Source organism: Burkholderia cepacia, assembly GCF_001039005.1.
Lineage (GTDB): Bacteria > Pseudomonadota > Gammaproteobacteria > Burkholderiales > Burkholderiaceae > Burkholderia > Burkholderia theae.
Genome location: NZ_LDWR01000041.1, coordinates 112826 through 226425 on the forward strand (window position 1 = coordinate 112826; position 113600 = coordinate 226425).

At 65.8% G+C, this 113600-nt stretch carries 105 protein-coding genes and 7 tRNA genes (2 of these 112 running past the window's edge); 44 read left to right on the forward strand and 68 right to left on the reverse strand.

What is annotated here, in order from left to right:
- The 5 genes from VL15_RS22280 to VL15_RS22300 form a co-directional block, all read right to left on the reverse strand.
- Positions 1-264, reverse strand: partial view of a GntR family transcriptional regulator gene (locus VL15_RS22280; RefSeq protein ID WP_048248554.1) — the start only. It extends 441 nt beyond the left edge of the window; only the first 264 of its 705 coding nucleotides appear in the window; it begins with the start codon at positions 262-264; its stop codon lies off the left edge, out of view.
- A 308-nt stretch (positions 265-572) separates the two neighbouring features.
- Positions 573-1511, reverse strand: a complete 939-nt coding sequence (gene ldcA / locus VL15_RS22285; protein WP_048248555.1) for a muramoyltetrapeptide carboxypeptidase — start codon at positions 1509-1511, stop codon at positions 573-575.
- A gap of 100 nt (positions 1512-1611) precedes the next feature.
- The gene (gene tadA, locus VL15_RS22290) at positions 1612-2199 is read right to left on the reverse strand and encodes a tRNA adenosine(34) deaminase TadA (protein ID WP_048248556.1); all 588 of its coding nucleotides are present in this window, start codon (positions 2197-2199) and stop codon (positions 1612-1614) included.
- Entirely contained in the window at positions 2196-2597 is a 402-nt protein-coding gene (locus tag VL15_RS22295) for a DnaJ family domain-containing protein (RefSeq protein ID WP_048248558.1), read from the reverse strand. The genes tadA and VL15_RS22295 overlap by 4 nt, the downstream gene beginning before the upstream one ends.
- A 279-nt stretch (positions 2598-2876) precedes the next feature.
- Complete coding sequence (locus VL15_RS22300; RefSeq protein ID WP_048248559.1) at positions 2877-4088, reverse strand: MFS transporter; 1212 nt, start codon at positions 4086-4088, stop codon at positions 2877-2879.
- A gap of 334 nt (positions 4089-4422) precedes the next feature.
- Between VL15_RS22300 and VL15_RS22305 the strand changes: the two genes are divergently transcribed.
- The 8 genes from VL15_RS22305 (at position 4423) to VL15_RS22340 (ending at position 10646) form a co-directional block, all read left to right on the forward strand.
- Positions 4423-5193, forward strand: a complete 771-nt coding sequence (locus VL15_RS22305) for a GntR family transcriptional regulator (protein WP_048248560.1) — start codon at positions 4423-4425, stop codon at positions 5191-5193.
- Positions 5190-6929 (forward strand): fumarate reductase/succinate dehydrogenase flavoprotein subunit, encoded by a 1740-nt coding sequence (locus tag VL15_RS22310; protein WP_048248561.1) that lies wholly within the window; start codon positions 5190-5192, stop codon positions 6927-6929. Before VL15_RS22305 ends, VL15_RS22310 begins: the two co-directional genes overlap by 4 nt.
- A gap of 11 nt (positions 6930-6940) precedes the next feature.
- Positions 6941-7186, forward strand: coding sequence for a 4Fe-4S dicluster domain-containing protein (locus VL15_RS22315; RefSeq protein ID WP_048248563.1), 246 nt, complete (start codon positions 6941-6943; stop codon positions 7184-7186).
- A gap of 115 nt (positions 7187-7301) precedes the next feature.
- Positions 7302-8297, forward strand: coding sequence for a HEAT repeat domain-containing protein (locus VL15_RS22320; protein ID WP_048248564.1), 996 nt, complete (start codon positions 7302-7304; stop codon positions 8295-8297).
- Positions 8294-8572 (forward strand): gamma-butyrobetaine hydroxylase-like domain-containing protein, encoded by a 279-nt coding sequence (locus tag VL15_RS22325; RefSeq protein WP_048248565.1) that lies wholly within the window; start codon positions 8294-8296, stop codon positions 8570-8572. Before VL15_RS22320 ends, VL15_RS22325 begins: the two co-directional genes overlap by 4 nt.
- Positions 8573-8710: 138 nt before the next feature.
- Positions 8711-9595 (forward strand): NAD(P)-dependent oxidoreductase, encoded by an 885-nt coding sequence (locus VL15_RS22330; protein WP_048248566.1) that lies wholly within the window; start codon positions 8711-8713, stop codon positions 9593-9595.
- A gap of 51 nt (positions 9596-9646) precedes the next feature.
- Complete coding sequence (locus tag VL15_RS22335) at positions 9647-10138, forward strand: NUDIX hydrolase (RefSeq protein WP_048248568.1); 492 nt, start codon at positions 9647-9649, stop codon at positions 10136-10138.
- Between the two features lie 58 nt (positions 10139-10196).
- Positions 10197-10646, forward strand: a complete 450-nt coding sequence (locus tag VL15_RS22340) for an acetyltransferase (RefSeq protein ID WP_048248570.1) — start codon at positions 10197-10199, stop codon at positions 10644-10646.
- Between the two features lie 143 nt (positions 10647-10789).
- On the opposite strand, the gene VL15_RS22345 is transcribed toward VL15_RS22340, so the two are convergent.
- Complete coding sequence (locus VL15_RS22345; protein WP_048248906.1) at positions 10790-11344, reverse strand: TetR/AcrR family transcriptional regulator; 555 nt, start codon at positions 11342-11344, stop codon at positions 10790-10792.
- A gap of 97 nt (positions 11345-11441) precedes the next feature.
- Here VL15_RS22345 and VL15_RS22350 point away from each other — a divergent pair, with 97 nt between their 5' ends.
- Positions 11442-12107 carry a DJ-1/PfpI family protein gene (locus tag VL15_RS22350; protein WP_196319613.1) on the forward strand — a complete coding sequence of 222 codons (666 nt, stop codon included), beginning with the start codon at positions 11442-11444 and terminating at the stop codon, positions 12105-12107.
- A 3-nt stretch (positions 12108-12110) separates the two neighbouring features.
- Here the strand turns inward: VL15_RS22350 and VL15_RS22355 are convergent, their stop codons facing one another.
- Positions 12111-12707 (reverse strand): 2'-5' RNA ligase family protein, encoded by a 597-nt coding sequence (locus tag VL15_RS22355; RefSeq protein ID WP_048248908.1) that lies wholly within the window; start codon positions 12705-12707, stop codon positions 12111-12113.
- A 319-nt stretch (positions 12708-13026) separates the two neighbouring features.
- On the opposite strand from VL15_RS22355, the gene VL15_RS22360 reads away from it, so the two are divergent.
- The gene (locus tag VL15_RS22360; protein WP_048248571.1) at positions 13027-13644 is read left to right on the forward strand and encodes a PolC-type DNA polymerase III; all 618 of its coding nucleotides are present in this window, start codon (positions 13027-13029) and stop codon (positions 13642-13644) included.
- 88 nt (positions 13645-13732) lie between these two features.
- On the opposite strand, the gene VL15_RS22365 is transcribed toward VL15_RS22360, so the two are convergent.
- The 3 genes from VL15_RS22365 to VL15_RS42095 form a co-directional block, all read right to left on the reverse strand.
- Complete coding sequence (locus VL15_RS22365) at positions 13733-14383, reverse strand: hypothetical protein (RefSeq protein ID WP_048248572.1); 651 nt, start codon at positions 14381-14383, stop codon at positions 13733-13735.
- Between the two features lie 12 nt (positions 14384-14395).
- Positions 14396-15523 carry a methyltransferase gene (locus VL15_RS39105; protein WP_080970912.1) on the reverse strand — a complete coding sequence of 376 codons (1128 nt, stop codon included), beginning with the start codon at positions 15521-15523 and terminating at the stop codon, positions 14396-14398.
- Between the two features lie 67 nt (positions 15524-15590).
- Positions 15591-15950 (reverse strand): hypothetical protein, encoded by a 360-nt coding sequence (locus tag VL15_RS42095; protein ID WP_155420275.1) that lies wholly within the window; start codon positions 15948-15950, stop codon positions 15591-15593.
- A gap of 77 nt (positions 15951-16027) precedes the next feature.
- Between VL15_RS42095 and VL15_RS22375 the strand changes: the two genes are divergently transcribed.
- From VL15_RS22375 to VL15_RS42100, 9 genes are all read left to right on the forward strand, one after another.
- Positions 16028-16237 (forward strand): hypothetical protein, encoded by a 210-nt coding sequence (locus VL15_RS22375; RefSeq protein ID WP_048248574.1) that lies wholly within the window; start codon positions 16028-16030, stop codon positions 16235-16237.
- A gap of 12 nt (positions 16238-16249) precedes the next feature.
- A complete protein-coding gene (locus VL15_RS22380) occupies positions 16250-17071 on the forward strand; it encodes a hypothetical protein (protein ID WP_155420276.1) in 822 nt (273 codons plus the stop codon).
- Positions 17072-17141: 70 nt separating this feature from the next.
- Positions 17142-18281 (forward strand): hypothetical protein, encoded by a 1140-nt coding sequence (locus tag VL15_RS22385; protein ID WP_155420277.1) that lies wholly within the window; start codon positions 17142-17144, stop codon positions 18279-18281.
- 63 nt (positions 18282-18344) lie between these two features.
- On the forward strand, positions 18345-20177 hold the full coding sequence (locus tag VL15_RS22390; RefSeq protein ID WP_048248580.1) for a PEP-utilizing enzyme: 1833 nt from the start codon (positions 18345-18347) through the stop codon (positions 20175-20177).
- Positions 20174-21280: a PEP/pyruvate-binding domain-containing protein gene (locus VL15_RS22395; protein ID WP_048248581.1), complete on the forward strand. Its 1107-nt coding sequence runs from the start codon at positions 20174-20176 to the stop codon at positions 21278-21280. The genes VL15_RS22390 and VL15_RS22395 overlap by 4 nt, the downstream gene beginning before the upstream one ends.
- Before the next feature lie 26 nt (positions 21281-21306).
- On the forward strand, positions 21307-21939 hold the full coding sequence (locus VL15_RS22400) for a dTMP kinase (protein ID WP_080970913.1): 633 nt from the start codon (positions 21307-21309) through the stop codon (positions 21937-21939).
- 57 nt (positions 21940-21996) lie between these two features.
- On the forward strand, positions 21997-23187 hold the full coding sequence (locus VL15_RS22405; protein WP_048248585.1) for an FAD-dependent monooxygenase: 1191 nt from the start codon (positions 21997-21999) through the stop codon (positions 23185-23187).
- 247 nt (positions 23188-23434) lie between these two features.
- Positions 23435-25108, forward strand: a complete 1674-nt coding sequence (locus VL15_RS22410; RefSeq protein ID WP_048248586.1) for an FAD-dependent oxidoreductase — start codon at positions 23435-23437, stop codon at positions 25106-25108.
- A gap of 60 nt (positions 25109-25168) precedes the next feature.
- Positions 25169-25306 (forward strand): hypothetical protein, encoded by a 138-nt coding sequence (locus VL15_RS42100; protein WP_155420278.1) that lies wholly within the window; start codon positions 25169-25171, stop codon positions 25304-25306.
- 41 nt (positions 25307-25347) lie between these two features.
- Here the strand turns inward: VL15_RS42100 and VL15_RS22415 are convergent, their stop codons facing one another.
- Complete coding sequence (locus VL15_RS22415) at positions 25348-26139, reverse strand: carboxymuconolactone decarboxylase family protein (RefSeq protein WP_053077693.1); 792 nt, start codon at positions 26137-26139, stop codon at positions 25348-25350.
- A 130-nt stretch (positions 26140-26269) separates the two neighbouring features.
- Here VL15_RS22415 and VL15_RS22420 point away from each other — a divergent pair, with 130 nt between their 5' ends.
- On the forward strand, positions 26270-27193 hold the full coding sequence (locus tag VL15_RS22420; protein ID WP_048248588.1) for a LysR family transcriptional regulator: 924 nt from the start codon (positions 26270-26272) through the stop codon (positions 27191-27193).
- 96 nt (positions 27194-27289) lie between these two features.
- On the opposite strand, the gene VL15_RS22425 is transcribed toward VL15_RS22420, so the two are convergent.
- The 6 genes from VL15_RS22425 to VL15_RS22450 all read right to left on the reverse strand — a co-directional run bounded on the left by VL15_RS22425 (position 27290) and on the right by VL15_RS22450 (position 35947).
- On the reverse strand, positions 27290-29998 hold the full coding sequence (locus VL15_RS22425; protein ID WP_048248589.1) for an AAA domain-containing protein: 2709 nt from the start codon (positions 29996-29998) through the stop codon (positions 27290-27292).
- 257 nt (positions 29999-30255) lie between these two features.
- Positions 30256-31875 carry a glutamine-hydrolyzing GMP synthase gene (gene guaA / locus VL15_RS22430; protein ID WP_048248590.1) on the reverse strand — a complete coding sequence of 540 codons (1620 nt, stop codon included), beginning with the start codon at positions 31873-31875 and terminating at the stop codon, positions 30256-30258.
- Positions 31876-31982: 107 nt separating this feature from the next.
- Positions 31983-32588 (reverse strand): hypothetical protein, encoded by a 606-nt coding sequence (locus tag VL15_RS22435; RefSeq protein WP_048248591.1) that lies wholly within the window; start codon positions 32586-32588, stop codon positions 31983-31985.
- A gap of 6 nt (positions 32589-32594) precedes the next feature.
- Positions 32595-34055, reverse strand: a complete 1461-nt coding sequence (guaB, locus tag VL15_RS22440; protein ID WP_048248592.1) for an IMP dehydrogenase — start codon at positions 34053-34055, stop codon at positions 32595-32597.
- A gap of 290 nt (positions 34056-34345) precedes the next feature.
- On the reverse strand, positions 34346-35152 hold the full coding sequence (locus tag VL15_RS22445; protein ID WP_048248594.1) for a DUF2182 domain-containing protein: 807 nt from the start codon (positions 35150-35152) through the stop codon (positions 34346-34348).
- A 30-nt stretch (positions 35153-35182) separates the two neighbouring features.
- Positions 35183-35947 (reverse strand): DUF899 domain-containing protein, encoded by a 765-nt coding sequence (locus VL15_RS22450; protein WP_048248596.1) that lies wholly within the window; start codon positions 35945-35947, stop codon positions 35183-35185.
- A 114-nt stretch (positions 35948-36061) separates the two neighbouring features.
- On the opposite strand from VL15_RS22450, the gene VL15_RS22455 reads away from it, so the two are divergent.
- The 3 genes from VL15_RS22455 to VL15_RS22465 all read left to right on the forward strand — a co-directional run bounded on the left by VL15_RS22455 (position 36062) and on the right by VL15_RS22465 (position 39088).
- Positions 36062-37282: a hypothetical protein gene (locus tag VL15_RS22455; protein ID WP_048248598.1), complete on the forward strand. Its 1221-nt coding sequence runs from the start codon at positions 36062-36064 to the stop codon at positions 37280-37282.
- A gap of 31 nt (positions 37283-37313) precedes the next feature.
- Positions 37314-37994, forward strand: a complete 681-nt coding sequence (locus VL15_RS22460; protein WP_048248910.1) for a DUF5074 domain-containing protein — start codon at positions 37314-37316, stop codon at positions 37992-37994.
- Between the two features lie 110 nt (positions 37995-38104).
- Positions 38105-39088, forward strand: a complete 984-nt coding sequence (locus tag VL15_RS22465) for a DMT family transporter (RefSeq protein WP_048248599.1) — start codon at positions 38105-38107, stop codon at positions 39086-39088.
- A gap of 54 nt (positions 39089-39142) precedes the next feature.
- Here the strand turns inward: VL15_RS22465 and VL15_RS22470 are convergent, their stop codons facing one another.
- Together VL15_RS22470 and VL15_RS22475 are read right to left on the reverse strand one after the other, a co-directional pair.
- On the reverse strand, positions 39143-39466 hold the full coding sequence (locus VL15_RS22470) for an RnfH family protein (protein WP_048248601.1): 324 nt from the start codon (positions 39464-39466) through the stop codon (positions 39143-39145).
- A 4-nt stretch (positions 39467-39470) separates the two neighbouring features.
- Entirely contained in the window at positions 39471-39908 is a 438-nt protein-coding gene (locus VL15_RS22475; RefSeq protein WP_048248602.1) for a type II toxin-antitoxin system RatA family toxin, read from the reverse strand.
- Positions 39909-40006: 98 nt separating this feature from the next.
- Between VL15_RS22475 and smpB the strand changes: the two genes are divergently transcribed.
- On the forward strand, positions 40007-40453 hold the full coding sequence (gene smpB / locus VL15_RS22480) for an SsrA-binding protein SmpB (protein ID WP_048248603.1): 447 nt from the start codon (positions 40007-40009) through the stop codon (positions 40451-40453).
- 247 nt (positions 40454-40700) lie between these two features.
- Here smpB and VL15_RS22485 read toward each other — a convergent pair whose 3' ends face one another.
- The 3 genes from VL15_RS22485 to ppsA form a co-directional block, all read right to left on the reverse strand.
- Complete coding sequence (locus VL15_RS22485) at positions 40701-41636, reverse strand: SPFH domain-containing protein (RefSeq protein WP_048248604.1); 936 nt, start codon at positions 41634-41636, stop codon at positions 40701-40703.
- A gap of 33 nt (positions 41637-41669) precedes the next feature.
- Positions 41670-42104 carry an NfeD family protein gene (locus VL15_RS22490; RefSeq protein WP_048248606.1) on the reverse strand — a complete coding sequence of 145 codons (435 nt, stop codon included), beginning with the start codon at positions 42102-42104 and terminating at the stop codon, positions 41670-41672.
- Between the two features lie 253 nt (positions 42105-42357).
- Positions 42358-44757, reverse strand: coding sequence for a phosphoenolpyruvate synthase (gene ppsA, locus VL15_RS22495; RefSeq protein ID WP_048248607.1), 2400 nt, complete (start codon positions 44755-44757; stop codon positions 42358-42360).
- 374 nt (positions 44758-45131) lie between these two features.
- Between ppsA and VL15_RS22500 the strand changes: the two genes are divergently transcribed.
- Positions 45132-45947: a pyruvate, water dikinase regulatory protein gene (locus VL15_RS22500; RefSeq protein WP_048248608.1), complete on the forward strand. Its 816-nt coding sequence runs from the start codon at positions 45132-45134 to the stop codon at positions 45945-45947.
- Positions 45948-46053: 106 nt separating this feature from the next.
- On the opposite strand, the gene VL15_RS22505 is transcribed toward VL15_RS22500, so the two are convergent.
- The 16 genes from VL15_RS22505 to rpsB all read right to left on the reverse strand — a co-directional run bounded on the left by VL15_RS22505 (position 46054) and on the right by rpsB (position 61697).
- Positions 46054-46836 (reverse strand): TrmH family RNA methyltransferase, encoded by a 783-nt coding sequence (locus VL15_RS22505; protein ID WP_048248610.1) that lies wholly within the window; start codon positions 46834-46836, stop codon positions 46054-46056.
- Positions 46833-47477: a ribonuclease HII gene (gene rnhB, locus VL15_RS22510; protein WP_048248612.1), complete on the reverse strand. Its 645-nt coding sequence runs from the start codon at positions 47475-47477 to the stop codon at positions 46833-46835. Before rnhB ends, VL15_RS22505 begins: the two co-directional genes overlap by 4 nt.
- On the reverse strand, positions 47474-48643 hold the full coding sequence (gene lpxB, locus VL15_RS22515; protein WP_043888491.1) for a lipid-A-disaccharide synthase: 1170 nt from the start codon (positions 48641-48643) through the stop codon (positions 47474-47476). Before lpxB ends, rnhB begins: the two co-directional genes overlap by 4 nt.
- Positions 48644-48646: 3 nt before the next feature.
- Positions 48647-49435, reverse strand: coding sequence for an acyl-ACP--UDP-N-acetylglucosamine O-acyltransferase (gene lpxA / locus VL15_RS22520; RefSeq protein ID WP_048248613.1), 789 nt, complete (start codon positions 49433-49435; stop codon positions 48647-48649).
- Between the two features lie 58 nt (positions 49436-49493).
- Positions 49494-49961 carry a 3-hydroxyacyl-ACP dehydratase FabZ gene (gene fabZ, locus VL15_RS22525; protein WP_017331951.1) on the reverse strand — a complete coding sequence of 156 codons (468 nt, stop codon included), beginning with the start codon at positions 49959-49961 and terminating at the stop codon, positions 49494-49496.
- 129 nt (positions 49962-50090) lie between these two features.
- Positions 50091-51200, reverse strand: a complete 1110-nt coding sequence (gene lpxD / locus VL15_RS22530) for a UDP-3-O-(3-hydroxymyristoyl)glucosamine N-acyltransferase (RefSeq protein WP_048248616.1) — start codon at positions 51198-51200, stop codon at positions 50091-50093.
- 16 nt (positions 51201-51216) lie between these two features.
- The gene (locus VL15_RS22535; protein ID WP_048248617.1) at positions 51217-51714 is read right to left on the reverse strand and encodes an OmpH family outer membrane protein; all 498 of its coding nucleotides are present in this window, start codon (positions 51712-51714) and stop codon (positions 51217-51219) included.
- 64 nt (positions 51715-51778) lie between these two features.
- The gene (gene bamA / locus VL15_RS22540) at positions 51779-54088 is read right to left on the reverse strand and encodes an outer membrane protein assembly factor BamA (RefSeq protein WP_048248619.1); all 2310 of its coding nucleotides are present in this window, start codon (positions 54086-54088) and stop codon (positions 51779-51781) included.
- 61 nt (positions 54089-54149) lie between these two features.
- On the reverse strand, positions 54150-55520 hold the full coding sequence (gene rseP / locus VL15_RS22545) for an RIP metalloprotease RseP (protein WP_048248621.1): 1371 nt from the start codon (positions 55518-55520) through the stop codon (positions 54150-54152).
- An 11-nt stretch (positions 55521-55531) separates the two neighbouring features.
- Complete coding sequence (locus VL15_RS22550; protein ID WP_048248623.1) at positions 55532-56728, reverse strand: 1-deoxy-D-xylulose-5-phosphate reductoisomerase; 1197 nt, start codon at positions 56726-56728, stop codon at positions 55532-55534.
- Positions 56729-56743: 15 nt separating this feature from the next.
- On the reverse strand, positions 56744-57565 hold the full coding sequence (locus VL15_RS22555; protein ID WP_048248624.1) for a phosphatidate cytidylyltransferase: 822 nt from the start codon (positions 57563-57565) through the stop codon (positions 56744-56746).
- Complete coding sequence (gene uppS / locus VL15_RS22560) at positions 57559-58341, reverse strand: polyprenyl diphosphate synthase (RefSeq protein ID WP_048248626.1); 783 nt, start codon at positions 58339-58341, stop codon at positions 57559-57561. Before uppS ends, VL15_RS22555 begins: the two co-directional genes overlap by 7 nt.
- Positions 58342-58390: 49 nt before the next feature.
- Positions 58391-58951 carry a ribosome recycling factor gene (frr, locus tag VL15_RS22565; RefSeq protein ID WP_048248629.1) on the reverse strand — a complete coding sequence of 187 codons (561 nt, stop codon included), beginning with the start codon at positions 58949-58951 and terminating at the stop codon, positions 58391-58393.
- 91 nt (positions 58952-59042) lie between these two features.
- Positions 59043-59756 carry a UMP kinase gene (pyrH, locus tag VL15_RS22570; RefSeq protein WP_048248631.1) on the reverse strand — a complete coding sequence of 238 codons (714 nt, stop codon included), beginning with the start codon at positions 59754-59756 and terminating at the stop codon, positions 59043-59045.
- A 156-nt stretch (positions 59757-59912) separates the two neighbouring features.
- Entirely contained in the window at positions 59913-60794 is an 882-nt protein-coding gene (gene tsf / locus VL15_RS22575) for a translation elongation factor Ts (RefSeq protein ID WP_048248633.1), read from the reverse strand.
- A 162-nt stretch (positions 60795-60956) separates the two neighbouring features.
- The gene (gene rpsB, locus VL15_RS22580) at positions 60957-61697 is read right to left on the reverse strand and encodes a 30S ribosomal protein S2 (protein WP_011352461.1); all 741 of its coding nucleotides are present in this window, start codon (positions 61695-61697) and stop codon (positions 60957-60959) included.
- A 379-nt stretch (positions 61698-62076) separates the two neighbouring features.
- Between rpsB and map the strand changes: the two genes are divergently transcribed.
- Genes map through VL15_RS40435 form a run of 3 tightly spaced genes read left to right on the forward strand, consistent with a single transcriptional unit; the run spans position 62077 to position 67605 of the window.
- Positions 62077-62892, forward strand: coding sequence for a type I methionyl aminopeptidase (gene map, locus VL15_RS22585; RefSeq protein WP_048248635.1), 816 nt, complete (start codon positions 62077-62079; stop codon positions 62890-62892).
- A 41-nt stretch (positions 62893-62933) separates the two neighbouring features.
- The gene (locus tag VL15_RS22590; RefSeq protein ID WP_048248637.1) at positions 62934-65510 is read left to right on the forward strand and encodes a [protein-PII] uridylyltransferase; all 2577 of its coding nucleotides are present in this window, start codon (positions 62934-62936) and stop codon (positions 65508-65510) included.
- A gap of 16 nt (positions 65511-65526) precedes the next feature.
- The gene (locus tag VL15_RS40435) at positions 65527-67605 is read left to right on the forward strand and encodes a pseudouridine synthase (protein WP_080970915.1); all 2079 of its coding nucleotides are present in this window, start codon (positions 65527-65529) and stop codon (positions 67603-67605) included.
- A 123-nt stretch (positions 67606-67728) separates the two neighbouring features.
- On the opposite strand, the gene def is transcribed toward VL15_RS40435, so the two are convergent.
- The 5 genes from def to VL15_RS22620 form a co-directional block, all read right to left on the reverse strand.
- On the reverse strand, positions 67729-68262 hold the full coding sequence (def, locus tag VL15_RS22600) for a peptide deformylase (protein ID WP_048248639.1): 534 nt from the start codon (positions 68260-68262) through the stop codon (positions 67729-67731).
- Positions 68259-70334 carry an NAD-dependent DNA ligase LigA gene (ligA, locus tag VL15_RS22605; RefSeq protein ID WP_048248641.1) on the reverse strand — a complete coding sequence of 692 codons (2076 nt, stop codon included), beginning with the start codon at positions 70332-70334 and terminating at the stop codon, positions 68259-68261. The genes def and ligA overlap by 4 nt, the downstream gene beginning before the upstream one ends.
- A gap of 166 nt (positions 70335-70500) precedes the next feature.
- Positions 70501-71775: a cell division protein ZipA C-terminal FtsZ-binding domain-containing protein gene (locus VL15_RS22610; RefSeq protein WP_048248642.1), complete on the reverse strand. Its 1275-nt coding sequence runs from the start codon at positions 71773-71775 to the stop codon at positions 70501-70503.
- Positions 71776-71860: 85 nt separating this feature from the next.
- On the reverse strand, positions 71861-75373 hold the full coding sequence (gene smc, locus VL15_RS22615) for a chromosome segregation protein SMC (protein ID WP_048248912.1): 3513 nt from the start codon (positions 75371-75373) through the stop codon (positions 71861-71863).
- 139 nt (positions 75374-75512) lie between these two features.
- Entirely contained in the window at positions 75513-76454 is a 942-nt protein-coding gene (locus VL15_RS22620; protein ID WP_048248645.1) for a DMT family transporter, read from the reverse strand.
- Positions 76455-76613: 159 nt separating this feature from the next.
- Here VL15_RS22620 and dapC point away from each other — a divergent pair, with 159 nt between their 5' ends.
- From dapC to cls, 6 genes are all read left to right on the forward strand, one after another.
- Positions 76614-77846: a succinyldiaminopimelate transaminase gene (dapC, locus tag VL15_RS22625; RefSeq protein WP_048248913.1), complete on the forward strand. Its 1233-nt coding sequence runs from the start codon at positions 76614-76616 to the stop codon at positions 77844-77846.
- 44 nt (positions 77847-77890) lie between these two features.
- A complete protein-coding gene (gene dapD / locus VL15_RS22630; RefSeq protein ID WP_034184734.1) occupies positions 77891-78718 on the forward strand; it encodes a 2,3,4,5-tetrahydropyridine-2,6-dicarboxylate N-succinyltransferase in 828 nt (275 codons plus the stop codon).
- On the forward strand, positions 78718-79086 hold the full coding sequence (locus tag VL15_RS22635) for an ArsC family reductase (protein ID WP_048248647.1): 369 nt from the start codon (positions 78718-78720) through the stop codon (positions 79084-79086). Before dapD ends, VL15_RS22635 begins: the two co-directional genes overlap by 1 nt.
- Before the next feature lie 90 nt (positions 79087-79176).
- On the forward strand, positions 79177-80316 hold the full coding sequence (dapE, locus tag VL15_RS22640; RefSeq protein WP_048248648.1) for a succinyl-diaminopimelate desuccinylase: 1140 nt from the start codon (positions 79177-79179) through the stop codon (positions 80314-80316).
- An 11-nt stretch (positions 80317-80327) separates the two neighbouring features.
- Positions 80328-81236 (forward strand): 50S ribosomal protein L3 N(5)-glutamine methyltransferase, encoded by a 909-nt coding sequence (prmB, locus tag VL15_RS22645; protein ID WP_048248650.1) that lies wholly within the window; start codon positions 80328-80330, stop codon positions 81234-81236.
- Between the two features lie 113 nt (positions 81237-81349).
- Positions 81350-82789 carry a cardiolipin synthase gene (gene cls / locus VL15_RS22650; protein ID WP_048248652.1) on the forward strand — a complete coding sequence of 480 codons (1440 nt, stop codon included), beginning with the start codon at positions 81350-81352 and terminating at the stop codon, positions 82787-82789.
- Between the two features lie 30 nt (positions 82790-82819).
- Here cls and VL15_RS22655 read toward each other — a convergent pair whose 3' ends face one another.
- Positions 82820-83299 carry a glutathione peroxidase gene (locus VL15_RS22655; protein WP_047898424.1) on the reverse strand — a complete coding sequence of 160 codons (480 nt, stop codon included), beginning with the start codon at positions 83297-83299 and terminating at the stop codon, positions 82820-82822.
- Positions 83300-83435: 136 nt separating this feature from the next.
- Here VL15_RS22655 and VL15_RS22660 point away from each other — a divergent pair, with 136 nt between their 5' ends.
- On the forward strand, positions 83436-85367 hold the full coding sequence (locus VL15_RS22660; RefSeq protein WP_048248654.1) for an ATP-binding cassette domain-containing protein: 1932 nt from the start codon (positions 83436-83438) through the stop codon (positions 85365-85367).
- 181 nt (positions 85368-85548) lie between these two features.
- On the opposite strand, the gene VL15_RS22665 is transcribed toward VL15_RS22660, so the two are convergent.
- From VL15_RS22665 to alr, 3 genes are all read right to left on the reverse strand, one after another.
- Complete coding sequence (locus VL15_RS22665) at positions 85549-85815, reverse strand: DUF2866 domain-containing protein (protein ID WP_048248655.1); 267 nt, start codon at positions 85813-85815, stop codon at positions 85549-85551.
- A 145-nt stretch (positions 85816-85960) separates the two neighbouring features.
- A complete protein-coding gene (gene radA / locus VL15_RS22670) occupies positions 85961-87337 on the reverse strand; it encodes a DNA repair protein RadA (protein WP_048248657.1) in 1377 nt (458 codons plus the stop codon).
- Positions 87338-87348: 11 nt separating this feature from the next.
- Positions 87349-88419 carry an alanine racemase gene (gene alr / locus VL15_RS22675; protein WP_048248659.1) on the reverse strand — a complete coding sequence of 357 codons (1071 nt, stop codon included), beginning with the start codon at positions 88417-88419 and terminating at the stop codon, positions 87349-87351.
- Positions 88420-88637: 218 nt separating this feature from the next.
- On the opposite strand from alr, the gene lplT reads away from it, so the two are divergent.
- Together lplT and thiD are read left to right on the forward strand one after the other, a co-directional pair.
- Entirely contained in the window at positions 88638-89945 is a 1308-nt protein-coding gene (gene lplT / locus VL15_RS22680; RefSeq protein ID WP_048248660.1) for a lysophospholipid transporter LplT, read from the forward strand.
- A gap of 58 nt (positions 89946-90003) precedes the next feature.
- Positions 90004-90813 carry a bifunctional hydroxymethylpyrimidine kinase/phosphomethylpyrimidine kinase gene (gene thiD / locus VL15_RS22685; RefSeq protein ID WP_048248662.1) on the forward strand — a complete coding sequence of 270 codons (810 nt, stop codon included), beginning with the start codon at positions 90004-90006 and terminating at the stop codon, positions 90811-90813.
- Between the two features lie 18 nt (positions 90814-90831).
- Here thiD and VL15_RS22690 read toward each other — a convergent pair whose 3' ends face one another.
- Genes VL15_RS22690 through tsaB form a run of 4 tightly spaced genes read right to left on the reverse strand, consistent with a single transcriptional unit; the run spans position 90832 to position 94058 of the window.
- On the reverse strand, positions 90832-91797 hold the full coding sequence (locus tag VL15_RS22690) for a DUF1853 family protein (protein ID WP_048248664.1): 966 nt from the start codon (positions 91795-91797) through the stop codon (positions 90832-90834).
- Positions 91794-92807: a uracil-DNA glycosylase gene (locus VL15_RS22695; protein ID WP_048248666.1), complete on the reverse strand. Its 1014-nt coding sequence runs from the start codon at positions 92805-92807 to the stop codon at positions 91794-91796. Before VL15_RS22695 ends, VL15_RS22690 begins: the two co-directional genes overlap by 4 nt.
- Entirely contained in the window at positions 92794-93294 is a 501-nt protein-coding gene (gene rimI / locus VL15_RS22700) for a ribosomal protein S18-alanine N-acetyltransferase (protein WP_048248668.1), read from the reverse strand. The genes VL15_RS22695 and rimI overlap by 14 nt, the downstream gene beginning before the upstream one ends.
- Positions 93291-94058, reverse strand: coding sequence for a tRNA (adenosine(37)-N6)-threonylcarbamoyltransferase complex dimerization subunit type 1 TsaB (tsaB, locus tag VL15_RS22705; RefSeq protein ID WP_048248670.1), 768 nt, complete (start codon positions 94056-94058; stop codon positions 93291-93293). Before tsaB ends, rimI begins: the two co-directional genes overlap by 4 nt.
- Positions 94059-94205: 147 nt before the next feature.
- Between tsaB and VL15_RS22710 the strand changes: the two genes are divergently transcribed.
- From VL15_RS22710 to aceA, 3 genes are all read left to right on the forward strand, one after another.
- Positions 94206-94475 carry an acyl-CoA-binding protein gene (locus tag VL15_RS22710; protein ID WP_048248672.1) on the forward strand — a complete coding sequence of 90 codons (270 nt, stop codon included), beginning with the start codon at positions 94206-94208 and terminating at the stop codon, positions 94473-94475.
- Positions 94476-94835: 360 nt separating this feature from the next.
- Positions 94836-96380, forward strand: a complete 1545-nt coding sequence (locus VL15_RS22715) for a DEAD/DEAH box helicase (RefSeq protein WP_048248673.1) — start codon at positions 94836-94838, stop codon at positions 96378-96380.
- Positions 96381-96790: 410 nt separating this feature from the next.
- Entirely contained in the window at positions 96791-98098 is a 1308-nt protein-coding gene (gene aceA / locus VL15_RS22720; RefSeq protein ID WP_048248675.1) for an isocitrate lyase, read from the forward strand.
- A 211-nt stretch (positions 98099-98309) separates the two neighbouring features.
- Here the strand turns inward: aceA and VL15_RS22725 are convergent, their stop codons facing one another.
- Together VL15_RS22725 and VL15_RS22730 are read right to left on the reverse strand one after the other, a co-directional pair.
- Positions 98310-98744 carry a universal stress protein gene (locus VL15_RS22725; protein WP_048248914.1) on the reverse strand — a complete coding sequence of 145 codons (435 nt, stop codon included), beginning with the start codon at positions 98742-98744 and terminating at the stop codon, positions 98310-98312.
- 159 nt (positions 98745-98903) lie between these two features.
- Complete coding sequence (locus tag VL15_RS22730; protein ID WP_048248677.1) at positions 98904-99809, reverse strand: LysR family transcriptional regulator; 906 nt, start codon at positions 99807-99809, stop codon at positions 98904-98906.
- Between the two features lie 153 nt (positions 99810-99962).
- Here VL15_RS22730 and VL15_RS22735 point away from each other — a divergent pair, with 153 nt between their 5' ends.
- Positions 99963-100724, forward strand: a complete 762-nt coding sequence (locus VL15_RS22735) for a haloacid dehalogenase type II (protein ID WP_048248679.1) — start codon at positions 99963-99965, stop codon at positions 100722-100724.
- Positions 100725-100791: 67 nt separating this feature from the next.
- Entirely contained in the window at positions 100792-102384 is a 1593-nt protein-coding gene (gene aceB, locus VL15_RS22740; protein ID WP_048248681.1) for a malate synthase A, read from the forward strand.
- Between the two features lie 125 nt (positions 102385-102509).
- On the opposite strand, the gene VL15_RS22745 is transcribed toward aceB, so the two are convergent.
- Entirely contained in the window at positions 102510-102896 is a 387-nt protein-coding gene (locus VL15_RS22745) for a gamma-glutamylcyclotransferase family protein (RefSeq protein WP_230684504.1), read from the reverse strand.
- A gap of 284 nt (positions 102897-103180) precedes the next feature.
- Here VL15_RS22745 and VL15_RS22750 point away from each other — a divergent pair, with 284 nt between their 5' ends.
- Positions 103181-104059 (forward strand): AraC family transcriptional regulator, encoded by an 879-nt coding sequence (locus VL15_RS22750; RefSeq protein WP_048248683.1) that lies wholly within the window; start codon positions 103181-103183, stop codon positions 104057-104059.
- 27 nt (positions 104060-104086) lie between these two features.
- On the opposite strand, the gene VL15_RS22755 is transcribed toward VL15_RS22750, so the two are convergent.
- The 9 genes from VL15_RS22755 to gltX all read right to left on the reverse strand — a co-directional run bounded on the left by VL15_RS22755 (position 104087) and on the right by gltX (position 107478).
- Entirely contained in the window at positions 104087-104551 is a 465-nt protein-coding gene (locus VL15_RS22755; protein ID WP_048248684.1) for a GNAT family N-acetyltransferase, read from the reverse strand.
- 356 nt (positions 104552-104907) lie between these two features.
- Positions 104908-104984: transfer RNA gene (locus VL15_RS22760), tRNA-Asp, on the reverse strand.
- A 73-nt stretch (positions 104985-105057) separates the two neighbouring features.
- Positions 105058-105133, reverse strand: a tRNA-Glu gene (locus VL15_RS22765).
- A gap of 66 nt (positions 105134-105199) precedes the next feature.
- Positions 105200-105276: transfer RNA gene (locus VL15_RS22770), tRNA-Asp, on the reverse strand.
- 79 nt (positions 105277-105355) lie between these two features.
- Positions 105356-105431, reverse strand: a tRNA-Glu gene (locus VL15_RS22775).
- 63 nt (positions 105432-105494) lie between these two features.
- Positions 105495-105571, reverse strand: a tRNA-Asp gene (locus tag VL15_RS22780).
- 78 nt (positions 105572-105649) lie between these two features.
- Positions 105650-105725: transfer RNA gene (locus VL15_RS22785), tRNA-Glu, on the reverse strand.
- Positions 105726-105865: 140 nt separating this feature from the next.
- A tRNA-Ala gene (locus tag VL15_RS22790) sits at positions 105866-105941 on the reverse strand.
- 127 nt (positions 105942-106068) lie between these two features.
- Positions 106069-107478, reverse strand: coding sequence for a glutamate--tRNA ligase (gene gltX / locus VL15_RS22795; RefSeq protein WP_048248686.1), 1410 nt, complete (start codon positions 107476-107478; stop codon positions 106069-106071).
- 280 nt (positions 107479-107758) lie between these two features.
- Here gltX and VL15_RS22800 point away from each other — a divergent pair, with 280 nt between their 5' ends.
- Positions 107759-108685, forward strand: a complete 927-nt coding sequence (locus VL15_RS22800; RefSeq protein WP_048248687.1) for a patatin-like phospholipase family protein — start codon at positions 107759-107761, stop codon at positions 108683-108685.
- A gap of 147 nt (positions 108686-108832) precedes the next feature.
- Here the strand turns inward: VL15_RS22800 and VL15_RS22805 are convergent, their stop codons facing one another.
- The 5 genes from VL15_RS22805 to VL15_RS22825 form a co-directional block, all read right to left on the reverse strand.
- Complete coding sequence (locus VL15_RS22805; RefSeq protein WP_048248689.1) at positions 108833-109507, reverse strand: C40 family peptidase; 675 nt, start codon at positions 109505-109507, stop codon at positions 108833-108835.
- Between the two features lie 128 nt (positions 109508-109635).
- Positions 109636-111258, reverse strand: a complete 1623-nt coding sequence (locus tag VL15_RS22810) for an ABC transporter ATP-binding protein (RefSeq protein ID WP_048248690.1) — start codon at positions 111256-111258, stop codon at positions 109636-109638.
- Positions 111255-112352, reverse strand: coding sequence for an ABC transporter permease (locus tag VL15_RS22815; protein ID WP_048248691.1), 1098 nt, complete (start codon positions 112350-112352; stop codon positions 111255-111257). Before VL15_RS22815 ends, VL15_RS22810 begins: the two co-directional genes overlap by 4 nt.
- Positions 112353-112400: 48 nt before the next feature.
- A complete protein-coding gene (locus VL15_RS22820) occupies positions 112401-113444 on the reverse strand; it encodes a microcin C ABC transporter permease YejB (RefSeq protein ID WP_048248692.1) in 1044 nt (347 codons plus the stop codon).
- 52 nt (positions 113445-113496) lie between these two features.
- Positions 113497-113600, reverse strand: the 3' end of a protein-coding gene (locus VL15_RS22825; protein ID WP_048248693.1) for an extracellular solute-binding protein. 1780 nt of this gene lie beyond the right edge of the window; only the last 104 of its 1884 coding nucleotides appear in the window; its start codon lies off the right edge, out of view; its stop codon occupies positions 113497-113499.

Sequence of the window (113600 nt, forward strand, 5' to 3'; positions counted from 1 at the left end):
CTCGTGCACGTCCTGCAGCGTCGGGCTCGCGACGAACGCGCCGCGGTTCGGCTCGAGGTCGACCAGTTTGTCGGTCGCGAGCTGCGCGAGCGCCTGGCGGATCGTCCCGCGCTTCACGTCGAACACGTCGCAGAGCTGCGCTTCCGTCAGCTTCGCGCCGGGCGCGAGCCGATGCTCGAGGATCGCCGTGCGGATCCGCTCGGCGATCGCTTCGGGACCGGCTGCGCCGGACGGGTGGGAATCGGGCTCGTTCATGATCTGCATCGCGTGATGGTCCTCATCCTAGGACGGACATAAAGATTGTCAACAATTCTTTTCCGGGATTTCGCACAATCGGCGTGCATCGACATGACCTCATTCGGTGCAGCGTGCTGCATAATCCATGCATATCAAGCCTGAGAGGCACGACAGAGGCCCTTCTCGTCGTATACCCGCCCGGCTATTTTGTTGACAAAAATGGTGCGAAACCGGGTGACGAACCGGTTGGCGGTGATGAAATTTCCGGACCGTTAGTTGCGCATTTACATAAAGAAAAAGGCGGGAAACCCGCCTTTCGATCGATCGCGCCGGCATCACCCGAGATCCGGATAGTCCGACAGCGTGAGCCGGAAACCGTGCGCATTCGCGACCAGCTGCGCCTGCGCGCCGAACGGCAGCGTCAGCAGGTCGGGCACGTGGCCGAACTGCAGCCCCGTGACGACCGGGATCCCGACCACCGAGCGCACCTGCTCGATCATCGCCTGCATGTCGTAGCCGTTGTCGTACTCGAACGTCCGCGCGCCCGTGAACTGGCCGAGCACGAGCGCCTGCTGGCGCGCGAGCAGCCCCGACAGGTGCAGTTGATAGATCATCCGCTCGATCCGGAACGGCTGTTCGTTGACGTCCTCGACGAACAGGATGCCACCCTCGATGTCGGGCATGTACGGCGTGCCGATGAGCGACGTGAGGATCGCGAGGTTGCCGCCCCACAGCGTGCCCGTCACGTTCACGGTCTGCACCTGCGGCGCTTCGGTGATGATCGTCGTGCTCGGCTGCGTCAGCGTCTGCCAGAAGTGCTGCATCGTGAAATCGCTCGGCGTTTCCGCGCCGAAGTCGGCGGACAGCATCGGGCCGCCGAACGTCTTGATGCGCGCCTTCGCGTACAGCGCGAGCTGGATCGCGGTGAAATCGCTGTGACCGACGAGCGCGACCGGCTGGTCGCGCAGCCGGCGTTCGAGCCCACGATAGTCGAGCCCGTGCAGGATGCGCGCGGCGCCGTAGCCGCCGCGCACCGCGAGCGCGATGTCGGGCAGCGGGCGCTCGGGATCGGCGAGGCGGTTCAGGTCGCCCGCCCGCTCGCCGTCGGTGCCGCCGAACCGCTGGAAGCGCCGCTGCGTCGCCTCGATGTTCTCGATGCGCTGCTGCGCGGTGCTGAGGCGCTCGAGCGCGCGATTGATCGCGTCGGGGTCGTGCGGATAACCGGACGGCGCCAGCAGGCGGATGGTGTAGGACGCGGCGGGCTGGAGGGACATGGGCGAAAGGTGTCGGATCGTCAAACCTGCTTAGAGGGTCCGAACGGTCTCCGGTTCACGAAACCGTGCACGCCCGGGGCGACAAACGCGGCCGGCGCGCCTATGACGTGCCGGATTCGGCGTCGCGGGCCTGCCGCGCGTCGCGCAGCGCACGACGGCGCTCGGCGAAGAACGATTTCAGCGCGGCGCCGCACTCGTCGGCGAGCACGCCGCCGGTCACTTCGGTATGGTGGTTGAGCTGCGGATTCGCGAACGCGTCGATCACGCTGCCGCATGCACCCGTCTTCGGATCGGCGGCGCCGTAGACGACCCGCGCGATGCGCGCATGCATGATCGCGCCCGCGCACATCAGGCACGGCTCGAGCGTTACGTACAGTTCGCAGCCGGGCATCCGGTAATTCTGCAGATGCTGCGCGGCCATGCGCAGCGCGGCCATTTCCGCATGCGCCGACGGGTCGTGCCCGCCGATCGGATGGTTGAAGCCGCGTGCGATCACTTCGTCGCCGCGCACGAGTACCGCGCCGACCGGTACTTCACCGGCCGCGCGCGCCTCTTCGGCGGCGGCTTGCGCGAGACGCATGAAATGCAGGTCACGCGCCGACACGGGCGCGGCTTCGGGAGCGGGAGATTGAGCGGGTTCGGCTGCCGGGTCGGTTCGGGCTGCGTCGTCCAGCGCGTCGGACGTCACATCGGCCCCGCTTCGGCGGGCGCTTCGTCGAGCCCGCGCTCGCACAGGCGTTCCGCGATGCGCCGGCAGTAGTCGCGCGGCATCACCATCGGGCCGCCGCGCAGCGATTCGAGCGCCATGTCGAGCGCCAGGATCTTCGCCTGCAGCCGGCAGCGCGCGGCACGGTCGCTGACCGCCTGCACTTCGTCATGCAGGTTGCGCAGCGCGCGCAACTGCTCGACAGCCGGCGGCACGAAGCCCGCGTTCTTCAGGATACGGTTGGCCACCCGCACCTCCTCGGGTACGAGCAGGTCGTCATCCAGCGTCTGCGGCGCGCCGGTACCCGGCAAATCGGCGAACTCGCCCCGCGCGGCGGCGGCGGCGATACGTTGTTCGACCAGGGCGTCAAGCAATCTCATCAGTCAATCGGAACAATGCGGCAGGCCGAATTCTAGCAGGGTGACGCGGGTATGACAGGCCCTTCGAATATATGCTCGATATTGCGTTTTTTAGGGGCCGAATCGCATCGCATGCGCGCCGATCGCCGTCACTTGCCGCTCTGCTGCGCCGCAGCAGGCTGAGCGCCATCTGGACAGCGGTCAGCTCAAGCAGTGTCGGGCCCTGTTTTTATCCATGACTATGCTGGCCGGACCTCGCTTTTCCCGTCAAACGGCAGCCTCCCCGCTTCCGTTGCCGTGTCACGCGGCCACCGTTTCCGGCTGCGCCTTTTCAAACGGGCGGAACATCATCGCGATCAGGAACGCGCCGAGACCGATCGCGAACGAACCGATGTACAACCAGCCATAGCTGCCGAACGTATCGACGATCAGGCCCCCGGCGACAGGGCCGGCGGCCATCCCGAGGCTGCCGGCCATCGCGCAGCCGCCGATCACGGTGCCCATCATCCGCAGCGGGAAGTTCTCGCGCGCGAGCACCGAATACAGCGGCATCACGCCCGCATAGATGAAGCCGAACAACGTCGCGACCGCGTAGAACCCGTCGAGCGTGCGCACGAAGTAGTAGCCGAGCGCGCCCAGCGCCTGCGCAAGGAGCCCCGTCACCAGCATGCGCTTTGCGCCGACACGGTCGCCGAGGATCCCGAACACGATCCGGCCGCCCATGCCGGCAAGCCCTTCGATGCTGTAGATCGACACCGCGACGATCAGCGGGATCCCGCACGTCACCGCGTAGCTGACCGTATGGAAGATCGGGCCCGAGTGCGTCGCGCAGCAGAAGAAATTGGTCAGCAGCAGCACCATGAACTGCGGCGAGCGCAGCGCGTCCGCAACCGACATCGCGGCGGGTTCACCGGCAGGCGTGGGTGCCGCGTGCGCGCCGTCGAGCGCGGGCGCCCGGCGCACCAGCAGCGACACCGGAATCATCACGACGGCCGCCAGCGCGGCAATGAGCAGCATCGACGTGCGCCAGTCGTGCACCGACACGAGCCATGCGGCCAGCGGCGACATCGTCATCGGCGCCATCCCCATGCCGGCCGACACGAGCGACACCGCGAGGCTGCGGTGCGTGTCGAACCAGCCCGTCACGCACGCCATCATCGGCGCGAAGATCGCGGCCGTCGCGCTGCCGACGGCCAGGCCGAAGGTCAGCTGGAACGCAAGCAGCGACGGCGCGCGGCTCGCCAGCGCCAGGCTCGCCGACAGCAGCACGGCGCCCGTCGTGACGACCGCGCGCGTGCCGATGCGGTCCGACAGGCTGCCCCAGCCCATGCTCGCGACGGCCATCGCGATGAAGCCGAGCGTCATCGCGGCGGAGATGCCGGTCATCGACCAGCCCGTGTCGCGCGCAATCGCGCGCAGGAACACGGGCAGCGAAAACATCGCGCCGATCGCGATGCAGCCCATCAGGCCGCCCGCGGCGACGATCACCCAGCGGTATCGGGAATCCGGCATTTGGCGTCTCCTGGCTCGTTTCGGCAATCCTCGGGAAGCGGGCTCCTGCTGCGCCACGCGGCGGCCTGTCCGGCTGCCGCGTCGACGCCGTCGCGAGCCCGGTCGACATGGATACGACGATCGATGCATCGGGAATTCGACATGCGCGGCGTACGCGCCGGCGAATTTTTTTGATTGTCGGCCAATCCGCGCGGCTGGCAAGGGGCGGATCGAATGCCGGATCGCGCGTTCGCCCCGCTTTTCCGGAATCGGAAAGTAGAAATCAGAAATGCTTGGTTGGGACGCATGATCGCGCTGACTACACTCGAGCGATCTTGTCATAACAAGTTGACCGATGACCCCACCCAACGTCGTGCCGCTGTCGGCGGCCCCGCTTTACGTGCAGATCAAGGACACGCTGCGCGCGCGCATTCTCGACGGCACCCATGCGCCGCACAGCCGGATGCCTTCCGAGCACGAGCTCTGCGCGATGTTCGACGTCAGCCGCATCACGGTGCGCCAGGCGCTCGGCGACCTGCAGAAGGAAGGCCTGCTGTTCAAGCTGCACGGCAAGGGCACGTTCGTGTCGAAGCCGAAGGCGTTCCAGAACGTGACGTCGCTGCAGGGTTTCGCCGAGGCGATGTCGACGATGGGCTACGAGATCGTCAACCAGTTGCGCAGCTTCCGCACCGTCAAGGCCGATCGTCATCTCGCGACGAAGCTGAACGTGCCGGAAGGCGCGCCGCTCGTCGAGATCCATCGCGTGCGGCTGCTGAACCGCGAACCCGTATCGCTCGAACAGACCTGGGTGCCCGAAGCGCTCGGCAAGCGCCTCGCGGGCGCCGATCTCGCGACCCGCGACATCTTCCTGGTCCTGGAAAACGACTGCGGCATACCGCTCGGTCATGCCGACGTGTCGATCGACGCGATCCTCGCCGACGACGAGATCGTCGACGCGCTGCACGTCGAGGAAAGCAGCCCCGTGCTGCGCATCGAGCGCCTCACGCACGACGCGTCGGGCGCGCCAATTGACTACGAATACCTCTACTTCCGCGGCGACGCCTTCCAGTACCGGCTGCGCATCGACCGGCAGAAGGCGCGCAAACCTGCAAGGAAACTGCGATGAATACCCATGTGCTCGAATACGACGTCGTCGTGGTCGGCGGCGGCACCGCCGGCCCGATGGCAGCGATCAAGGCGAAGGAGCGCGACCCGTCCCTGCGCGTGCTGCTGCTCGAAAAGGCCAACGTGAAGCGCAGCGGCGCGATCTCGATGGGCATGGACGGGCTGAACAACGCGGTGATCCCCGGGCATGCGACGCCCGAGCAGTACACGCGCGAAATCACGATCGCCAACGACGGCATCGTCGACCAGGAAGCCGTTCATGCGTATGCGCGGCACAGCTTCGCGACGATCGAGCAGCTCGACCGCTGGGGTGTGAAGTTCGAAAAGGACGGCACCGGCGACTACGCGGTGAAGAAGGTCCATCACATGGGCTCGTACGTGCTGCCGATGCCGGAAGGACACGACATCAAGAAGGTGCTGTACCGGCAACTGAAGCGCGCGCGCATCGCGATCACGAACCGGATCGTCGCCACCCGCGTGCTGACCGACGCGCAAGGCCGCGCGAGCGGCGTGCTCGGCTTCGACTGCCGCACCGCGGATTTCTACGTGGTTCGCGCGAAGGCCGTGATTCTCTGCTGCGGCGCGGCCGGTCGCCTCGGCCTGCCGGCGTCCGGCTACCTGATGGGCACCTACGAGAACCCGACCAACGCGGGCGACGGTTACGCGATGGCCTACCATGCGGGCGCCGCGCTCGCGAACCTCGAGTGCTTCCAGATCAATCCGCTGATCAAGGACTACAACGGCCCCGCATGTGCGTACGTGACCGGCCCGCTCGGCGGGTTCACCGCGAACGGCAAAGGCGAGCGCTTCATCGAATGCGACTACTGGAGCGGCCAGATGATGTGGGAGTTCTACCAGGAACTGCAAAGCGGCAACGGCCCCGTGTTCCTGAAGCTCGATCATCTCGCCGAAGAAACGATCCGCACCATCGAGCAGATCCTGCATACGAACGAGCGTCCGAGCCGCGGCCGCTTCCATGCGGGGCGTGGCACCGACTACCGACACCAGATGGTCGAGATGCACATCTCCGAGATCGGCTTCTGCAGCGGCCATAGCGCATCCGGCGTGTATGTGAACGCCCGCGCGGAAACGACCGTGCCGGGGCTGTACGCGGCCGGCGACATGGCGGCCGTCCCGCACAACTACATGCTCGGCGCCTTCACGTACGGCTGGTTCGCCGGCCGGAACGCGGCCGACGATGTCGCGGGCCGCGACCACACGCCGGTGGACGACCAACAGGTCGACGCCGAGCGCGCCCGCGTGCTCGCCCCGCTGTTACGCGAGCGCGGCCTCGCACCGGCGCAGGTCGAATACAAGCTGCGCCGCATGGTGAACGACTATCTGCAACCGCCGAAGGTGACGCGCAAGATGGAAATCGGGCTGCAACGTTTCGACGAGATTACTGAGGATATCGAAGAGATCAAGGCGAACCATCCGCATGAACTGATGCGTGCGGCAGAAGTGCGCGCGATCCGCGACTGCGCGGAAATGGCCGCGCGCGCATCGCTGTTCCGCACCGAGAGCCGCTGGGGGCTGTACCACCACCGCGTCGACTTCCCGCACCGCAACGACGCCGACTGGTTCTGCCACACCTGGCTGCGCAAGAGCGCCGATGGCGCGATGCGCAGCGAGAAGCGGCCGGTCGAGCCTTATATCGTGCCGCTCGCCGACGACGAACGCAGCGCCTATGCGCATCTGCGCATCCGCGAACCGGCCGCCCCCGCGGCCGCCCTCTGAGGAGCCCTACCTTGCCCCATACCCCGCACGACATCTTCCTGCGCAGCAGCGCGCCCGTCACGATCGACGAGGAATTGTGCATCGCCGACAAGGGCTGCACCGTCTGTGTCGACGTGTGCCCGCTCGACCTGCTTGCGATCGACGTGACCAAAGGCAAGGCGTACATGCAGTTCGACGAATGCTGGTACTGCATGCCGTGCGAGCGCGATTGCCCGACCGGTGCCGTCAAGGTCGACATCCCTTACCTGCTGCGCTGACCGGGCACGCGGACCGTGCATCGACGACGTGACGGCTCGCACATCGCCATGCCACGCCGCCTGTGCACCGCATTTCCGTGAGCAGCCGCCCTTTCATCGAACCGACCTTTTGCCCATGACCGCTTTCTCTTCCTCCGCCCCACTGCCCGGCACGCACGATCCGGATCTTGCCGCGCTCGTCGCCCGCCTCTCCGCGCCCGACGCGTCCGTGCGCCGCATTGCGCTGTTCGAACTCGCCGATCTCGGGGACCCCGGGCTCGTACCTGCGTTCGTCGCGGCGCTGCGCGACGATCCGTCGGCCGACGTGCGCGGCGAAGCGGCCCGTGTGCTCGGTGCGTGGGAACAGCCCGACGTCGTCGACGCGCTGTGCGGCGCGTTGCTCGACCCGGGCGACGGCGTGCGCGCCGCCGCGGCGCAGAGCCTGTCCGAACTCAAGGACGCCACATCGGGCCCCGTGCTGTGCCGCTGGGCCGACCGGACCGAGCCGTTCGTGCGCGGCGCCGTGCTGCACGGATTGCGCGAGTTGCGCGTGCCCGATGCGTTCGCGCCCGCGCTGCACGCGCTCGATGCCGAATCCGCGGCCGTACGCGCCGAAGCCGTCGCGGTGCTCGGCTGGCTCAAGACGCCGCATGCGCTGCCGCCGCTCGCCCGAATCGCGACAACCGATGCCGATGCGGACGTGCGGCGCGCCGCGGTCGGCGCGATCGGGTTCGCGACGCCCGACGATGCAGCCGTCGTCGGCGCGCTGCTCGCCGCGCTGCGCGACCGCGAATGGCAGGTGCGCGAGGAAGCGGCCGCCACGCTCGGCAAGCTGCGCATCGCAGACGCACGCGAGGCGCTCGTCGCAGCGCTCGGCGACGATTACTGGCAGGTGCGCTTGCGCGCCACGCGGGCACTCGGGCAACTGCGCGATGCCGCCGCGGCACCGGCGATCGTCGTGCTGCTCTCGCATGCGATCAGCAATCTGCGCAAGGAAGCCGCGCTTGCGCTCGGCGAATTGCGCGACCGTGCGGCGCTGCCCGCGCTGGCCGACGCGCTCGAGGACCGCGATCCCGAGGTACGCAAGGCCGTGCGGATCGCGATCCGGCAAATCGACGAGGCTGCGCGATGATCTCGCCGACCGAAATCGCACTCGATCATCCGGCTCGCGCACTGACACTCCGCTGGCCGGACGGCGACACGCAGCGCATCGGCTATGCGCAGTTGCGCCGCGATTGCCCGTGCGCGGAATGCCGAAGGATCCGGCTCGCCGGTGGCCGTGTCGATGCGCGGCCCGATCTGACACTGGACGGCGTGGAAGCGGCCGGCTACGGCATCCGCCTCGTGTTCGGCGACGGTCATGCGCGCGGCATCTATCCGTGGCCGTATCTGGCGGATATGACGTAGCGTGAGACGGCGCGACGAAGCAACCGCCGTCGCGCCCCTGACGCGCCTCCCGCAGCCGCGCGGGCAAGATGGCAGACGCGCAGAAACGCTGCGATACTGACGCCCACGATCGTCTCGATCCATCGCGGGAGCAAGCACATGCAAACGGCAGTCGGATTCATCGGCCTCGGCGTGATGGGCACGCCGATGGCGCTCAATCTTGCACGGGCCGGCACGCCGCTCGTCGTGTGGAGCCGTTCGCACGGCAGCGACGATGCGCTGCGCGACGCCGACGCGCGCGTCGCGGAACGTCCGGACGACGTGTTCGCAGCCTGCCGCACCGTGATCCTGATGCTCGCGAACGACGCCGCGATCGACACCGTCCTCGGACGCGGCACGCCCGATTTCGGTCATCGTGTCGCCGGGCACGTGATCGTGAACATGGGCACCACGTCGCCCGAGTACTCGCGCGCGCTGGCCGACGAGATCGTCGCCGCGTCGGGTCGTTATGTCGAGGCGCCCGTGTCGGGCTCGCGCAAGCCGGCCGAAGCGGGCCAGCTCGTCGTGATGCTGGCCGGCGCGCCGGACGACGTCGATGCAATCCGCCCACTCATGAAGCCGCTGTGCCGCGACAGCTTCGTGTGCGGCGACGTGCCGTCGGCGCTGACGATGAAGCTCGCCGTCAACCTGTTCCTGATCACGATGGCCACCGGCCTGACCGAAGCCACGCATTTCGCGCAACGGCACGGTATCGACCTCGCGCGCTTCGCCGACGTGCTGAACGCCGGCCCGATGGCGAGCGACGTGTCGCGCGTGAAGCTCGGCAAGCTCGTCGAACAGGATTTCTCGGTGCAGGCCGCGATCACCGACGTGCTGAAGAATGCGCGCCTCGTCGCCGAATCCGCGCGCAACATCGGCATCGCGTCGCCGCTGCTCGACATCTGCCACGCGCTCTACCGCGAGGCCGAGCAGGCCGGACACGGATCGGACGACATGGTCGCCGTGATCCGCGCGATCGAGCAGCGTACCGAGGATGCGCGATGAACTCTCGCCGGCCCTCGCGTGCGTGCGAACCCTCTTCCAGGTAGCGCCGTCATGTCAGATTCGTCTCGCCTCCCGACCGGTGCCGCGCCGCCCGTACGCGCCGTTCCCGCCGTGATCGGCGTCGTTCTTCGGGAACGCGACGTGCTGCTGGTGCGCCGAGCGAATCCGCCCGACGCAGGCTGCTGGGGATTTCCCGGCGGCAAGATCGAATCGGGAGAAACCGTCGCGGACGCCGCCGTGCGCGAGATCGCCGAGGAGACCTCGATCGACGTCGACGCGCTGGACGTGTTCACCGCGCTGGATGCGTTCGATCATGACGCCGCCGGCGGCCTGCGCCAGCATTACGTGCTGGTCGCCGTGCTGTGCAGATGGTTGCGCGGCACGCCCGTTGCGGGCGACGATGCGCTCGAGGCGCGCTGGTTCGATCTCGCCGAACTCGACCGGGACGATCTGCCGATGAGCGCGGGGATGCAGGACGTCGCGCGACGGGCGATCGAGCGGGCCGAAACCCTTCGCGGCGGGCAGCAGCGACAACCCACTTGAATCATCGCCGTCTGTCACGCGTCGTCCTCCGAATCCCCGAATCACCCCACGTCAAACCATGATCCGAATTCGCAAGTCCACCGAGGCCGACGGCACACGCGTGCTGGACATCTGGCGCAGCGCGGTCGATGCAACGCACCACTTCCTGAGCGCCGACGACCGTCGCGCGATCGAATCCGAAGTCGTAATGTTTCTACCCGTCGCGCCGCTCGATCTGGCCGTCGACGAAACCGATCGGCCGATCGGCTTCATGCTGCTCGACGGCAGTCACATGGAAGCGCTGTTCATCGACCCCGCTCACCATGGCAAAGGGGTCGGGCGCCTGCTGGTGGAAGAAGCGCTCAAGCGCCATCCCGACCTGTCGACCGACGTCAACGAGCAGAACGAACTGGCGGCGGAATTCTATGAAAGGCTCGGATTCGAGCGCTGCGGGCGGTCGGCGCTCGACGGACAGGGGCGGCCCTATCCGCTGATCCACCTGCGTTATCGCGGTGGCGCTCGCGTCTGACGAGACTTGGGGAAAGCGCGTCACCGCATCGCCTGAAGCGCTTCGCGTGAACCACGCACCGAACGGGTCGACGCACTCGCTCGCCCCCCGTTCAACGATACCCGTGCAATCCATGCATCACCGGTATCGCGCACCTCGCACCGTTACGCGCGCCGACGCGGAAGCATGCTCTCGACGGCCGTGAACGCGCGCTGCATGAAGCGGTTGAACCGCTCGGCGTCGCGCCGCAGCCCGGCCTGCTGGCCGCCGATCAGACACAGGTGTGCAACCTGCCCCACGATCTCGGCTTCACCCGGCATGCGAACCCACCGACGCGACGTCTCGACCGCGAATGCCAGACGCGTGGCATCGACGCGCTGCTGGAATTCCGCCACGAGCGGGTCGTGCAGCGCCCACGCGCGGATCGCCACTTCGCGTCCCGGCCGCTTCTCCGCTGCGATGCGCAGGTAGCGCGTCAGCGTGTCGCCCACGCTGCGGCCGTCCGCCGCGTAGGCGAGCATGCGCGCCGTGTAGTCGTCCTCCCACGCGGTCAGCAGCGTCCGGACGAAGTCTTCGCGATTGCGGAAGTGGTGATAGAACGATCCGCGGGTGACGTTCAGCCGTCGCGCGAGGCTCTCGGCTGAAATGCCCGCATACCCTTCTCCGTCGAGGGCATCGAAGCCCGCTGCAATCCAGTCGTTTCGAGTCAGTTTGCTCATCGGCATCGCCATACAGGCTGTGTATGGTGCGGCATGGACAGATAGGCTGCGAACTCTATCACGGCCGCCGCCGCTTCCGGCATGGTGCCGCTTACTCATGGAGTTCGCGTTGAAAGACATCGCTCTCGTCGCATTCGACCAGTTCACCGATATCGACCTGTTCCTGATGTGGGACATTCTCGGCCGCAACACCACGGACTGGCGCGTTCGGATTCTCGGTGCGCAGCCGGTGCTGCATTCCGCGCATGGCCTGCCCATTCCCGTTCATGGCCCACTGTCGGATGCCAATCGCACCGACGCGGTCCTGTTCTCGAGCGGCAAGCAAGGGATACCGGCCGCGCTGGCGAACCCGGATTTCCTGCCGTCGTTCGATCTCGATCCGGCACGCCAGCGCATCGGGTCGATTTGCGCCGGAGCCTTTATTCTCGAACAGCTCGGGTTGTTGCCGGACGGCCAGGCAACAACCCATCCCGACGCGCGAAACGGTCTACTGGCACGCGGACTGCAGGCACTGGACCAGCCGCTCGTGTGTCGCGGCAACGTCGCGACCGCAGGCGGATGCCTTGCGGCAGTCTATCTGACGGGATGGCTGGTGGAATCGATGTTCGACGCGGACAAGCGACGCGAGACCTTGCGGCCCGTGCTGCCTGCCGGACAACGGGAGATTTACGAGAATCTGATCGAATTCAGCATCAGGCAGGGTGCGGGGCAAACCACGGGCTCGATCCGGATGTTCGAAGGAAGAAGCGGGCTTCCAGCGTGACGATCAGACCGCGGCACTGCCGATCGTCAGCGGCCAGCGCCCTATTACATCGTAGTGCGTCCTGCCGAGCCAACTGTGGATCAGGACGAATTCGCGGACGGTCCAGGTAATCGGGTCGATCTTGTACTGCTCGGGCCTGCGCTCGCCGTACAACAACGTCAGGTGGGGCGTGAACCGCGCGCCTGAAACACGCAGGCCTGCCTTTCTCAGCGCATCTCGAAGTTGCTGCTGAAAGTCGATCAGTATGTCCAGCCCTGCGCTCCCGGTCAGCACCAGAGGCTGATTGCCCGGCCGCCCATTGAAGCTGAGGAGCCGATCAAAGGTGACGCCGAACGACGGCACATCAATGCGATCCGCCGCGGCACATGCACGCGCGATGGTGGCGTATGGCACATAAGCAAAATCGCCCAGTGTGTGCAGCGTGACATGCAGACGCGCCGTGTGCAGCACCCGGCCCTTCCCCGGCTTCCCGGACTGCAAGCGCTCAGTCATCCCGACGATATTTTCAGCCGTGGCCGGATCGGGCATCGCCGCGAAGAAAAAGCGATGCTCGGGAACCGGTGGCGGTACGTCGAATCCGGGCAGCGTCAGTTGGGTCAAGGCCATATTGCAGATACGCCGACGGCAACGTCTTCATTGTCGTTAATCGAAAAACACCCCCCGGCTGATATCCCTGCCGGGCCCCCGCATCATCCGATGCGGCACGCTGCCAACGATGCACCGACCGCTGGACCGGGTATCAACGCGTCAATGCCCGGTTCTGGAACTGGACGTCGACAGCAAACCCGTGGCACAAGGTCGCGAACGGTGAAATGGCGAAAACGATCGTGTCTCGGGCTGAACGCGCCTTTCACCGGCCCGAAGATGCTAACCTCTCGGCCAAACCAAACAACACCGCATGAAGTAACAGGATTCAACCATGCAAACCGTCGCGGTACTGGACTTCGAAACAACCGGGCTTTCGCCGAATCTGGGCGACCGTGCTACCGAAATCGCCGTCATCCTTCTACGCGACGGCCAGGTCGTCGACCGTTTCCAGAGTCTGATGAACGCAGGCAGACGCATCCCGTCCGATGTCGTCGCGCTGACCGGCATCACGAACGACATGATTGCAACGGCTCCCCCGGCGTCGAAAGTCATGAAAGAAGCGGCGGCGTTCGTCGGCAAGCATGCCGTCGTGGCGCACAACGCCGGTTTCGACAAACGGTTCTGGCAGGCGGAGCTCGGGCTGCTCGACATGCCGGCCGAGCATTCCTTTGCCTGCACGATGCTGGTGGCGAGACGCATCTACCCGCACGCGCAGAGTCACCGCCTGTCGACCTTGGCCGACCTGCTGCAGTTGCCCAAAACGGGCCGTGCACACCGGGCGATGGTCGACGCCGAGATGGCCGGCCATCTGTGGTGCCGGTTGCAGCACGACATTGCCCGGACGTACGGACTGGATCGTATCGATCACGCGCTCATGACGCGGGTCCAGACGACGACCAAGGCGAACGTGCCGACGTACTTGCGTTCGCTCGGTCGAACGCACGCATGAGATCGGGCAGTCGAAATCGACGACGGGTAGCGTTGCGCACGCTCTCGTGATTCGCGTTCGCGGCGCGCGAACCGACGACACTTAACCGTCAGTCGGGCACGATCTCCGTCCCCCTTACCGGTTGGCCACGCATATATCTCACCAGCCGATCCGGCACGGTCCCGTTCATCACCCAGGTCCTGACGTTCCAGCGGCGTATCATCCGTACGGCTTCGGCATCGACCGATGTCGGATGCATCAGATCGCAAGCGCGCACGCGTTCGAGAAACATCGCATCCGGGACGACAGCGGGATCGGCACTGTATATGCCGTCGGTATCGGTCGCGATGATCAGATCGGCGCCCAGCCAACCCGCAACAAACGCCGCAATCGTGTCCGACGTCATCCGGTCGATATGAATATCGTCATTGATCGGCAAATTCAGAAGCACGTCGGACGGCGCGAAGACCTGCGGAACAGCCTGCCGTTTCATCAGTTCCCGCAGTGAACGGGACACCGTGAATCCGCCTATCTCCGCCACCAGGCAGGCATGCTGCTCCATCGCGAGAATCGCCATCGAATAGGCCGTTTCATCGCTCAGCGTCAGTGTCTTCCGGTACGAGCGCAACACATCGACGAGCTGCCCACCGCCGGCGATCACGAGGATGTGGTGATCGCTGGCGACCTCGCGAAGCGACGAACACAGCGGCTCGACGTGCGCCGGAATGAGACTGCCCCCGATCTTGACCAGTGTCGCCATATCGGCCCTTTGTCAGATGTACCAGAATCCCGGGCGATCGGGTCGCGACACGTCGACGAGATCGAACTGCCCGTTGCCCGGCACCACGTGCAGAAAAAAAGTGCAGAGATGGCTGCACTTCTGACTCGCCAGCATCGTCCGCAGCGCATCCTCGACGAGCGACGCCCGCTGTCCGGACGCGTGCATCATGCTGCCGGCGACGAGATCGAAGTACGCGTCGCCCGACATGAGCCGCTGGTGGGACAGCGCGCTGCAACGGATCGCCATGTCCGATTCCTTCGCGATGCCATCCAATCGGTCAACGATCACCGGCAGGCGCCCATCGCTGAGCGTCATCCCGATGATCTGGGCAGCGCCGCCATCACGCAGCGCATGCGGCAACCCTTCCAGGATGCGTCCGATGATGCGAAACCCGTCCGGGCCGGCGTATCCGACCCGCGGGGCCGGCAGTGCGTCCGGATACGGCAGCAGCGGAGGATTCGCGACGATCGTGTCGAACCGCCGCCCCATGACAGGCTGATAAAGGTCGCCGCAAAACACGTCGACGCGATCGGCAACGCGATTCAGGCGCGCGTTGATCCGTGCCAGCCGGGCCGCCGTCTCATCGATCTCGACGGCCGCGACGCTTCTCGCGAACCGCGCGCAGTGCACCGCGTGCAAGCCGGGACCCGTGCATAAATCCAGGCAATCCCCGCCGCTGCGCGGCAGCATGCGCGCGAGCAACGCGATGGAATCCTCACCGAAGTAAAACGCGGGATTGGGGCCGGGCCGCTCGCAAACCAACCAGTTGCCCCAGACGGGCAAGATCACGAGCCCCGGCGTCGCGATCCGGTTCCCGGCGAGCGCGACAATCAGTCCGATGTCCGTCAACGCCGGAAGCAATGCCTGAAGGGAAGCAGGAATTTCATCCGCTTCCACCGGTTCGTTCATCAGGAATAAATCGACCACCGGCCGCAGCGAAACGGGAATGGATTCCCGGCAGGCCCGCCAGGCATTCGGCCGCGGTACGAGCGGATCGAAGTTGGCGACAAATTCTCCGTATCCCGATCTCGCCAACCCATCCGCAAGCAATCCCAGATCGAAGCGTTCCCCGTCCCCCCTGCAGCATTCCGAATCGACGCTCTGAAAATCATGTTCCATCGCGCGTGCCTTTGGTTGCGTTTCGTGCACCACACTCGTGCGGGTGCTCAATCGAACATGCCGACGATTACCGATCGATTCCCATAATAGTTGCACCGACCCGATCCGTCACTTGAAAATCCGAAATTAAAAGCGCGATTAAAAATCGATCCATATACCGATGCACAATCCAGACAATCTCCGGATTATGTATAAGCTGCTTAAACCATTCCACTCGGCTTCCTGTCACCCCGACTTCCGCCGATGGCGCGTCTTTCGCACCGCTATCGAACGGCTTACGACAAAGCGACCTTCGGTCAGAAATACCCATTCTAAATTTTAAAAACCATGAACAGTCCTCTCGTTCATTCCGCAAAAAACGCAATTTCACAGGCATCAATCCGGCACCGAAACCGGCAATCAAATCTTCTTGACAAAGACCCGCCATGAATTAGCTTAGTTAAACGCGCCAAGGCCAACTTATTCCAAGCGCGTGACGTCAATTACTCGAAAAAGGGGAAAAACATGTCGCAATACGATAAAGACGATGTACTCGATGCCGCCAAGAGAATCGAGGAAAATCGGCTCGGCATCGTGCTTTCCGGCCACATCAAAAACGGAAAGCTGGTGCTCGATCAGGAAACGCTCGACGCAATCGCGGCGAAATTCCCTAACGCCGATCGCGCGTTCGTTGCACTCAACGCGCCGTTCGATCCTTGCTCCCAATCTCTTTAAGGTGAACGTGCGATGATGCTCGCTGGCTCCACGCCTGTGCCGTCACCAGACGGGCCGCCTATCGACGCATTGCTGGATGCCGATGAGACCAGCGAACGGATCTACATCGCCGCGAGGGTCGCTTTGTCCCAGTCGGGTCTCGACGATCGGTGCCCGACTTATTTGTCGGCTTTGGAAGCCGCACTGGAAGATGATCCTCCCTACGGCGCGCGCGCCTATGCGGCGGCTTACCGTGGCGCGTCGCAAAGCAAACAATGGCTGGCGACATCGCTGATCACGAATGCCGAGCGCGAAGGCGACGGTGCGACTCGCCTGTGGTCGATGGCGGCGTGTGCCGAGGATGCGGAGGAACAGCAGCTCCTCAAACGCCACGCGGTCGACGAATCGGGTCATGCGCTGTTCTATCTGAAGCTGCTGGACCTGACCTTTCCCGGCGCCGTCAGTCCGGCGTTTCGCACCGAACTGCGACAGCTCTCGCCGGGCTACTCGATGGCGCAATCGCTGTTCGTGGTCGAAGGGTCACCTTACGGAAGGCCACCCACCGTCGACGATTTCATCCAGATGAATATCGCCGAGATCAGAACGACGATCCATCACCTGTTGCAGCGCGATGCGCTCAGCGCCCACTGCCCGCCCACAACGCTGCCGCAGGTCGTGAAGCTGCTCGATACGCTGCTGCGCGACGAGCTGAGTCACGTCGCGTATACCGGCATGTTGATCGAACAACACGCCACGCATATCGCCGCCGGCAAGATACGCGGCCTGTTCCAGAAGCGATTCCACGACTTCAACGAAATCACCATGCAGGAACTGGACAAGAAGGTATTCGACTGACCCGGGCAGATCGTTTCGAATCGGCACGCCGTTCCACCCAGAACAAAACACTCGCGCAACGGGAAAAGAAATGAATGTGGAAGAATTTCTGCATTTGGGGGAGACCGACTTGCCGTCCGTCCGCACGAGTATTGCCGACATGGTCGGACTCGAGGACGACGACATCCTCCTGGCGGTCGGTTCGCTGGCCGAAGGCATGGGAAGCCGCAAGTCCGACCTCGACGTGCTCCTGATCACCGCCCGCCCGGTGTCCGCGCTGCCACCGCGGGACGAGGTCATCTGGGCGCTGGGCAAATGCGTGGTGGACGTCCGGATCTTTCCGGATACCGTGATCGAGAGCCTGATCCATCGTCTCGACGATTGGTCCCGCCAGCCCTGGGATGTTTCCGATACCGCGAAGTTTACGTTCGACGAGCGTCTGCTGCTTCACCGCCTACGTCATGGGCAACTTCTGCGCAGCCCGTCGGCGACGCGCTCCGACGCCACGTTTCGGCCGTCCGAGGCCGCGCTCGCCAGGCTCAAGCTGCAAGTCGCACGCCACGCCGGGAGAACGATCCAGATCGACATGGTGGGCTATGAAGAAACCGGCGACTATCGCACGCTGGTGTTCGCCGCGCAGAAATTGCTGGGCCACGCGGTCGACGCGCTGCTGGCCGGCTACGGCCGGACCAATCCGCTGTCCAAGTGGCGCAACCGCACGCTGGGTCAGTTGCCATCCGGATGGGAACACGAACTCCTCGGCCGACCCACGGGCCTGAGCGCCGCGGACCTGCTCTGGCATTTGCAGCGCACGCCCGAATATCCGGACAGGACCTCGTCGCTGGCCTACGCGCGGCGCATCGCCGCGTTCGCCCGCGCCGCATTTCTATGGGCCGAATGCTCGGTGAGCGGGAAACGATTCGACGTGCCGCAAGCTCATGATGGAATCGGGACCGATCCACCGACGACCGCGCGTCCCCTTCCGTCCCTCGAGTTCGACGTCGATTTCTCGTTTTCGAACGATGCGATGAAGTTCGCACGACTGAATGAATTCGGCACGGTCGTGACCCTGTCCGCACAGGAAGCCGCGCTCGTCTTCCTGTTCGACGGTGTCACGACCGACGAAGAAGCGCAAGCGCACGTGTGCGGGACGAAGAGCAGCGAAACGGCAGGGATGATCGATCGCGTGCTGCACGCGCTCGGCGACGCGGGCCTGACTGCTGCGACCTGATCCGCACGGTAACGGGATGGCTGCCCGTTGCCTCCACCTGGCAACGCGAACCAAGGATCGACCATGAACCGTTCGTCGCGCGGGAAATTCCCGAGTCCGTTCGAAGTCGCGGTGCCACCGGGATGCGAAGGCTGGCAACGGCTCTATCCGTACTATCACGTCTTCAGTGACGAACGCCGGGCCTCCGAGGAAAGCCGGTTCTGGTTTGCGGACCGGATACATCATGCCGAGCCGCTGTACCCATTCGACGCGATCATCTGCGAAGCCATCTGGGTCGCGTTATCGCAGTACAACACGCGTGTCTTCGTGATGCCGTCCGCGCTCGGTATCGACCAGCGCATCGTGAACGGATACCTGTATCTGAGCCCGACCTCCGTCACCGACCCTGCGTTGATCGAGCAACGCACCGAACATTTCACACGGCGCGCCGGATATTACTTCGAGCACTGGGACGAACTCTATGAGCAGTGGCTGCGCAAGACCCGCGCCCATATCGAAGCGCTCGCAGCGATCGAGATCCGCGATCTGCCCGAACTCGAAGCGGAGGCCGTCGTCACCGAAGGTCAAGGCGTGGCCTCGGGCTACCATTTGCTCGAAGCCTACAACCGCACCATCGAAAACCTGCTCAAGGTCTGGCAATACCATTTCGAGATGCTGAATCTCGGCTACGCCGCCTACCTGACCTTTCTGGAATTCTGCAAGCAGGCCTTTCCGGGCATTTCCGACCAGAGCGTCGCGCAGATGGTGTCCGGGATCGACGTCCTGCTCTTCCGTCCGGACGACGAATTGAGGAAGCTCGCGCACCTTGCCATCGCGCTCGACATCGCGCCCGTCGTCAAGCAAGCCGCGCCGCCGTCGAAGATACTCGCCGACCTGCAGGAAACGGAGAACGGCAGGCAATGGTGCGACGCGCTGGAAGAAGCGAAGCAGCCCTGGTTCAATTTCTCCACCGGCACGGGTTTCTATCATCACGATCGCAGCTGGATCGACGACCTTTCCTTTCCGTTCGTCGCGCTGCGCAGCTATGTCGAGAAGCTCGAACAAGGCGAGACCATCGAACGCCCCCTCGACGCCATTCGCAGCGAACGCGACCGCATCACGACCGAATATGCGCAGCTCGTGAAAAACGACGAGGACGCGAAGGTGTTCGCGGATCTGCTGAACCTGGCCCGAACGGTGTATCCGTATGTCGAGAACCATAACTTCTTCGTCGAACATTGGCACCACACCGTCTTCTGGCAAAAGATGCGCGAGTTCGGGAAGATCCTCGCTCAGCATGGCTTCATCGCATCGACGGACGACCTCTTCTTCCTGAACCGATACGAAATCCAGGCAGCGCTTTACGACCTGATCGCCGCCTGGTCGGTCGGTGCCGACGCAAGAGGGCCGCGCATCTGGCCCGACGAGATCGCGCAGCGCCGCGAGATCTACCAGCGGTTTCGCCAGTCGTCCCCGCCGCCCGCGCTGGGAACGCCGCCCGAATCGATCACGGACCCACTCATGATCATGCTCTGGGGCATCACCCAGGAGACCGTCATCAACTGGCTCGGAATCGAGTCCGCCGACGGCGAGCAACGGGAGCTGAAGGGCTGCGCGGCGTCGCCCGGCATCGTGGAGGGACCGGTTCGCGTCATCAATCGCACCGAGCAGCTCAACGAAGTCCAGCCCGGCGAGATCCTCGTGTGCCCGGTCACCTCGCCCAGCTGGGCCCCCGTCTTCGGCCGGATCAAGGCCACCGTGTCGGACGTCGGCGGCGTGATGTGCCATGCCGCCATCGTGTCGCGCGAGTATGGCTTGCCGGCGGTCGTCGGCACCGGATTCGGGACCCGGCTGATCAAGACCGGACAGCGCATCCGCGTCAATGGCGATGCGGGAACGGTGCAGATCCTCTCATGACATCGCCGTCGAACGACGCGGGGGCATGGATCCGCCCGCTCTCCGAATGCAGCCTCGCGCTGCTCGCCCATGTGGGCGGAAAAAATGCGAGGCTGGGCGAACTGACGCGCGCCGCCTTTCCGGTTCCGGCGGGTTTCGCCGTCGCGACCGACGTGTACTCAGCGTTTCTCGATCAACCCGCGAGGCACGCGCTCGACAGGTTGCTGGCCCGCATCGTCGTCGACGATCTCGCATCGTTGACGAATACGAGCCGCGCGATACGACGGCTGATCGAATCCATCGAGATTCCGCGAGCGTTCGAAGTCGCGATTGCCGACGCTTATGCAACGCTATCCAGCGACTTCGGAATCGCCAATCTTCCTGTCGCCGTACGCTCGAGCGCAACTGCCGAATGCCTCGCGCACAGCAGCTTTGCCGGACAGCAGGAGACCTACCTGTGGGTACGCGGTGCCGATAACGTGCTGGGCAGGATCCGGAAATGCTGGTCCAGCCTCTTCACGCCTCAGGCCATTGCTTACCGGCAGAAGGTGCGTTTTCCGCACGAAAACGCGTTGATCGGTGTCGGCGTACAGAAAATGGTCGACGCCCGATCGGCCGGCGTCCTTTTCACGCTGAATCCCGCCAACGGCGATCGCTCGAAGATCGTGATCGAAGCCAACTGGGGCCTGGGAGAAAGTGTCGTCACCGGTGAGGCCACGCCCGATCGCTACGTGGTCGACAAGGTCACGCTGGAAGTCATCGAACGACATCTGTCGTCGAAGCACGTCGAATACGCGATCGATCATGAAAAGGATCGGGTCCGCCGTGTGGCGATTCCCGCCGAAAAACAACGAACCGCCTGTCTCGACACGGACGAGATCATCGCGCTGGCGCGCATCGCGAAGCGGATCGAACAGCACTTCGGCGTTCCGCAGGACATCGAATGGGCAATCGACCGCCATCGGTCTCGTCCTGAAGACCTGGTCATTCTGCAAAGCAGGCCGGAAACCGTCTGGAACAAGCGAACGTCGCCGCAGATCATGGAAGTGCAGCCGAGTGCAATCGGTTATGTGTTGCACGGAATCGCGCGCAAGGTTCAGCCGCCGCCGATGTCGAAACCGTAGGGCCATTCTTCGCAGCGAGGAATCGAATGCTTGAAACCGGCCAGTTCTTTTGCCTCCTGGGGGTGGACGCCAGCGGCAAGACAACACTTCTGAATGCCATTGCCGATCGTTACCCCGACATCACGATCGCGCACTGGAAGCAGTTTTCGACAGTCACGATGTTTCCCGATCTGCTGCCGAATCTGGATCCGCCGGAGACGTTGCGACGCCTGGGCCCCCATTCGCGCGCGGCGCAGTTCTGCTACCTCGCCGCACTCGAGTACGACATGATCATCGGTCCCGCATTGGCCATGCACCGACCGGTCATCGTGGATTCGTACTGGTACAAGTTCGCGGCCAAAATGAAGGTCCTGGATATGGCTTCGCCATTCCTCTATTCGGTGTGCCAATCGCTTCCGAAACCCGAGGCGGTGCTGTTCCTCGATACGCCGATCGAAATCGCGCATCAGCGGAAACAGGAGATGAACTTCTTCGAATGCAATGGCCGACCGGCCGATTTCGTCCCGTTTCAGCGATTGGTCAGGGCCACCATGCTGCACCTCGCCGAGGATGTCCCGCAGCTGCGCATCGACGGGCGCGCGCCCCTCGAAGCGTTGGTCCAGCAGGTCGTCGAGATCGTGCACCCGGAGTGCGTCCGCACGCCGGTGCCGGCAAGGTGATCGGGCACCGGGCCCGGAACACGGGCATCGGACTGTCGAACCGGATACACATCGCACATGCCAGCCGTCATTGTCATCGGCGCAGGTATCGGCGGACTCTCGCTCGCCCTCGAGCTTCATGCGCGCGGGTACGCGTGCCAGGTATTCGAGGCCACATCCGCCGTGCACGCCGCGGGCGTCGGCCTCAACATCCTGCCCTACGCATCGCGCGTGCTTCACCGACTCGGGCTCGCATCCGAACTGGGCAAAGCGGCCATGCTGCCTCGCTCGTCGGTGTATGCGAGTTCGGTCGGTCAGATTCTGTTGAGCGAACCGCTGGGCGTCGCAAGCGGAGCAGAGTTCCCGCAATATTCGATCCACCGTGCGGCGTTGCTGCGCATTCTCCTGAATGCGGTTCGCCAGCGACTGGGGGCCGATGCCGTCCGGTTCGGACACCGGCTGGTTCGATTCGAACAGGACACGCGTGAGGCACGCGCGTATTTCGACTGCCGCGACACCGCCGCGCGCGGCGACATGCTGGTCGGTTGCGACGGCATACATTCCGCGGTCTGCCGGCAGCTCCATCCTGTTGCCGCGCCGCTCCGGTTTTCGGGCATCGTCATGTGGCGCGGCATCACGAAGCGCTTCCCCCTCCTCGACCAGCAAACGATGCTGCGTTGCGGCCGGATCGAGACCGGCAAACTGGTCGCCTATCCCGTCCGCGACCCTGACACGCCCGACGAGATCGTCGCGAACTGGGTGCTCGAGTTGCGCGACGCAACCGCGATCGCGGAACGACATGCCGTCATCGAGCCCACCTCGGTGCCGGACGTATTCTTCTCATGGAAATTCGATTGGCTCGACGTGCGATCGCTCATCCTGAATGCGACGCAGGTCCTGAGAATGCCGATGACGGACCGCGATCCGCTGCCGCGGTGGAGCGACCGTCGCGTCACGCTGCTGGGCGATGCAGCTCATCCGATGTATCCCGTCGGATCGAATGGCGCGGGACAGGCGATCCTCGACGCCGCGGCGCTCGCGGCATGTATCGATGGCGCCGGCATCATTGCCGGCCTGCGCGCATACGATGCATTGCGCAGTCCGAAGACCGCGGCGATCGTCACGCGTGACCGCGCGGGCGGGCCCGACATCGTGCTCGAGGCGATCCACACGGCGACGCACGACGCTTTTACGCCTGTCGAAGAAACGCCGGCGCTCAGTCAACGGCTGCATAGCCTTTTGACCAGCTATCGCGCGAACGAAACGTGAAGTGAATACGCCGCGGCACGCCCGCGGTCCAGCACGCGATACGTTCGCGCTGTGAACAGCCGACAACGGCGCCAGGCGATTCACCTTTTTTCGTACCCTTTACTGCTCGCGTAAGTCAGGCGCACAATCTGCGCTGATATGGCGGCCCGGCGTCTTTCCCCGTCTTTCCGATTGTTCGCGCCGCCTCGATATTCGACAACCGGCTCACCAGGGTCGCAACGTGCGCCCTCCCATTCGGAACACCGCCATGAGCGACAAATCTTCAGGCAAGGTCGAAGAACTGGTGGCAGGCGGCAGCCGTCACCATCAGATTTTTCCAAGGCTGAACGAAAGACAGTTCGCGCTGCTGGAGCGATACGGCGAACGGCGCACACTGAAAGCGGGCGATGTGCTGTTCTCCGAAGGCGATCGGCACATTCCGATGTTCGCCATTCTCTCCGGGACGATCGAGGCGACGCGAGGCTCTGGAGACAGTCTCCATGTGCTCGGTACTCACGGCCCCGGCAGCTTCACCGGCGAGGTCGGAACCCTCGCCGGCCGCGCTGCGGTGGCGACAGCGCGTGCCACCAGTGATTGCGAAGTCATCGTTATCGAAGAGGAGTCACTACGCGCGCTCGTCATTTCGGAAGCGGAGCTGAGCGAAACGATCATGCGTGCGTATATCCTGCGGCGCGTCGCGTTCATTCAGGATCAGAATGCGGGTGTTCTGGTCATCGGCAGTTCCGCCTCTGCCGCCACCTTCGGTTTGCGGCATTTCCTGAGCCGCAACGGCCAGCCTTCGGCCTACTTCGATCTTGAAGAGCATGAGGAAGCAAAGGTACTCCTTGCGCGTTATGGCGCAACAGACGCTGACATACCGGTGCTCGTCACATCCCAAGGCAACACGCTAAGGCGCCCGACCAACCGGGCCGTGGCTGATGCGATCGGCCTGAGCCCCGACAGGTTGAATGGCGAACGGTTCGACGTGGTCGTGGTCGGCGCGGGACCGGCAGGTCTTGCGGCCGCAGTCTATGCGGCCTCCGAGGGGTTGAGAGTCGCGGTTCTCGACGCCAAGGCCCCGGGTGGCCAGGCGGGTACCAGCTCGAAGATTGAAAATTACTTCGGATTCCCGACAGGCATTTCCGGACAAGCGCTTGCCGGCCGCGGCTTGTCTCAATGTCGCAAATTCGGTGCCGAGGTCGGTGTACCGATCGAAGCACTCGGCATCGAATGCCACGGGGCACCGCCCTTTCACCTTCGTCTTGATTGCGACGAGCACGTGTATGCCCGTGCCGTCGTCATCGCGACCGGCGCTCGCTATCGACAACCGTCGCTGGCCCGTCTCGATGAGTTTGCGGGGCGTGGAGTCTATTACAGCGCAACGTTCATGGAAGCCGCGTTCTGTGCAAATGAAGAGTTGATTATCGTCGGCGGCGGAAATTCGGCCGGCCAGGCAGCGGTTTTCCTCGCCGGATTTGCGCGTCACGTCCACATCGTGATTCGCGGCGACGGGCTCAAAGCGAGCATGTCGAACTATTTGATCCGGCGGATCGACGCCGCTGCGAACATCACCGTTCATGTACGGACGCAGATCGTCGAGTTGCAAGGCGAGACTCAACTTGAATCCGTCATATGGGACAGGCAGGGGCATATCGAAGCGAAGCCGTTCCGGCACGTCTTCCTGTTTCTTGGCGCACAGCCCAATACGGGGTGGCTCGGCGATTGCGTTGCGCTGGACAGGAACGGCTTTGTGCTCACTGGCCCCGATGCCATCAACAGGTGGCCGTCAGACCGCCCGCCTCACTATCTGGAGACGAGCCGACCGGGCATCTTCGCAGTAGGCGACGTTCGCAGCGGCTCGGTCAAGCGGGTTGCGGCCGCTGTCGGAGAAGGCGCTGCCGCTATTCAGTCCCTTCATCAGTATCTGGCTCTGTACGATTGACGCCTGATTGCAAGCGTCAATACAAGATCGCCAACTGCGCGGAGTGCGAGTTGGCGATGGATGCCGAGCCCGGTTGCAACATCGGATTTCGTCGCGGCGGTGCCGGACGAGCGCGCCGCCCTGTTTGCGCGGCCGGCGGACGTCGACGTGTTTCCGCTGCCGACCGATTTTCCCGACCTGACCGTTCAGCAGTCCTGAGGTCAGACGATGCGACAGCGGACACGTGCCGCCCGTCGACATCAATGCGCGCCGTGATCCCGGTCTCGCAGCACGTCCTTTGCCGCGAGCGCCGCATTGATTGCCCTCGGGAATCCGGCATAAGCAGCAATCTGCGTGACCACCTCCACGAGTTCCTCACGCTTGCCGCCAACGTTGAGAAAGCCATGCATGTGAACCTTGAGTTGCGGCGTGGCCGAGCCCATCGCTGACAGCGCCGCCACCGTAATCAGTTCTCGCAGGACGAGATCGATACCGGTCCGCGAGTACACTTCGCCGAAGACGAATTCGATCACGAAGCGACCGAGATCGGGAGCAATCTCGTTCAACGATTCGACCACCCGTTCACCAACCGCACCATCGACGGCCCTCAGCCCCGCCACGCCATCGTCGTAACGCGTCGTGGTCGGTGACACCGACACGGGCGCAGCGTCGACACCCTTCTCGCGGAACACGTCTCTTGCAGCCGACACGCCGTTGACTGCTGCCGGAAAACCAGCATAGACGACAAGGTGAATCATCAGTTCCACGATTTCGCGCGGCGAACAGCCAACGTTCAACGCACCCGCGATATGGAAGCGAAGCTGTGGCTCGGCGCCCCCCATCGCTGCAAGCGCGGCAACCGTCACGAATTGTCGCTGCCGCAGATCGAGTGCAGGTCGCGAATAGATTTCTCCATACGCGAAGCTGATCGCCATACGCGCCAGGTCCGGCGCAATGTCCTTCAAAGCCTCGCTGATCGAGGGCTGTTCTTTTTGTTCGACGGCCATCAAGTATTGGTGACCAAGTGCCAGAGTCGATTGAGCGTCTTGCATGATTCCCTCGCAAAGTCGAGTCGCGTTGTTGCAGCTCGTTGTGCGAACGATAACGACATCGGCGGCGGTGCGCTAATTCCTTTGGTGTGATACCTTTTCGGTATCACAAGCACCATGCGGAGCTTCCCACATGCAGTCAACCATCGAACTCTGGCAACTGCGATACTTCATCGCCGCGGCCGAGGAGCTGAGCTTTCGGCGTGCGGCGGAGCGTCTGTTCATTACACAACCGCCGTTGACGAGGCAGATTCAGGCGCTCGAGGAACTCGTCGGTGCGAGACTGTTCGAACGCGGTCGTGGCGGCGTAAGACTGACCTCCGAAGGCACCTATCTACTGACCGAAGCCCGCCATCTTCTCGCGGTAGCCGACGCTACCTTCGAGCGAATCGGACAGCACATCGCGCTGGGCAAGCACGAGCTCAGGCTGGGTATCACCACGGTGCTGGATCCCGCGTTGTTTGCGTGGATCGAACCGGCGCTCAAGAGGCGCGACCCGGCACTCCGGTTGATTCAAAAGCGGCAATACTCGCAGGATTCCACCCGCGACCTCCGTGGCGGGTTACTCGACGCCGCGCTGATCGGCTTGCCGTCCGCAACGGAAGGCCTTCGTGTCGAACGGCTGTTCGACGACCCGCTCGTAGCCGCACTGCCGGAAGGACATGCATTACGCAAACGCCGACGCATTTCCCTGCTGGAGCTGGCCGGCGACCCGCTGTTCTGGCCTCAACGACGGATCAATCCGAGCTATTACGATCACTTCGAGAGACTCTTCCGGACCCGCGGCTTCCATCCTCGGCGCATCGCGGAGCCGACCGACCACCACGTGCTCCTCAGCCTGATCGCCGAGGGTCAAGGCGTTGCGCTGATTCCGTCATCGCTGAAATCGATTGCGCGTGACGGTGTGATCTATCGTGAGCTGCGGGAGCAGACAGACTTGCGGATCGAAGTGGCGATCGCATACATGCCCGACGCGCACGATGCATCGCTGCAGCAACTGATCGATACGCTGCGATCGCACTATCGCATCGGCGTCGATGCAAATTCGAATGTGTGAAGGTCGCGCCGCAACGGCGCTGACAAGCGCCCCCTTACGAAGACACGAACTCGAAATTCCAGAGGAAGCTGTGGAACAGGGCGCTCCGACGCCGCCTTACGCGTCGAGCGCCGGGCTCGCCCACTGGGCGATAAAGTCGACGATTCTCTCTTCGATGCGACTCTCGACAGTACGCAGACGCAGGATGGGAATGCCGCTTTTCGCCAGAATGCCGTTCTTCAGAGCGTCCCGCGCCGCCTGATCAGGCCGGTCGTGGTAGCCACCATCGACTTCGATCACCCCCAACGGGGTCTTACCCACTTTGAAATAGATCACGAAGTCGCAACTGGCACGCGCCATGAAGATTCGCTCGCGTTGAGTCAAATCCGGGTTGCTCGGTGATGCGATTTGATCCAGCTTGACTTGGCCGTGATACATCAACGCCCGGCAGGACGGATCGGACAGTGCCTCGCGCAGCAGTTGAGCTGCGATCTGCTCGGATCTGTAGCGTGAATCCTCGGACCGCAAGCGGGCGTTCAAGCGCGCCAGGGACTGGTCATACTCGCGGTACAGCAGGTCAAAGGCCGATACCACGGAAGCACGCACGATCTGCTCGTCTTGCGCGTAATACGCCACATAGCGTATCAAGGCTGCGATATGACCGTTGCTGCCAGTGAACACATCATCGCCCGTCACCAGGGTGAAGCGGTGCTTGGCCCGCGACACCGCTACGTTGATCATGCGCGGGTCATCGACAAAATCCAGGCGTTTGCGCGCCTGGTTGTAGCTTTTCTTGTCCAGCACGGTAGAAAAGACGATCTCGTCGCACTCCCGACCCTGGAACTTGTGAACGGTGTCTTTGACAAAAGACGCCGGCAGGCGCGAATCAGAGAGGTTGACCTGTGCGCGAAACGGCGCGATGAAACCACGGCCGTCGCCCTCCAGTCCGACCGGCTCGCCCTCTTCGTCGAGCAGCTTGAGCAGGGAGTCCAGCTCCCGCAGGTTCGTGTTCTGGCGGGTGTGGTTGCCCTTGGCGGTCACCACCAGACGCAGTGGCGCTTCGCCCTTGTCCTCGGTCATGGGCACCAGCAAGTTGTCGTAAAACTGCTGATTGCAGAACTGAATGATCCTGGGATGGCAGCGGTAATGCTCCTTCAGCAGGGTTCTGGGCAATGCCTCCTTGAACACGCCGATGCACGAATCGAGCAAGCTGTAGCGCTCGCAATCGTAGGCGTCGGCGGGCGCCGGCAGGCCCAGCTTCACGGGAATATGCGCCAACTGGCGGTTGTCGCCCACCACGATCAGGTTCTTTGCGCAGCCAAGCGCCAGAATGCCCGGCACTATGTCCTGTAACGAAGCCTCGTCGATGATCACATAATCGAGGATCGCTCCCGGCGGGATCGAATTGACGATGGAATGCGTGCCACTGCCCAGGATCGGGAAACGCTGCACGAAATCATCGAACTGACTGCGGTAAGTCTTGGCATCGAAGCTATCTGAAATCCGGGGCAACCTATGCAAGTGCTGCTTCAGATGACGCATCGACGCCGTCTTCAACTCCTCCAGCGAGGCGGTGAAATTCCCGCGTGCCAGCGATGCTCGGCACGCCTGCAGTTCAGCTTCCTTGTCTTGCAGCGCCTTGTCGTAGTAGTGCATTTGCAAGGCATGGAAAACAGACAGGCGCGCGTCCCCCTGGACGAAAGGCGCGGCACGGAAAATCCTGAAGTTGAACAGCAACTCGATGCGATCTTTGAGGCGGATGCGCTGCTCGCCGAGATGAGCAAGGTAGGCCATCAGGTCCACGCTCTTGCGCGGCGACAGTCCGTACTTTTCCAGCGAGGCGGCAGCCTGCACTCCACTGTCTGCCTGCCACTGCTGCAGGTGGCGCCGCTCGACGATCAGCTCATCGAGTTCGACCTGCAGTTGCGCCGCCAGATTGTGATCGTGCAAGTGCTGCTTCAAACGGGCCAGCAGGACCTGAATCTCGTCTAGAGTCGGTGCGGGCTCCGGCTCGCTCGATGGCCAAGGCGGCAGGCCGGCGAAGAAATCCTTGCGGTTGCTCTGGTTGCCGAGTTTGGCGACCAGATGGCCGAGGCTGCATTTCTCCAGCTTCTCGTAGACGTTTTCGACGGCCGCATTGTTGTTGGATAGCACCGCCACCGTCTGCCCGCGCAGCAGAATATTGGCGATGATGTTGAGGATAGTTTGGGTCTTGCCGGTTCCCGGCGGACCTTCGATCACACTCACCTGCGCGCTGAAGGCTCGCTCGACCGCCGCAAGCTGGCTCTCGTTTACCCCGAATGGATAAATCAAGCCTTTGCCCGCTGCCAGCGCTCCGTTCCGTGCCGTGCAATAGGCATGCAAGGCAGTGTCTGCGCTGGCGGGCAGTTTTTCCAGTTGGCGGACCACATTGGCGGCGATCTCACGGTCACTATCCGACACCGCGCGATCCATCCGGGCATTCGCCACGGCCGCCAAATAGTGGAAGATCGGCGCCCCCTTCATCGCCGTCGGCGCGATGAGGCCGATGCCGCCCATCTTATGGATATAGGGCTGATCAGAGCCTGGATGGAACACGACGGCATACCGCTCGCCATAGATTGTTGCCTTGACAACGGGCCTGACGATCACGCTGCCGGGCTTGGTCAGCAACATCTCTCCCAGTTCACGAACGGGGGAGATGCGGCAGTCACTGAGTGGATGTATGGCCCTCCCCTTTTTTAAGTAGGAGCACCTCAGTTGCAGGCCTTCGCTCTTATCACTCCAGATCGACCAGTTGGTGATCTCCGCGGTCTTGTCCTCGCCACCCACTTGGATAGAAACCATACACCCCTTATTCGTTCGTGAACGGCATCCGAATTCGTCCTCTCGCCGACTATCAAATGCCGTTATTTCTCAATGGGGGAATCATCTTGCCATCATTTTCTGCATCCCAGGCGTTGCAAAAGTTGCATCGGCCGGATTTCTAGCGGCGACAAGCATTCAGTCATGCCGCCTGAAAAAGAAAAAGCCCGCATTTACGCGGGCTTATATATCGTCTGTTGCTCTTTAGACGTGAGACGACACCAGTCTCAACTCACTACTCACTCCCACTCGATCGTCGCCGGCGGCTTCCCCGAGATGTCGTACACGACCCGGTTGATCCCGCGCACCTCGTTGATGATCCGGTTCGACGCGCGGCCAAGCAGCGCGTACGGCAGGTGCGCCCAGTGTGCGGTCATGAAGTCGGTCGTCTGCACCGCGCGCAGCGACGTCACGTAGTCGTACGTGCGGCCATCGCCCATCACGCCGACCGACTTCACCGGCAGGAACACCGCGAACGCCTGGCTCGTCAGGTCGTACCAGCTCTTGCCGACATCGGCGTCGCCGCACAGGCCGGCAGCCGCATCCTGCGCGGTCGCGGTCGTGTTGCGCAGCTCTTCGATGAAGATCGCGTCCGCGCGGCGCAGCAGGTCTGCAAACTCGCGCTTCACTTCGCCGAGGATCCGCACGCCGAGGCCCGGGCCCGGGAACGGATGGCGATACACCATCTCCGGCGGCAGGCCGAGCGCCACGCCCAGTTCGCGCACTTCGTCCTTGAACAGGTCGCGCAGCGGCTCGAGCAGCTTCAGGCCGAGCGTTTCCGGCAGGCCGCCGACGTTGTGGTGACTCTTGATCGTCGTCGCCTTCTTCGTCTTCGTGCCACCCGATTCGACCACGTCCGGATAGATCGTGCCCTGCGCGAGCCACTTCGCCTTCGACAGTTTCTTCGCCTCGGCCTGGAACACCTCGACGAACTCGCGGCCGATGATCTTGCGCTTCGCTTCCGGATCGGTCACGCCGGCCAGGTGGCCGAGGAACTGGTCAGCCGCGTCGACGTGCACGACCTTCGCATGCAGACGGCCCTCGAACATGTCGAGCACCATCTTGCCTTCGTTCAGGCGCAGCAGGCCGTGGTCGACGAACACGCAGGTCAACTGGTCGCCGATCGCGCGATGGATCAGCGCGGCCGCGACGCTCGAATCGACGCCGCCGGACAGGCCGAGAATCACCTCCTCGTCGCCCACCTGCTCGCGAATCTTCGCGACTGCTTCCTCGATGTGGTCACGCATGACCCAGTCGGGCTTCGCGCCGGCGATCTGCAGCACGAAGCGCTCGATGATCTGGCGGCCCTTCACCGTGTGCGTGACTTCCGGGTGGAACTGCACCGCGTAGTAGCCGCGCGCTTCGTCGGCCATGCCGGCGATCGGGCAGCTCGGCGTCGACGCCATCAGCTGGAAGCCCGACGGCAGCTCGGCAACCTTGTCGCCATGGCTCATCCAGACCTTCAGCATCCCGTGGCCTTCAGCCGTCGTGAAATCCTCGATGCCGTCGAGCAGGCGCGTATGGCCGTGCGCGCGCATTTCCGCATAGCCGAATTCGCGATGGTCGCTCCACTCGACCTTGCCGCCGAGCTGCACGGCCATCGTCTGCATGCCGTAGCAGATGCCGAGCACCGGCACGCCGAGATCCCAGACGGCCTGCGGCGCGCGCAGTTGATGGTCTTCGTACGTGCTCGCGTGGCTGCCGGACAGGATCACCGCCTTCGGCGCGAACTCGCGGACGAAGTCGTCGGACACATCGTTCGGATGGATTTCGCAGTAGACGTGTGCTTCACGCACGCGCCGCGCAATCAGTTGGGTGACTTGCGAACCGAAGTCGAGAATCAAGATTTTGTCGTGCATGGCTGCGGACGGGATGAAGAGAATAAGAAAAGCAGCGCATCGAGCGCTGCGTCAATAGCATGGACAGCGGCGTCGGGCGGCAGGCGGCACGCGCGACGCATGGCCGATCAGTCCTGCATCGGCGGGCGTTCGTCGATTGCGACGGTGCCCGAGCCTGACGATGGACTGGATGCGGCCGATGACGATGCAGCGGATGCCGCGGGACGGCTGACGACGGGTTCGACACGCTGCGGCGCGGACGAGGACGCCGGCGCCACCGTCGGTTCAACCGGACGCTGCGCCGGCGCGCGCGCCTCGAGCGCCTGCGCTTTCTCGCGCCGGCGCACGGCCGATGCGAGCCGCACGCCGCCGAGGCCGAGCACGATCAGCGCGACACCGGCCACGGCCGACAGCACCCTGCCGGCCGCCGCGAGCGCGGGACCGCTGCCGGTGCCGATCGACCAGACGATCGTGAGTACACCGGTCAGCCAGTACACGTGGCCGACCGAGCGCGCGACGGGCGCCGTGAGGTCGCCGTTGAACGCCGCATGAAACGCGAGCCACGCGAGCCCGAGCAACGCGATGCCGAACGCCTGGCCGAGCATCGCCGGCTGGATGTTCGCAAGCTGCAGCGCGTTGAACAGCGACTGCCAGGGCGTCAGCACGAACAGCACGCCGAACGCCAGCAGCAATACGGCATCGATGATCAACACGGCTCGCAGCAGCGGTTTCATCGGCGATCAGTCCACGTGGTAGTTCGGCGCTTCCTTCGTGATCTGCACGTCGTGCACGTGCGACTCGCGCATGCCCGCCGCGGTGATCTGGACGAATTCGGCCTTGTCGTGCAGCTCGTCGATCGAACGGCAACCGCAGTAGCCCATGCTGGCGCGCACACCGCCGACCAGCTGGAACAGGATCGCGTTGACCGAGCCCTTGTAGGCGACGCGGCCTTCGATGCCTTCCGGCACGAGCTTGTCGATGTTCGCCGAGTTGTCCTGGAAGTAGCGGTCCGCCGCGCCGTCCTTCATCGCACCGACCGAACCCATGCCGCGGTACGACTTGTACTGGCGGCCCTGGTACAGGAACACGTCGCCCGGCGCCTCTTCGGTGCCCGCGAACATGCTGCCCATCATCACGGCGTTCGCGCCGGCCGCGAGGGCCTTCGACACGTCGCCCGAGAAGCGCACGCCGCCGTCGGCGATGCACGGCACGCCCGTGCCCTTCAGGGCGTCCGCGACGTTCGCGATCGCGCTGATCTGCGGCACGCCGACACCCGCGACGATCCGCGTCGTGCAGATCGAGCCCGGGCCGATACCGACCTTGACCGCGTCCGCACCGTATTCGACGAGCGCCTTCGCGGCGGCGGCCGTCGCGATGTTGCCGCCGATCACTTCGACGTGCGGGAAGTTCTGCTTGACCCAGCGGACGCGCTCGAGCACGCCCTTGCTGTGGCCGTGCGCGGTATCGACGACGATCACGTCGACGCCGGCCTGCACGAGCAGTTCGACGCGCTCTTCGTTGTCGGCACCGACGCCGACCGCCGCGCCTGCGCGCAGCTTGCCGTGTTCGTCCTTGCACGCGTCCGGGTGCTCGGTCTGCTTCGTGATGTCCTTGACAGTCATCAGGCCGCGCAGTTCAAACGCGTCGTTGACGACCAGCACGCGCTCGAGGCGGTGGCTGTGCATCAACGCCTTCGCTTCGGCGAGCGGCGTGCCTTCCTTGACCGTGACGAGACGCTCGCGCGGCGTCATGATCGACTTGACCGGCTCATCGAGGCGCGTTTCGAAACGCAGGTCGCGGTTCGTGACGATGCCGACGAGCTGCGGGCCTTCGACGACCGGGAAACCCGAGATGCCATGCTGGCGCGACAGTGCGATCACATCGCGCACCTTCATTTGCGGCGGCACCGTGATCGGATCGCGGACGACGCCCGATTCGAAACGCTTGACCTTCGCGACCTCGCGGGCCTGTTCGGCCGGCGTGAGGTTCTTGTGGACGATACCGACACCACCCTGCTGCGCCATCGCGATCGCGAGGCGACCTTCGGTGACCGTATCCATGGCGGCGGACACGAGCGGCATGTTCAGGGAGATGTTGCGGGTCAGCTTGGTCTTGAGGCTGGTGTCGCGCGGCAGAACGTCGGAGAAGGCGGGAACGAGGAGCACGTCATCGAAAGTGAGTGCTTTTTGGATCAGACGCATGGCAAATCCTATGGGCGCAAAAGCGAATTATACGCGAAGCGCTGCGAATTTTCACAACACGAACAACGGCTTAGCCGTTTCCAGACGTTCGGGGGCCGAATCGTTCGGATCGCCGTTCGGTTCGTTTTCGATCGCCTTTCGTTTCACCGCCGCATCGAGCCATTCGCGCAAGCGGCCGCGCCGCGGCACGCGCGGCTGTCGCGGCCGGGCCACGCCGTGGTGACGGCCGCCGGCGCACGCGGGCCGGCAACGCGCCGCGTCGGCCCGCCATGCGGCTCGCTTCCCCGGTCTTACAGCAGCCCGGCGGCGCGCGCGATCATCGCGATACCGCCCCCGATCGCGACGCCGCCGACGATCCGCGCCACACGCGCGCCGGCCGGCGCGAGGCGCTCGGCGGCGATCGCGACCGTCACGGCGGCCATCACGCGCAGATCCATCACGCCGGCCGCCAGCGCGACCGCCATCAGGTTCCCGCAACAGGCGCTGCAACGCATGGCCGCTCGCACGCCGTGCCGCCATGCGGCGCCCGTATCGACGCGTGGCACGCACGCGTGCGGCGCCGCGTGCCGACAGCAAGCAAGCCGCCGTGCCTTCCACGCCGAGAACTGCAGCACGCCCGCGCCGGACACGACCGCGCCGGCCGCGAACGGCATCATGCGGGCCAGTGCCGGCAGCCGCGCCGCAGCAGTCGTCAGCGCGCCGCCGGCCGGAAATGCAAGCGCGCCGAACGCCATCCATACCGAGAAATACCCGGCGCCCGCGACGACGACGAGCCAGGTCGAGCGCGTCGCGGCCAGCGGACCGACGTGCTGCCGGTACTGCCAGAGCGTCGGCGCAAGCACGGGCAGCATCATCGTCACCGTCATCGCGCCCCACATGCCGGCGAATGCCGCAAACGCGCGGCCGGCGTCCCATCCGCACGGCCGCAGCCATGTCGCCGAGATCATCCAGCCGCCGGGCATCGGCTCGCCGCCCATCGCGGCCATCGACGCGTGCTGCGCCAGCGTCGCCGTCGCGGCAACGGCGAACACGGCCACGAGCGCCACCGCGAATATCCGCGAAGCGGGGCCCGTATCACCGGCTGCCGGCTGTGTCATCGCGCGCTCCCGTCCGTCGCCCGCACGCGCTCAGCCGCGCGCGTACTCGTCATGACGGCGCCACCAGGCGCCCGCCTCGTTGCGCCCGAGCGGCGCGCGGTCGAGCCACTGGTACATTCCCCACAACCCGTCGAGCCCGCGCGCATAGGTCGAGTACGTGTGATAGACGACGCCATCCTCGCGCACGAACGCGCTCATCCCCGGCCGGTCGAGCGAATACGTGGCCGCGTCGGTGCCGCAGGTCGCCGCGAACTGCGCGACCACCGGCGGTGGCGGATCCATGTCCATCGCATGGCCCGACCGCGCGTAGTTGTATTCGACGTCGCCCGTGCGCTGCTGCGTTTCGGTGAACGACACGTTGAAGTCGAAGTTGAAATCGCTGCCGACCGACGACGCCCACGGAAAGGTCCAGCCCATCCGCTGCCGGTAGGCGAGCAGCTTGGCGAGCGGTGCGCGCGACACGGCCGCAAGCGTCACGTCGTGGTTCGCCAGGTGCACGGCAAAGCCGGCGAAACCGTCGGCAAGCGCCGAGCACGACGGGCAGCCGGCCTTGTAGTCGGGGCCGAACATGAAGTGATAGACGAGCAGTTGCGAACGGCCGCGAAACAGGTCGTCGAGCGTCGCCTGTCCGTCTTCGGTGTCGAACCGGTAAGTCTTGTCGACGCGCACCCATGGCAGTGCCCGGCGCCGCCGCGCGAGTTCGTCGCTTTGCCGCGTCAACGCCTTTTCCGCGTCGAGCAGCGCCCTGCGCTCGGCCAGCCATTCGTTGCGTGTTCCGGTGAGATGGGTCGTCATTGCGGGTGCCTCCTTCCGTTGGGTATCCGGGCACGGCGTACGGGGCCGTGTGCGTGGTGCTAGATTAGTGCCGGGCATCGGACCGGAGGGAGTGACAAGTGTGTCGGGATTCGAATGGATTCGCTGATCACGGCAGCCGCGCGCGCGCTCGCGGCCGGTGACGCGCTCGGCGCGCTGAACCACGTCGCGCTGCGCGACGATGCGCCGGCGCTCGCGCTGCGGGGCATCGCGATGGCGCAACTCGGCGATTTCGAGCGCGCGCGCGTACTCGTGCGCAGTGCCGCGCGCGCGTTCGGCGCGAAGGAAGCCGTGGCGCGTGCGCGCTGCGTCGTCGCGGAAGCGGAGATCGCGCTAGCGTCGCGCGATCTCCGCTGGCCGACGCGCGCGCTCGATGCCGCCTGCGCGACGCTCGACGCGCACGGCGACCACGCGAACGCCGCGCATGCACGTTATCTCGGCGTGCGCCGGCTGCTGCTGATCGGTCATGTCGACGATGCCGAACAGATGCTCACGAACCTCGATCCCGCGCCGCTGCCGGCGGCGTCGCGTACCGCCCACGAGCTGATCGCTGCCGGCATCGCGATGCGCCGCATCCGCACGCATGTGGCCCGCGCCGCGCTCGCCCGTGCGCGCGCGGCCGCCCGCGACGCCGGCATCGCCGCGCTGACGGCCGAGGTCGACACCGCGGCGCGCGTGCTCGACGCACCGGCCGCGCGACTCATCGCGCGCGGCACGTCGCGGCTCGTGCAGCTCGACGAAGTCGAAACGCTGTTCGCGTCGAATGCGCTCGTCGTCGACGCGTGCCGCCACACGGTGCGCGACGCCCGCACGACCGTGTCGCTCGCGCGGCGCCCCGTGCTGTTCGTGCTCGCCCGCGCGCTCGGCGAGGCATGGCCGGCCGACGTGTCGAGAAACGCGCTCGTCGCCGCCGCGTTCCGCGCGAAACATGCGGACGAATCGCATCGCGCGCGCCTGCGCGTCGAGATCGGCCGGTTGCGCGCGGTACTGCGGCCGCTCGCAAATATCATCGCGACGCCGCGCGGCTTCGCGCTCGAACCGCTCGGCGTGCGCGAGACCGTCGTCCTCGCACGCCCGGTCGACGATCGCCACGCGGCCGTGCTCGCACTCCTCGCCGACGGTGAGGCGTGGTCGAGTTCCGCGCTGGCGCTCGCACTCGGCGCGAGCCAGCGCACCGTGCAGCGCGCGCTCGACGCGCTCGCCGAAGCGGACAAGGTGCAGGCGCTCGGCCGCGGCCGCGCGCGCCGCTGGCTGACGCCGCCGCTGCCCGGATTCGCGACCACCTTGTTACTCCCGGCGCCGCTGCCGGGAGATTAGGATGACCTCACCGAACCACGAGGTGACGAACATGAAACGCTCCAGCGCAGACATCATTCGCGAATACGGCCCGTTTCCGGGCGTCGACGGCGTGCACGGCGTCACGTTCGACGGGCAGCACGTGTGGTACGCATCCGGCGACAAGCTGAATGCGCTCGATCCGGAACGCGGCACGACCGTCCGCTCGCTCGACGTCGCCGCGCATGCGGGCACCGCGTTCGACGGCCGCCACCTGTTCCAGATCGTCGAGGACCGCATCGAGAAGATCGATCCGGAATCGGGCCGCGTACTCGCGACGATCCCGGCCCCCGGCGGCGGCGCCGACTCGGGGCTTGCATGGGCCGAAGGCACGCTGTGGGTCGGCCAGTACCGCGAACGCAAGATTCATCAGATCGATCCGGAATCGGGCGCCGTGCTGCGCACGATCGAATCGAACCGCTTCGTCACCGGCGTGACATGGGTCGACGGCGAGCTGTGGCACGGCACCTGGGAAGCCGACCAGAGCGAGCTGCGGCACATCGATCCGCGCACGGGACAGGTGCTGGAACAGGTCGACATGCCACCCGGCGTCGGCGTGTCGGGGCTCGAATCGGACGGCCGCGACCGTTTTTACTGCGGCGGCGGCAACAGCGGGAAGCTGCGTGCCGTGCGGCGGCCGGCGCGTACGTCGAGCGACGGTGCCACGGCGACGCCCAATCCGGCAGACGCCTGAGCCGCCGCCAGTCGCCGCGCCGCCCTGCGCCGAGTGCAGGAATGAACAAGACGCCGCCGGGACGGCGTCGCTAAGATGCGCGCTCATCAGTCATTTGTTCGGAGCGGTCGATGCAGCGCGGTGTGGTTTATGGTGTCCTGGCCGGTGCCATGTGGGGCATGGTGTTTCTCGTCCCGCGGCTGCTGACCGATTTCTCGCCGCTGCTGCTGAGCGCCGGCCGTTACACGATGTACGGCCTCGTCTCGCTCGCGGCCGCGCTGCCGGCCGCCCGCTCGCTGCTCGCGCGGCTGACGCGCGAGGATCTCGTCGCACTCGTGAAGCTCGCCGTCGTCGGCAATGTCGCGTATTACATGCTGCTGTCCGGCGCCGTGCACCTGATCGGCATCGCGCCCAGCTCGCTGATCGTCGGCGTGCTGCCCGTCACCGTGACGCTCGCGGGCCTCGGCGACCACGGCGCCGTGCCGCTGCGGCGGCTCGCCGCGCCGCTCGGGCTGGTGATCGCGGGCATCGTCTGCATCAACGTCGACCTGTTCACGTCCGAGGCCGCGCACGCGACGACGCTCGGCCAGAAGCTCGCAGGGATCGCTTGCGCGGCGGGCGCACTCGCGAGCTGGACCTGGTACGCGGTCGCGAACGCGCGTTACCTGCAGCGCCATCATCATTTCGGCGGCAACGAGTGGTCGGTGCTGTGGGGCGTCGTAACTGGCCTGATCGGCGGCCTCTGCTGGATCGCGATCCTCGCGCTGCCGACCGGCACGGTGCAGGCGGCCGTCCCGGCCTCACGCTGGCAGCTGTTCTGGCTGCTGAACCTCGTGCTCGCGATCGGCGCGTCGTGGCTCGGTAACGGGCTGTGGAATGCCGCGTCGAAGCGGCTGCCGCTTACGCTGTCGGGCCAGTTGATCGTGTTCGAAACCGTGTTCGCGATGCTCTACGCGTTCGTGTACGACCAGCGGATGCCGCACGCGCTCGAGATCGCGGCGCTCGTGCTGCTGCTCGCGGGCGTCTACGGGTCGGTGCGACAGCACGGCGACACGCCCGCCGGCGGCAATACGCCGGGCGGCGCAGCGGCAAACGCAAACGCCGCGGCCCATTGAGCGCCGCGGCGTTTGATCAGACGAATCGGAACAGAAGGCGCGGAACCGAGCGCGTCAGCGCGCGTCCTTATGCATCCACTTGCGCCCCTCGACGGAGCCGGCGCGGCGGGATTTGTCGACGCGCCGCTGGCGCGCGAGCTTCGGATCGACGATCAACGGGCGGTAGATCTCGACACGGTCGTGGTCGGCGAGCGGCGCATCGAGCGGCGCGAGCTTGCCGTACACGCCCGTCTTCGCATGCGCGAGATCGATCTCCGGGTGCAGCGCGAGCACGCCGCTCGCGTCGATCGCCGAGCGAACGGTCGCCCCTTCCGGCAGCGACAACGGAATCAGCGTCTGGCGGTCCGGCAGCGCATAGCAGACTTCAATCGACAGCATCGCATCACCCCTTCCCGTAGCGCTGGTCGGCGCGCTTCACGAACGAATCGACGAACGTGTTCGCGATGTGGCTGAACACGGGCCCGATGATCTTCTCGAGCAGGATGCTCGAAAACTCGTAATGCAGCGCGAATTCGATCTTGCACGCATCGGCGCGCAGCGCCGTGAAGCGCCACGTGCCCGTGAACTTCTTGAACGGGCCGTCCGTGAACTCCATGTCGATCCGCGTCGGGCGCTCCTGCGTGTTGCGCGTCGCGAAATGCTGCTTGATGCCCTTGAAGTTGATGTCGATGCGCGCTTCCATCCCGCTCTCGTCCTGACGGCGAATCTCGACGCCGCCGCACCAGGGCAGGAAATTGGGGTAGTCGGCCACGTCGGTGACGAGGTCGAACATCTGTTCCGCCGAGTGACGGATCAATACGGTTTTCTGGACATCTGCCATAAATCGCGCGGCATCGCTGAAGGTGGGAACGCAAGCCGGGCGATTCTCGCCCCGCTTTGCTAAAATCGTGATTTTAAACGAGTTGGCCCAATCCATTCATGAGCATCATCGACAACAGGAAAGCGCACTTCGATTATCACATCGAGGAACGCTACGAGGCGGGGCTCGTGCTGGAGGGCTGGGAAGTCAAGGCGCTACGCGCCGGGCGTGGCCAGATCAGGGAGGGCTACGTCGTGGTGAAGAGCGGCGAGATCTTCCTGATCGGCACCCACATCAGCCCGCTGCCCGAAGCCTCGACCCACATCACGCCCGACCCGGTTCGCACGCGCAAGCTGCTGCTGCACCGCGACGAGATCAAGAAACTGATCGGCAAGGTCGAGCAGCGCGGCTACACGCTCGTGCCGCTGAACTTCCACTACAAAGGCGGTCGCGTGAAGTGCGACATCGCGCTCGCGAAGGGCAAAAAGCTGCACGACAAGCGCGAAACCGAGAAGAAACGCGACTGGGAACGCGAAAAGGCACGCATCATGCGCGCCGGCACCTGACACACGCAACGCGCATCGCAAACGACACGGCCCGCTCGAAGCGGGCCGTGTTGCTTTGGGTTCCTGAATCGTGCGGGCCAGTCACCCGAAGGCTGCCAGCGGCATTCGGCACGCAACGCCGGTGGTTTCGGCTGGCGATTCGTGCCGAAGGCACCCTATCGCCCCCAGCCGAACGCCCGGCTGCGCGACGATTCGCCGCACGCTGATCGCCGCATGCTGCTGCCCCCCGCGCACCGGGCCCACCGGCTCAGCCCTTCCCGCCCGCGGCCGGCGACGCGCTCTTGACGATCGTCAGCGCCGACGCGACCGCCGAACCGAGATCCGACAGGTTCGACGGCACGATCAGCGTATTGCCCTGCTTCGCGAGATTCGCGAACGCGCCGACATACTGCTCGGCGACCTTCAGGTTCACCGCGTCCATCCCGCCCTGCGACTGCATCGCGTTCGCGATCTTCTGGATCGCCTGCGCGTTCGCCTCGGCCACGGCAAGAATCGCGGCGGCCTCGCCTTGCGCCTGGTTGATCGCGGCCTGCCGTTCGCCCTCGGATTTCTGGATCGCCGCCTCGCGCGCGCCCGACGCGAGGTTGATCTGCTCCTGCTTGCGGCCTTCGGAGGCGGCGATCAATGCGCGCTTTTCGCGCTCGGCGGTGATCTGCGCCTGCATCGCGTGCAGGATTTCCTTCGGCGGCGTCAGGTCCTTGATCTCGTAACGCAGTACCTTCACGCCCCAGTTCGCGGCTGCGTCGTCGAGCGCCGACACGATGCTGTGGTTGATGAAGTCGCGCTCCTCGAAGGTTTTGTCGAGCTCCAGCTTGCCGATCACCGAGCGCAGCATCGTCTGCGACAGCTGCGTGATCGCGAACACGAAGTTGCTCGACCCGTACGACGCCTTCATCGGGTCCATCACCTGGAAATACAGCACGCCGTCGACCTGCAACTGCGTGTTGTCGCGCGTGATACAGATCTGGCTCGGCACGTCGAGCGGAATTTCCTTCAGCACGTGCCGGTATGCGATGCGATCGACGAACGGCAGCACGATATTGAGACCGGGCGACAGCGTCGCGTGATAGCGCCCGAAACGCTCGAGCACCCACGCATGTTGCTGCGGCACGATCTTCACCGTCTTCGACACGATCACGATCGCGATGACGAGCAGGACAACCCAGATGATCAGCGAATCCATGAAGCGTTCCCTCCTTGTTTTATCAGCGGACAATCAGCCCGCGGGTTTCGCCACGACCACGAGACAGTTGCCTCGTACGGCGCTCACCTGATACACGCGCGCATCGTCGCGCTCGCCGTTCGCCAGCTCGACGTCCCAGTCGGCACCGCGATACTGCACGCGCGCGCGGCCGTCACGCCACGCATCGACCATGACGGTCGAGCCGATATCGAGATTGACGTCGGGATTCGTCGACGTGTCGCGCTTCTGCTTGCGGCCAAGCCCCGAACGGCGCAGCACGATCATTGCGATGATCGCGACCGCGGCCGCCGCGCCGAACTGCACATGCGGCGCGAAACCGGCCAGTTGCAGCAACCCGCCCGCGAGAAAGCCGAGCGCGATCATCAGCAGGTAGAACGTGCCCGTCAGCAGCTCGGCCACGACCAGCACGCCCACCGCGACCCACCAGAACAGATGCCCCGACATCATTGTGGTCTCCAGAAAAACCTTCCCGACGCGCACTTGCGTTGCATGGGCCCGGAATTCGCGTCGAAGCGCGACTCCGGGTCGGCACGTCCGCTGCCCCCGAGGGGATGGTCGGCACGTTCGGAGCGGCCCGGTGCGTACCGACAAACAAAAACACCCCGGTGCCTACCGGGGTGTTTATAGCATGAACCTTGCATTTTGCCTTCATCGAAAGAGCAGCGGTGCCGCCCTTTCGCCGAAGATGCATTACCGGCCGTTACTTCCGGTTGGCCAGCGCCTGCCACGTTTCGATGATCGTGTCGGGGTTCAGCGAGATCGACACGATGCCTTCGTCGGTCAGCCATTGCGCGAAGTCCGGGTGATCGGACGGACCCTGGCCGCAGATGCCGACATACTTGCCCATCCGGCGGCAGGTATCGATCGCACGCTTCAGCAGGAACTTGACGGCCGGATCGCGCTCGTCGAAGTCGACTGCCAGCAGTTCCATGCCCGAGTCGCGGTCGAGGCCGAGCGTGAGCTGCGTGAGGTCGTTCGAGCCGATCGAGAAACCGTCGAAGTGTTCCAGGAACTCTTCGGCGAGGATCGCGTTGGTCGGGACTTCACACATCATCACGAGGCGCAGGCCGTTTTCGCCGCGCTTCAGGCCGAACTTCTCGAGCAGGCCGACCACACGCTCCGCCTGCTTCACGGTACGCACGAACGGCACCATGATCTCGACGTTGGTCAGGCCCATCTCGTCACGCACGCGCTTCAGTGCACGGCATTCCATCTCGAACGCCGGCGCGAAGTCTTCGGCGATGTAGCGCGATGCGCCGCGGAAGCCCAGCATCGGGTTTTCCTCGTCCGGCTCGTAGCGCGAACCGCCGATCAACTTCTTGTACTCGTTCGACTTGAAGTCGGACAGACGCACGATCACGGGCTTCGGATAGAACGCCGCGGCGATCGTCGCGACACCTTCCGTCAGCTTGTCGACGTAGAACTGACGCGGCGACGCGTGGCCGCGCGCGACGCTCTCGACCGCCTTCTTCAGGTCCTGGTCGATGTTCGGGTACTCGAGGATCGCCTTCGGGTGAACGCCGATGTTGTTGTTGATGATGAACTCGAGACGCGCGAGGCCCACACCGCCGTTCGGCAGTTGCGAGAAGTCAAACGCGAGCTGCGGGTTGCCGACGTTCATCATGATCTTGACCGGGATTTCCGGCAGTTCGCCGCGCTGCACTTCCGTGACTTCCGTCTCGAGCAGGCCGTCGTAGATCTTGCCTTCGTCGCCTTCCGCGCACGACACGGTGACGAGCGCGCCATCCTTCAGGATGTCGGTTGCATCGCCGCAGCCGACGACCGCCGGCACGCCGAGCTCACGCGCGATGATCGCCGCGTGGCAGGTCCGGCCGCCGCGGTTCGTGACGATCGCGGCCGCGCGCTTCATCACCGGCTCCCAGTTCGGGTCGGTCATGTCGGCAACCAGCACGTCGCCCGGCTGCACGCGTTCCATTTCCGACGGATCCTGGATCACGCGCACGGGGCCCGCGCCGATCTTCTGGCCGATCGCACGGCCCGTCGCCAGCACCTGCGACTGGCCCTTCAGCTTGAAGCGCTGCTCGGCCTTGCCGGTCGCCTGGCTCTTCACCGTTTCCGGGCGTGCCTGCAGGATGAAGATCTTGCCGTCGCGGCCGTCCCTGCCCCACTCGATGTCCATCGGACGCTGGTAGTGCTTCTCGATGATGACCGCGTACTTCGCCAGCTCGATCACGTCTTCGTCGGTGATCGAGTAGCGATTACGCTGTTCGTGCGGCACGTCGACCGTCTTCACGCGGCCCGGCTCGCCCGGCTGCGTGAATTCCATCTTGATCAGCTTCGAGCCGATCGAGCGGCGGATGATCGGGTACTTGTCCTGCGCGAGCGTCGTCTTGAACACATAGAACTCGTCCGGGTTCACCGCGCCTTGCACGACGGTTTCGCCCAGGCCATAGCTCGACGTGATGAACACGGCGTCCTTGAAGCCCGATTCGGTGTCGATCGTGAACATCACGCCGGCCGCGCCGACGTCCGAGCGGACCATGCGCTGCACGCCGGCCGACAAGGCGACCTCGGCGTGCGTGAAGCCCTTGTGCACGCGGTACGAGATCGCGCGATCGTTGTACAGCGACGCGAACACGTGCTTCATGCGGTCGAGCACGTCTTCGATGCCGACGACGTTCAGGTACGACTCCTGCTGGCCGGCAAACGATGCGTCCGGCAGGTCTTCGGCGGTCGCGGACGAGCGCACGGCAAACGACAACTCGCTCGGCGAGCCGTTCTTCAGGACTTCGAACTGCGCGCGGATTTCCTGCTCGAGGCGTGCCTGCATCGGTGCGTCGACGATCCACTTGCGGATTTCGGCACCGGCTTCGGCGAGCGCCTTTACGTCGTCGATGTCGAGGGACTCGAGACGCTTGGCAATCCGATCGGTCAGGTCGTTGTGCGTGAGGAAATCGCGGAAAGCGAGCGCGGTCGTGGCGAAACCGGTAGGTACGCGAACGCCAGCCTCGGAAAGCTGGCTGATCATCTCGCCGAGCGACGCATTCTTGCCGCCCACGATCTCCACATCGGTCATCCGCAACTGCTCGAACGGAATTACATACGCCTGGTCCTTTGCGACGTTTGCTGCGTTAGTCATACAAGCCCCTAAGTGTGAAAAAAATGCTCGATTGCGCAAGTGGGCTCGGACGCGGGCGCTTGCAAAAAGGCGCGGCGCGTCTTGCGCAACCTGTTAGATAAACAATCGCAGCAGCGGAAATCTTCCGACCCGATTTGCAAAAATCCCGGCAGAAGGGCGATATTTTCAGACAAATCGCCGAACTTGCCGGGAATTTTGGAATCGAGCGGGCAAGCCGACGGCGCCGTTCGCGCCCTGCCCCCGCAATTGCTTATCCAACAGGTTGCCGCTATTCTACCGTGCCGGCTGCCGGATGTGGCGCGACCTTGTCACTGCGTCTGGAGGCGAACCTCCAGCCCCCGCGCAACCGCCCTTCACGTTCGACGCCCAGATTCATGCTGCCTACCGTATTCATCGTCTCCGACGGCACCGGGATCACTGCCGAAACCTTCGCGCACTCGATCCTCTCCCAGTTCGACCAGAAATTCCGTCTCGTGCGCGTGCCGTTCATCGACTCGCCCGACAAGGCCTACGCGACCGTCGAAAAGATCAACGACGCCGCCGTGCACGACGGCCGCCGCGCGATCGTGTTCACGACGCTCGTCGACAGCGAGTCGAACGACATCGTCAAACGCTCGAACGCGCTCGTGCTCGACATGTTCCAGCGCTTCGTCGAACCGCTCGAGCAGGAGCTGGAGCTCAAGTCGAGCCACGCGATGGGCCGCGGCCACCAGAACGCGGACACCGAGGAATACAAGACGCGGATCGAGGCGATCAACTTCTCGCTCGCGCACGACGACGGCCAGTCGAACCGCAACCTGTCGGAGGCCGACGTGATCCTCGTCGGCGTGTCGCGCAGCGGCAAGACGCCGACGAGCCTGTATCTCGCGATGCAGTACGGCGTGAAGGCCGCGAACTATCCGCTGATTCCGGAAGATTTCGAACGCGGCAAGCTGCCGTCGTCGCTCTCCACGCACCGCGAGAAGCTGTTCGGGCTGTCGATCGACCCGCAGCGCCTGTCGGAGATTCGCAACGAGCGCCGGCCGGGCAGCAAGTACGCGGCGCCCGAGAACTGCCGCTACGAGATCAACGAGGCCGAAGCGATGATGCGCCGCGAAGGGATCAAGTGGCTGTCGTCGACGCACAAGTCGATCGAGGAAATCGCGACGACGATCCTGCAGGAAATCCGCCTCGACCGGCAGTCGTACTGAGCATCTGCGCGCGGCCGCCTGGCCGCCGCCGGAAACAAAAAGGCCGCGGTCGACGCGGCCTTTTTTCGTTGTGCGGGTTACGCGTGCGGCAGTGCACGCCCGGGCATCATGCGTGCCGCTGCTGTCGCACCTGTTCGAACAGGCACACCGCCGCGGCAGCGGCAACATTCAGCGACTCCATTCCGCCCGGCTGCGGAATCGTCACGCGATGCGTCGCCGCATCGCGCCAGAACGCCGATACGCCGGCGCCCTCGTTGCCGAACACCCATGCGACCGGCCCCGACAGGTCGCAATCGTAGATCGCCTGCGCGCCGTGCGAGTCGGTCAGCGCGACCGGTACGTCGAGCCGCCCGGCGAGCGCGTCGGGCGCCACATCCTCGTGGATCGACAGCAGGAAGTGCGCGCCCATGCCCGAGCGCAGCACCTTCGACGACCACGCGTAGGCCGTACCCGGTGCGCAGAACACATGGCGCACGCCGGCCGCGGCGGCACTGCGCAGGATCGAGCCGACGTTGCCTGCATCCTGCACGCCGTCGAGCACGACCGACGTGTGCGTCACGCGCTCCGGCAGCGGGTGTGCCGGCCGGTCGACGAGCAGCAGGAACCCGACGCCGTTGACGACGCTCGACAGCTGCCCGAACAAAGCATCGGGCAGCGTGACGACACACTGCGCGTCGACGCGCGCGACGATCGCCTGTGCCTCGGCGTGGCCGAGCGCGCCTTCGGTGGCGACGCACAGCTCGGGCGTGGCGCCCGTGTCGAGGTACGCGCTGGCAAGGTGAAACCCTTCGAGCAGTGCCTGATCGCCGCGGCGCTGCTGGGACGTCGAACCCGCGAGCGCCTTCAGGCGCTTGTACAGCGGGTTGTCGCGGGAAGTGATGCTTTTCATCGAATCAGATCAAGTGCGGCGCGAACCGGTGCGAACGTGCGCCGATGCGCTTCGCACGGGCCGTGCTCGCGCAGCGCGGCAAGGTGTTTCGCGGTGCCGTAACCCGCATGCACGTTGAAGCCGTACACCGGGAAGCGTTCGTGCAGGTCGACGAGCATGCGGTCGCGCGTGACCTTCGCGAGGATCGACGCGGCCGAGATACTCGGCACGAGCGCGTCGCCGCTGACGATCGCCTCGGCGCGAACCGCCAGCGTCGGACAACGGTTACCGTCGATCTGCGCGAGCGTCGGCAGCACCGACAGGCCTTCGACGGCCCGCTTCATCGCCAGCATCGTCGCGTGCAGGATGTTCAGCGTATCGATTTCGTCGACGCTTGCCGACGCGACGCAATACGCGCGTGAACGCGCAACGATCAGGTCGTACAGCGCGTCGCGCTTCTTCGCGGACAGCGCCTTCGAATCGTCGAGTCCGTCGATCGGCTGCGCCGGATCGAGGATCACCGCGGCGGCCACCACCGGCCCCGCGAGTGGGCCGCGCCCGGCTTCGTCGACACCGCAGACGATCTCGTTGGGCCGGCTGAAGTCGAAGCCGCCCTGCACGTCGCTCGATGCGCGGCGACGCGTTGCACGTACTGCCGTCATGCGCGCCCCTTGCGTTGTTCGAGCACGCGCACGACCGCTTCGGCCGCCTTCGCGGCCGTGTTCTGCCGCAGCGAAAGATGCATTTCGGTAAACACTTCGGTCAGCGTACGGCGGTTCGCGTCGTCGCGCAGCTGCGTGAGCGTCGCATCGGCAAGCGCCTCGGGCGTCGCGAAATGCTGCAGCAGCTCGGGCACGACGAAGCGCCCCGCCAGGATGTTCGGCAAGCCGACGTAAGGCAGGTAGCCCTGCCGGCGCATGATCTGCCCGGTCAGCCAGGGCACCTTGTACGAGATCACCATCGGCTTCTTCAGCAGCGCGGCTTCCAGCGTGACGGTGCCGCTCTTCACGAGGATCGCGTCGGCGGCCGTCATCGCAACTTGCGAGCGGCCGTCGGTGATTGTCAATGCCAGCTGCGGATGCGCGTCGACGAGCGGCTGCAGCAACTCGCGCAGCGCAGGCGTCGCCGCCGGCATCACGAATCGCACGCCGGGCTCGCGTTGCTGCATCAGCGCCATCGCCGCGAAGAACGTCGGGCCGATCAGCGCGATCTCCGAGCGCCGGCTGCCCGGCAGCACCGCAATCACGGGGCCGTCGGCCGGCAGTCCCAGCGCGATGCGCGCGCCGTGCGTGTCGGGCTCGAGCGGAATCTCGTCGGCCAGCGGATGGCCGACGTAGGTCGATGCAACGCCTGCCTTGTCGAGAATCGCCGGTTCGAACGGGAACAGGCACAGCATGTGGTCGACGGACTTGGCGATCTTCTTGATCCGGCCGCCGCGCCATGCCCAGATCGACGGGCACACGAAGTGGATCGACGGGATGCCCGCGTCGCGCGCGGCCTGTTCGACGTTGAAGTTGAAGTCGGGTGCGTCGACGCCGATGAACGCGTCCGGCCGCTCGGCGAGCAGCTGGCGCTTCAGTTCGCCGCGAATCCGCAGGATCTCGGGAATCTGGCCCAGCGCCTCGACGTAGCCGCGCACGGTCAGCTTGTCCATCTGCCAGTGCGAGTCGAAGCCCTGCGCGATCATTCGCTGCCCGCCGATCCCGTAATACTGGGCCGATTCGGGCAGCCGCTCGCGCAGACCGCCGAGCAGCGACGCCGCGAGCAGGTCGCCGGACGGCTCGCCTGCCACCATCGCAAGCCGAAGCTGATTGGTCGGAAGCGGCATCGCTTAGCGGATGATGCCGCGTTGAGACGCGTCGACGAACTCGACGAGCGCCTTCACGGGCGCATCGCCCTCGCCGCCCGCCTCCGCCAGCTCGCGCAGCTGCACCTTCGCTTCCTCGAACGACAGGCCGTTCTTGTACAGCAGGCGGTACGCGCTGCGCAGCGCCGAGATCGCGTCGGCCGAGAAGCCGCGCCGGCGCAGCCCTTCGACGTTGATCCCGTGCGGCTCGGCCTTGTTGCCTGCCGCGATCACGAACGGCGGAATGTCCTGGACGAGTGCCGACGCGCCGCCCAGCATCGAGTGCGCGCCGATGCGCACGAATTGGTGAACACCCGACATCCCGCCGACGATCGCAAAGTCGCCGATCTCGACGTGGCCGGCCATCTGTGCGTTGCTCGACAGGATCACGTGGTTGCCGACCCGGCAGTCATGGCCGATGTGCACGTAGGCCATGATCCAGTTGTCGTCGCCGAGCGTCGTCACGCCGACGTCCTGCACGGTGCCCGTGTGGATCGTCGTGAATTCGCGGATCGTGTTGCGATTGCCGATCACGAGCTTCGTCGGCTCGTCCTTGTACTTCATGTCCTGCGGACGGCCGCCGACCGACGCGTAATGGCCGATGCGGTTGTCCTCGCCGAGCGTCGTATGGCCTTCGATCACGCTGTGCGAGCCGATCGTCGTGCGCGCGCCGATCGTGACATGCGGACCGACGATCGCGTACGGGCCGATCTCGACCGACTCGTCGATCTGCGCGCCCGGTTCGACAATCGCGGTGGGATGAATCCTGGTCATGCGCCGTTGCCTCTCGATGTGATGTGTCGCGTTGCGTTGCCCATGCGTGCCGCGTCGCTCAGGGCGCCGCGTCGGTCGTCTTGACCGTGCACATCAGCTCGGCTTCCGCCGCCACCTTCCCGTCCACTTCCGCCACCGCCTTGAATTTCCAGATGCCGCGGATGTAGCGTTCGAACGTCACGTTCAGAATCAGTTGATCGCCCGGTTCGACCACCCGCTTGAAGCGGGCGCCGTCGATCCCGACGAAGTAATACAGCGTGTTCTCCGGATCCTTCGGCTGCTCTTCCGCGAAGGTCAGCAGCGCCGCGGCCTGCGCGAGCGCCTCGAGGATCAGCACACCCGGCATCACCGGCCGCTTCGGGAAATGCCCCTGGAAGAACGGCTCGTTGATCGACACGTTCTTCAGCGCTTTGATCCCTTTGTGCGGCTCGAGTTCGAGCACGCGATCGACGAGCAGAATCGGGTAGCGATGCGGCAGCAGCGTGAGGATCTTGTGGATGTCGAGATTGATTTTTTCAGTGCTCATGATGGTTCGTCTCACGCAGATGCTGCGCGGTGGTGATGCAAAGGCTGAAGCGGGCCGCCGCGCGGCCCAGTCTGGCAAACCGGGCCGGTTGCGCTGGCCGTGCCCGGTTCGTGGTCTCGCATGGTGCGCTCAGGCGTCCGTGCCGCCCTGGGCGGCAAGCGCGGCTTCGAGCGCCTTGATGCGATCACGCAGCTTGTCGAGATTGCGCACGAGCGCGGCGCTCTTGTTCCATTCGCCGTGGTCGACGGCCGGGAACGCGCTGGTATAGATGCCGGCCTTCGGCAGCGACTTCGACACGCCAGAATTCGCAGTGATGATGACATAGTCGCCGAGCGTCACGTGGCCGGCGATCCCGGCCGCGCCGCCGATCATGCAGTGGCGGCCGATCGTCGTGCTGCCCGCAATGCCTGCCTTGCCGGCGATCACCGTGTAGGCGCCGATCCGGCAGTTGTGGGCGATCTGCACCTGGTTGTCGATCTTCACGCATTCCTCGATGACGGTATCCGCCATCGCGCCGCGATCGATCGTCGTGTTCGCGCCGATCTCGACGTCCGGGCCGATCGATACGCCGCCGACCTGCGGGATCTTGACCCAGCTGCCGGTGCGCGCGTCGCCGTCGCCGACGAAATCCGGCGCGAAGCCGAAGCCGTCGGAGCCGATCACGGCACCCGAATGGATGATCGCGCGTGGGCCGACCTTGCAGCCGTGGTACACCGATGCGTTCGGATAAAGATGCGAGCCCGCGCCGATTGTCGTGCCGCGGCCGACGAATACGTTCGCATCGAGCTGCACGCCGTCTTCGATCACCGCGCCGGCCTCGACCGTCACGTGCGGGCCGATCACCGCGCTCGCGGCGACCTGCGCGGCCGGATCGACCGTCGCGCTCGGATGCACGCCGGCGGCGCGCTGCGGCGCGGCCAGGTCGATGAACAACTGCGCGACGCGCGCGAAGTACGCGTACGGATTCGGCGTCACAATGAAATTGCGGGGGCCAGCCATCTGGGGGCCGGCCGTCCGGCCGTTAGCGGCCGCGCCCAGCTTTTCCAGATCCTTCGGTGCGATCAACACCGCGCCTGCGCGGGTCGACTCGACCTGCGACAGGTACTTCGGATTCGCGAGGAACGCGAGCTGCTGAGGGCCTGCCTGGTCGAGCGGTGCGAGCCCGCTCACCTTGCACTGTGCGTCGCCGGCGATATCGCCGCCGAACCGCTTTACGAGTTCCTCAAGCGTCAATGCCATTCGTCGTCTGCTCCGTTCAGTTCGTCGAGCCGGACGCGAGCGCCTTGAGCACCTTGTCGGTGATGTCGATGCGCGGGCTGACGTACACGGCTTCCTGCACGATCAGGTCGTAATTCTGCTGCTCGGCAATCTGCTTGATGACCTTGTTCGCCCTCTCCAGCACGGCTGCCAGTTCCTCGTTGCGACGCTGGTTCAGGTCTTCGCGGAACTCGCGCTGCTTGCGCTGGAAGTCGGTATCGAGCTGCGCGAGATCGCGCTGCTTCTGCGCACGATCGGCCGCCGACAGCGACGTGCCGTTCTTGTCGAGCGAATCGGACATCGACTTCAGACGCGCCGCCAGGTCCTGCAGATCCTTGTCACGCTTCGCGAACTCGGCTTCGAGCTTCGTCTGCGCCGCCTTTGCGGGCGCCGACTCGCGCAGGATCCGATCCGAATTGACCGCCGCGATGCGGGCGACGTCCTGTGCGTGCACCGTTGCCGCGCCCAAGGCCAGCGCAACGGTCAGCGCGCACATCACTCGTTTCGAAAACTTACCGGTTAGCAAAATTACCCTCTCGTTGCTGTTGTCATGCGTTCGATCAGAACGCCGTCCCGATCTGGAACTGGAATTTCTGATACTGGTCGCCTTCGTGCTTCTGCAGCGGGAAGCCGAGGCTCAGCTTAAGCGGGCCGATCGGCGAGATCCACGCCAGACCCACACCATAGCCGTAACGCAGGCCGTTGGCACCCGTACTCGTGCCGCCCGGCGCGTTGCCCCACACGTTACCGCCGTCGAGGAACGTAAACACGCGCAGTGTGCGGTCGTAGCCCGTGCCCGGCAGCGGGAACGTCAGTTCGATGTTGCCGACGAGCATCTTCGAACCGCCGATCGGGTCGTTCGTCTTCGTGTCGCGCGGGCCCAGCGAGCTCGGCTCGTAGCCACGCACGGAGCCGATACCGCCTGCGTAGTAGTTCTTGAAGATCGGGTACGGGTTGCCGATACCGTTACCGTAGCCACCCTGCAGGTTCATGCCCAGGATGAAACCGCGCGAGAACGAATAGTAGTACTGCGCCTGCAGGTCGGCCTTGTAGTACTGGATCTTGCCGACCGGCACGCCGTACTCCATGTTCGCCTGCGTGAAGTAGCCGCGACTCGGAATCAGCGCGCTGTCACGCGCGTCGCGTGACCACGCGATGGTCAGCGGCACCGTGTTCGACACGCGGCCGAACTGGTTCACGTAATCCTGGTAGCTCTGCGGCGTGTTCGAATCGACGTCGAGGCGGTTCTGCTCGAAGCCCGCGCCGAAGTAGACGGTATCGACTTCCGAGAACGGAATGCCGAACTTCAGGTTGCCGCCTGCGCTGATGATTCGGAAGCTCGAGCTCGTCGAATAGTAGAGCGGCTGGTACGTGCGGTAGTAGACGTCCGTGATCCGCTTGATGCCGTCGACCGTGAAGTACGGGTCGACCTGCGTGACGGTCAGCGTGCGATAGCTCTTTGCAGTGTTGACGTTCACCGACAGGCTCGTGCCCGAACCGAACACGTTGTCCTGCGACACGCCGGCCGACAGCACGACCTTGTCCGTCGACGAGAAGCCGGCGCCCAGCGTGATCGCGCCGGTCGGCTTTTCGTCGACCTTCACGTTCACGTCGACCTGGTCGTTCGTGCCTTCGACCGGCACCGTCGTCACGTCGACGTTGGTGAAGTAGCCGAGACGGTTCACGCGGTCCTTCGACAGCGCAAGACGGTTCGAATCGAACCACGAGCTTTCGAGCTGGCGCATTTCACGGCGCACCACTTCGTCGCGCGTACGCGTGTTGCCGACGACGTTGATGCGGCGCACGTACACGCGGCGGCTCGGATCGACGACGAGGTTCAGGTTCACCTTGTGGTTCGCCTGGTCGATGTCCGGCTGCGCGTTGACGGCCGCGAATGCGTAGCCGTATTCACCGAGCTTGTCGACGATCGACTTGGTGGTCTGCTGCAGCTTTTCGGCCGAGAAGCGGTCGCCCGGCTTGATCTTGATCAGCTTGTTGAGTTCGGCCTCGCGATCGAGCAGGTTGCCCGACAGCTTGATGCCCGACACCGTGTACGGCTCGCCTTCGTGCAGCGTCACCGTCAGGTACATGTCCTTCTTGTCGGGCGAGATCGACACCTGGGTCGACTCGATATTGAACTCGAGGTAGCCGTGATTCAGGTAGTACGAGCGCACGGCCTCGAGGTCGCCCGTCAGCTTTTCCTTCGAGTACAGGTCGTTCTTCGTGTACCAGGAGAACCAGTTCGGCGTCGACAGCTGCATCTCGTCGCGCAGCGTGCTGGTCTTGAACGCCTTGTTGCCGATGAAGTTGATCTGGCGGATCTTCGCGCTCGGACCTTCGGCCACCGCGAACAGGATCGACACGCGGTTCGCGTCGACCGGCGTGACCGTCGTCTTGACCTCGGCCGCGTAGAAGCCGCGCGTGAGGTACTGGCGCTTGAGCTCCTGCTCCGCCTTGTCGACCAGCGCCTTGTCGTAGTAGCGGCCGTCGGCGAGGCCGACTGCGCGCAGCGCCTTCGTCAGGTTGTCCTTGTCGAATTCCTTCGTGCCGGTGAAGTCGATCGACGCGATGGCCGGACGCTCCTGCACCTGCACGATGACGACGTTGCCCTGCGTGGCGATGCGAACGTCGTTGAAAAAGCCCGTCGCGTACAACGCGCGGATTGCTTCGGATGCCTTGTCGTCCGTGAAGGTATCGCCCTGCTTGATCGGCAGATATGCGAACACCGAACCCGCTTCGACGCGCTGCAGCCCCTCGATCTTGATGTCTTGCACCACGAACGGTGCCGCTGCATGCGCCGCGAGGCCGTGAGCGGCAAGCGCGGCCGCCGCAACTGTCTTAGGTACAAAGCGATGAGGTTTGAACAACATGCATCCCCAATATTTAGCTGCATCAAATCGGGCGGCTGCCGAGCGGCCGCCGCCTGACGCTTCAGAAATGGATTAACCGAGCCAGATCGTTGAACAGCGCGATCGCCGACAACGCGACGATGCAGATCAACCCGGCTCTTTGCAGAATCAGCTGCCAGCGCTCCGAGACGGCTTTCCCGGTCGCGGCTTCAACCGCATAATATAACAGATGCCCCCCGTCCAAAACGGGAATCGGCAACAAGTTCAGGACGCCAAGGCTAATGCTGACAAGGGCGAGGAACGACAGGAACGCCGACGGACCGAGCCGCGCGCTCTTGCCCGCGTAGTCCGCGATCGTCACGGGGCCGGATAGATTCTTCAGTGACGCGTTGCCCGTGATCATCCGCCCGAACATCCGCAGCGAATACACGGAGATGTCCCACGTGCGATGCACGCCGAGCTGCAGACTCTCGATCGGCCCGTAGCGCACGTCGACCGACGGCGTGTGCATCGACAGCGCCGCGCCGATGCGGCCGACCTGCTGCCCCGATTCGTCGTCGCGCTGCATCTGCGGCACGATCGATACCGTCTGCGCGGTGCCGTCGCGCTCGATCTTCAGGTCGAGTGCCTTGCCCGCATGGTGCTTCACCGAATCGATGAACCGCGACGCGCCGCCGATCGGCTTGCCGTCGAGCGTGACCAGCTTGTCGCCGGCCTTCAGGCCCGCCTGCTCCGCCGCGCTGCCGGGCTGCACCGACGCGACCGACAGCGTGCCGCCGCCGGTCTCGAAGCCCAGATGGGCCATGAAATCGTCGTCGAGCTGACTTTCGGGAACATTGCGGAGGTCGACGCGGAAATCGAACGTCGCGCTGCCGTCGCGCGCGCCGAGCACGATCTCGCGGTGATCGAACGCGGCCGCCAGCAGCTTCCAGCGCAGGTCCGACCACGACCGCACCGGCTCCGACTCGCCGCCCTGCGCATTGCGGATCGACACGATCGTCTCGCTGCCGTCGAAACCCGCGCGCGCCGCCGCCGTACCGGCGGCCGGCGGCGCGACGACCGCGGCCGGCTCGGTCACGCCGGTGGCGAATACAACGGAAAACAGCGCGATTGCCAACAGGAAGTTCGCGATGGGCCCGGCCGCGACGATCGCGATGCGCTTGTAGACCGACTGCCGGTTGAACGCCTGCCCGAGTTCCTCGGGTTTGATGCCGGGGCCCGGATCGCGCTCGTCGAGCATCTTCACGTAGCCGCCGAGCGGCAGCGCGGATAGCGTCCACTCGGTGCCCGTCCTGCGGCTGACCCAACGCGCGACGGGCTGGCCGAAGCCGATCGAGAAACGCAGCACCTTCACGCCGCACCAGCGCGCGACGCGATAATGTCCGTACTCATGCACGACGACCAGCACCCCGATCGCCACCGCAAACGCGATCAGTTCGACCAGCACGTTCATGAGCACTCCATTCAGACAGTACGTTCCACGCGGGGCGCAGGCGCTTTTGCAATGATCGCGGCGGCAAGGCGGCGTGCCTCGGCATCCGCCGCCAGGACGTCTTCGAGCCCGTCGGGTGCACGGTTCGGCAGCGCGTTGAGCACTGCGTCGACCGTCGCCGCGATCGTCATGAAGCCGATCCGGCGCTCGAGAAACGCTTCGACCGCAACTTCGTTCGCGGCGTTCAATGCCGCGCTCGCGATACCGCCTTCCTCAAGCGCCTTCAGCGCAAGCGCGAGGCACGGGAAGCGCGCGTAATCGGGCTTTTCGAACGACAGTTGGGCGATCTGCGCGAGGTCGAGCTGGTCGACGCCCGCATCGACGCGATCGGGGAACGCGAGCGCGTGCGCGATCGGCGTGCGCATGTCGGGGTTGCCGAGCTGGGCAAGCACCGAGCCGTCGCGGTACGACACGAGCGAGTGGATCACGCTCTGCGGGTGGATCAGCACGTCGATCCGGTCGCCCGGCAGCCCGAAGATCCAGTGCGCCTCGATCACCTCGAGGCCCTTGTTCATCATCGTCGCGGAATCGACCGAGATCTTGCGGCCCATCACCCAGTTCGGGTGCTTGCACGCCTCGTCCGGCGTCACGTCGACGAGCGTGGCCGGCTCGCGCGTGCGGAACGGGCCGCCCGACGCGGTCAGGATGATCTTCGAGATCCCGCCGTGCTCGGCCGCATCGCGCGGCATGCACTGGAAAATCGCGTTGTGTTCGCTGTCGACCGGCAGCAGGATCGCGCCATGGTCGCGCACGGCGTCCATGAAGATCGCGCCCGACATCACGAGCGCTTCCTTGTTCGCCAGCAGGATCCGCTTGCCCGCACGCGCGGCCGCGAGGCTCGGCGCGAGGCCGGCCGCGCCTACGATCGCCGCGACCACCGTGTCGCAGCCGTCGCTCTTCGACACGTCGACGAGCGCCTGCGGCCCGTGCAGCACGGTCGTCTTGCTGCCCGCCGCGCGCAGTTTCGCGTCGACCTGCGCGGCCGTCGCGGCATCGCCGACCACCGCCACTTCAGGCGCGAAGCGCAGACACTGCTCGACGAGCTTGTCGCCGTTGCGGTGCGCGGTCAGCGCGTAGACCGAGAATCGTTCGGGGTGGCGCGCGACCACGTCGAGCGTGCTGTCTCCGATCGAGCCCGTGGAACCGAGCAATGTCAGACGTTTTTGCATAACAGAGATAGTGGTTTAACCAAGCAGCAGCATCGCGAGCGGCAACACCGGCAGCAGCGCGTCGACACGGTCGAGCACGCCGCCATGGCCAGGCAACAGTCCGCTCGAATCCTTCACGCCCGCCTGCCGCTTCAACAGCGACTCGAACAGGTCGCCGATCACGCTGTACGCGACCAGCAGCGTCAGCGCGGCCCATGCACCGGGCATACCGTAGCGCGCGGCGAATGCAGAAAACAGGGTCGGCTCGAACGCATGCGCGACCATCGCGACGCCGGCGACGAGCATGACCGCGAGCCAGCCGCCGATCGCGCCTTCCCAGCTCTTCCCGGGACTGATCGTGATGGCCAGTTTACGCTTTCCGAAGGCTTTGCCCGCGAAGTATGCACCGATATCGGCCAGCCAGACGACCAGAAGCAACGACAGCACGAACGGCACGCCCTGCGCGCGCGCCGCGACGAGCGCATGCCAGCAGGCCGCGAACACCACGAGGCCGGCTGCCAGCAGGAACGGCCGCCACACGCCGCCCGCGAGTTCGGGCTTGCGCCGCAGCGCGAACGGACCGACCAGCAGCCAGAACACGCCGGCCGCCATGAAAAGGGGACGGGACGAAGCCACGTCGATGCCGAGCGGTGTGGTGGCCGCCAGCGCAAGCGCCGCGACGACCGCATAGACGACCGGGCCGGCGCCGCCGAGCTTCAGCAGGCGCGCCCACTCCCACGCGGCAAACACGAGCACGGCGCCGATCAGCGCCCCGAACGCGCCGAGCGGCGCAAACAGCGTCACCGGCAGCAACACCGCCAGCATCACGAGCGCCGTGATCACACGGGTTTTCAGCATGAAAGGGAATCGGCGTTCTGCGATTGCGGTTCGAGCTGCGCACTCGTGCGCCCGAAACGGCGCTCGCGCTCGGTATACGACGCAATCGCGTCGGCCAGCGCCGCGCCGTCGAAATCCGGCCAGTATTTGTCGGTGAAATAGAATTCGGCGTACGCAAGCTGCCACAGCAGGAAGTTGCTGACGCGCTGCTCGCCGCCGGTACGGATGAAGAGATCCGGCTCCGGCGCATAGGCCATCGCCAGGTGCGGCGCGAACGCGTCCTCGGTCACTTCGACCTCGCGACCCTCGCGCACGGCCTGCTCGACGAGCTTCTTCGTCGCCTGCAGGATGTCCCACCGGCCGCCGTAGTTGGCCGCGATGGTGAGCGTCAGACGGGTATTGCGCGCCGTCTTGGTTTCGGCGCGGCGAATCAGTTCGCGAATGCGCGGCTCGAAGCGATCGAGATCACCCACGACACGCAGGCGGATCCCGTTCGCATGCAGCTTGCCGACCTCGCGCTCGAGCGCGGTGATGAACAGCCGCATCAGGAACGACACTTCGTCGTTCGGCCGGCGCCAGTTTTCCGAACTGAACGCGAACAGCGTCAGGTATTCGACACCGGCGCGCGCACAGCCTTCGACCACCGCCCGCACGGCATCGACGCCGCGGGTATGCCCCGCGACGCGCGGCAAGCGGCGTTCGGTCGCCCAACGGCCGTTGCCGTCCATGATGATCGCGATGTGACGCGGCACGACGCCGACGTCAGGCACGCGAACGGTAGAGCTGGTATAGGTCATGGCCGTTGAGACAGTAATGCGGGAAGAAGGCGGCGCGCGAGGACGGTCGTCAAACCGTCATGATCTCGGCTTCCTTGCTTTGCACGAGCTTGTCGATTTCGGCCACGTGCTTGTCGGTCAGCTTTTGCACGTCGTCGCTCGCACGGCGCTCGTCGTCTTCCGAGATTTCCTTGTCCTTCACGAGCTTCTTGAGCGCTTCGTTCGCGTCGCGGCGCAGGTTGCGGATTGCGACCTTGGCCGTTTCGCCTTCGCTCTTGACGACCTTGGTCAGCTCGCGGCGGCGCTCTTCCGTCAGCGCGGGCATCGGCACGCGGATCAGGTCGCCGGACGTTGCCGGGTTCAGGCCGAGATCGGCTTCGCGAATGGCCTTCTCGACCTTCGCGACCATCGGCTTTTCCCACGGCTGCACACCGATCGTGCGCGCGTCGACGAGCGTCATGTTGGCAACCTGCGAGATCGGCACCATCGACCCGTAGTAGTCGACCTGCACGTGATCGAGCATGCCGGTGTGCGCACGGCCCGTACGGATCTTCGCCAGATCGCTCTTGAATGCATCGATCGAGCGCTGCATCTTCTGCTCGACGCCCTTCTTGGTATCAGCGACACTCATTTCAACCTCCGAACCTTCAAACCTTCAAAAAATGCGGGCACTGCCCGGCGCACCATGCACACCAGGGCCGACGACCCGCATCCGCGGGAGTTTACACGTGGACGAGCGTACCTTCGTCCTCGCCCAGCACGATGCGCTTGAGCGCGCCCGGCTTGTTGATCGAAAACACGCGAATCGGCAGCTTCTGGTCGCGGCACAGCGCAAAGGCCGTCGCGTCCATCACCTGCAGGTTGCGGCTGATCGCCTCGTCGAAGGTGATCGTCGTGTAGCGCGTGGCCGCCGGATCCTTCTTCGGATCGGCAGAATATACGCCATCGACCTTGGTCGCCTTCAATACGACCTCGGCGCCCACTTCCGAACCGCGCAGCGCGGCGGCCGTGTCCGTCGTGAAGAACGGGTTGCCCGTGCCGGCCGCGAAGATCACGACCCGGCCTTCCTCGAGCTGACGGATCGCGCGCGGCCGGATGTACGGCTCGACGACCTGGTCCATCCGCAGCGCGGACTGCACGCGCGCCTCGATGCCGGCGTGGCGCATCGCGTCCTGCAGCGCCAGCGCGTTCATCATCGTGGCAAGCATCCCCATGTAGTCGGCGGTCGCGCGGTCCATGCCGGCTGCGCCACCCGCGACACCGCGGAAAATATTACCGCCGCCGATCACGACCGCAAGCTGCGTCCCGAGACGCACGACTTCGGCGATATCGGCCACCATCCGTTCGATCGTCGCGCGATTGATGCCAAAGGCATCGTCGCCCATCAGCGCTTCGCCGGAGAGTTTGAGGAGGACGCGTTTATAGGCATTGGACATAGGGGCTTCCGAGCGACGAGAGGATGACAACCACGAACTGTAGGGGCGAAATACTGATTCGGGCAAGCGCCGACGGTCGGACCGGGTTTCCCGGCCGGCCGGCGGCGGCGCCGACCGCGGCGGAGCGGACGCCCGCCGCGGATACTGCCTGACTGCTTACTGCTGCTTTGCTGCTGCGACTTGCGCGGCCACTTCGGCGGCGAAGTCGTCCTGGCGCTTCTCGATGCCTTCGCCGACGACGAACAGCGCGAACTTCTGCACTGCGGCATTCGCTGCCTTCAGCATCTGTTCGATCGTCTGCTTGTCGTTCTTCACGAACGTCTGGTTCAGCAGCGACACTTCCTTCAGGTACTTCTGGACGCTACCGTCGACCATCTTCGCGACGATTTCGGCCGGCTTGCCCGATTCCGCAGCCTTTTGCTCGGCCACGCGGCGCTCCGTCTCGATCAGCTCGGCCGGAACATCAGCCGACGACAGCGCGACCGGCTTCATTGCCGCGATGTGCATCGCGACGTCCTTGCCGACCTGCTCTTCGCCGCCCGTGTACTCGACGATCACGCCGATACGCGCGCCGTGCAGGTACGTCGCGATCTTGTTCGCGGTTTCGAAGCGGACGAAACGGCGGATCGACACGTTCTCGCCGATCTTGCCGACCAGTGCCAGACGCACTGCGTCGACCGTCGAGCCTTCGAGCGGCAGTGCCGACAGCGCGGCCACGTCGGCCGGGTTCTGCGTCGCGACGAGTTCGGCGACCGTCTTCGAGAACGCGAGGAAGTCGTCGTTCTTCGCGACGAAGTCGGTTTCGCAGTTCAGTTCGACCAGCGCGCCTGCGTTGCCGCCGACGAACGATGCGACGACGCCTTCAGCCGTCACGCGCGATGCCGCCTTGCTCGCCTTGTTGCCGAGCTTGACGCGCAGCAGCTCTTCAGCCTTGGCCAGATCGCCGTCGGCTTCCGTCAGCGCCTTCTTGCACTCCATCATCGGTGCGTCGGTCTTTGCGCGCAGTTCTGCCACCATGCTTGCGGTAATTGCCGCCATCATTCGCTCCTTGAGTCTGTATTCACAACGCCGCCCGCTTTGACGCGGACGGCCGAGATTCGTTTCCGGACCCGCGCCGATTCGGCGCGATCAGGTCCGGCGCACAAGCTTAAAAAAAGGGGGCCTGTTGAGAGCCCCCTTTTTGCGCCGGCTCGGGGCCAGTTACGCGTTTTCCTCGACGTACTCGTCGTCGCCGCGTGCTGCCTGGACCACTTCGTTGACCGCGTTCGCACGGCCTTCGAGGATCGCGTCGGCCACGCCTTCAGCGTACAGCGCGACTGCCTTGCTCGAGTCGTCGTTGCCCGGGATCACGTAGTCCACACCTTCCGGCGAGTGGTTCGTATCGACCACGGCGATGACCGGCACGCCCAGCTTGTTCGCTTCGGTGACGGCAATCTTGTGGTAGCCGACGTCGACGACGAAGATCGCGTCCGGAATGCCGCCCATGTCCTTCACGCCACCGATCGACTTTTGCAGCTTGGCGATTTCACGTTCGAACAGCAGCGCTTCCTTCTTGCTCATCTTCTCGGTTTCGCCCGATTCGACGGCCGCTTCCATGTCCTTCAGGCGCTTGATCGACACCTTCAGCGTCTTGAAGTTCGTCATCATGCCGCCGAGCCAGCGTGCGTTGACGTACGGCATGCCTGCGCGCTGTGCTTCCTGAGCGATCGTGTCGCGCGACTGGCGCTTCGTACCGACGAACAGGATCGTGCCGCGGTTCGCTGCCAGCTGACGCACGTACTTCTGTGCGTCCGTGAACATCGGCAGCGTCTTTTCGAGGTTGATGATGTGAATCTTGTTGCGGTGACCGAAAATGAACGGAGCCATCTTCGGGTTCCAGAAGCGCGTCTGGTGACCGAAGTGGACACCCGCTTCCAGCATTTGGCGCATCGTAACTGCCATGTAAATTCTCCACGAGGGTTGGGTCTTAAGCCGGCTGCCGTACCGCCGCGCGAACCTGCCCCGAAGGGCGTCGAATTCAGCGCGGCCGGCACCCTGGTTGCGCCGGCTTGCGATTCGGCACGTGCGGAATGCCCGTGCCGTAAGCCTTTCACCGCGATGCTGCCCCAAGATGGGGAAAACTCAGCATTTGGATATCGACTTAGCCAAAGAGTATAGCACGCCGATTTGTCCGCTCTCAAGTCGCGCACCACTTTCGCTTGCCGCGCGGCAGCCGGCCGGACAATCCGCGAAAACCCGCATCCGCGCGGCCGGCAGGGGCTGCGAGGCCCGCCATAAGGTGCGATAATCCGTCAATTCACCGCATTCCAGGCATACCTCGATGGCTATTACGCTCAAAAACGAACACGATATCGCCGAGATGCGCGTCGCCTGCCGTCTCGCGAGCGAAGTGCTCGACTTCATCACGCCGCACGTCGTCGCGGGCATCGCGACCGCCGAACTCGATCGCCTCTGCCACGAGTTCATGCTCAACGAGCAGGGCACGATCCCCGCGCCGCTGAACTACCAGCCGCCCGGCTACCCGCCGTACCCGAAGGCCACCTGCATTTCCGTCAACGACGTGATCTGCCACGGCATTCCCGGCGAGAAGGTGATCAAGAACGGCGACGCGCTGAACATCGACATCACCGTGATCAAGAACGGCTACTTCGGCGACACGAGCCGGATGTTCATCGTCGGCGAGGGTTCGATCCTCGCGAAGCGCCTCGTGCAGACCACCTACGAGTGCATGTGGCTCGGCATCGACCAGGTCAAGCCCGGCGCGCACCTCGGCGACATCGGCTACGCGATCCAGAAGCACGCGGAAGCGCAGGGCTACAGCGTCGTGCGCGAATACTGCGGCCACGGCATCGGCACGGTGTTCCACGAGGATCCGCAGGTCGTCCATTACGGCCGGCCGGGCACGGGCATCGAGCTGAAGCCCGGGATGATCTTCACGATCGAGCCGATGATCAACGCCGGCAAGCGCGACATCCGCACGATGCCCGACCAGTGGACGGTCAAGACGCGCGATCGCAGCCTGTCCGCGCAGTGGGAGCACACGGTGCTCGTCACCGAAACCGGCTACGACGTGCTGACCGTGTCGGCAGGCACGCCGGCGCGCCCCGTGTTCGCGCAACCGACCGCCGCGGTCTGAGCGCCGTCGCGCCCGCCCCGCCCGCACCTGAACGGCCCCCCATGAGCGCTCACGCTGCCCCCTCTCCCGAAGCGCTGTCGCGGCGCGCCGAATTCAAGGCCGCCAAGACCGACATGCTCGAGCGCTTTCGCCGCGCGACGAACGTCGCGTCGCTGATGCACGCGCTGTCGAAACTCACCGACGACGCATTGAAGCGCGTGTGGGACGAATGCGGGCTGCCCGCGACACTCGCGCTCGTCGCCGTCGGCGGCTACGGGCGCGGCGAGCTCGCGCCCTATTCCGACGTCGACATCCTCGTGCTGCTGCCCGATGCGCACGACCCGGCGCTCGATGCGCGCATCGAGCGCTTCATCGGGATGGCGTGGGATCTCGGCCTCGAGATCGGCAGCAGCGTGCGCACGGTCGCGCAGTGCATCGACGAGGCGTCGCAGGACGTCACGGTACAGACGTCCCTGCTGGAAGCACGCCGCATCGTCGGCAGCACCGCGCTGTTCGAGCGCTTCACGGTGCGCTACCACGAGGCGCTCGACGCACGCGCGTTCTACACCGCGAAAGTGCTCGAGATGCGCCAGCGCCACGCGAAGTTCCAGGACACGCCGTACAGCCTCGAACCGAACGTGAAGGAAAGCCCCGGCGGGCTGCGCGACCTGCAGACGATCCTGTGGATCGCACGCGCGGCGGGTTTCGGCAGCAGCTGGCGCGAGCTCGACACGCGAGGCCTCATTTCCGAACGCGAAGCGCGCGAGTTGCGCCGCAACGAAGGCTTCCTGAAGACGCTGCGCGCGCGGCTGCATGTGATCGCCGGCCGCCGCCAGGACATGCTCGTCTTCGACCTGCAGACGCAGGCGGCCGAGAGCTTCGGCTACCAGCCGACGCAGGCCAAGCGCGCGAGCGAACAACTGATGCGTCGTTATTACTGGGCCGCGAAAGCCGTCACGCAGCTCGCGACGATCCTGATCCAGAACATCGAGGCGCAGCTGTTCCCCGCGACGAGCGGCATCACGCGCGTGCTGTCGCCCGATCGCTTCGTCGAGAAACAGGGGATGCTCGAGATCGTCGACGACAGCGTGTTCGAACGCCATCCCGACGCGATCCTCGAAGCCTTCCTGCTGTACGAAACGACCCGCGGCGTAAAGGGCCTGTCCGCACGCACGCTGCGCGCGCTGTACAACTCGCGCGAAATCATGAACAACGCGTGGCGCCGCGATCCGCAGAACCGCCGCACGTTCATGCTGATCCTGCAGCAGCCCGAAGGAATCACGCACGCGTTCCGGCTGATGAACCAGACGAGCGTGCTCGGTCGCTACCTGCTGAACTTCCGCCGCATCGTCGGCCAGATGCAGCACGACCTGTATCACGTGTACACGGTCGATCAGCATATCCTGATGGTGTTGCGCAACATCCGCCGCTTCGCGGTCGCCGAGCATGCGCACGAATATCCGTTCTGCAGCCAGCTGATCGGCAACTTCGAGCGCCCGTGGGTACTGTATGTCGCGGCGCTGTTCCACGACATCGCGAAGGGCCGCGGCGGCGATCACTCGACGCTCGGGATGGCCGACGCGCGGCGCTTCTGCCGCGAGCACGGGATCACCGGCGACGACGCGGCACTGATCGTGTGGCTCGTCCAGCATCACCTGACGATGAGCCAGGTCGCGCAGAAGCAGGACACGAGCGACCCCGAAGTCATCAAGCGCTTCGCCGAACTCGTCGGCAACGAACGACGGCTCACCGCGCTCTACCTGCTGACTGTCGCCGATATCCGCGGCACGAGCCCGAAGGTGTGGAACACGTGGAAGGGCAAGCTGCTCGAGGACCTATACCGCATCACGCTCGCGGTGCTCGGCGGCGCCAACCCCGACGCGCATTCGGAACTGAAGTCGCGGCAGGAACAGGCACTCGCGCTGCTGCGCCTCGAGACCGTGCCCGACGACGCGCACCGCGCGCTGTGGGATCAACTCGATGTCGGCTTCTTCCTGCGTCACGATGCGGCCGACATCGCGTGGCAGACGCGTGTGCTGTACCGGCACGTGAACGCCGAAACCGCGATCGTCCGCGCGCGGCCGTCGCCGATCGGCGACGCGCTGCAGGTGCTCGTGTACGTGAAGGACCGCCCCGACCTGTTCGCGGGTATCTGCGCGTATTTCGACCGCAACGGGCTGTCGGTGCTCGACGCGCGCGTCAGCACGACGCGGCACGGCTATGCACTCGACAACTTCATCGTCACGCAGACCGAACGTGACGTGCGGTACCGCGACATCGCGAATCTCGTCGAGCAGCAGCTCGCGACGCGTCTCGCCGAAACGGCACCGCTGCCGGAGCCGTCCAAGGGCCGCCTGTCGAGGCTGTCCCGGACGTTTCCGATCACGCCGCGCGTCGACCTGCGGGCCGACGAGCGCGGCCAGTACTACATCCTGTCCGTGTCCGCCAACGACCGGCCGGGCCTTCTCTATTCGATCGCGCGCGTACTCGCCGAGCATCGGGTCGGCGTCCATGCGGCGCGGATCAATACGCTCGGCGAACGCGTCGAGGACATCTTCCTGCTCGCGGGCGCCGGCTTGTCCGACAACCGCCTGCAGATCCAGCTCGAAACCGAATTGCTGCGCGCGATCGCAGTCTGAATGAATCCCAGCGTTTATGCGCACCAAACTGACCGTCAAGAATCCGCAGCCGGCGTCGCCGACCCGCGCACCCGTCCGCTCCGGCAGCCACGTTGCCCGCAAGGCGGTGCGCCCCGCCCCGCCGCCCGCGGCAGACAAGCCGGCGCGCCCGAAAAAGGCGGCCCCGGCTGCCGGCGGCGAACGCACGTTCAAGCCGCGCGGCGCCGCGGGCGCCGAGCGCCCGGGCGCGGATCGCGCAACGGCCAAGCGTGCGCCGCGCGACGGCGGTGCCGAACGCAGCAGCTATCGCGGCGCTGACGGCAAGCCCGCGGCGCGTGGCGAGCGCGGTGAGTCCCGCCCGTATCGTGGCACCGATGCCCGACCGGCAGGCGACCGCCGCAGCGGTGACAAGCCGTTCAGCCGCGGCAATCCCGACGCGCGCCCGCCCCGTCGCGACGACGATGCACGGCCGCGCCGCGCGGGTGCCGAAGGCGGCCCGCGTGCGCCCTATCGTGACAACGCAGCCGGTGAAGGTGCGAAGCGCAGTTATGGCGAGCGCCGCACGTCGTCGGACCGCCCGCCTCGTCGCAGTGATGACGATGCACGGCCGCGCCGCGCAGGTGCCGAAGGCGGCCCGCGTGCGCCCTATCGGGACAAGGCAGCCGGCGACGGCCCGAAGCGCAGCTTCGGCGACCGCCCGCCGCGCCGCAGCGACGACGACGCACGGCCGCGCCGCGCGGGCGCCGAAGGCGGCCCGCGCGCACCCTATCGCGACAACGCAACCAGCGAAGGCCCGAAGCGCAGCTATGGCGAGCGCCGCACGTCGTCGGATCGTCCGCCCCGTCGCAGCGATGACGACGCACGTCCGCGCCGCGCAGGCGCAGAAGGCGGCCCGCGCGCACCCTATCGTGACAAAGCAACTGGCGACGGCCCGAAGCGCAGCTTCGGCGACAGCCGTACGCCGTCGGACCGTCCGCCCCGCCGCAGCGATGACGATGCACGTCCGCGTCGCGCAGGTGCCGGCGAAGGCGGCGCACGCGCGCCCTATCGCGACAAGGCAACCGGCGACGGCCCGAAACGCAGCTTCGGTGACAGCCGTACGCCGTCCGACCGACCGGCTCGTCGCAGCGATGACGATGCACGTCCGCGCCGCGCAAGCACCGGCGAAGGCGGCGCACGCGCACCCTATCGCGACAAGGCAGCAGGCGAAGGCGCGAAGCGCAGCTTCGGCGACCGCCCGGCTCGCCCCGCACGCGCCGACGAGCGTAGCGGCACCGAGCGCCGCTCGACCGGTGCAGGCCTGAAGACCTCGCAACCCGTCAAGCGCCAGGCGGCCGACATCGATTACGGCGACGAAACGGGCCTGATGCGCCTGTCGAAACGGATGTCCGAACTCGGCATGTGCTCGCGCCGCGAAGCCGACGAGTGGATCGAAAAGGGCTGGGTGCTCGTCGACGGCGAACGCATCGACACGCTCGGCACCAAGGTGCGCGCCGACCAGAAGATCGAGATCGACGAACGCGCGAGCGCCGAGCAGGCCGCGCAGGTGACGATCCTGCTGCACAAGCCGGTCGGCTATGTGTCAGGTCAGGCTGAAGACGGTTATGAACCGGCGGCCGTGCTGATCACGCGCGGGAACCACTGGAGCGGCGACCATTCGCCGCAGCGCTTCTCGCCGCAGCACCTGCACGCGCTTGCGCCGGCCGGCCGGCTCGACATCGATTCCACCGGCCTGCTCGTGCTGACGCAGAATGGCCGGATCGCGAAACAGCTGATCGGCGAGCAGTCGGACATCGACAAGGAGTACCTGGTGCGGGTGCGCTTCGGCGAACGGCTGCTCGACATCGACCAGCACTTCCCCGCGGAATCGCTCGCGAAGCTGCGCCACGGCCTCGAGCTCGACGGCGTCGCGCTGAAGCCCGCGATGGTGAGCTGGCAGAACGGCGAGCAGCTGCGTTTCGTGCTGCGCGAAGGCAAGAAGCGCCAGATCCGCCGCATGTGCGAACTGGTCGGCCTCGACGTGGTCGGCCTCAAGCGCGTGCGGATGGGGCGTGTGATGCTGGGCGCGCTGCCGCAAGGGCAATGGCGCTATCTGTCGGCCGACGAGACGTTCTGACCGCGGGCACGCGATGTGTGCCATGCAATGAAAAAGCCCGCGCGCATGCGGGCTTTTTCGTTTCCGGTGGACCGGACGTGGCGAACCGGGCACCGGCAGCACGCCGGCCGCCTCGCATGCCGGTCAGTCGTCGGCGGCCGGATCGAGCCCCGGGAACAGCACCTCGGTGAAGCCGAAGCGCGTGAAGTCGGTAATCCGCATCGGATACAGCTTGCCGATCAGGTGATCGTATTCATGCTGGACCACACGCGCATGAAAATCGTCGGCAACGCGATCGATCTTCTGGCCGAACTGATCGAAGCCGCTGTAGCGCACCTTCGCGTAGCGGCTGACGACGCCGCGCATGCCCGGCACCGACAGGCAGCCTTCCCAGCCCTCTTCCATGTCCGGCGGCATGTACTCGATCTTCGGGTTGATCAGCACGGTCTCGGGCACCGGCGGCGCATCCGGGTAGCGGTTGTTGTTGCCGAAGCCGAAGATGATGATCTGCAGCCCGATGCCGATCTGCGGCGCGGCCAGGCCGGCACCGTTCGCGTGGTGCATCGTCTCGAACATGTCCGCGACGATCTCGTGCAGTTCGGGGGTGTCGAACCGCTCGACCGGTTTGGCGATTTCGAGCAGGCGCGGATCGCCCATCTTCAGGATCTCGCGAATCATGGCGTATTACCCTCCAGGAGTTGGTGCAGGCCGTCTTCGTCCAGCACGGGGATGCCGAGTTCCTCGGCCTTCGCGAGCTTGCTGCCGGCTTCGGCGCCCGCGACCACGTAATCCGTCTTCTTCGATACCGAGCCCGCCACTTTCGCGCCCGCCGCTTCGAGCATCTCCTTCGCGGCATCGCGCGTGAGGGTCGGCAGCGTGCCCGTCAGCACGACCGTCTTGCCGGCCAGCACGCCTTGCGGCGCCTTCGGCGCGGGCGGCCCTTCCTGCCATGTGACCTTGCCCGGCGCGCGCAACTGCTCGATCACGGTCCGGTTGTGCTCTTCCGCGAAAAACTGGTGGAGCGATTCGGCGACGATCGGCCCGACGTCGTTGACTTCGAGCAGTTCGTCGAGCGACGCGTCCATGATCGGCGTCAGCGAGCCGAAGTGCTTCGCGAGATCCTTCGCGGTCGATTCGCCGACATGGCGGATACCGAGCCCGTAGATGAAGCGCGCGAGCGTCGTGTGCTTGGCCTTCTCGAGCGAATCGAGCAGGTTCTGCGCAGACTTCTCGGCGAACCGGTCGAGCTCCGCAAGCGTCGCGAAGCCGAGATTGAACAGGTCGGCCGGCGTGCGCACGAGATTCAGGTCGACGAGCTGGTCGATGATCTTCTCGCCGAGCCCGTCGATGTCGAGCGCGCGGCGCTGCGCGAAGTGCCACAGCGCCTGCTTGCGCTGCGCCGGGCAGAACAGGCCGCCCGTGCAGCGCGCGATCGCCTCGTCCGGCAGGCGCTCGATCTTCGAGCCGCACACCGGGCACTCGGTCGGCATCACGAATTCGGCCGCATCGTCCGGGCGCCGGTCGAGCAGCGCGCCGACAACCTCCGGAATCACATCGCCCGCGCGCCGCACGATCACGGTGTCGCCGATCCGGATGTCCTTGCGGCGCACCTCGTCCTCGTTGTGCAGCGTCGCGTTGGTCACGGTCGCGCCGCCGACGAACACGGGCTCGAGTCGCGCGACCGGCGTGATCGCGCCGGTACGGCCAACCTGCACGTCGATCGCGACGAGCGTCGTCAGCGCTTCCTGCGCGGGGAACTTGTGCGCGAGTGCGAAGCGCGGCGCGCGCGACACGAAGCCCAGGCGCTCCTGCTCGTCGCGCCGGTTGACCTTGTAGACGACGCCATCGATGTCGTACGGCAACGACTCGCGCTTCTCGCCGACCTTGCGGAAGAAACCGAGCAATCCTTCGGCGCCGTGCACGACCGCGCGCTCGCGGTTCACGGGCAGGCCGAGCGACTCGTACCAGTCGAGCAGCGCGCTGTGCGTGTCGGGCATCGGCATCCCGTCGAGCACGCCGATTCCGTATGCGAAGAACGACAGCGGACGCTGTGCGGTGATCTTCGAGTCGAGCTGGCGCAGGCTGCCGGCCGCCGCGTTGCGCGGGTTCGCGAATTCGCGCTGCTCGGCCGCGCGCTGGCGTTCGTTCAGGCGTGCGAAATCGCGCTTGAACATCAGCACCTCGCCGCGCACGTCGAGCACGGCCGGCACATTCGCCCCCTTCAGCTTCAGCGGAATCGAGCGGATCGTGCGCACGTTCCCGGTCACGTCCTCGCCGGTCGTCCCGTCGCCGCGCGTCGACGCCTGCACGAACACGCCGTGCTCGTAGCGCAGCGAGATCGCGAGGCCGTCGAACTTCAGTTCGCACGCGTATTCGACGGGCTCCGTCACCGAGCCGGCGAGATCGGTCGTCTTGTCGAGCGCGTCGGCGACACGCTTGTCGAACGCTGCGATGTCCTCGTCGGCGAAGCCGTTGTTCAGCGACAGCATCGGTGCGTCGTGAACGACCGGCGTGAAACCGCCGGCCGCCTCGCCGCCGACGCGCTGCGTCGGTGAATCGGGCGTCACGAGTTCGGGATGGTCGGTTTCGAGCTGCTGCAGTTCGCGGAACAGCCGGTCGTATTCGGCGTCGGGCAGATCCGGCTGGTCGAGCACGTAGTAGGCGTAGTTCGCCCGCTCGAGTTGATCGCGCAGCCACGCGGCACGCGCGTCGGGCTGGCTGGCTGGCGGTTCGGCTTGGGTTCGGGCCATGCTGGCGGCAAATTCGTTCTGAGAAAATCGGATGCCCGATTATCTCAGTTTGGCGCCGTGGCGGGGCGTGCAATGCGCGCCCGACAAGCGTGCTGCAGCGCACACGGAAAGGTGTGCGCTGCAACGGCGAACGACGGCGCCGAAGGCCGTGGTCCGCGCAATCGCGTTACTGGCTGAAGAGGCGGCGCGTGACCGGCGAACCGGCCGGAATGCCGGCTTCCTCGAGCTTCGCGTACAGCTTCATCAGTTGCTGCTCGATCGCCAGCAGCGTCGACTCCGGCAGCGGCCGGCGCGAATCGTCGACGACCCGCGCGCCGATCCGTTCCGACAGCGACTTCGCGTAATCGCACATCAGCCGGAACGGCAGGATGTCCTCTTCGGCGACTGGCACGTCGAGCACCAGCGTGATCATGTTGCCGCCTTTGTACGTGAGGTCGTCGCGCAGGAAGTTCGTGTCGCCGAACTGCAGCATGAACACGGGGTTCTGCTTCGCGTCGAGCTTCACGAAACGCGTACCGTCGCGCGACAGCAGCAGTCCGTCCTGCGACGCGACAGCCTGCACGTAGTTCGCCGACCACGGTGCGCCGTCCGACATCACGTTGATCGACAGTTGCGCGTCGCATTGCGCGGCAAAGGCGTCGAGCTCGCGTGCCATCGCCACCGTTTCCATCATGTCCGGGAATTCCGGCGCGCCGTCGATCGCGTCCGCGAACTGCTGGACACCCGTCACGAATTCGGAGAACTCGAGTTCGTTCAGCGCGCCGCTGCGGTTCGCGAGCTGCGCGGCCGCGCGCAGTTCGTCGTAGCGCACGCCGTTCTGCAGCAGCTCCCACTGGCCGCCGTCCGGCTTGCCTTCGATGTGCACCGGCTTGCTGCCGGCACGGCGCAGCCGCTGCGCGGCCGGCAGGATCTTGTCGCCCGGCAGCGGCCCGGCGAGGCGGATCGGCACGATGCAGTCGATCCGGCGATCGACGATTGCGGGCGGCGCCGACGAGATCGTCGTCGCCGCCGGCAGCACCGGTTCGGACGGCTCGGCCGATTCAGCGGCCGCTTCGTGCATGGCGACAGGCACCGCTGCTTCACCGGCGGCCGGTTCGGTCGACTCGGACGACAGATCGACACCGGTCGCCTCGGCCTGCAGATCGGCCGGCATGTCGGCAGGTGCCGCGCCACCGAACGTCGGCTCGACACGCGCGACTTCGGCCGGCGTGGCGGCCGCCGCAACCGGTGCCGCGGGCTCGCGCCGCACCGGCTGGCGCACCGGCTCGATGAACGGCAAATCTTCGTCGCGCTCGGGGCGATTCATCGCCTCGGCCGCTTCCTCCGGCATCGGGCGCGGCATCCTGCGCCGCACCTTCGCGCCCTGCCATGCGTTGTAGACCACGACGCCGCCCACCACGACGGCGCCCGCGCCGATCAAACCGAGTGTCAACTCGTCCATGCACGCTCCATCAGCAATTCTTTTTCGTCGGAACCGCGAACGGGCGCCCATGCGCCACGCGAACGCGGTCCGGTTTCGTCAAACGTCAATTCTGGGCAAAACCCGCGGCGGTTTCCATGTCCACCGCAACGATCCGCGACACGCCCTGCTCCTGCATCGTCACGCCGATCAGTTGCTGCGCCATCTCCATCGCGATCTTGTTGTGCGAGATGAACAGGAACTGCGTCTTGTTGGACATCGCGCGCACGAGGTTCGCGAAACGTTCGGTGTTCGCGTCGTCGAGCGGCGCGTCGACCTCGTCGAGCAGACAGAACGGCGCCGGGTTCAACTGGAACATCGCGAACACCAGCGCGGTCGCGGTCAACGCTTTCTCGCCGCCCGACAGCAGGTGGATCGTCGCGTTCTTCTTGCCCGGCGGCTGCGCCATTACCTGCACGCCTGCATCGAGAATCTCGTCGCCCGTCATGATCAGCTTTGCCTGACCGCCGCCGAACAGGCGCGGGAACAGGTCGCTGAAGTGACGGTTGACCTCGTCGAAGGTGCCCTGCAGCAAAGTGCGGGTTTCCTGGTCGATCTTGTGGATCGCGTCCTCGAGCGTCGTGATCGCGTCGATCAGGTCGGCCGACTGCGCATCGAGGAACACCTTGCGCTCGCTCGCGGCCTTCAGCTCGTCGAGCGCGGCCATGTTCACCGGGCCGAGCGCGTTGATCGCGTTGTTGAGCCGCGTGACCTCGCCCTGCAGGTACGACGGCTTGAGATCCGGTGTCAGCTTCTCGGACAGCGCGGCCTCGTCGACCTCGGCCGTCGCGAGCTGCTCGGCGAACTGCTCGACGGACAGGCGCGCGGCCTGCTCCTTCAACTGCAATTCGGTAATGCGGTCGCGCAGCGGCTGCAGCGAACGCTCGGCGACGAGACGCTGCTCGTCCGACGCGCGCAGCTTCGCGGTCAGGTCGTCGAGCTCGATCCGCGCGGCCTGCAGCGCCTCTTCCTTCACCGCGCGAATCTCGAGCGCGTCCTGCAGGCCCGTGTGCGCGGTTTGCTCGTTGATCGTCTCGAGCTCGGCGCGTGCATCTTCCAGCGACGCGGCGACGCGTTCGCTCTGTTCGTGCGCGACCTGGATGCTGCGCTTGAGCTCGTCGATCCGGGTCACCGCGTTGCGTGCCGCGAAGCGCGCGTCGTTCGCGCCGCGCTCCAGGTCACGCGCTTCCTGACGCGCCTGCGTCAGCGATTCGTCGAGCGATTCGAACGCAAGCTGGTTGTCCTCGAAGCGCGCCTGCAGTTCCGCGAGTTCGCCGTCGAAGCGCTCGAAATTCGCTTCCGACTCCGCGCGCAGCGCGCGCTGCTCTTCGATCTGCGCGCCGATTTCCTCGAGTTCCTCGCGGATCTGCGTACTGCGCTGCGTGTAACGTTCGTGCGCCTGCGCGAGCTTCAGCACGTCCATCTGCAGCGCGTGCACGCGCTGCGTCGCACGCTCGGCCTGCGCGCGCACGTCGCCGAGCGCCTGCGTGGCCTGCGTGTGCGCGGCTTCCGCGCGCACGGCTGCCGTGCGCGCCTCATCGGCGAGCAGCGCCTGCGCACGCACCTGGCGTGTCAGGTTTTCGATTTCCTGCTGGCGGGCCAGCATCCCGGCCTGCTCCGAATCGGCCGCGTACAACTGCACGCCCACGCGCGTGACGATATGGCCGGCCTTGACGACGAACGCGCCGCCTGCCGGCAGTTGCGTGCGCGTCGCGAGCGCCTGCGCGACGTCGTCGGCGACATACACGTTGCCGAGCCAATCGTTCAGCACCGCGCGAATGCCCGCGTCGTCGATGCGCACGAGCGACAGCACCGGACGCAGCCCGGCCACCGCCGCGGGCGGTTCGCCGGCCGCGGGCGGCGCGTAGAACGCGAGCTTCGCGGGCGGCGCATCGGTCGCGAACGCCTTCACCCAGTCGAGATTCGATACCTCGAGCGCGGCGAGGCGCTCACGCAGCACGGCCTCGAGCGCCGCTTCCCAGCCGGCTTCGACGTGCAGCTTCTTCCACAGACGCGGCAGCGCGCCGAGCTCGTGCTTGTCGAGCCACGGCTGCACCTTGCCTTCCGTCTGCACGTTTTCCTGCAGCTGCTTCAGCGCGGCCAGGCGCGCCTCGAGCTGGTGGATCTGTGCGGCTTCGGCCTGCACGCGCTCCTGCGCGGCACGGCGCTCGCCATCGAGACGCGGCACCGTTTCCTGTGCATCGGCGAGACGCGCCTGCGCTTCGGCCAGGATTTCTTCCTGCTCGGCGAGCTGCATGCGCAGCTCCTCGAGCTGTGTCTCGTCCGGCGCGTCGAGCCCGCCCGCTTCGCTCTTCAGGCGCTCATGGCGCTGCTGAAGCTGCTGGAGCTGCTGGTCGGCGTTGCGCTGGTGCGCGGCTTCGAGCTTCAGCGACTGTTCGGTCTGCGCGATCCGCGCGCGCTCGTCGTTGAGCTGCGCCTGCGCATCGCGCCACTTCGCTTCGAGCGCCGGCAGCGCGTCGTGCTTCGCGGCCGCGTTGTCCTCGGCGAGCGCCGCCTTCTCGTCGGCCATCGCGCGCGCCTCTTCGGCTTCCTCGAGCTCGTCCTGCGACTTCTCGGCCTGCGCGCGCCATTGCTCGCGCTGCGCGTTCAGCGCGGCGATCTGCGCCTGCACGCGGTTGCGCGATTCGACGATGAACTTGATCTCGGCTTCGAGGCGGCTCACCTCGGCGTTCGCCTCGTAAAGCGAACCCTGTGCGCCCTGCATCGCATCACTCGCCGCGTAATGCGCGACGCGCAGCGTTTCGAGCTGCGACTCGACCTCACGCAGCTTCGCGGTCTGCGCCTCGAGGTCGATCTGCGCCTGTTCGATCGCGCGCTGCTGCTTCTGCTGCTCGCCGGCGGCCTCGTTCTTGCGCAGCAGCCACAACAGGCGCTGCTTCTCCTCGCCGTCGGCGACGAGATCCTTGTACTTGGTCGCGACGACGGCCTGCGCCTCGAGTTTTTCGAGGTTCGCGCCGAGTTCGCGGACGATGTCCTCGACGCGCGTCAGGTTCTCGCGCGTGTCGTGCAGGCGGTTCTCGGTCTCGCGGCGGCGTTCCTTGTACTTCGATACGCCCGCGGCTTCCTCGAGGAACACGCGCAGCTCTTCCGGCTTCGCCTCGATGATCCGCGCGATCATGCCCTGCCCGATGATCGCGTATGCACGCGGCCCGAGGCCCGTGCCGAGGAAGATGTCCTGGATGTCGCGGCGGCGCGCCGGCAGGTTGTTGATGTAGTAGCTCGACGTGCCGTCGCGCGTGAGCACGCGCTTCACGGCGATCTCGCCGTACTGGCCCCACTGCCCGGCCGCGCGGCCGTCGGAGTTGTCGAAGATCAGCTCGACGCTGGCCCGGCTGCCGGGCTTGCGGGCGGTCGAGCCGTTGAAGATCACGTCCTGCATCGACTCGCCGCGCAGCTCGGAAGCGCGCGACTCGCCGAGCACCCAGCGCACGGCGTCGATGATGTTGGACTTGCCGCACCCATTCGGGCCCACCACGCCGACAAGCTGGCCCGGAACCTGGAAATGCGTGGGATCGACAAAGGATTTGAAGCCAGCGAGTTTGATCGAGCTCAGACGCACGGCGGTATCGGATGTGAAGAAGGTGTCAAACGGACGGTACCGCGATGCGCGGGGCCGAACGGCCCATGCGCGCGACGCGACCCGGAATTCAAAAACGGGGCCGCGCGCATACAGCGTTGGGCCCCGCAAACGGCTTCCATCATACCATCGCGCGTGCGCCGTCCCGACCGTCGCCGGGTTTGTCCGGTGCCGGCGCCGAACGATGGACCCGGCTCGACAGTAGCGTCGCCAGCACGATGCACACGCCGCCCGCCCACTCGCGCGCGGTCGGCAGCTCGTTCGCGAACACCCACGCCGACAGCGCGGTGATCACGATCTCGAACAGCATGATGATCGACGCGCGGTTCGCGGGCACGCGCGCCAGACCGTATTGCACGAGCAGGTTGTTGGCCGCCATCGTCACGCCGATCGCGGCGATGATCAGCGCCGCGACGCCGAGCTGGCCGCCCGCCGGTGCGGCCGGCAGCCCCTCGAACAACGACGCGATTGCGCCAAACACGGCGGCGCCGCCGAACAGCGTCGCGGTGCGCATCTCCGCGCGCATGTCGGGCAGCTCGCGGCTCGCCTTGATCACGAGCACGTTGCTCATCGCGAAGCTCAGTCCGGCCGCGAGGCCGGCCCATTCGGCCGGGTTGGCCGGCAGCGGCAAGCCGAGCTTCGGCGACCACAGCATCAGCATCGCGCCGCCGATCGACAGCGCCGCCAGCCCCGCGCCGGCCCAGGTCAGCCGCTCGCGCAGCAGGAAGTGCGCGTAGATCGCGGTCCATGCGGGGGTCAGGTAGAACAGCAGCATCACGCGCAGCACCTCGCCGTGGATCGTGCCCCATACGAAACCGAGGTTCGTCACGCCGGCCGTCACCGCGATGCCCGGCAACACCCAGTGCCAGCGCAGCGTCGCGATCGTGCGGTGCCGCGCGACGACCACGAACAGGAACGCGACGAGGCTCGTCAGCGCGCTTGCCAGCGTGCCCGTCACGCCGAGCGACGCGAGGATCCGCAACGGATACCAGATCAGGCCCCATACCGATGCGCCGACCAGGATGGCCAGCGTCGGCAGGCTGCCGCGTACCGCGTTATTCATTTGGTTCAATACCCTTTATTCCACCGGCCCGGCCGCCGTTCCAACGGGCCGTGACCGCATTCCGTCACGCTATAATGATCCGTTGCGACCCGGGTGCCGTGGGCTCCCGTTCGCAACCGCGCGGCGCGCCCGCCGCTTCTTTCGCTCCAACCGGCCGCGATGGCCGCTTCGCCCGTGAACCCTCGACTCGACTCGCTCCAGCCCTATCCCTTCGAAAAGCTGCGCGCCCTGTTCAAGGACGTGACGCCCTCCGGCGACCTCAAACCGATCAGCTTCGGCATCGGCGAGCCCAAGCACCCGACCCCGGCGCTGATCCGCGACGCCGTGGTGGCCGCGCTCGACGGCCTCGCGTCGTATCCGGCCACGGCCGGCTCGGACGCGCTGCGCACGTCGATCGCGCACTGGCTCGAACGTCGCTACGGGCTGCCGGCGATCGATCCGGCCACGCAGGTGCTGCCCGTGTCGGGTTCGCGCGAGGCACTGTTCTCGCTCGCGCAGACCGTGATCGACGCGGGTCCGTCCGACCGGGGCGAGAAGGCGATCGTACTCTGTCCGAATCCTTTCTATCAAATTTACGAAGGCGCGGCGCTGCTGGCCGGTGCCGAACCCTATTTCGCGAACAGCGACCCGGCGCGCAACTTCGCGTGCGACTACGCGGCCGTGCCCGACGAAGTCTGGGCGCGCACACAGCTGCTGTACGTGTGCTCGCCGGGCAACCCGACGGGCGCCGTGCTGACGCTCGACGACTGGCGCGAGCTGTTCGCGCTGTCCGACCGCCACGGGTTCGTCATCGCGTCCGACGAGTGCTATTCGGAAATCTATTTCGACGAAGCGGCGCCGCCGCTCGGCGGCCTCGAGGCCGCGCACCGCCTCGGCCGCGGCTTCGAGCGGCTCGTGATGCTGTCGAGCCTGTCGAAGCGCTCGAACATGCCGGGCATGCGCTCGGGCTTCGTGGCCGGCGACGCGGCGCTGCTGAAGAAATTCCTGCTGTACCGCACGTACCACGGTGCCGCGCTGTCGCCGGTCTGGCAGCACGCGAGCATCGCCGCGTGGAACGACGAGGCGCACGTGCGCGAGAACCGCGCGCTGTACCTCCAGAAGTTCAATACGGTCACGCCGATGCTCGCCGACGTGATCGACGTGAAGCTGCCCGACGCCGCGTTCTACCTGTGGGCCAACGTGTCGCGCACCGGGCTGTCGGACACCGAGTTCGCCCGCCGCCTGTACGCCGACTATAATGTGACGGTTCTGCCCGGTTCGTACCTGGCGCGCGATGCGCACGGGTCGAATCCAGGCCGCGATTTCATCCGGATCGCGCTCGTCGCGGGCACCCCCGAATGCGTCGAGGGCGCGCAACGCATCGTCGATTTCTGCCGGGCTCTCGCGCGGTAATCGTCCATCCCGATCAATTCCATCCATCTCCTGCGAAAACGAACATGTCGCAACAACTTCAGCAAATCATCGATACCGCCTGGGAAAACCGCGCCGAGCTGTCGCCGAAGGCCGCTCCCGCCGACGTCCGCGAGGCCGTCGCGCACGCGATCGAGCAACTCGACAAGGGTGCGCTGCGCGTCGCCGAGAAAATCGACGGCAACTGGACCGTGCACCAGTGGCTGAAGAAGGCCGTGCTGCTGTCGTTCCGCCTGGAGGACAACGCGCCGATGGCAGCCGGCGGCTACTCGCAGTTCTACGACAAGGTGCCGTCGAAGTTCGCGAACTACACGGCCGAAGACTTCGCCGCGGGCGGCTTCCGCGTCGTCCCGCCGGCCATCGCGCGCCGCGGCTCGTTCATCGCGAAGAACGTCGTGCTGATGCCGTCGTACACCAACATCGGCGCGTACGTCGACGAAGGCACGATGGTCGACACGTGGGCCACGGTCGGTTCGTGCGCGCAGATCGGCAAGAACGTGCACCTGTCGGGCGGCGTCGGCATCGGCGGCGTGCTCGAGCCGCTGCAGGCGAACCCCGTCATCATCGAAGACAATTGCTTCATCGGCGCGCGCTCGGAAGTCGTCGAAGGCGTGATCGTCGAGGAAAACTCGGTGATCTCGATGGGCGTGTACCTCGGCCAGAGCACGAAGATCTACGATCGCGAGACGGGCGAGGTCAGCTACGGCCGCATTCCGGCCGGCTCGGTCGTCGTCGCCGGCAACCTGCCGTCGAAGGACGGCTCGCACAGCCTGTATTGCGCGGTGATCGTCAAGAAGGTCGACGCGAAGACCCGCGCGAAGGTCGGCCTGAACGAGCTGCTGCGAGGCGACTGATGGCGAAGCCGCACACCGTGGTCGTCTACGGCATTCCGAACTGCGACACCGTGAAGAAGGCCCGCGTATGGCTTGACGATCACGGCGTCGAATTCGAGTTTCACGATTTCAAGAAACTCGGCGTCAGCGTGCCGCTGCTGGAAGACTGGCTGAAGGACGTGTCGCTCGACGCGCTCGTGAACAAGCGCGGCACCACGTGGCGCGGCCTGGACGACGCGATGAAGGCAGCCGCCGAAACGAAGTCCGGCGCGGTCGCGCTGATGATCCACAAGCCGTCGGTCATCAAGCGCCCCGTGCTCGTCGTCAACGGCCGGGTGAAATCGCTCGGCTTCGTGGCCGATCAATACGCGGCGCTGTTTGCCGCATAGGGCCGCTCGCGCTGCGCCTGCCGGCGCAGCCCGACGTCTTGTCGCTGCCGGCCACCGCGCCGGCATTTTTTATCGAAAGTGGTCCGAACCATGTCCGCCACCCTAGCCCTTACCGAACAGCTGATCGCCCGTGCGTCCGTGACGCCCGACGACCAGCATTGCCAGCAGATCATGACCGAGCGCCTCGTCGCGCTCGGCTTCGAATGCGAGACCATCGCGTCGCACGGCGTGACCAACCTGTGGGCCGTCAAGCGCGGCGCCGACGGCCGCGACGGCAAGCTGCTCGCGTTCGCGGGCCACACCGACGTCGTGCCGACCGGCCCGCTCGAACAGTGGACCTCGCCGCCGTTCATCCCCGCCCATCGCGACGGCAAGCTGTACGGCCGCGGCGCGGCCGACATGAAGACCTCGCTCGCAGCGTTCGTCGTTGCATCCGAGGAATTCGTCGCGGCCCATCCCGGCCACCGCGGCACGCTCGCGTTCCTGATTACCAGCGACGAGGAAGGCCCGGCCACCGACGGCACCGTGAAGGTCGTCGAACTGCTGCAGGCGCGCGGTGAACGCCTCGACTACTGCATCGTCGGCGAGCCGACGTCGACCGCCGAGCTCGGCGACGTCGTCAAGAACGGCCGCCGCGGGTCGATGTCGGGCGAACTGATCGTCAAGGGCGTGCAGGGTCACATCGCGTACCCGCATCTCGCGAAGAACCCGATCCACCTGCTCGCGCCGGCGCTCGCCGAGCTCGCCGTCGAGCAGTGGGACGAAGGCAACGAATACTTCCCGCCGACCACCTGGCAGGTGTCGAATCTGCACGCGGGCACCGGCGCGACCAACGTGATCCCCGGCCACATCGACCTGCTGTTCAATTTCCGTTTTTCGACCGCCAGCACGGTCGAGGGCCTGCAGGCACGCGTGCACGCGATCCTCGACAAGCATGGCCTCGAATACACGCTGAAGTGGTCGGTGAGCGGCCTGCCGTTCCTCACGCCGCGCGGCGAACTGTCGAATGCACTGGAAAACGCGATCCGTACCGAGACCGGCATCACGACCGAGCTGTCGACGACGGGCGGCACGTCGGATGGACGTTTCATCGCGCGCATCTGCCCGCAGGTGATCGAATTCGGCCCGCCGAACGGCAGCATCCACAAGATCGACGAGCACATCGAAGTGCGTTTCGTCGACCCGCTGAAGAACGTGTACCGCCGCGTGCTCGAACAACTGATCGCCTGATGGAGCCTCGCATGACGACACCTTTTGCAACTGTTCGCGACCTGCTGCGCTACGCGGTCACGCGCTTCTCGAAGGCGAAGCTCGCGTTCGGCCACGGCTCCGACAATGCGTACGACGAAGCCGCCTACCTCGTGCTGCGTACGCTCGACCTGCCGCTCGACACGCTCGAGCCGTTCCTCGACGCACGGCTGCTGCCCGACGAAATCGCGGCCGTGCTCGCGGTGATCGAACGGCGCGCGACCGACCGCGTGCCGGCCGCGTACCTCACGCATGAAGCGTGGATGCATGGCCACCGCTTCTACGTCGACGAGCGCGTGATCGTGCCGCGTTCGTTCATCGGCGAACTGCTCGACGACGGGCTGCAGCCGTACGTCGCCGATCCCGAGCAGGTCGGCGCGGTGCTCGAACTGTGCACGGGCTCAGGCTGCCTCGCGATCCTCGCGGCAAGCGCGTTCCCGAACGCCGAGATCGACGCGGTCGACCTGTCGGACAAGGCACTCGAAGTCGCCGAGATCAACGTACGCGACTACGGCCTCGAAGACCGCATCGCGCTGCACCGCGGCGACCTCTACGCGCCGCTGCCCGCGTTCCGTGCCGACCCCGGCGCACGCTATGACGTGATCCTGACGAACCCGCCGTACGTGAATGCGTCGTCGATGGCCGGACTGCCGCCCGAATACCGGCACGAGCCGGAAATGGCGCTCGCAGGCGGTGACGACGGGATGGACATCGTGCGGCGCATCGTCGCCGAAGCGCACCGCTGGCTGCACGACGACGGCGTGCTCGTCGTCGAGATCGGCAACGAGCGCGAGCACGTCGAAGCCGCGTTCGGCGGCCTCGAACTCACGTGGCTGCCCACCAGCGCGGGCGACGACGCCGTGTTCCTGATCCAGGCGTCGGACCTGCCGCGCAAGTCCTGAGCCTCCCCGGCTCCTCAACCGTGCGGCACGGCGTACCGCTGCGCCGTACGGTTGGGTAAGATGCGCGTAAGCGGCCACCGCGCCGCACGACTTCAGGAGTCCGTCACGCGCCCATGACCCTCGACTGGCTACATCTCGGTACCCTGCTCCTGACGATCCACGTGCTCGGGATCGTCGCGGCGTGCCATGCGATCATGAACACGCGCACGTCGCAAGGCGCGATCGCGTGGGCCGTCTCGCTCGCCGCGATGCCGTACCTGACGCTTGTTCCGTACCTGTTCCTCGGCCGCAGCAAGTTCTCCGGCTATGTCGACGCACGGCGCCACGAGCTGGAAATGGTGCGCATGCACACACCGCGCTCGCCCTGGCTCGACACCGACGCGACCGACGGGCCGGCCGCCGACGCGCTCGGCCAGGCCGCCGTGCTCGCGCTCACGCGGCTCGGCGGCATGCCGTTCCTCGGCGGTAATTCGGTGCGCACGCTCGTGAACGGCGACGCGACGTTCTCGGCGATCCTGTCGGCGATCGACGCCGCACGTGATTACGTGGTCGTCCAGTTCTTCATCGTGCGCGACGATGCGCTCGGCCAGACGCTGCGCGACTCGCTGCTGGCGCGTGCGGCGGCCGGCGTGCGCTGTTGCCTGCTGTACGACAGCATCGGCAGCTTCGACCTGCCGCACAGCTACGTCGACGCCTTGCGCCGGGGCGGCGTCGAGGTTCATCCGTTCGCGACCAATCGCAAGTTCGTCAACCGCTTCCAGCTCAATTTCCGCAACCATCGCAAGATCGTCGTCGTCGACGGCAATCGCGCGTTCGTCGGCGGCCACAACGTCGGCGTCGAATATCTCGGCGCGAAGCCACGCCTGTCGCCGTGGCGCGATACGCACATCGAGATACGCGGCCCCGTGGTCGCGAGCATCCAGTACGTGTTCGCCGAAGACTGGCACTGGGCGACGCAGAAGCTGCCGCCGCTCGCGCTGCCGCCGCCCGCGCAGCCCGGCGACGACATGCATTGCCTCGTGGTGCCGATGGGGCCGGCCGACAAGCAGGAAACCGGTTCGCTGTTCTTCGTCGAGGCGATCAATGCCGCGCGCGAGCGGATCTGGATCACCTCGCCGTACCTCGTCCCCGACGAAGCCGTGATCTCCGCGCTGAAGCTCGCCGTGATGCGCGGCGTCGACGTGCGCATCCTGATCCCGAGCCGGCGCGATCACTACGTGGTGTTCGAGGCATCGAAGCTGTACGCGCGCGATCTGGTCGACGCGGGCGTCAAGGTGTTTCGCTACCGGCCCGGCTTCCTGCACCAGAAGGTCGTGCTGATCGACCGCATCGCGGCGGCGATCGGCAGCGCGAATCTCGACAACCGCTCGTTCCGCCTCAATTTCGAGATCATGGTGCTGACCGTCGACCGCGCATTCGCGGACGCGGTCGAGACGATGCTCGATGCCGACTTCGCGCAGGCGTACGAGGTCGACGCGAACGAATACCGCCATTCGCCCGCATGGCGGCGAATCGCGATGCACGTCGCGCGGCTGTTCGCGCCGATCCTGTAGCCGCCCGGACGACGGCGCCGCCCCCCGCCATCACAGCAGCTTGTCGATATCCGCGGCGATTTCGTCGGGCTTGGTCGACGGCGCGTAGCGCTTGACGATGCGCCCTTCGCGGTCGATCAGGAATTTCGTGAAATTCCACTTGATCGCCTTGAGGCCGAGAATGCCGGGCGCCTCGTCGGTCAGATAGCGGTACAGCGGATGCGCATGATCGCCCTTCACGTCGATCTTAGCGAACATCGGGAACGTGACGCCGTAATTGCGCTCGCAGAACGCGCCGATCTGCGCGGCGTCGCCGGGCTCCTGCTTGCCGAACTGGTTGCACGGGAAGCCGAGCACGAAGAAGCCGCGCGCCGCGTACTGGTCGTACAGCTTCTGCAGGCCCGCGTACTGCGGCGTGAAACCGCACTCGCTCGCCGTGTTGACGATCAGCAGCACCTTGCCGCGATACGCATCGAGCGATACCGGCGCACCGGCAAGCGTCTCTGCGTTGAACGAATACAGGGTGGACATCGGGCACTCCTTTTACGAAACCGGATCGACGTGGAGTCTAGGCCAAAATGCACCATTGCGGCATCCGCCGAGCGGCCGATGTCCGGCGCGAGCGGTGCGCAGTCTAGAATAGCGGTTTTGGCCAGCCATTTCCGCCGTGATCCGTTTCAATCAGTTCAGCCTTGCGCGCGGCACCAAGCCGCTGTTCGAGTCGACCTCGTTCGTGCTCAACCCCGGCGAGAAAGCCGGCCTGATCGGCGCGAACGGCGCCGGCAAGTCGACGCTGTTCTCCGTCCTGCGCGGCGAGCTCCACTCGGACGCCGGCGATTTCTCGATGCCGCCGTCGTGGCGCATCGCCCATGTGTCGCAGGAAACGCCCGCCGTCGACCGCTCCGCGCTCGACTACACGCTCGACGGCGACGCCGCACTGCGCGAGATCGAGGCGCGCATCGCCGCCGCCTCGGCAGCGCATGACGGCGCCGCGGAAGCCCACGCGCACGCCGCTTTCGCGGACGCCGACGGCTACACCGCGCCCGCCCGCGCCGAAGCGCTGTTGCTCGGCCTCGGCTTCACGCTCGCCCAGACACGCGAATCCGTCGCCAGCTTCTCCGGCGGCTGGCGCATGCGCCTGAACCTCGCGCAGGCGCTGATGTGCCGCTCCGACCTGCTGCTGCTCGACGAACCGACGAACCACCTCGACCTCGACGCGATCGTCTGGCTCGAAGACTGGCTGCACCGCTACCCCGGCACGCTCGTCGTGATCTCGCACGACCGCGAATTCCTCGATTCGATCTGCAACGTCACGCTGCATCTGGAAAACCGCCAGGTGAAGCGCTACGGCGGCAACTACTCGCAATTCGAAGTGCTGCGCGCGCAGCAACTGGCGCTGCAGCAAAACGCATACGAAAAGCAGCAGAAGACGATCGAGCACCTGCAGAGCTTCGTCGACCGCTTCAAGGCCAAGGCGACCAAGGCCAAGCAGGCGCAAAGCCGGATGAAGGCGCTCGAGAAGATGGAGCTGATCGCGCCCGCGCACATCGCGTCGCCGTTCACGTTCGAATTCCGCACGCCCGACGCCGCGCCGAACCCGATGATGGTGATGGAAGACGTCCGCTGCGGCTACCATGCCGACGACGGCGCGGAAATCCCGATCGTCGAGCGCGTGGCGCTGTCGATCCAGAACGGGCAGCGCATCGGCCTGCTCGGCGCGAACGGCCAAGGCAAGTCGACGCTGATCAAGACGCTGGCCGGCACGCTCGCGCCGCTGTCGGGCCAGGTCCGCGACGGCAAGGGGCTGACGATCGGCTATTTCGCGCAGCACCAGCTCGAAACGCTGCGCGAAGACGATTCGCCGCTCGTGCATCTGGCGCGGCTCGCGCCCGACACGCGCGAGCAGGAGCTGCGCGACTTCCTCGGCGGCTTCAATTTCTCGGGCGACATGGCGACGAGTGCCGTCGGCCCGTTCTCGGGCGGCGAGAAAGCGCGCCTCGCGCTTGCGCTGATCATCTGGCAGAAGCCGAACCTGCTGCTGCTCGACGAACCGACGAACCACCTCGACCTCGAAACACGCCACGCGCTGACGATGGCGCTCGCGCAGTTCGAAGGCACGCTGATCCTCGTATCGCACGACCGCCATCTGCTGCGCGCGACGACCGACCAGTTCATGCTCGTCGCGAAGCACCGGCTGCAGCCGTTCGACGGCGACCTCGACGACTACCGCGACTGGCTGCTGCAGCACGCGGCGGAGCAGCGCGCGGCCGCGAAGGCCGACAGCGCGGCTGCGCCGGGCGCGGGTGCCGCGGCCAACCGCAAGGACCAGAAGCGTCAGGCCGCCGAGGAACGGCAACGCCTGTCGGTGTTGAAAAAACCGCTGCAGACGCGCATCACGAGGCTCGAAAAGGAAATGGAGACGCTGCACGCGGAGAAGGCGCGCCTCGACGCGTTCGTCGCCGATCCGGCGAGCTACGACGCCGCACGCAAGACGGAACTGACCGACGCGATCCGCAAGCTCGGCGACGTCAACACCCGGCTCGAAACGATCGAGGCCGACTGGCTCGCCGCGCACGAAGAACTCGAGCAGATCGGCTGAACGCGGCCGCGGCGCAGCCGGCCGACACGCCAACCCCGGGCACGCCGGCGGCCGCGGTTTCGACAGCTCATCAAGCCAACGGGCCCGCGCCGGGCCCGGATACGACAAGGCCGGGCACGCTGGCCCGGCCTGTCTGTTGCCGTTGTTCTTCGGTGCGTCGGCCGGTCGCCGTGTTGCCGGCTCAACGCCGCGGCAGCGTGTCGCGCGGCATCTGCTCGTCGTCGCCCATCAGGTGCCGGCGCCCTTCGGTCGGCCGCCGGATCGCCGCAGCGACCTCCTCTTCCGTCACGTCCTCGGACACCACCTTGCGCGCCAGGCGCCCTTCTTCGTCGATCCATTCGACGATCCGGCATCCGCCGCCCCAGGGCTGGCGAATCGGCTCCGACACGCGGCAGCCGCGCAGGTTGTAAAGACGTCCGCTTGGCACTTCCACGTACGATTTCAACATAGGTACCCTTCGTATTCGCGGTTCGACAATCCGGCAAAGGATAGGGAAAAGCGATGTCCGGCGGGTTACAGAAGCCTACATATTCTTTACAGCGAATTACGTGACAGATCGCCGGCAGGCCCAGCCCGCGCGGCTGCCGGGTCGATCACTCGAGATCGCGCACGCGGTCGATCGCCTGCTCGATCCGCTCGACGGCCATCACGTTCAGCCCTTCGATCGGCTGTTTCGGTGCATTCGCCTTCGGGATCAGCGCGGACGTGAAGCCGAGCTTCGCCGCCTCGCGCAGCCGTTCCTGCCCGCGCGGGGACGGCCGGATTTCGCCCGCCAGTCCCACCTCGCCGAACACGAACAACCCCTTCGGCAGCGCCTTGTTGCGCATCGACGAATGGATCGCGAGCAGCACCGCGATGTCGGCGGCCGGCTCGGTGATCTTCACGCCGCCGACTGCGTTGAGGAAGACGTCCTGGTCGAAGCACGCGATGCCCGCGTGCCGGTGCAGCACCGCGAGCAGCATCGCGAGCCGGTTCTGCTCGAGGCCGACCGCAAGCCGGCGCGGATTCGGCACATGCGCCGTATCGACGAGCGCCTGGATTTCGACGAGCAGCGGACGCGTGCCTTCCTGCGTGACGAGCACGCACGAGCCGGGCACGACCTGCTCGTGCTGCGACAGGAACAGCGCGGACGGATTCGCGACGCCGCGCAGCCCGCGCTCGGTCATCGCGAACACGCCGAGTTCGTTGACCGCGCCGAAGCGGTTCTTGAACGCCCGCACGAGCCGGAACGACGAATGCGTGTCGCCCTCGAAATACAGCACCGTGTCGACGATGTGCTCGAGCACGCGCGGGCCGGCGAGGTTGCCCTCCTTGGTCACGTGCCCGACCATGATGATCGCGGTGCCCGACTGTTTCGCGATACGCGTGAGCTGCGCCGCGCATTCGCGCACCTGCGCGACCGAGCCCGGCGCCGACGTGAGCGCCTCCGAATAGACGGTCTGGATCGAGTCGATCACGGCCACGTCCGGCCGTTCCGCGTCGATCGCGGCCTGGATCTTTTCGAGCTGGATCTCGGCGAGCAACTGCAACTCGGCCGCCGGCGTGCCGCCGTCGAGCAGCGCAAGCCGTTGCGCGCGCAACGCGATCTGCGCGGCCGATTCCTCGCCGCTGATATAGAGCGCGCGCCGTTCGCTGGCGATGTCCGCGAGCGACTGCAGCAGCAGCGTCGACTTGCCGATGCCCGGGTCGCCGCCGATCAACACGACGCCGCCGGGCACCAGCCCGCCGCCGAGCACGCGGTCGAATTCGCCGATGCCCGTCGAGAAGCGCGGCACGTCGGCCGCCTCGATGTCGACGAGCCGCTGAACGGGCGCCCGCTTCGCGAGCGACTGGAAACGGTGGGCCGACGGCGTCTCGGGGACCGATTCGACGAGCGTGTTCCAGGCCTGGCACGACGGACACTGCCCCTGCCACTTCGGGGACTGCCCGCCGCACTCGCTGCAGACATAGACGGTTTTCTGTTTGGCCACGCGTGACGCCCTTATTCCGCGCGCACGGGCACGCGGCCGGCGACCGCACACATCAGCTCGTAGCCGATCGTGCCGCAATGGCGGGCGACGTCGTCGATCGGCAGTGCGTTGCCCCACAGCTCGACGCGCGCACCGACGCCCGCCTGCGGGCACGGGGTCAGGTCGACGGTAATCATGTCCATCGACACGCGGCCGACGATCCGCGTGCGGATGCCGTCGACGATCACGGGCGTGCCTTCGGGCGCGACGCGCGGATAACCGTCCGCGTAGCCGCATGCGACGACGCCGACCCGCATCTGCGCTTGCGCGGAGAACGTCGATCCATAGCCGATCGCCTGGCCCTTTGCGATCGTTTGCACCGCGATCAACTCGGACGCGAGCGTCATCGCGGGCTTCAGCCCGGTGTCGGCGATATCGGACGACAGCCCGGACGGCGACGCGCCATACAGCACGATCCCCGGCCGCACCCAGTCGAAGTGCGTATCCGGATGCCACAGCACCGCGGCCGAGTTCGCGAGACTGCGCGCCCCAGCGATGCTTTCCGCACCGCGCTCGAACGTTGCGAGTTGCTCGGCGACGCCGCGCTCGTTATCGGCGTCCGAAAAATGGGTCATCAACGTGATCTGGCCGATGCCGGGGCACGCGCGGGCGCGCTCCCATGCAGCGCGGTATTTTTCCGGCACGTAGCCGAGCCGGTTCATCCCGCTGTTCATCTTGAGCTGCACGTTGACGGGCTTCGACAGCCGCGCCGTTTCCAGCATCCGCATCTGCTCGTCGTTATGGACCGTCGTCGTCAGGCTGTAGCGGTCGATCACGTCGATGTCGGTCGAGCGGAAGAATCCTTCGAGCAACAGGATCGGGCCGGCCCAGCCAAGCTCGCGCAGTTTCACGGCCTCGTCGAGGTCGAGCAGGCCGAAGCCGTCGGTGCCGCGCAAGCCCGGAAACGCGCGGGCGAGACCGTGGCCGTACGCGTTGGCCTTGACGACCGCCCAGACCTTGGACGGGGCGGCAAAGCGGCGGACGACGGAGAGATTGTTCGCGAGAGCGGCGGTGTGGATGGTGGCGGAGATCGGGCGCGGCATGGGAAATTTACGTAAAGACGCTTGCGAATCATCAGCTTACCGCGCCTTTTGAGCACCGAAGCCGACAATTTGCGGAACGATCGGGGAATCTTGCTAGTCCGAATTCACGTATTTTCATGTTATAAAGCCGTGCGCACAACCCATTTCGAACGGAATAAGCCGATCGCATATCAGGCGGCCTACGCGGCCCTGCCGCAGCGACGAAAGCATCGCATCAGATGAAAAAAGGTTTTTACACCATCATGGCCGCGCAGTTTTTCTCGTCGCTGGCCGACAATGCGCTCCTCATCGCCGCCATCGCCCTGCTGAAAGACCTCCACGCTCCCAACTGGATGACACCGCTGCTGAAGCTGTTCTTCGTGTTGTCGTATGTGGTGTTGGCGGCGTATGTCGGTGCTTTCGCGGATTCGCGCCCGAAGGGGCGCGTGATGTTCATCACCAACTCGATCAAGGTGGTCGGCTGCATGATCATGCTGTTCGGCGCCCACCCGCTGATCGCATACGGGATCGTCGGATTCGGCGCGGCGGCCTACTCGCCCGCGAAATACGGCATCCTCACCGAGCTGCTGCCGGCCGACCGGCTGGTCGCCGCGAACGGCTGGATCGAAGGCACGACCGTCAGCTCGATCATCCTCGGCACCGTGCTCGGCGGCGCGCTGATCAGCCCGCACATCGCGTCGCACGTGATCGCGCACACCCCCGACTGGATCAGCACACCGGCCGAAGCGGCGATGGCGATCATCATGGCGATCTACGTAATCGCCGCACTGTTCAACCTGCGCATTCCCGATACGGGCGCCCGCTACCCGAAGCAGGAGCGCGGCCCGGTCAAGCTCCTCACGGATTTCGCCGACTGCTTCATGGTGCTGTGGCGCGACAAGCTCGGCCAGATCTCGCTGGCGGTCACCACGCTGTTCTGGGGTGCCGGCGCGACGCTGCAGTTCATCGTGCTGAAATGGGCCGAGGTGTCGCTCGGCATGTCGCTGTCGGAAGGCGCGATCCTGCAGGCCGTGGTCGCGGTCGGCGTCGCGGCCGGCGCGATCGCCGCCGCAGCCCGGATCCCGCTGAAGAAGTCGCTGTCCGTGCTGCCCGTCGGCATCATCATGGGCATCGCGGTGATGCTGATGGCGTTCTACACGCGCGACCTGTTCCCGTCGCACTGGGCCGTGCACTTCGGCCACATGCGCATGCCCGTGTACCTGATCGTCGCGTACCTGTTCCTGATCGGCGTCGGTGCGTTGTCCGGCTACTTCGTCGTTCCGATGAACGCGCTGCTGCAGCATCGCGGCCACGTGCTGCTGTCGGCCGGCCACTCGATCGCGGTACAGAACTTCAACGAGAACCTGTCGGTGCTCGTGATGCTGTGCCTGTACGCGGTGCTCGTGTGGCTCGACGTGCCGGTCGGCGTCGTGATCGTGCTGTTCGGCACGTTCGTCTGCCTGACGATGTGGCTCGTGATGCGCCGCCACCAGGCGAACCAGCGTCAGTTCGACTCGGTCGCGCTGATCGGCGAATCGCGGCACTGACGCTACACTTCCCGTTTCCGTCCGTCGGCGCCGGTCTTCGAACCGGCGCGTTGCCCTCATGACGCACCCGATACCCAACATCCTGACGATCGCCGGCTCCGATTCGGGCGGCGGCGCAGGCATCCAGGCCGACCTGAAGACGTTTTCCGCGCTCGGCGCGTATGGCGCCAGCGTGATCACCGCGCTGACCGCGCAGAACACGCGCGGCGTGACCGGCGTGCATGCGCCGGACGCCGCGTTCGTGACCGCGCAGCTCGACGCGGTGTTCGACGACATCCGCATCGATGCGGTCAAGATCGGGATGCTCGCGAACGCGGCGATCGTGCACGCGGTGGCCGACGCGCTGCGGCGTTACGCGCCGCGCTTCGTCGTGCTCGACACGGTGATGATCTCGAAGAGTTCGCACGCGTTGCTCGCGCCCGACGCGGTCGACGCGTTGCGCGACGCGCTGCTGCCGCTGGCGACCGTCGTCACGCCGAACCTGCCCGAAGCGGCCGCGCTGCTCGGCGACACGCCCGCGACCACGGAAGACGACATGGTCCGCCAGGGCCGGGCGTTGCTGCAGACAGGCGCGCGCGCCGTGCTGATGAAAGGCGGCCACCTGCCCGACGCGGCCGCGAGCCCCGACTGGCTCATCGATGCGACGCACACCGTGCGGCTCGACGGCCCGCGTGTGCCGGTCAGCAATACGCACGGCACGGGCTGCACGCTGTCGTCAGCGATTGCCGCGCTGCTACCGCAGCAGCCCGACCTCGAAAGCGCGGTGCGCGAAGCGAAGGCCTACCTGACCGGCGCGATCGCCGCGAGCGGCCACCTCGACGTCGGTCACGGCGTCGGTCCCGTCCATCACTTCCATCGCTGGTGGTAAGCGCCGGCTGACGCGGCGTCAGCCGTCCTGCGCGGCGAACGCCTGCGCGTGCGCCGGCCAGTCGTCGGGCACGACGAAGCCGCGCGCCGTCTCGCGCCACGTGCCATCGCCGCCCTTTTCGTGGACGCCGATCAGCGCGGGCGCCTGACGCGCCGTCAACACCGGCGGCAGCTCGAGTGCGGCGGCCAGCGGCTCGGGTTCGAAGCCGGCGTCGGCGGCAACACGCCGCGGCGCGAGCCACGCAAGCCGCGGCAACACGCTCCATGCGACACCGGCACGCTGCGCGGCCGCCCACGTCGGCCACTGCGCGTGCGTCAGCCAGAAACCGCGCGGGTGATCCGGCGCGATTTCCGCGGACACCGGCGGCAACGGCACGCCGTGCGGATAGAACAGCCAGCCCTTGATGAACATCTGCGCATCGGACGGCGCACCGTAGCCGAGCAGCGCAAAGCCGTCGCGATCGCCGAGCCGCAGCTGGTGGTCGAGCAGCCGGCTGCGCTTGCGGTCGAGTCGGTCGACGAGGTTGGGCCCGACGAAGTCGGCGAGCGACGCGCCGTCGCGCACCGGTGCGCACAGATAGCACTTCACCGCGAGCTCCCAGTGCAGGCGCTGCCCGTCCGGCGCATCGACGAGGAAATCGACTTCGCCGAGCGTCCGGCCGTGGCTGCGCAGCGGGAGATTGGCCGCGACGAGCCGCAGCGACGGTCCGTGCGTGAGGAAATACTCGAGCAGGCATTCCGCATAGCGGCCGAGCCGTACGGGTCGCAGCCCATCGAGCGCGCGGCGCAGCGGCTCAGGCTGAGCATCGAGCGCAGCGAGCCACGCTTCGACGGCCGACCATCCGGCCGCATCCGGCCACGGATGCGCGAGCGGTGCGCCGGGTGCCGCGGTGAGCAGGCTCGGGCTCGCGAGCAGCCAGCCCAGATCGCGCACCGCGGCGTCACGCAGCGTATCGACGAATGCGAACGCCGCGCCGGCCGTCATTGACCGGCCGGCCCGTTCGCGTCGGCACCGACCGCACGCTGGAACGTGTCGCGCGCGAGGCACAGGTCGGCCCATGCCTTCGACTTGTCCTGCAGGCTGCGCAACAGGTACGCCGGGTGGTAGGTGACGATCACCGGCACGCCTTCGTACGCATGCACGCGGCCGCGCAGCGACGCGATGCTCGCGTCCGTCTTCAGCAACGTCTGCGCGGCAAAGCGGCCGAGCGCGACGATCAGCTTCGGCTTCACGAGCGCGACCTGGCGCTGCAGATAAGGCTCGCAGCTTGCGACCTCGTCCGGCTCCGGATTGCGGTTGCCGGGCGGCCGGCACTTGATCACGTTCGCGATATACACGTTGTCGCCGCGCTGGAGCGACAGAGACTGCAGCATGTTGTCGAGCAGCTTGCCGGCCTGGCCGACGAACGGCTCGCCCTGCTTGTCCTCGTTTTCGCCGGGCGCTTCGCCGATCAGCATCCAGTCCGCTTCGCGGTCGCCGACGCCGAACACGGTGTTGGTCCGCTTCTCGCACAACCTGCACTGCGTACAGCCGGCCACGCGCGCGGCCAGCGCATCCCAGTCGAGCACGGCAACCGGCGTTTCGGCGCGGCGCGGTTCGGCAGCCGGCACGGGATCGCCCGGCGGCGCCGCGTCAAACCACGCGAAATCGTCATCGCCGGCAGGCGGCGTGTCGTCCATCGGCGGCATCGCATCGGCCGACGCGGCCGGCACGGGTGCGCGATCGTCCTCGGCCACACGGCGCGCCGGCGTGCCGGGTTCGCTCGACGTCGATGCATCGACGGAACGCACGATGGACGGCGGCGCACCGTCTTGCGAAGGCGTACGCGCCGCGCGCGCCGGCCGATCGGCGGCAACCACGGAAGCGTCGTCCGCCGCATCGGTTTGCGCCGCGGCGGGCGCTTCGACTGCCGCGCCTTCGTCCGCGCGCTGCCCGCGCCGCACCCAGATCTGCGCGAGGCCCATTTCCTCGAGTGCCGCTTCAGCCCACGCCATGCGCGTCCCCCTCATCCTTGTTCAACGTCAGACGCATCACGATCGCGTCCTCCCGGCTGCGATGCTTCGCCGGATAGTAGTTCTTGCGCCGGCCGATCGTCACGAAGCCGAAACGCTCGTACAGATGGATCGCGCGCGTATTGGACGGCCGCACCTCGAGCAGCACGCCGTCGAGCCGCTCCGCGTGCGAAATGCGCACGGCCTCGCGCAGCAGCGCAAGCCCCGCGCCCGCGTGCTGCACGGCCGGCGCGACGCACAGATTCAGCAGGTGCATCTCGTCCACCACCGGCATCAGCACGCAGTAGCCGACGAGCGAGCCGGTCACGTGGCGCAGGCACACGCCCAGATAGCCGTTGCGCAACGAATCCTCGAAGTTGCCACGGCTCCACGGGAATTCGTACGCGACCTGTTCGATCGCGACGACCTCGTCGAGATCGGCGTCCGTCATCGGCGCCAGATAGCGGTCGCTCAGCAGTACACCCGTCATCCCTTCGCTCCGCCCGTCTGCGCGGCGCGTGCCGCGACACGCTCGGCGGTCGTCTGCGCGACCTTGTCGCGCACGTATTCAGGCGCCGCCTGATCGGCCGGCACCACACGCCCGTCGCGGAACGCGCGCAGCGCGGCATGCGCGACCGCCAGCGCATGCGGCAGCGCGTCGCCGTCGATCACGGCCGCGCGCGCCGCGGCCGGCAGTTGCGTGCCGAACGCGGCAGCCGCGTTGCCCGCGAGCGTGAACGGCACATCGGGCACGCCGACGGCACCCGGCGCGTCGAGCGAGGCCGGATGCAGCGTGCGCCAGTCGCCGACGCTGTCATCCCATTCGAAATCCGCCCAGTAGGCTTCGTCCATCCGCGCGTCCAGCGCGGCAAGCACGCGGGTCGTGCCGGGCGCGCGCAGCCGCGCGTGCTCCGCGCACGCGAGCAGCGTGCCGATCGGCACGACCGGCAGCCCGCCGCCGAACGCGAGGCCCTGGGTAATGCCCGTCGCGGTGCGCAGGCCCGTGAACGAGCCAGGGCCCGCGCCGAATGCGATTGCGTCGCAATCGGCGAGCGTCAGCCCCGATTCGGCGAAAAGCGCCTGGATCGCCGGCAGCACGCGCGTGCTCGACACGGCGCCCGTCTGCTCGTGGCGGACCCAGGTTTGCGGGGGGGAAATGGCGTCATCGGCTTGAGCCGAGCGCAGCAGCGCGACCGAGCAGTATTCGGTCGACGTATCGATGGCGAGGAGCACTGTTTGCGTCATGGCCGACATTGTAATGCGACGCCCCGCTCCCACGGGCGATCGGGCCCGATCTGCGCGTGCGCGCCGCGTCGGCGGCGGTTTGGAAGGATCGCTCGACCCCGCGCGGCGGTCCGCTTGTTAAGATCGCCCGACCTGAAACCCTTACGGAGACACCCGATGAGCGAACTCACCACCCAATTCGACCAGGCCCAGATCGACGTCAAGCAACTGACGGAACGACCGGGCAACCTGACTCTGCTGCGCCTGTACGCGCTGTTCAAGCAGGCGACCGACGGCGATGCCCATGGCGACAAGCCGGGCTTCACCGACATCGTCGGCAAGTACAAGTACGACGCCTGGGACGCGCTGAAAGGCACGTCGCAGGAAGCGGCGAAGCAACAATATATTGAGCTCGTCGAATCGCTGAAGAACGGCACCACCTCCTGACCGAATCGCCCCCGCCGCAATAGGCAATCAAATCAGTGGCGCAGCGCAGCAAATTTCTTTATAATGCGGCCTGCGTCACCTTCCGCGCTCGGCTCGCAAGCCGTTCCGGCCAGACGCCTCGTAGCGTTAAGCTCCAATCCGGTTTAGAACCTGTCCCCTCCTGCTTCGACCCTCGCGGTCGTCACTTATCAGGCTGGCGGCCCCGCTCCTGAAGCGCGCCGCACCCAAAACAGCTTCTAATGCCTCATCCGCCGACTGTTCGGCGGATTGCACCCGTTTCCCGATTTGCTCGCTGAATCCGACGACTTGGGTATGCGCGATTGGCGCCGACGTTTCACCCACTGTGTTTCAAGGATTGTTATGACTTCGAGCATCAACTCCAGCCCGCTCAACGCGATCGCCGACCAGGCGCTCGGTCTCGACGACGCCGCCGTACCGGCCGCGGTCGAACCGGCGTCGGACGAGCCGAGCTTCGCGTCGCTCGGGTTGTCGCCGGAGATCGTCTCCGCGCTGGAGGCCGCCGGCTATGTGAAGCCGACGCCGGTCCAGCAGCGCGCGATTCCGGCCGGCATCGCCGGCCGCGACCTGCTGGTGTCGAGCCCGACCGGTTCGGGCAAGACGGCTGCATTCATGCTGCCCGCGATCGAGCGTTTCGCGCAGCTCCAGAAAACGCTGGCGCAGCAACCGCGCGCGCCGCGTGAACCGAATCAGGGTGACCGCCGCGTGCGCCGCCCGCAACCCGTCGCGCGCCCGAGCCTGCTCGTGCTGACGCCGACCCGTGAACTCGCGATGCAGGTCACCACGGCCGCATCGAACTACGGCAAGCACCTGAAGCGCCTGCGCACGGTCAGCATCCTCGGCGGCGTCGCCTATGGCCAGCAGCTGATGCTGCTCGCGAAGAACCCCGAAATCCTGGTCGCCACGCCGGGTCGCCTGCTCGATCACCTCGAGCGCGGCCGTATCGACCTGTCCGAACTGAAGATGCTGGTGCTCGACGAAGCCGACCGCATGCTCGACATGGGCTTCATCGACGATATCGAAACGATCGTCGCCGCCACGCCCGCGTCGCGCCAGACGATGCTGTTCTCGGCCACGCTCGACGGCAAGATCGGTTCGCTGACGAGCCGCCTGCTGAAGGACCCGGAGCGCATCGAGATCCAGCAACGCCTCGAATCGCGCGCGAACATCGCGCAGACCGTGCACTACGTCGACGACCGCGATCACAAGGATCGCCTGCTCGATCACCTGCTGCGCGACGACGCGCTCGACCAGGCAATCATCTTCACGGCGACCAAGATCGACGCCGACCAGCTCGCCGGCCGTCTCGCCGACGCTGGTTTCGAGTCGGCCGCACTGCACGGCGACCTGCCGCAGGGCGCGCGTAACCGCACGATCCGTGCGCTGCGCGAGCGCCGCGTGCGCGTGCTGGTCGCAACCGACGTCGCGGCACGCGGCATCGACATCCCGGGCATCACGCACGTGTTCAACTACGACCTGCCGAAGTTCGCGGAAGACTACGTGCACCGTATCGGCCGTACGGGCCGCGCAGGCCGTTCGGGCACCGCGGTGAGCCTCGTGCACCACGCCGAGCAAGGCGCGCTCAAGCGCATCGAGCGCTTCGTGCGTTCGCCGCTGCCGGTCAACGTGATCGAAGGTTTCGAGCCGCGCAAGGCACCTCCGCGTAACGGCGGCACCGGTGGCCGCGGCCGTCCGGGCGGCGGTAACGGCGGCGGTCGACGTTTCGGCGGCAAGCCGGGCGGCGGCAATGGCGGTAGCGGCCGCAGCTACGGCGGCGGCAATGGTGGCGGCTGGAGCGGCAAGCCGGGTGGCGGCAGCCGTGACGGCGGCCCGCGTCGCGACGGCCAGCGCAGCGGCGGCCCGCGTCGCAGCAACTCTGCGTCGTAAGCACGCACGGGCGGCCCCTGGCCGCCCCACGGATGGCCACCCCACGGATGGCCGTCCCACCAATCCAGCCGACCGGCGCTCCTGCGCCGGTTTTTTTTCGCCCCTTCGCGTATTTCACGATGCGGAAAATTTTTTTGCGTCGTAAAAAATCATGTTGCGTGGCACAACATGAGTGATTGCGGGATGGGAAAATGCGTTTCTTATCCCGAAATTACAAATACAAGTAATTGAATTAAAACAATAAAAATTTTGCACACTTCCTGAGAAAGCCCCTGTCTCGCTCCTTTCGATTTGCCTAGACTCTTATACAAGACTTCACGAACCGGAATGCACCGCTCCGAGCTTCGCGAACAGCATCACCACCGTCAGATTCGACCCATTAGGCAACACACAGCATCAAGGAGCTCATCATGTCGCGTCAGCAACAGGCACAGGAACTGCAAACGCAATGGGAAACCGATCCGCGCTGGAAGGGCATCAAGCGCGGCTACACGGCTGAAGACGTGGTCCGCCTGCGCGGCTCGATCCCGATCGAGCACACGCTCGCCAAGCGCGGCGCGGAAAAGCTGTGGAGCCTCATCAACGACGAGCCGTTCGTCAATGCACTCGGCGCGCTGACCGGCAACCAGGCGATGCAGCAGGTGAAGGCCGGCCTGAAGGCCATCTACCTGTCCGGCTGGCAAGTGGCCGGCGACGCGAACGTCGCGGGCGAAATGTACCCGGACCAGTCGCTGTACCCGGCCAACTCGGTGCCGCTCGTCGTGAAGCGCATCAACAACACGCTGACGCGCGCCGACCAGATCCAGTGGTCGGAAGGCAAGAATCCGGGCGACGAGGGTTATGTCGACTTCTTCGCGCCGATCGTGGCCGACGCGGAAGCCGGTTTCGGCGGCGTGCTGAACGCGTTCGAACTGATGAAGGCGATGATCGAGGCAGGCGCATCGGGCGTCCACTTCGAAGACCAGCTCGCTTCGGTGAAGAAGTGCGGCCACATGGGCGGCAAGGTGCTCGTGCCGACGCGCGAAGCGGTCGCGAAGCTGTCGGCTGCACGTCTCGCGGCCGACGTGATGGGCACGCCGACCGTGCTGGTTGCCCGTACCGACGCCGAAGCGGCCGACCTGATCACGTCCGACGTCGACGACAACGACAAGCCGTTCCTGACGGGCGAGCGCACGGTGGAAGGTTTCTTCCGCACGAAGCCAGGCCTCGAGCAGGCGATCTCGCGCGGTCTCGCGTACGCGCCGCATGCCGACCTGGTCTGGTGCGAAACGGGCAAGCCGGATCTCGAATACGCGAAGAAGTTCGCGGAAGCGATCCACAAGCAGTTCCCGGGCAAGATGCTGTCGTACAACTGCTCGCCGTCGTTCAACTGGAAGAAGAACCTCGACGACGCGACGATCGCGAAGTTCCAGAAGGAACTCGGCGCGATGGGCTACAAGTTCCAGTTCATCACGCTGGCCGGCTTCCATGCGCTGAACTACTCGATGTTCAACCTCGCGCACGGTTATGCCCGCACGCAGATGAGCGCGTTCGTCGAACTGCAGCAGGCCGAGTTCGCGGCAGCCGACAAGGGCTTCACGGCCGTCAAGCACCAGCGCGAAGTCGGCACGGGCTACTTCGACGCGGTGACGCAGACGGTCGAGCGCGAAGCATCGACGACCGCGCTGCACGGCTCGACCGAAGACGAACAGTTCTTCGACGGCAAGAAGGTCGCGTAACACCCGCCACGCGTCGCATCGATGCCCACCCCGTCTCGCGACGGCGCGGCATCGGCAACAGGACAACAATCAGGGAGGAGACGGCAGGCGCGCGATTCCAATCGCGCGACCGGCCGCGCGGCCCGCGGGCCGCCAGCAACGACGCGCGCCGGCTCTGTCCGGCGCGCCCTTTTTCCATGGCGCGACACGCGCGGCCACGGCCGGCACCGCCCTACCGATAGACGATCACCGGAATTTTCGTATGGGTCAGCACGCGCTGCGTCTCGCTGCCGATCAGCAGGCTGCCGAGCCCGCGGCGTCCGTGGGACGCCATGAAGATCACGTCGCAGCCACCGCGTTCGGCCGCCTCGATGATGCCGAGATACGGCGACGGATGCACGCTCGTCCATGTGTCGCAGGCGACGCCGGCCGCCTTCGCGGCCGCTTCGACCTCGTCGAGGTGTGCGCGCGCCTCGCGCTCGCTGCGCGCCCGGAAATCGGCGGGCGGCTCGATGATCACTTCGGAAAACGGCGAGTACGGATACTGCGGCAGGCACGCGTAGGCCGTCACGCGAGCGCTGACCGCGCGCGCCAGGTCGATCGCGCCGTCGATCGCCTTCTGCGACAGGTCGGAACCGTCGGTTGGAACGAGGATGTGCCGGAACATCGCGCCCTCCTTCGTCAGTCGCACGCCGCGCGCCGCGATCCCATCCGAGCCGGCCGCAACGCATCTGGCATGCCTGTAACGATTGTAGTGTGCGAAACCGCGCATCCGGCACCCGAGGCGGGTTCGCCCTCATATCGGAAACGCGCGGGCACGCGCGGCCTACTCGCCCCAATAACCGGGCCGTTCGTACGTGTGCTTCAGGTAGTCGAGAAACAGGCGCACGCGCAGCGGCAGGTGCCGGCGCTGCGGAAACACCGCGTGGATGCCGATCGGCGGCGCGGCGTACGCGTCGAGCACGCTGACGAGCCGGCCGGCCGCGATGTCGTCGCCGACTTCCCACCACGAACGCCACGCCAGGCCGTGGCCGGCGAGGCACCACTCGTGCAGCACCGCGCCGTCCGAGCATTCCATCGTGCCGTTCACGCGGATCGACACGACCTTGTCGTCCTCCTGGAACGCCCAGCCGCGTTGCTGGTTCGCGTTCGCCGCGAGCGCAAGGCAGTTGTGCCGCGCCAGTTCCGCGAGCGTGGCCGGCGTGCCGCGCCGCGCCAGATATGCGGGAGACGCGACGCACACGCGGCGGTTCTCGCCGAGCTTCAGCGACACGAGCGACGAGTCGGGCAGCTCGCCGAGCCGCACCGCGCAATCGAACCCTTCGTTGACGAGGTCGACCATGCGGTCGGACAGGTCGAGCGTGACCGACACGTCCGGATGCCCGACGCTGAATTCCGGCACGAGCGGCGCGACGTGCCGCCGGCCGAAGCCGGCCGGCGCGGAAATGCGCAGGTGGCCGCTCGCCTTGACGCCGCCGGCGGACACGCTCGCCTCGGCGTTCTGCATGTCGTTGATGATCCGTTGGCAATCCTCGAGGAACGCCGAACCCTCGAACGTCAGCGTGAGCTTGCGCGTCGTGCGCACCAGCAGCTTGACGCCAAGCCGCTCCTCGAGCGCGTCGAGGCGGCGGCCGATGATCGCCGGCGCGACGCCTTCCGCGTGCGCGGCCGCCGACAGGCTGCCTTTCGCCGCGACCGCGGCGAACGTTTCTATCTGTTTGAACCGGTCCATGACTCGCAAGGACGGCGCTGCCGCCCTTCAAATGGCTTAAGCGCTCAAGATTAGGTATATGAAAGTAAAAGATCAAGTGATGATTTGCGTCTTTTTTAGCACCTACGATCACGAATAGAATCGGTCCGACCTCTGAAACTGGAGCGCAAGGCTATGTCGGCCACAACGACACTCTCCTCTCCCGACGCAATCCTCTTCGACGCATTCGGCACGTTGTTCGACGTGCGCGCGGTCGTGCCCGCCGCAGAACAGATGTTTCCCGGTCACGGGGAACGGTTGTCGCAGCTGTGGCGACGCAAGCAAATCGAATACTCGCAGCTGCGCACGCTCGCCGATCCGGGCGGCGCCCGCTATCGCCCGTTCCGGGACATTACGCTCGACGCGCTGCGGTTCGCCGCGCGCCGGCTCGGGCTCGCGCTGAACAGCGCGGCCGAGAAGCGGCTGATGGACGAATACGCCTGCCTGTCCACCTATCCCGACACGGTGCCCGCGCTGCGCAAGCTGCGCGCGCTCGAACCGCGCCCGCCGCTCGCGATCCTGTCGAACGGCACCCCGCAGATGCTCGACATCGCGATCAAGAGCGCCGGCATGTCCGGATTGTTCGATCGCGTGCTGTCGGCCGACACCGTGCGCGCGTACAAGCCGAGTCCGGCCGCCTACGCGCTCGGTACCGCCGCGTTCGGGCCGAACCCGCGCAACATCGTGTTCGTGTCGTCGAACGCCTGGGACGTCGCCGGTGCCGCGTGGTTCGGCTACACGACGTTCTGGCTCAATCGCACGGGCGCGCCCGCCGAGGAACTCGGCGTGCCGCCCGACGGTACGGGCACCGGCATGGCCGACCTGCTCGCATTCCTCGCCACCCCGGCTCCGTCCGGCAGACCCGCAAACCGCACGCGCCCCGGCCCGGGTGCATGACGTTCGCCATGCTGCCGCCTTCCCCCTTCACCGAAACCGCAACTGACCGACCAAGGAGATGAGACTCATGAGCACCCCGATCACGCTGCCGCAAGGCATGGCGATCACCGGCGAAATCAAGCCGGGTTACGAAGCGATCCTGACGCCCGACGCGCTCGAACTCGTCGCAGCGCTGCACCGCACGTTCGAACCACGCCGCCAGGCGTTGCTGCAGGCGCGCGTCGAGCGCACCAAACGCCTTGACGCGGGCGAGCGCCCGGACTTCCTGGCGGACACCAAGGCGATCCGCGAAGGCGACTGGAAGGTCGCGCCGCTGCCGGCCGACCTGCAATGCCGCCGCGTCGAGATCACGGGCCCCGTCGAGCGCAAGATGATCATCAACGCGCTGAACTCGGGCGCCGATTCGTACATGACGGACTTCGAGGATTCGAACGCGCCGAGCTGGACGAACCAGATCGACGGCCAGATCAACCTGAAGGACGCGGTGCGCCGCACGATCTCGCTCGAGCAGAACGGCAAGTCGTACCAGTTGAACGACAAGGTCGCGACGCTGATCGTGCGTCCGCGCGGCTGGCACCTCGACGAGAAGCACGTGACGGTCGATGGCCAGCGCGTGTCCGGCGGCATCTTCGATTTCGCGCTGTTCCTGTTCCACAACGCGAAGGAGCTGATCGCTCGCGGCTCGGGCCCGTACTTCTACCTGCCGAAGATGGAGAGCCATCTCGAGGCGCGCCTGTGGAACGACATCTTCGTCGCCGCGCAGGAAGCGGTCGGCGTGCCGCGCGGCACGATCCGCGCGACGGTGCTGATCGAGACGATCCTCGCCGCGTTCGAGATGGACGAAATCCTGTACGAACTGCGCGAACACAGCTCGGGCCTGAACGCCGGCCGCTGGGACTACATCTTCTCGGCAATCAAGAAGTTCAAGAACGACCGCGATTTCTGCCTCGCCGAGCGTTCGAAGATCACGATGACGGTGCCGTTCATGCGCGCGTACGCGCTGCTGCTGCTGAAGACCTGCCACAAGCGCAACGCGCCGGCGATCGGCGGGATGAGCGCGCTGATCCCGATCAAGAACGATCCGGAAGCAAACGACAAGGCGATGGGCGGCGTGCGCTCGGACAAGCAGCGCGACGCGACCGACGGTTACGACGGCGGCTGGGTTGCGCACCCGGGCCTCGTGCCGATCGCGATGGAAGAGTTCGTCAAGGTGCTCGGCGACAAGCCGAACCAGATCGCGAAGCAACGCGACGACGTGCAGGTCGAAGGCAAGAACCTGCTCGACTTCCAGCCTGAAGCACCGATCACCGAGGCCGGCCTGCGCAACAACATCAACGTCGGCATCCACTACCTCGGCGCCTGGCTCGACGGCAACGGCTGCGTGCCGATCCACAACCTGATGGAAGACGCGGCCACGGCCGAGATTTCCCGTTCGCAGGTGTGGCAGTGGATCCGCTCGCCGAAGGGCGTGCTCGACGACGGCCGCAAGGTCACGGCCGAACTCGTGCGCGAATACGCGAAGGCCGAACTGGACAACGTGAAGCGTTCGGTCGGCGGCAACACGCAGCCGTACGAGCACGCCGCGGCGATCTTCGAACAGATGTCGACGTCGGAAGGCTTCACCGAATTCCTGACGCTGCCGCTGTACGAGGAAATCTGACGAAGCTGCCCGCCGCGATCGGCGGCCGGCTACACGCCGTCGCCGGTCGCATGCGATAACGGCATGAGAAAAGCGCCCCGCGGGGCGCTTTTTCTTTGCGGTGCGAGCGTCTGCCGCGCGGTCGATCAGGCGGCTTCCCGCTCGCGTCGGTGCTGGACCCAGTCGCCCGACGCAATGCGCGGACGCCCGGCGACCGCGTGCGCGGCGATCGGATAATACAGGCAGGCGTACTGCCGGCCGCCGAGCTCGACGGTCACGTGTTCCGGCTTGAACAGCGAGTCGACACCCGGATAGACGCGCTCGATCTCGTCCAGCACGGGGACGAGCTGCTCGTCGACCTCGTAGACGTCGCCCCAGACCAGCGACTTGCCGGCCGGCCCGGCGATCATCCCCGGATACGTGCCGAAATCGTACAGTTCGCCCGGCAGCGCGACCGCGCCGAGTAGCGTCGGCGCGGCAATCCCGTGCCTGGCGGCCGCATGACCGATGTCGTTGGCCTCTCCGGTTCTCAAGGTGCCCTAGACGAATACGTAGCGCATCGTGGTTCTCCTCTTCGATTCGTATGTTGCCGTGTTCGCGCGCGATTCGTGCGAAATCGCTCAAGCATGGATAGACCATCGCATCGGCCCGATGGTTCGAACCCGTAAGTGCGCACGGCCACGGCCGCCGCCGCGGATTCACCAGGCTCCATACAAAGTTCATTTGAACACGGCATGATCGGCTGAAAAACCGCCGCATGCGCGCGCGCGGCACCTTCTAAAATAACGGCATCGCCGCCGCGCTGCCCGAACCGTCCATGAATCCGCCCGTCCCAGCCGACGTATCGAAACCCTACGACGTCATCGACATCCCGCCCGAATTCGCGCCGACCGCCGTCCATCCGATGCGCGTGCGCGCCCGGCAGGTCGATGCCGGCCGCCGCATCCCGCTGCACACGCATGCGTGGGCGCAGCTCGCGTATGCGTCGCGCGGCGTGCTGCGCGTCGCGACGACCGGCACGACCTGGATGGTGCCGCCATCCCGCGCGATCTGGGTGCCGCCGCACGTGACGCACGAGGTCGTGATCGTCGAAGAGGCGTATCTGCGCACGCTGTATATCGACGAGTCGATCGTGCCGGACGGGCTCGACGCGTGCCGGGTCGTCGAAGTGACGGGATTGCTGCGCGAGTTGATCGTCGCGCTCGACGCACGCGACCTGAGCGCCGCGCGCGAACGCCTGCTGTGCGGGCTCGTGCTCGACGAGCTGAGTCACGCCGAACCGTTGCCGCTCGCGGTACCGATGCCCGACGAGAAGCGGCTGCGCATGCTGTGCGAATCGGTACTCGCGCACCCGGCGCATGCGGAGTCGCTCGAACACTGGGCGAGCGAGGTCGGCGCAAGCACGCGCACGATTTCGCGGCTCTTCAAGCAGGAACTGGGGGTGAGCTTTTCGCAGTGGCGCCAGCAGGCATTGCTTGCACGCGCGATCCCGCTGCTGAACCAGGGCCGCCCGCTGTCGCATATCGCGCGCGAACTCGGCTACCAGAGCCAGAGCGCGTTCTCGGCGATGTTCCGCCGCGCATTCGGCGAAAGCCCACGCGCGTTCATGCTGCGCGGCTACGAGCACCGCGGCGCGGAAGGCAGTATCGCGGACGACGACACGCCGGATGACGATGCGATCGACGCGATCGGCTGACCGTCGCGTTCCGGACGCGTCAGCCGTTCAGACCGGCCGCACCATGTGACGGATTGATCCGAGTTGCGCAAGCCGCGACCCGGCTACCTGATACCCCATGCGCAAGTAGAGACGCGCGGCGGGATTGTCGACGAACACGCGCAACTGGAGTTCCTGCAGCCCGCGCGCACGCGCCCAGCGGTGCGACATGTCGAGCATGTAGGTGCCGGCGCCCTGCCCGCGATGGCCGGCCGCGATCTGCACGTCGCGGATATGCAGCGAGTCGCCCTCTTCGGTCACCCGCAGCACGCCGATGCGCTCGCCGTCGGCCTCGAGGATGAAGTTCTCGGATTCGCGCCAGCTCGCATAGAACAAGTCGCTGCGCCACACGAGCCCATGGCGCTTGTAGTAGCCGCCCATGTTGCCGTGCGTCAGCGCTTCGGCGAACGGGAAATCGCCGGGCTCCGCAGGCCGGAGCTGATACAGGAGTCGCAGGTCAGTCGGATCGAGCATCGCGCAGGGATCAGGAACGCATCCCGCCACGATATAGCGCAGTCGCGTGCGGATGCAATCGCGAATTTCTCGTAGCGGCTTGGCGCCTGAGACCCGGACGTCACGCGCCCGCCAGCGTACGCAACCGGAGACGCAAATGAAAAAGCCCGCACAAGGCGGGCTTTTTCATTTATTGGCGGAGCGGACGGGACTCGCCTACATCCTGCAGGCCGCGGATGCGCGTGCACGCGCATCCCTTCGAGTCCCGCCGGAAGCCGCGCAGGCGGCTTCCTCCGCTCCGCAGTCACGCGCCCGAGAACGGGCGCAACCGGAGACGCAAATGAAAAAGCCCGCACAAGGCGGGCTTTTTCATTTATTGGCGGAGCGGACGGGACTCGAACCCGCGACCCCCGGCGTGACAGGCCGGTATTCTAACCGACTGAACTACCGCTCCAGTCTTGCTACTTGCCTGGCAGGCGTCGGTTGCTTCCTGCCGGCGCATCGTTTGTTCGAACGACGCCGAAATCTGGCGTCCCCTAGGGGATTCGAACCCCTGTACTCACCGTGAAAGGGTGATGTCCTAGGCCTCTAGACGAAGGGGACAACGTACTGCTTACATCTTTAATGAAAAAGCCCGTTCAAAAAACGCTTTTTGAACGGGCTTCGTTCTGGCGGAGCGGACGGGGCTCGAACCCGCGACCCCCGGCGTGACAGGCCGGTATTCTAACCAACTGAACTACCGCTCCAGCTTTCTGCACTACCGCCTGCAGGACATCGTCACGTTCCTGCACGCGTTGCGACACTTCTACGAAACGCCGCTGAATCTGGCGTCCCCTAGGGGATTCGAACCCCTGTACTCACCGTGAAAGGGTGATGTCCTAGGCCTCTAGACGAAGGGGACAGCGTACTGCTTACATCTTTAATACAAAAGCCCGCTCAAAAACGTCTTGAACGGGCTTCGTTCTGGCGGAGCGGACGGGACTCGAACCCGCGACCCCCGGCGTGACAGGCCGGTATTCTAACCGACTGAACTACCGCTCCAACTTCCTTACCCAACCCGCAGGACGTCGGTTACGTTCCTGCAAGCCTCGCGACACTTCTACGAAACGCCGCTGAATCTGGCGTCCCCTAGGGGATTCGAACCCCTGTACTCACCGTGAAAGGGTGATGTCCTAGGCCTCTAGACGAAGGGGACATAATCTTTTCAGATCTGTCTGACTTTCGCTATTCACTTCTCATCAACAGCGAAGGCCGAAATTCTAACTGCTTTAGATCGTTCTGTGAAGCATTTATTACTACCGCTACTGCTTCGCAAAACAATCCAATTTGTTCTGTTGGTGGAGGTAAGCGGGATCGAACCGCTGACCTCTTGCATGCCATGCAAGCGCTCTCCCAGCTGAGCTATACCCCCTTGCAGAACAGAAATGAGATTATATGGACCGTCTTTGAACTTGTAAATACCCTTTTTGCGATTCGAGCGAAATTTTTGCGAAGCTGCCGCGCTGTCACGCACGGACAGCTTCATTCGCACACGAACCTCAGGCCAGCGCAGCCTCGATGCGCGACACCACGACGTCGCGACCGAACAGCACGAGCACCGCGTCGATCGACGGCGTATGCGTCGTGCCCGCCACCAGCAGGCGCACCGGCATCGCGAGTTGCGGCATCTTCAGCTTGTGCGTGCCGAGCGTCGCCTTCAGCGCAGCGGACACGGCCTCCTTCGTCCAGTCGGCCGCCTTCAGCGCGACGACCAGATCGGCCAGTGCAGGCCGCACCGCATCGGTCACGTGCTGTGCAAGCGCGTCGGCTTCCGGTGCCGGCACACGGTAGAACATCGTGGCGCCTTCGGCGATCTCCTTGATCGTCGTCGCGCGGTCCTTCATCAGGCCGACCACCGCGTCGAGCGCGGGGCCCGTCGCGATCGCCGCGTCGTCGATGCCGAGTGCGTCGAGGAACGGCTTCGCCAGCGCCGCAAGGCGTGCGTTGTCGGCTTCCTTGATGTAATGGGCGTTCAGCCAGCTCAGCTTGCTGTGGTCGTACTGCGCGGGCGACTTGCCGAGATGCTCGAGGTCGAACCATTCGACGAACTGTTCGCGCGAGAAGATCTCGGCGTCGCCGTGCGACCAGCCGAGTCGCGCGAGATAGTTGACAACGGCTTCCGGCAGGAAACCCGCGTCGCGATACGCCATCACGCTCATCGCGCCATGCCGCTTGCTCATCTTCTCGCCCTGCTCGTTCAGCACGGTCGGCAGGTGCGCGTAGACGGGCGCTTCGCCGCCGAGCGCATTCAGGATGTTGATCTGGCGCGGCGTGTTGTTGACGTGGTCGTCGCCACGGATCACGTGCGTGATGCCCATGTCCATGTCGTCCACCACCACGCAGAAGTTGTAGATCGGCGTGCCGTCCGGGCGCGCGATCACGAGGTCGTCGAGCTCTTCGTTCGAGATCTCGACACGCCCCTTTACCGCGTCCTCCCACACGACCGTACCCGTCAACGGATTGCGGAAGCGCAGTACGGGCTTCACGCCTGCCGGCGGCTCCGGCAGCACCTTGCCGGGCTCCGGACGCCACGTGCCGTCGTAGCGCGGCTTCAGGCCGGCCTCGCGCTGGCGTTCGCGCAGCGCGTCGAGTTCCTCGGCCGACATGTAGCACGGGTACGCGAGCCCCTTCTCGAGCATCTGCGCGAGCACCTCGCGATAGCGGTCCATCCGCTGCATCTGGTAGATCGGGCCTTCGTCGAAATCCAGGCCGAGCCATTGCATCCCGTCGAGGATCGCATCGACCGCTTCCTGCGACGAGCGCTCGACGTCGGTATCCTCGATGCGCAGCACGAACGTGCCCTTCATCTTGCGGGCGAACGCCCACGGATAAAGCGCGGAGCGGATGTTGCCGAGGTGGATGAAGCCGGTGGGACTCGGCGCGAAGCGGGTACGGACAGGACGGGTCATAAACGGTAACTCGAACGCCTGGGGCGCATGAATGATTCGACGCGGGATCGACGGCAGCAGCCCGGACAGCAACGGGGCCGGCGACACCCGGAACGGAAAAGAAGCCGGAATTATACTCGCGCCGGACATCGCGCCAAGCGCACCGCTTGCTTTATGATGTGCGCGCCGCGGCCGCCAGCCGGCGCGGCGCCGGCCGCACGGAACCCGTCGCGCGGCTGCGCTGAACCTATCGCCGCCACGGGCCGTGTAACCCGCCGCCAAGCCGCCGGAGAACCATTCGATGTCGTCCCCTCGCCTGTCGCGCCGCCACTTCACGATCGCGTGCGCGTCCGCCAGCCTCGCCGCCTGTACGTCGTTCGGCGACAAGTCACGCCCCGACAACGCATCCAACCCCGCACAACCGCACGAGAAGCCCGTGAAGATCGGCATCGCGCTCGGCGGCGGCGCCGCGCGCGGCTTCTCGCACATCGGCGTGCTGAAGGCGCTCGAGGCGCGCGGCATCCCGGTCGAAATCGTCGCGGGCACGAGCGCGGGCTCGGTGGTCGGCGCACTCTATGCGTCGGGCATGAGCGCGTTGCAGATCAACAAGATCGCACTCGACATGGACCAGGCGTCGATCAGCGACTGGGCGCTGCCGTTCCGGTCGCGCGGCCTGCTGCAAGGCGTCGCGCTGCAGAACTTCCTGAACAAGACGCTCAACAACCGACCGATCGAGAAGATGGCGAAGCCGCTCGGCATCGTCGCGACGGATCTGCAGAGCGGTCAGCCGATCCTGTTCCAGCAGGGCAACACGGGGCTCGCGGTGCGCGCGTCGTGCAGCGTGCCGTCGGTGTTCGAACCGGTCAAGATCGGCAACCGCGAATACGTGGACGGCGGCCTCGTGAGCCCCGTGCCCGCGTCGTACGCGCGCAAGATGGGCGCAAGCTTCGTGATCGCGGTCGACATCTCGGCCCGGCCGGACGGCGCGGCGACCAGCAACCCGATCGAGATGCTGCTGCAGACCTTCACGATCATGGGCCAGACGATCAAGACCTACGAGCTCGACAAATACGCGGACGTCGTGATCCGCCCGAACCTCGCGGCCATGGGCGGCAGCGACTTCAACCAGCGCAACGCGGCGATCCTCGCGGGCGAGGAGGCAGTCGCGCGCATCATGCCGGAACTGCAGCGCAAGCTCGCGGCGGCGCGCGGCGTGGCTGCCGCGTAAGCACGCGCTGCGCGGGACGGGGCGCGCCGCCGTCCCGTGACCGTCGGAACGGCGTCCGTCGCATCGCCTGCGCCAACCCCAAAACAAAAAACCCTGCCGCCTTTCGGTGACAGGGTTTTTTTATCCGGTCCGACTGACCGGCGAACGTCAGTTGCTGCCGTTCGCCGAATCGTCGCCGATCGTCGCGCGCACGCGCTGACGCAGATCTTCCGCCTTCATCGGGAATTCCGATTCGATCCGGCGCGCGCCGGTGAAACGCTTTTCCCAGTAGCCGCTGTCGAGATCGTCGACGCGGACGGTGCTGCCCGTCGACGGCGAATGCACGAACTTGTTGTCGCCGATGTAGATGCCCACGTGCGAGAACGTGCGGCGCATCGTGTTGAAGAACACGAGATCGCCCGGCTTGAGGTTGCTCATGCTCACCTTCTCGCCGACGCGGCTCATTTCTTCCGCACGGCGCGGCAGCGACATGCCGAGCGTGTCCTGGAACACGTAGCGCACGAAGCCGCTGCAGTCGAGGCCCGAATCCGGCGAGTTGCCGCCCCAGCGATAACGCACGCCGATCATGTTCAGCGCGCCGACCACCACGTCGCCTGCCTTGCCCGCCATGCCGGCAAGGAACGACTTCGCGCCGCCGCTCGACGGCTGCGCGCTGGTCTGCTGGAGGGAGGAAGTCGACCCGATTTGAGTCGAATTCGTGACATTCTGGTTAAAACTGCTGACTTCGTCGGCGAACGCGCCGGGAGCTGCTGCGAACAGGGCGCCGATGAACAGCCCGGCGATGGTGCGCGCGCATGCCTGGGTCAGGGATCGATGCTGCATTGGTCGATGGAATTTGCTTAAAAATCAGCTGATTGGCGGAAAATTTCGGTCGATACTAGCCAGCGCGTAATCGTTTGTCAAAACAAATTAAAAAATACAATCGAGATGGTCAGACCATTGGACGTCTATCACGCTTTCCAGACCGCTTTCAACAGCTTTTGTGTGTAAGGATGTGACGGTCTCGTGAAGATGTCGGTCACGTCGCCCGACTCGACGACGGCGCCGTCCTGCATCACCGCGACGCGGTGCGCCATCGCGCCGATCACCTCCAGATCGTGGCTGATGAATACATAACCGAGGTTGTATTTCTGTTGCAAATTCGCGAGCAGTTTCAGCACCTGCTGCTGGATCGACACGTCGAGCGCGGAAGTCGGCTCGTCGAGGATCAGGATGCGCGGCTCCAGCACCAGCGCGCGCGCGATCGCGATCCGCTGGCGCTGCCCGCCCGAGAATTCGTGCGGATAACGGTGCAGCACCGTGCGGTCGAGGCCGACTTCGCGCAGCACCGCGAGCGACTTCGCGCGGCGCGCATCGGGCGGCATGTCCGGGTGATGCAGCTCGAGCCCCTCGCCGACGATCCGCTCGATCGTGTGACGCGGCGAAAGCGAACTGAATGGATCCTGAAAGACGACCTGCATGTTCGAGCGCAGCGCGGTTTGCTCGCGGCCACGATAGGTCGACAGCGCGCGCCCCTGGAATTCGATCTCGCCGCCCGCCGTCTTCTGCAGCCCGAGCAGCGCCATCGCAAGCGTCGATTTCCCGGACCCCGATTCGCCGACGATGCCGAGCGTCTCGCCCTGCCGCACCGACACCGACACGTCCGCGACGGCCGTCACGGGCACCGTGCCGAACCAGCCCGCGAAACCCGGCCGCTTGCGCGCGAACTGCACGCTCACGTGGCGCGCGTCGAGCACGACGGGCGCGATCGGCATCACGGGCGCGACCGCGCGTTGCGGCCGGCTGTTCAACAGCCGCTGCGTATACGGATGCTCGGGTTCCGCGAAGATCCGCTCGACGGGCCCGCTCTCGACGAGCCGGCCGCGCTCCATCACCGCGACGCGCTCGGCGAAGTGCCGCACGAGATTCAGGTCGTGCGTGATCAGCAGGATCGCCATCCCGCGCTTTTCCGCTTCGTCGCGCTGCAGTTCCAGCAGCAGGTCGACGATCTGCGCGCGGATCGTCACGTCGAGCGCGGTGGTCGGCTCGTCGGCAAGCAGGAGGCGCGGCCGGCAGGCGAGCGCCATCGCGATCATCGCGCGCTGCCGCTGACCGCCCGACAATTGGTGCGGATAGCTGTCGACGCGCCTCTCGGGCTCCGCGATGCCGGTGCGCGCGAGCAATGCAATCGCGCGCTTGCGTGCCTCGACGGCCGATACGCCGTCATGCAGCACGATCGTCTCGCCGATCTGCACGCCGATCGTATACAGCGGGTTGAGCGCCGTCATCGGCTCCTGGAAGATCATCGCGATGTCCGAGCCGCGCAGCCCGCGCATCTCGCGTTCGCTCCTGGCCGAAAGGTCCTGCCCCGCGAAGCGGATCGTGCCGCTCACGTCGGCGTCGCGCAGCAAGCGCAGGATCGACAGCGCGGTCACGCTCTTGCCGGAACCCGACTCGCCGACGAGCGCGACGCGTTCGCCGCGGCCGATCGCGAGCGTCACGTCGTCCACCGCGACCGTGTCGCCGAAGCGCACCTGCAGATGTTCGAGCGACAGCAGCGGCTCGTGTTGCGTCGATACGACCGGTTCGCTCATCGCTGGCCTCCCGCCGCGCGCACCGAATCGGCGATCCGCGTGTCGAGCGCGTTGCGCAGCGCGTCGCCCATGAAGGTCAGCAGCAGCAGCGTCGCGACCAGCACGCCGAACGTCGACAGCGAGATCCACCATGCGTCGAGGTTGCCCTTGCCCTGCGCGAGCAGCTCGCCGAGGCTCGGCGTCGGCGGCGGTACACCAAGCCCGAGGAAATCAAGGCTCGTGAGCGCGAGGATCGAGCCGCTCATCCGGAACGGCAGGAACGTGATCACCGGCGTCAGGCTGTTCGGCAGCACGTGGCGCCAGATGATCTGCCAGTTCGTGAGCCCCATCGCACGTGCGGCGCGCACGTAGTCCTGCGCGCGGTTGCGCAGGAATTCCGCGCGCACGTAGTCGGCGAGCCCGATCCAGCCGAACAGCGACAGCAGCACGATCAGCAGCAGGAAACTCGGCTCGAAGATCGACGCGAAGATGATCAGCAAATACAACTCGGGCAGCGAGCTCCAGATCTCGATCAGCCGCTGCCCGACGATGTCGATGCGCCCGCCGAAAAAGCCCTGCACGGCGCCCGCGGCGATGCCGAGCAGCGTGCCGATCACGGTCAGGATCAGCCCGAATTCGACCGACACGCGGAACCCGTACACGAGCCGCGCGAGCAGGTCGCGCCCTTGCGCGTCGGTGCCGAGCCAGTTCGCGCGCGACGGCGGCGCCGGGTTCGGCACGTTCGAGAAGTAGTTCAGCGTGTCGTAGTAGTAGCGGTTCGGCGGGTAGACGACAAAGTTGCCGGGCGCCTCGAGCCGCTTGCGCACGTACGGATCGAGATAGTCGGCCGGCGTCGGGAAATCGCCGCCGAAGGCCGTCTCCGGATACGCATGGAACATCGGGAAATAGTATTGACCGTCGTAGCGCACGACGAGCGGCTTGTCGTTCGACCACAGCGGCGCGGCGAGGCTCGCGGCAAATGCGACGAAGAAGATCACGAAGCTCCAGTAGCCGAGGCGCTGCTGCCTGAAGCGCTGCCACACGCGGCGTGCGGGAGACGGCGACACGCGTGCGCGCGCCGCGTCGATGCGGGACGACACGATGGCCCGGTTCATTGCGACCCTCGCCCGGTGACGCCGGGCATGCGGACGGTCTGTTTCATGTCAGCGCTCCAGGTTTTCGAATTGAATGCGCGGATCGACCCATACATAACAAAGGTCGGAGATCAGCTTGGTTGCGAGCCCGATCAACGTGAACAGGTACAGCGTGCCGAGCACAACCGGATAGTCGCGCCGCACGACCGACTCGTACGACAGCAGCCCGAGGCCGTCGAGCGAGAACAGCGTCTCGATCAGCAGGCTGCCCGTGAAGAACGCGCCGATGAACGCGCCCGGGAAGCCGACGATCAGCGGCAGCATCGCATTGCGGAACACGTGCTTCCACAGCACGTTGCGCTCGGAGAGCCCCTTCGCGCGCGCGGTCAGCACATATTGCCGGCGGATCTGGTCGAGGAACGCATTCTTCGTGAGCATCGTGATGACCGCGAAGCTGCCGACGACCGACGCCGTGATCGGCAGCGCGATGTGCCACAGGTAATCGAGCACCTTGCCGACGAGCGACAGCTGCGCGAAGTTGTCCGACGTGAGGCCGCGCAGCGGAAAAAGCTGCCAGAACGAACCGCCGCCGAACAGCACGAGCAGCAGCACGCCGAGCACGAAGCCCGGAATCGCATAACCGACGAGCACGACGAGGCTCGTCGCGACGTCGAACGGCGAACCGTTGCGCACGGCCTTCGCGATGCCGAGCGGCACCGAGATCAGGTACGTGAGGAAGAACGTCCACAGCCCGATGCTGATCGACACGGGCAGCTTCTGCACGATCAGCGACCACACGCTCTGGTGGCGGAAGTAGCTGTCGCCGAGATCGAAGCGCGCGAAACGCTTCAGCATCAGCCAATAGCGTTCGAGCGGCGGTTTGTCGAAACCGTACAGCGCCTTGAGCTGCGCAAGCTGCTGCGCGTCGACGCCGGTGTGAGCACGCATCCCGAACGGCACCGCGCCCTGCTCCGTCGCGCCCTTGCGCAATTCCTGCACGGCCTGCTCGACCGGGCCGCCCGGCACGAACTGGATCACCGCGAACGTGAGGGTCAGCACGCCGATGAGCGTCGGGATCATCAGCAGCAGGCGTTTGAGGATGTAGCTCCACATAGGGCGTCGACTCGTGATCGGTAGGCGGGATTAATCGAAGGGCCGGCGCGGGTCAGTGATCGGGCTTCGCCCACCAGGTCGACACGACCCAGCCCTCGGCCGAATAGTACAGCGGCAGCGTCTGCGGATAAGCGAGCGTGCGCCGATACGCGACCC

Excerpts from the sequence above, each read along its gene's own strand:
- ldcA (WP_048248555.1), bottom strand. The coding sequence starts at position 1,511 with ATGTCCCTCCAGCCCGCCGCGTCCTACACCATCCGCCTGCTGGCGCCG.
- VL15_RS22295 (WP_048248558.1), bottom strand. The coding sequence starts at position 2,597 with ATGAGATTGCTTGACGCCCTGGTCGAACAACGTATCGCCGCCGCCGCC.
- VL15_RS22300 (WP_048248559.1), bottom strand. The coding sequence starts at position 4,088 with ATGCCGGATTCCCGATACCGCTGGGTGATCGTCGCCGCGGGCGGCCTG.
- VL15_RS22305 (WP_048248560.1), top strand. The coding sequence starts at position 4,423 with ATGACCCCACCCAACGTCGTGCCGCTGTCGGCGGCCCCGCTTTACGTG.
- VL15_RS22310 (WP_048248561.1), top strand. The coding sequence starts at position 5,190 with ATGAATACCCATGTGCTCGAATACGACGTCGTCGTGGTCGGCGGCGGC.
- VL15_RS22320 (WP_048248564.1), top strand. The coding sequence starts at position 7,302 with ATGACCGCTTTCTCTTCCTCCGCCCCACTGCCCGGCACGCACGATCCG.
- VL15_RS22325 (WP_048248565.1), top strand. The coding sequence starts at position 8,294 with ATGATCTCGCCGACCGAAATCGCACTCGATCATCCGGCTCGCGCACTG.
- VL15_RS22330 (WP_048248566.1), top strand. The coding sequence starts at position 8,711 with ATGCAAACGGCAGTCGGATTCATCGGCCTCGGCGTGATGGGCACGCCG.
- VL15_RS22335 (WP_048248568.1), top strand. The coding sequence starts at position 9,647 with ATGTCAGATTCGTCTCGCCTCCCGACCGGTGCCGCGCCGCCCGTACGC.
- VL15_RS22340 (WP_048248570.1), top strand. The coding sequence starts at position 10,197 with ATGATCCGAATTCGCAAGTCCACCGAGGCCGACGGCACACGCGTGCTG.
- VL15_RS22345 (WP_048248906.1), bottom strand. The coding sequence starts at position 11,344 with ATGAGCAAACTGACTCGAAACGACTGGATTGCAGCGGGCTTCGATGCC.
- VL15_RS22350 (WP_196319613.1), top strand. The coding sequence starts at position 11,442 with ATGGAGTTCGCGTTGAAAGACATCGCTCTCGTCGCATTCGACCAGTTC.
- VL15_RS22360 (WP_048248571.1), top strand. The coding sequence starts at position 13,027 with ATGCAAACCGTCGCGGTACTGGACTTCGAAACAACCGGGCTTTCGCCG.
- VL15_RS22365 (WP_048248572.1), bottom strand. The coding sequence starts at position 14,383 with ATGGCGACACTGGTCAAGATCGGGGGCAGTCTCATTCCGGCGCACGTC.
- VL15_RS39105 (WP_080970912.1), bottom strand. The coding sequence starts at position 15,523 with ATGGAACATGATTTTCAGAGCGTCGATTCGGAATGCTGCAGGGGGGAC.
- VL15_RS42095 (WP_155420275.1), bottom strand. The coding sequence starts at position 15,950 with ATGGCGGGTCTTTGTCAAGAAGATTTGATTGCCGGTTTCGGTGCCGGA.
- VL15_RS22375 (WP_048248574.1), top strand. The coding sequence starts at position 16,028 with ATGTCGCAATACGATAAAGACGATGTACTCGATGCCGCCAAGAGAATC.
- VL15_RS22380 (WP_155420276.1), top strand. The coding sequence starts at position 16,250 with ATGATGCTCGCTGGCTCCACGCCTGTGCCGTCACCAGACGGGCCGCCT.
- VL15_RS22385 (WP_155420277.1), top strand. The coding sequence starts at position 17,142 with ATGAATGTGGAAGAATTTCTGCATTTGGGGGAGACCGACTTGCCGTCC.
- VL15_RS22390 (WP_048248580.1), top strand. The coding sequence starts at position 18,345 with ATGAACCGTTCGTCGCGCGGGAAATTCCCGAGTCCGTTCGAAGTCGCG.
- VL15_RS22395 (WP_048248581.1), top strand. The coding sequence starts at position 20,174 with ATGACATCGCCGTCGAACGACGCGGGGGCATGGATCCGCCCGCTCTCC.
- VL15_RS22400 (WP_080970913.1), top strand. The coding sequence starts at position 21,307 with ATGCTTGAAACCGGCCAGTTCTTTTGCCTCCTGGGGGTGGACGCCAGC.
- VL15_RS22405 (WP_048248585.1), top strand. The coding sequence starts at position 21,997 with ATGCCAGCCGTCATTGTCATCGGCGCAGGTATCGGCGGACTCTCGCTC.
- VL15_RS22410 (WP_048248586.1), top strand. The coding sequence starts at position 23,435 with ATGAGCGACAAATCTTCAGGCAAGGTCGAAGAACTGGTGGCAGGCGGC.
- VL15_RS42100 (WP_155420278.1), top strand. The coding sequence starts at position 25,169 with ATGCCGAGCCCGGTTGCAACATCGGATTTCGTCGCGGCGGTGCCGGAC.
- VL15_RS22415 (WP_053077693.1), bottom strand. The coding sequence starts at position 26,139 with ATGCAAGACGCTCAATCGACTCTGGCACTTGGTCACCAATACTTGATG.
- VL15_RS22420 (WP_048248588.1), top strand. The coding sequence starts at position 26,270 with ATGCAGTCAACCATCGAACTCTGGCAACTGCGATACTTCATCGCCGCG.
- VL15_RS22425 (WP_048248589.1), bottom strand. The coding sequence starts at position 29,998 with ATGGTTTCTATCCAAGTGGGTGGCGAGGACAAGACCGCGGAGATCACC.
- guaA (WP_048248590.1), bottom strand. The coding sequence starts at position 31,875 with ATGCACGACAAAATCTTGATTCTCGACTTCGGTTCGCAAGTCACCCAA.
- VL15_RS22435 (WP_048248591.1), bottom strand. The coding sequence starts at position 32,588 with ATGAAACCGCTGCTGCGAGCCGTGTTGATCATCGATGCCGTATTGCTG.
- guaB (WP_048248592.1), bottom strand. The coding sequence starts at position 34,055 with ATGCGTCTGATCCAAAAAGCACTCACTTTCGATGACGTGCTCCTCGTT.
- VL15_RS22445 (WP_048248594.1), bottom strand. The coding sequence starts at position 35,152 with ATGACACAGCCGGCAGCCGGTGATACGGGCCCCGCTTCGCGGATATTC.
- VL15_RS22450 (WP_048248596.1), bottom strand. The coding sequence starts at position 35,947 with ATGACGACCCATCTCACCGGAACACGCAACGAATGGCTGGCCGAGCGC.
- VL15_RS22455 (WP_048248598.1), top strand. The coding sequence starts at position 36,062 with ATGGATTCGCTGATCACGGCAGCCGCGCGCGCGCTCGCGGCCGGTGAC.
- VL15_RS22460 (WP_048248910.1), top strand. The coding sequence starts at position 37,314 with ATGAAACGCTCCAGCGCAGACATCATTCGCGAATACGGCCCGTTTCCG.
- VL15_RS22465 (WP_048248599.1), top strand. The coding sequence starts at position 38,105 with ATGCAGCGCGGTGTGGTTTATGGTGTCCTGGCCGGTGCCATGTGGGGC.
- VL15_RS22470 (WP_048248601.1), bottom strand. The coding sequence starts at position 39,466 with ATGCTGTCGATTGAAGTCTGCTATGCGCTGCCGGACCGCCAGACGCTG.
- VL15_RS22475 (WP_048248602.1), bottom strand. The coding sequence starts at position 39,908 with ATGGCAGATGTCCAGAAAACCGTATTGATCCGTCACTCGGCGGAACAG.
- smpB (WP_048248603.1), top strand. The coding sequence starts at position 40,007 with ATGAGCATCATCGACAACAGGAAAGCGCACTTCGATTATCACATCGAG.
- VL15_RS22485 (WP_048248604.1), bottom strand. The coding sequence starts at position 41,636 with ATGGATTCGCTGATCATCTGGGTTGTCCTGCTCGTCATCGCGATCGTG.
- VL15_RS22490 (WP_048248606.1), bottom strand. The coding sequence starts at position 42,104 with ATGATGTCGGGGCATCTGTTCTGGTGGGTCGCGGTGGGCGTGCTGGTC.
- ppsA (WP_048248607.1), bottom strand. The coding sequence starts at position 44,757 with ATGACTAACGCAGCAAACGTCGCAAAGGACCAGGCGTATGTAATTCCG.
- VL15_RS22500 (WP_048248608.1), top strand. The coding sequence starts at position 45,132 with ATGCTGCCTACCGTATTCATCGTCTCCGACGGCACCGGGATCACTGCC.
- VL15_RS22505 (WP_048248610.1), bottom strand. The coding sequence starts at position 46,836 with ATGAAAAGCATCACTTCCCGCGACAACCCGCTGTACAAGCGCCTGAAG.
- rnhB (WP_048248612.1), bottom strand. The coding sequence starts at position 47,477 with ATGACGGCAGTACGTGCAACGCGTCGCCGCGCATCGAGCGACGTGCAG.
- lpxB (WP_043888491.1), bottom strand. The coding sequence starts at position 48,643 with ATGCCGCTTCCGACCAATCAGCTTCGGCTTGCGATGGTGGCAGGCGAG.
- lpxA (WP_048248613.1), bottom strand. The coding sequence starts at position 49,435 with ATGACCAGGATTCATCCCACCGCGATTGTCGAACCGGGCGCGCAGATC.
- fabZ (WP_017331951.1), bottom strand. The coding sequence starts at position 49,961 with ATGAGCACTGAAAAAATCAATCTCGACATCCACAAGATCCTCACGCTG.
- lpxD (WP_048248616.1), bottom strand. The coding sequence starts at position 51,200 with ATGGCATTGACGCTTGAGGAACTCGTAAAGCGGTTCGGCGGCGATATC.
- VL15_RS22535 (WP_048248617.1), bottom strand. The coding sequence starts at position 51,714 with ATGTGCGCGCTGACCGTTGCGCTGGCCTTGGGCGCGGCAACGGTGCAC.
- bamA (WP_048248619.1), bottom strand. The coding sequence starts at position 54,088 with ATGTTGTTCAAACCTCATCGCTTTGTACCTAAGACAGTTGCGGCGGCC.
- rseP (WP_048248621.1), bottom strand. The coding sequence starts at position 55,520 with ATGAACGTGCTGGTCGAACTGATCGCGTTTGCGGTGGCGATCGGGGTG.
- VL15_RS22550 (WP_048248623.1), bottom strand. The coding sequence starts at position 56,728 with ATGCAAAAACGTCTGACATTGCTCGGTTCCACGGGCTCGATCGGAGAC.
- VL15_RS22555 (WP_048248624.1), bottom strand. The coding sequence starts at position 57,565 with ATGCTGAAAACCCGTGTGATCACGGCGCTCGTGATGCTGGCGGTGTTG.
- uppS (WP_048248626.1), bottom strand. The coding sequence starts at position 58,341 with ATGACCTATACCAGCTCTACCGTTCGCGTGCCTGACGTCGGCGTCGTG.
- frr (WP_048248629.1), bottom strand. The coding sequence starts at position 58,951 with ATGAGTGTCGCTGATACCAAGAAGGGCGTCGAGCAGAAGATGCAGCGC.
- pyrH (WP_048248631.1), bottom strand. The coding sequence starts at position 59,756 with ATGTCCAATGCCTATAAACGCGTCCTCCTCAAACTCTCCGGCGAAGCG.
- tsf (WP_048248633.1), bottom strand. The coding sequence starts at position 60,794 with ATGGCGGCAATTACCGCAAGCATGGTGGCAGAACTGCGCGCAAAGACC.
- rpsB (WP_011352461.1), bottom strand. The coding sequence starts at position 61,697 with ATGGCAGTTACGATGCGCCAAATGCTGGAAGCGGGTGTCCACTTCGGT.
- map (WP_048248635.1), top strand. The coding sequence starts at position 62,077 with ATGGCTATTACGCTCAAAAACGAACACGATATCGCCGAGATGCGCGTC.
- VL15_RS22590 (WP_048248637.1), top strand. The coding sequence starts at position 62,934 with ATGAGCGCTCACGCTGCCCCCTCTCCCGAAGCGCTGTCGCGGCGCGCC.
- VL15_RS40435 (WP_080970915.1), top strand. The coding sequence starts at position 65,527 with ATGCGCACCAAACTGACCGTCAAGAATCCGCAGCCGGCGTCGCCGACC.
- def (WP_048248639.1), bottom strand. The coding sequence starts at position 68,262 with ATGATTCGCGAGATCCTGAAGATGGGCGATCCGCGCCTGCTCGAAATC.
- ligA (WP_048248641.1), bottom strand. The coding sequence starts at position 70,334 with ATGGCCCGAACCCAAGCCGAACCGCCAGCCAGCCAGCCCGACGCGCGT.
- VL15_RS22610 (WP_048248642.1), bottom strand. The coding sequence starts at position 71,775 with ATGGACGAGTTGACACTCGGTTTGATCGGCGCGGGCGCCGTCGTGGTG.
- VL15_RS22620 (WP_048248645.1), bottom strand. The coding sequence starts at position 76,454 with ATGAATAACGCGGTACGCGGCAGCCTGCCGACGCTGGCCATCCTGGTC.
- dapC (WP_048248913.1), top strand. The coding sequence starts at position 76,614 with ATGGCCGCTTCGCCCGTGAACCCTCGACTCGACTCGCTCCAGCCCTAT.
- dapD (WP_034184734.1), top strand. The coding sequence starts at position 77,891 with ATGTCGCAACAACTTCAGCAAATCATCGATACCGCCTGGGAAAACCGC.
- VL15_RS22635 (WP_048248647.1), top strand. The coding sequence starts at position 78,718 with ATGGCGAAGCCGCACACCGTGGTCGTCTACGGCATTCCGAACTGCGAC.
- dapE (WP_048248648.1), top strand. The coding sequence starts at position 79,177 with ATGTCCGCCACCCTAGCCCTTACCGAACAGCTGATCGCCCGTGCGTCC.
- prmB (WP_048248650.1), top strand. The coding sequence starts at position 80,328 with ATGACGACACCTTTTGCAACTGTTCGCGACCTGCTGCGCTACGCGGTC.
- cls (WP_048248652.1), top strand. The coding sequence starts at position 81,350 with ATGACCCTCGACTGGCTACATCTCGGTACCCTGCTCCTGACGATCCAC.
- VL15_RS22655 (WP_047898424.1), bottom strand. The coding sequence starts at position 83,299 with ATGTCCACCCTGTATTCGTTCAACGCAGAGACGCTTGCCGGTGCGCCG.
- VL15_RS22665 (WP_048248655.1), bottom strand. The coding sequence starts at position 85,815 with ATGTTGAAATCGTACGTGGAAGTGCCAAGCGGACGTCTTTACAACCTG.
- alr (WP_048248659.1), bottom strand. The coding sequence starts at position 88,419 with ATGCCGCGCCCGATCTCCGCCACCATCCACACCGCCGCTCTCGCGAAC.
- lplT (WP_048248660.1), top strand. The coding sequence starts at position 88,638 with ATGAAAAAAGGTTTTTACACCATCATGGCCGCGCAGTTTTTCTCGTCG.
- thiD (WP_048248662.1), top strand. The coding sequence starts at position 90,004 with ATGACGCACCCGATACCCAACATCCTGACGATCGCCGGCTCCGATTCG.
- VL15_RS22690 (WP_048248664.1), bottom strand. The coding sequence starts at position 91,797 with ATGACGGCCGGCGCGGCGTTCGCATTCGTCGATACGCTGCGTGACGCC.
- VL15_RS22695 (WP_048248666.1), bottom strand. The coding sequence starts at position 92,807 with ATGGCGTGGGCTGAAGCGGCACTCGAGGAAATGGGCCTCGCGCAGATC.
- rimI (WP_048248668.1), bottom strand. The coding sequence starts at position 93,294 with ATGACGGGTGTACTGCTGAGCGACCGCTATCTGGCGCCGATGACGGAC.
- tsaB (WP_048248670.1), bottom strand. The coding sequence starts at position 94,058 with ATGTCGGCCATGACGCAAACAGTGCTCCTCGCCATCGATACGTCGACC.
- VL15_RS22710 (WP_048248672.1), top strand. The coding sequence starts at position 94,206 with ATGAGCGAACTCACCACCCAATTCGACCAGGCCCAGATCGACGTCAAG.
- VL15_RS22715 (WP_048248673.1), top strand. The coding sequence starts at position 94,836 with ATGACTTCGAGCATCAACTCCAGCCCGCTCAACGCGATCGCCGACCAG.
- aceA (WP_048248675.1), top strand. The coding sequence starts at position 96,791 with ATGTCGCGTCAGCAACAGGCACAGGAACTGCAAACGCAATGGGAAACC.
- VL15_RS22725 (WP_048248914.1), bottom strand. The coding sequence starts at position 98,744 with ATGTTCCGGCACATCCTCGTTCCAACCGACGGTTCCGACCTGTCGCAG.
- VL15_RS22730 (WP_048248677.1), bottom strand. The coding sequence starts at position 99,809 with ATGGACCGGTTCAAACAGATAGAAACGTTCGCCGCGGTCGCGGCGAAA.
- VL15_RS22735 (WP_048248679.1), top strand. The coding sequence starts at position 99,963 with ATGTCGGCCACAACGACACTCTCCTCTCCCGACGCAATCCTCTTCGAC.
- aceB (WP_048248681.1), top strand. The coding sequence starts at position 100,792 with ATGAGCACCCCGATCACGCTGCCGCAAGGCATGGCGATCACCGGCGAA.
- VL15_RS22750 (WP_048248683.1), top strand. The coding sequence starts at position 103,181 with ATGAATCCGCCCGTCCCAGCCGACGTATCGAAACCCTACGACGTCATC.
- VL15_RS22755 (WP_048248684.1), bottom strand. The coding sequence starts at position 104,551 with ATGCTCGATCCGACTGACCTGCGACTCCTGTATCAGCTCCGGCCTGCG.
- gltX (WP_048248686.1), bottom strand. The coding sequence starts at position 107,478 with ATGACCCGTCCTGTCCGTACCCGCTTCGCGCCGAGTCCCACCGGCTTC.
- VL15_RS22800 (WP_048248687.1), top strand. The coding sequence starts at position 107,759 with ATGTCGTCCCCTCGCCTGTCGCGCCGCCACTTCACGATCGCGTGCGCG.
- VL15_RS22805 (WP_048248689.1), bottom strand. The coding sequence starts at position 109,507 with ATGCAGCATCGATCCCTGACCCAGGCATGCGCGCGCACCATCGCCGGG.
- VL15_RS22810 (WP_048248690.1), bottom strand. The coding sequence starts at position 111,258 with ATGAGCGAACCGGTCGTATCGACGCAACACGAGCCGCTGCTGTCGCTC.
- VL15_RS22815 (WP_048248691.1), bottom strand. The coding sequence starts at position 112,352 with ATGAACCGGGCCATCGTGTCGTCCCGCATCGACGCGGCGCGCGCACGC.
- VL15_RS22820 (WP_048248692.1), bottom strand. The coding sequence starts at position 113,444 with ATGTGGAGCTACATCCTCAAACGCCTGCTGCTGATGATCCCGACGCTC.